102 protein-coding genes and 1 pseudogene (2 of these 103 cut by a window edge) are annotated in these 114149 nt (G+C 72.5%); 61 read left to right on the plus strand and 42 right to left on the minus strand.

Annotation, left to right across the window (positions count from 1 at the left end; genetic code table 11):
- The 3 genes in view from AB0A65_RS15495 to AB0A65_RS15505 are tightly spaced (at most 54 nt apart) and all read left to right on the plus strand, a layout consistent with a single transcriptional unit that may run on beyond the window.
- On the plus strand, positions 1-294 hold the 3' portion of the coding sequence (locus AB0A65_RS15495; RefSeq protein WP_359951717.1) for an ATP-dependent Clp protease proteolytic subunit. The gene continues 297 nt to the left of window position 1, outside the view; the window shows 294 of its 591 coding nt (coding positions 298-591); its start codon lies beyond the left edge, outside the window; its stop codon occupies positions 292-294.
- Between the two features lie 17 nt (positions 295-311).
- On the plus strand, positions 312-983 hold the full coding sequence (locus AB0A65_RS15500) for a GPP34 family phosphoprotein (RefSeq protein ID WP_359951719.1): 672 nt from the start codon (positions 312-314) through the stop codon (positions 981-983).
- Between the two features lie 54 nt (positions 984-1037).
- Entirely contained in the window at positions 1038-1556 is a 519-nt protein-coding gene (locus AB0A65_RS15505; RefSeq protein WP_359951721.1) for a GNAT family N-acetyltransferase, read from the plus strand.
- Positions 1557-1567: 11 nt separating this feature from the next.
- Here AB0A65_RS15505 and AB0A65_RS15510 read toward each other — a convergent pair whose 3' ends face one another.
- On the minus strand, positions 1568-1945 hold the full coding sequence (locus AB0A65_RS15510; protein ID WP_359951723.1) for a helix-turn-helix transcriptional regulator: 378 nt from the start codon (positions 1943-1945) through the stop codon (positions 1568-1570).
- A gap of 172 nt (positions 1946-2117) precedes the next feature.
- On the opposite strand from AB0A65_RS15510, the gene AB0A65_RS15515 reads away from it, so the two are divergent.
- The 3 genes from AB0A65_RS15515 to AB0A65_RS15525 are packed head-to-tail and all read left to right on the plus strand — an operon-like array spanning position 2118 to position 5585.
- Entirely contained in the window at positions 2118-2327 is a 210-nt protein-coding gene (locus AB0A65_RS15515) for a heavy-metal-associated domain-containing protein (protein WP_359952218.1), read from the plus strand.
- Positions 2327-3313 (plus strand): heavy-metal-associated domain-containing protein, encoded by a 987-nt coding sequence (locus AB0A65_RS15520; protein WP_359951725.1) that lies wholly within the window; start codon positions 2327-2329, stop codon positions 3311-3313. The genes AB0A65_RS15515 and AB0A65_RS15520 overlap by 1 nt, the downstream gene beginning before the upstream one ends.
- A 28-nt stretch (positions 3314-3341) precedes the next feature.
- The gene (locus AB0A65_RS15525; RefSeq protein WP_359951727.1) at positions 3342-5585 is read left to right on the plus strand and encodes a heavy metal translocating P-type ATPase; all 2244 of its coding nucleotides are present in this window, start codon (positions 3342-3344) and stop codon (positions 5583-5585) included.
- A gap of 55 nt (positions 5586-5640) precedes the next feature.
- Here the strand turns inward: AB0A65_RS15525 and AB0A65_RS15530 are convergent, their stop codons facing one another.
- Positions 5641-5961, minus strand: a complete 321-nt coding sequence (locus AB0A65_RS15530; protein WP_359951729.1) for a DUF3817 domain-containing protein — start codon at positions 5959-5961, stop codon at positions 5641-5643.
- Between the two features lie 224 nt (positions 5962-6185).
- On the opposite strand from AB0A65_RS15530, the gene AB0A65_RS15535 reads away from it, so the two are divergent.
- From AB0A65_RS15535 to AB0A65_RS15590, 12 genes are all read left to right on the plus strand, one after another.
- Positions 6186-7199 (plus strand): LacI family DNA-binding transcriptional regulator, encoded by a 1014-nt coding sequence (locus tag AB0A65_RS15535; protein ID WP_359951731.1) that lies wholly within the window; start codon positions 6186-6188, stop codon positions 7197-7199.
- The gene (locus tag AB0A65_RS15540) at positions 7196-8110 is read left to right on the plus strand and encodes a sugar ABC transporter permease (RefSeq protein WP_359951733.1); all 915 of its coding nucleotides are present in this window, start codon (positions 7196-7198) and stop codon (positions 8108-8110) included. Before AB0A65_RS15535 ends, AB0A65_RS15540 begins: the two co-directional genes overlap by 4 nt.
- On the plus strand, positions 8107-8949 hold the full coding sequence (locus tag AB0A65_RS15545) for a carbohydrate ABC transporter permease (protein WP_359951735.1): 843 nt from the start codon (positions 8107-8109) through the stop codon (positions 8947-8949). Before AB0A65_RS15540 ends, AB0A65_RS15545 begins: the two co-directional genes overlap by 4 nt.
- 32 nt (positions 8950-8981) lie before the next feature.
- Positions 8982-10262 carry an extracellular solute-binding protein gene (locus AB0A65_RS15550; protein ID WP_359951737.1) on the plus strand — a complete coding sequence of 427 codons (1281 nt, stop codon included), beginning with the start codon at positions 8982-8984 and terminating at the stop codon, positions 10260-10262.
- 72 nt (positions 10263-10334) lie between these two features.
- Complete coding sequence (locus tag AB0A65_RS15555; protein ID WP_359951739.1) at positions 10335-11498, plus strand: ADP-ribosylglycohydrolase family protein; 1164 nt, start codon at positions 10335-10337, stop codon at positions 11496-11498.
- Positions 11495-12841, plus strand: a complete 1347-nt coding sequence (locus AB0A65_RS15560) for an ADP-ribosylglycohydrolase family protein (protein ID WP_359951741.1) — start codon at positions 11495-11497, stop codon at positions 12839-12841. The genes AB0A65_RS15555 and AB0A65_RS15560 overlap by 4 nt, the downstream gene beginning before the upstream one ends.
- On the plus strand, positions 12838-13737 hold the full coding sequence (locus tag AB0A65_RS15565) for a ribokinase (RefSeq protein WP_359951743.1): 900 nt from the start codon (positions 12838-12840) through the stop codon (positions 13735-13737). The genes AB0A65_RS15560 and AB0A65_RS15565 overlap by 4 nt, the downstream gene beginning before the upstream one ends.
- Entirely contained in the window at positions 13724-15736 is a 2013-nt protein-coding gene (locus tag AB0A65_RS15570; RefSeq protein ID WP_359951745.1) for an SUMF1/EgtB/PvdO family nonheme iron enzyme, read from the plus strand. Before AB0A65_RS15565 ends, AB0A65_RS15570 begins: the two co-directional genes overlap by 14 nt.
- The gene (locus tag AB0A65_RS15575) at positions 15733-16920 is read left to right on the plus strand and encodes a CoA transferase (RefSeq protein ID WP_359951747.1); all 1188 of its coding nucleotides are present in this window, start codon (positions 15733-15735) and stop codon (positions 16918-16920) included. The genes AB0A65_RS15570 and AB0A65_RS15575 overlap by 4 nt, the downstream gene beginning before the upstream one ends.
- Positions 16917-17699, plus strand: a complete 783-nt coding sequence (locus tag AB0A65_RS15580; protein WP_359951749.1) for an aldolase/citrate lyase family protein — start codon at positions 16917-16919, stop codon at positions 17697-17699. Before AB0A65_RS15575 ends, AB0A65_RS15580 begins: the two co-directional genes overlap by 4 nt.
- Positions 17700-17715: 16 nt before the next feature.
- Positions 17716-18234 carry an N-acetyltransferase gene (locus AB0A65_RS15585; RefSeq protein ID WP_359951751.1) on the plus strand — a complete coding sequence of 173 codons (519 nt, stop codon included), beginning with the start codon at positions 17716-17718 and terminating at the stop codon, positions 18232-18234.
- Between the two features lie 55 nt (positions 18235-18289).
- Positions 18290-18943: a maleylpyruvate isomerase family mycothiol-dependent enzyme gene (locus tag AB0A65_RS15590; protein ID WP_359951753.1), complete on the plus strand. Its 654-nt coding sequence runs from the start codon at positions 18290-18292 to the stop codon at positions 18941-18943.
- Positions 18944-18995: 52 nt separating this feature from the next.
- Here the strand turns inward: AB0A65_RS15590 and katG are convergent, their stop codons facing one another.
- A complete protein-coding gene (gene katG / locus AB0A65_RS15595) occupies positions 18996-21203 on the minus strand; it encodes a catalase/peroxidase HPI (protein WP_359951755.1) in 2208 nt (735 codons plus the stop codon).
- A gap of 190 nt (positions 21204-21393) precedes the next feature.
- Here katG and AB0A65_RS15600 point away from each other — a divergent pair, with 190 nt between their 5' ends.
- Positions 21394-23604 carry an Hsp70 family protein gene (locus tag AB0A65_RS15600; protein ID WP_359951757.1) on the plus strand — a complete coding sequence of 737 codons (2211 nt, stop codon included), beginning with the start codon at positions 21394-21396 and terminating at the stop codon, positions 23602-23604.
- Positions 23605-23607: 3 nt separating this feature from the next.
- Here AB0A65_RS15600 and AB0A65_RS15605 read toward each other — a convergent pair whose 3' ends face one another.
- Entirely contained in the window at positions 23608-23988 is a 381-nt protein-coding gene (locus AB0A65_RS15605; protein WP_359951759.1) for a VOC family protein, read from the minus strand.
- A gap of 9 nt (positions 23989-23997) precedes the next feature.
- A complete protein-coding gene (locus AB0A65_RS15610) occupies positions 23998-25215 on the minus strand; it encodes an MFS transporter (RefSeq protein ID WP_359951761.1) in 1218 nt (405 codons plus the stop codon).
- 156 nt (positions 25216-25371) lie between these two features.
- On the opposite strand from AB0A65_RS15610, the gene AB0A65_RS15615 reads away from it, so the two are divergent.
- Positions 25372-25788, plus strand: coding sequence for a MerR family transcriptional regulator (locus AB0A65_RS15615; RefSeq protein WP_359951763.1), 417 nt, complete (start codon positions 25372-25374; stop codon positions 25786-25788).
- A 4-nt stretch (positions 25789-25792) separates the two neighbouring features.
- Here AB0A65_RS15615 and AB0A65_RS15620 read toward each other — a convergent pair whose 3' ends face one another.
- Positions 25793-26278, minus strand: coding sequence for a hypothetical protein (locus AB0A65_RS15620; protein WP_359951765.1), 486 nt, complete (start codon positions 26276-26278; stop codon positions 25793-25795).
- Positions 26279-26488: 210 nt separating this feature from the next.
- On the opposite strand from AB0A65_RS15620, the gene AB0A65_RS15625 reads away from it, so the two are divergent.
- A complete protein-coding gene (locus tag AB0A65_RS15625; protein WP_359951767.1) occupies positions 26489-29245 on the plus strand; it encodes a hypothetical protein in 2757 nt (918 codons plus the stop codon).
- Here the strand turns inward: AB0A65_RS15625 and AB0A65_RS15630 are convergent.
- Positions 29242-29967, minus strand: coding sequence for a methyltransferase domain-containing protein (locus tag AB0A65_RS15630; protein WP_359951769.1), 726 nt, complete (start codon positions 29965-29967; stop codon positions 29242-29244). The genes AB0A65_RS15625 and AB0A65_RS15630 overlap by 4 nt on opposite strands.
- 25 nt (positions 29968-29992) lie before the next feature.
- Between AB0A65_RS15630 and AB0A65_RS15635 the strand changes: the two genes are divergently transcribed.
- The 4 genes from AB0A65_RS15635 to AB0A65_RS15650 all read left to right on the plus strand — a co-directional run bounded on the left by AB0A65_RS15635 (position 29993) and on the right by AB0A65_RS15650 (position 34365).
- A complete protein-coding gene (locus tag AB0A65_RS15635) occupies positions 29993-30829 on the plus strand; it encodes a UbiA family prenyltransferase (protein ID WP_359951771.1) in 837 nt (278 codons plus the stop codon).
- Between the two features lie 12 nt (positions 30830-30841).
- Positions 30842-32032 (plus strand): acyl-CoA dehydrogenase family protein, encoded by a 1191-nt coding sequence (locus AB0A65_RS15640; protein ID WP_359951773.1) that lies wholly within the window; start codon positions 30842-30844, stop codon positions 32030-32032.
- Positions 32029-33057, plus strand: coding sequence for a type III polyketide synthase (locus AB0A65_RS15645; protein WP_359951775.1), 1029 nt, complete (start codon positions 32029-32031; stop codon positions 33055-33057). The genes AB0A65_RS15640 and AB0A65_RS15645 overlap by 4 nt, the downstream gene beginning before the upstream one ends.
- A gap of 210 nt (positions 33058-33267) precedes the next feature.
- Positions 33268-34365, plus strand: coding sequence for a Cmx/CmrA family chloramphenicol efflux MFS transporter (locus AB0A65_RS15650; RefSeq protein WP_359951777.1), 1098 nt, complete (start codon positions 33268-33270; stop codon positions 34363-34365).
- Here AB0A65_RS15650 and AB0A65_RS15655 read toward each other — a convergent pair.
- The gene (locus AB0A65_RS15655; RefSeq protein ID WP_359951779.1) at positions 34340-35872 is read right to left on the minus strand and encodes a hypothetical protein; all 1533 of its coding nucleotides are present in this window, start codon (positions 35870-35872) and stop codon (positions 34340-34342) included. The two genes, AB0A65_RS15650 and AB0A65_RS15655, sit on opposite strands and share 26 nt — an antisense overlap.
- Before the next feature lie 87 nt (positions 35873-35959).
- Between AB0A65_RS15655 and AB0A65_RS15660 the strand changes: the two genes are divergently transcribed.
- Both AB0A65_RS15660 and AB0A65_RS15665 read left to right on the plus strand, forming a co-directional pair.
- On the plus strand, positions 35960-37081 hold the full coding sequence (locus AB0A65_RS15660; protein ID WP_359951781.1) for a HAMP domain-containing sensor histidine kinase: 1122 nt from the start codon (positions 35960-35962) through the stop codon (positions 37079-37081).
- A complete protein-coding gene (locus AB0A65_RS15665; RefSeq protein WP_359951783.1) occupies positions 37078-37734 on the plus strand; it encodes a response regulator transcription factor in 657 nt (218 codons plus the stop codon). Before AB0A65_RS15660 ends, AB0A65_RS15665 begins: the two co-directional genes overlap by 4 nt.
- Here AB0A65_RS15665 and AB0A65_RS15670 read toward each other — a convergent pair.
- The 3 genes from AB0A65_RS15670 to AB0A65_RS15680 all read right to left on the minus strand — a co-directional run bounded on the left by AB0A65_RS15670 (position 37719) and on the right by AB0A65_RS15680 (position 40145).
- Entirely contained in the window at positions 37719-38228 is a 510-nt protein-coding gene (locus tag AB0A65_RS15670) for a potassium channel family protein (RefSeq protein ID WP_359951785.1), read from the minus strand. The two genes, AB0A65_RS15665 and AB0A65_RS15670, sit on opposite strands and share 16 nt — an antisense overlap.
- On the minus strand, positions 38225-39523 hold the full coding sequence (locus tag AB0A65_RS15675; protein WP_359951787.1) for a chloride channel protein: 1299 nt from the start codon (positions 39521-39523) through the stop codon (positions 38225-38227). The genes AB0A65_RS15670 and AB0A65_RS15675 overlap by 4 nt, the downstream gene beginning before the upstream one ends.
- A 73-nt stretch (positions 39524-39596) precedes the next feature.
- Complete coding sequence (locus AB0A65_RS15680) at positions 39597-40145, minus strand: TetR family transcriptional regulator (protein ID WP_359951789.1); 549 nt, start codon at positions 40143-40145, stop codon at positions 39597-39599.
- A gap of 159 nt (positions 40146-40304) precedes the next feature.
- On the opposite strand from AB0A65_RS15680, the gene AB0A65_RS15685 reads away from it, so the two are divergent.
- On the plus strand, positions 40305-41807 hold the full coding sequence (locus AB0A65_RS15685) for an MDR family MFS transporter (RefSeq protein WP_359951791.1): 1503 nt from the start codon (positions 40305-40307) through the stop codon (positions 41805-41807).
- Between the two features lie 59 nt (positions 41808-41866).
- Here AB0A65_RS15685 and AB0A65_RS15690 read toward each other — a convergent pair whose 3' ends face one another.
- A complete protein-coding gene (locus AB0A65_RS15690) occupies positions 41867-43447 on the minus strand; it encodes a glycosyl hydrolase family 18 protein (protein ID WP_359951793.1) in 1581 nt (526 codons plus the stop codon).
- A gap of 49 nt (positions 43448-43496) precedes the next feature.
- Positions 43497-44015 carry an ArsR family transcriptional regulator gene (locus AB0A65_RS15695; protein ID WP_359951795.1) on the minus strand — a complete coding sequence of 173 codons (519 nt, stop codon included), beginning with the start codon at positions 44013-44015 and terminating at the stop codon, positions 43497-43499.
- A gap of 80 nt (positions 44016-44095) precedes the next feature.
- Between AB0A65_RS15695 and AB0A65_RS15700 the strand changes: the two genes are divergently transcribed.
- The gene (locus tag AB0A65_RS15700) at positions 44096-45052 is read left to right on the plus strand and encodes a S41 family peptidase (protein ID WP_359951797.1); all 957 of its coding nucleotides are present in this window, start codon (positions 44096-44098) and stop codon (positions 45050-45052) included.
- A 175-nt stretch (positions 45053-45227) separates the two neighbouring features.
- The gene (locus AB0A65_RS15705; RefSeq protein ID WP_359951799.1) at positions 45228-46475 is read left to right on the plus strand and encodes a sulfotransferase; all 1248 of its coding nucleotides are present in this window, start codon (positions 45228-45230) and stop codon (positions 46473-46475) included.
- Positions 46476-46494: 19 nt separating this feature from the next.
- On the opposite strand, the gene AB0A65_RS15710 is transcribed toward AB0A65_RS15705, so the two are convergent.
- Genes AB0A65_RS15710 through AB0A65_RS15720 form a run of 3 tightly spaced genes read right to left on the minus strand, consistent with a single transcriptional unit; the run spans position 46495 to position 51807 of the window.
- Positions 46495-49653 (minus strand): error-prone DNA polymerase, encoded by a 3159-nt coding sequence (locus AB0A65_RS15710; protein ID WP_359951801.1) that lies wholly within the window; start codon positions 49651-49653, stop codon positions 46495-46497.
- The gene (locus AB0A65_RS15715; RefSeq protein WP_359951803.1) at positions 49646-50986 is read right to left on the minus strand and encodes a DNA polymerase Y family protein; all 1341 of its coding nucleotides are present in this window, start codon (positions 50984-50986) and stop codon (positions 49646-49648) included. Before AB0A65_RS15715 ends, AB0A65_RS15710 begins: the two co-directional genes overlap by 8 nt.
- Before the next feature lie 26 nt (positions 50987-51012).
- Entirely contained in the window at positions 51013-51807 is a 795-nt protein-coding gene (locus AB0A65_RS15720; RefSeq protein WP_359951805.1) for a hypothetical protein, read from the minus strand.
- A 388-nt stretch (positions 51808-52195) separates the two neighbouring features.
- On the opposite strand from AB0A65_RS15720, the gene AB0A65_RS15725 reads away from it, so the two are divergent.
- Positions 52196-55135, plus strand: coding sequence for a carbohydrate binding domain-containing protein (locus AB0A65_RS15725; protein WP_359951807.1), 2940 nt, complete (start codon positions 52196-52198; stop codon positions 55133-55135).
- 100 nt (positions 55136-55235) lie between these two features.
- Here AB0A65_RS15725 and AB0A65_RS15730 read toward each other — a convergent pair whose 3' ends face one another.
- The 4 genes from AB0A65_RS15730 to AB0A65_RS15745 form a co-directional block, all read right to left on the minus strand.
- On the minus strand, positions 55236-55973 hold the full coding sequence (locus tag AB0A65_RS15730) for an SDR family oxidoreductase (RefSeq protein ID WP_359951809.1): 738 nt from the start codon (positions 55971-55973) through the stop codon (positions 55236-55238).
- Positions 55974-56114: 141 nt separating this feature from the next.
- On the minus strand, positions 56115-58193 hold the full coding sequence (locus AB0A65_RS15735) for a PhoX family phosphatase (protein ID WP_359951811.1): 2079 nt from the start codon (positions 58191-58193) through the stop codon (positions 56115-56117).
- 174 nt (positions 58194-58367) lie between these two features.
- The gene (locus AB0A65_RS15740; RefSeq protein WP_359951813.1) at positions 58368-59723 is read right to left on the minus strand and encodes an MFS transporter; all 1356 of its coding nucleotides are present in this window, start codon (positions 59721-59723) and stop codon (positions 58368-58370) included.
- Positions 59724-59935: 212 nt separating this feature from the next.
- A complete protein-coding gene (locus AB0A65_RS15745; protein WP_359951815.1) occupies positions 59936-60598 on the minus strand; it encodes a TetR family transcriptional regulator in 663 nt (220 codons plus the stop codon).
- A 162-nt stretch (positions 60599-60760) separates the two neighbouring features.
- On the opposite strand from AB0A65_RS15745, the gene AB0A65_RS15750 reads away from it, so the two are divergent.
- Positions 60761-61639, plus strand: a complete 879-nt coding sequence (locus AB0A65_RS15750) for a shikimate dehydrogenase (RefSeq protein WP_359951817.1) — start codon at positions 60761-60763, stop codon at positions 61637-61639.
- A gap of 20 nt (positions 61640-61659) precedes the next feature.
- Positions 61660-63510, plus strand: coding sequence for a TIM barrel protein (locus tag AB0A65_RS15755; protein WP_359952219.1), 1851 nt, complete (start codon positions 61660-61662; stop codon positions 63508-63510).
- A gap of 34 nt (positions 63511-63544) precedes the next feature.
- Here the strand turns inward: AB0A65_RS15755 and AB0A65_RS15760 are convergent, their stop codons facing one another.
- Positions 63545-63805 carry a hypothetical protein gene (locus AB0A65_RS15760; protein ID WP_359951819.1) on the minus strand — a complete coding sequence of 87 codons (261 nt, stop codon included), beginning with the start codon at positions 63803-63805 and terminating at the stop codon, positions 63545-63547.
- Positions 63802-64614: a phytanoyl-CoA dioxygenase family protein gene (locus tag AB0A65_RS15765; protein ID WP_359951821.1), complete on the minus strand. Its 813-nt coding sequence runs from the start codon at positions 64612-64614 to the stop codon at positions 63802-63804. Before AB0A65_RS15765 ends, AB0A65_RS15760 begins: the two co-directional genes overlap by 4 nt.
- A 367-nt stretch (positions 64615-64981) precedes the next feature.
- On the opposite strand from AB0A65_RS15765, the pseudogene AB0A65_RS15770 reads away from it, so the two are divergent.
- From AB0A65_RS15770 to AB0A65_RS15780, 3 genes and pseudogenes are all read left to right on the plus strand, one after another.
- Positions 64982-65374: pseudogene (locus AB0A65_RS15770) on the plus strand (helix-turn-helix domain-containing protein); the annotation flags it as partial.
- Positions 65375-65519: 145 nt separating this feature from the next.
- Positions 65520-66851, plus strand: coding sequence for a GH1 family beta-glucosidase (locus AB0A65_RS15775; protein ID WP_359951823.1), 1332 nt, complete (start codon positions 65520-65522; stop codon positions 66849-66851).
- On the plus strand, positions 66848-68122 hold the full coding sequence (locus AB0A65_RS15780) for an MFS transporter (RefSeq protein WP_359952220.1): 1275 nt from the start codon (positions 66848-66850) through the stop codon (positions 68120-68122). The genes AB0A65_RS15775 and AB0A65_RS15780 overlap by 4 nt, the downstream gene beginning before the upstream one ends.
- Here AB0A65_RS15780 and AB0A65_RS15785 read toward each other — a convergent pair.
- The gene (locus tag AB0A65_RS15785; protein WP_359951825.1) at positions 68119-69081 is read right to left on the minus strand and encodes a helix-turn-helix domain-containing protein; all 963 of its coding nucleotides are present in this window, start codon (positions 69079-69081) and stop codon (positions 68119-68121) included. The genes AB0A65_RS15780 and AB0A65_RS15785 overlap by 4 nt on opposite strands.
- A 149-nt stretch (positions 69082-69230) precedes the next feature.
- Between AB0A65_RS15785 and AB0A65_RS15790 the strand changes: the two genes are divergently transcribed.
- The 5 genes from AB0A65_RS15790 (at position 69231) to AB0A65_RS15810 (ending at position 75318) form a co-directional block, all read left to right on the plus strand.
- A complete protein-coding gene (locus AB0A65_RS15790; RefSeq protein ID WP_359951827.1) occupies positions 69231-69797 on the plus strand; it encodes a hypothetical protein in 567 nt (188 codons plus the stop codon).
- 125 nt (positions 69798-69922) lie between these two features.
- Entirely contained in the window at positions 69923-70777 is an 855-nt protein-coding gene (locus tag AB0A65_RS15795) for a glycoside hydrolase (protein WP_359951829.1), read from the plus strand.
- A gap of 153 nt (positions 70778-70930) precedes the next feature.
- On the plus strand, positions 70931-72445 hold the full coding sequence (locus tag AB0A65_RS15800) for a pectinesterase family protein (RefSeq protein ID WP_359951831.1): 1515 nt from the start codon (positions 70931-70933) through the stop codon (positions 72443-72445).
- A 63-nt stretch (positions 72446-72508) separates the two neighbouring features.
- Positions 72509-73120 (plus strand): LysE family transporter, encoded by a 612-nt coding sequence (locus tag AB0A65_RS15805; protein WP_359951833.1) that lies wholly within the window; start codon positions 72509-72511, stop codon positions 73118-73120.
- A gap of 128 nt (positions 73121-73248) precedes the next feature.
- Complete coding sequence (locus tag AB0A65_RS15810) at positions 73249-75318, plus strand: cellulase family glycosylhydrolase (protein WP_359951835.1); 2070 nt, start codon at positions 73249-73251, stop codon at positions 75316-75318.
- Between the two features lie 55 nt (positions 75319-75373).
- Here the strand turns inward: AB0A65_RS15810 and AB0A65_RS15815 are convergent, their stop codons facing one another.
- Together AB0A65_RS15815 and AB0A65_RS15820 are read right to left on the minus strand one after the other, a co-directional pair.
- Positions 75374-76369: a LacI family DNA-binding transcriptional regulator gene (locus AB0A65_RS15815; RefSeq protein ID WP_359951837.1), complete on the minus strand. Its 996-nt coding sequence runs from the start codon at positions 76367-76369 to the stop codon at positions 75374-75376.
- 81 nt (positions 76370-76450) lie between these two features.
- Positions 76451-77977, minus strand: a complete 1527-nt coding sequence (locus AB0A65_RS15820) for an alpha-L-arabinofuranosidase C-terminal domain-containing protein (RefSeq protein ID WP_359951839.1) — start codon at positions 77975-77977, stop codon at positions 76451-76453.
- 177 nt (positions 77978-78154) lie between these two features.
- On the opposite strand from AB0A65_RS15820, the gene AB0A65_RS15825 reads away from it, so the two are divergent.
- The 9 genes from AB0A65_RS15825 to AB0A65_RS15865 all read left to right on the plus strand — a co-directional run bounded on the left by AB0A65_RS15825 (position 78155) and on the right by AB0A65_RS15865 (position 84479).
- Positions 78155-78928 carry a DUF1684 domain-containing protein gene (locus AB0A65_RS15825; RefSeq protein ID WP_359951841.1) on the plus strand — a complete coding sequence of 258 codons (774 nt, stop codon included), beginning with the start codon at positions 78155-78157 and terminating at the stop codon, positions 78926-78928.
- A gap of 127 nt (positions 78929-79055) precedes the next feature.
- The gene (gene pnuC, locus AB0A65_RS15830) at positions 79056-79682 is read left to right on the plus strand and encodes a nicotinamide riboside transporter PnuC (RefSeq protein WP_359952221.1); all 627 of its coding nucleotides are present in this window, start codon (positions 79056-79058) and stop codon (positions 79680-79682) included.
- A complete protein-coding gene (locus tag AB0A65_RS15835) occupies positions 79679-80758 on the plus strand; it encodes an AAA family ATPase (protein ID WP_359951843.1) in 1080 nt (359 codons plus the stop codon). Before pnuC ends, AB0A65_RS15835 begins: the two co-directional genes overlap by 4 nt.
- Before the next feature lie 107 nt (positions 80759-80865).
- Complete coding sequence (locus AB0A65_RS15840; protein WP_359951845.1) at positions 80866-81258, plus strand: YbaB/EbfC family nucleoid-associated protein; 393 nt, start codon at positions 80866-80868, stop codon at positions 81256-81258.
- 4 nt (positions 81259-81262) lie between these two features.
- Positions 81263-81772 (plus strand): GNAT family N-acetyltransferase, encoded by a 510-nt coding sequence (locus AB0A65_RS15845; protein ID WP_359951847.1) that lies wholly within the window; start codon positions 81263-81265, stop codon positions 81770-81772.
- A 107-nt stretch (positions 81773-81879) separates the two neighbouring features.
- Positions 81880-83055, plus strand: a complete 1176-nt coding sequence (locus AB0A65_RS15850) for an LLM class flavin-dependent oxidoreductase (RefSeq protein ID WP_359951849.1) — start codon at positions 81880-81882, stop codon at positions 83053-83055.
- Between the two features lie 11 nt (positions 83056-83066).
- The gene (locus AB0A65_RS15855; protein ID WP_359951851.1) at positions 83067-83549 is read left to right on the plus strand and encodes a MarR family transcriptional regulator; all 483 of its coding nucleotides are present in this window, start codon (positions 83067-83069) and stop codon (positions 83547-83549) included.
- Positions 83546-84238 (plus strand): CE1759 family FMN reductase, encoded by a 693-nt coding sequence (locus tag AB0A65_RS15860; RefSeq protein WP_359951853.1) that lies wholly within the window; start codon positions 83546-83548, stop codon positions 84236-84238. The genes AB0A65_RS15855 and AB0A65_RS15860 overlap by 4 nt, the downstream gene beginning before the upstream one ends.
- Positions 84239-84323: 85 nt before the next feature.
- The gene (locus AB0A65_RS15865) at positions 84324-84479 is read left to right on the plus strand and encodes a hypothetical protein (RefSeq protein WP_359951855.1); all 156 of its coding nucleotides are present in this window, start codon (positions 84324-84326) and stop codon (positions 84477-84479) included.
- A gap of 20 nt (positions 84480-84499) precedes the next feature.
- Here the strand turns inward: AB0A65_RS15865 and AB0A65_RS15870 are convergent, their stop codons facing one another.
- Positions 84500-85444 carry an NAD(P)/FAD-dependent oxidoreductase gene (locus AB0A65_RS15870; protein ID WP_359951857.1) on the minus strand — a complete coding sequence of 315 codons (945 nt, stop codon included), beginning with the start codon at positions 85442-85444 and terminating at the stop codon, positions 84500-84502.
- 81 nt (positions 85445-85525) lie between these two features.
- On the opposite strand from AB0A65_RS15870, the gene AB0A65_RS15875 reads away from it, so the two are divergent.
- Both AB0A65_RS15875 and AB0A65_RS15880 read left to right on the plus strand, forming a co-directional pair.
- Positions 85526-86116 (plus strand): XRE family transcriptional regulator, encoded by a 591-nt coding sequence (locus AB0A65_RS15875; RefSeq protein ID WP_359951859.1) that lies wholly within the window; start codon positions 85526-85528, stop codon positions 86114-86116.
- Positions 86117-86255: 139 nt separating this feature from the next.
- On the plus strand, positions 86256-86951 hold the full coding sequence (locus tag AB0A65_RS15880) for a hypothetical protein (protein ID WP_359951861.1): 696 nt from the start codon (positions 86256-86258) through the stop codon (positions 86949-86951).
- Here AB0A65_RS15880 and AB0A65_RS15885 read toward each other — a convergent pair whose 3' ends face one another.
- Positions 86952-87680, minus strand: a complete 729-nt coding sequence (locus AB0A65_RS15885; protein WP_359951863.1) for an HAD-IA family hydrolase — start codon at positions 87678-87680, stop codon at positions 86952-86954.
- Positions 87681-87967: 287 nt separating this feature from the next.
- Between AB0A65_RS15885 and AB0A65_RS15890 the strand changes: the two genes are divergently transcribed.
- Positions 87968-88450 carry a hypothetical protein gene (locus tag AB0A65_RS15890; RefSeq protein ID WP_359951865.1) on the plus strand — a complete coding sequence of 161 codons (483 nt, stop codon included), beginning with the start codon at positions 87968-87970 and terminating at the stop codon, positions 88448-88450.
- 61 nt (positions 88451-88511) lie between these two features.
- Here the strand turns inward: AB0A65_RS15890 and AB0A65_RS15895 are convergent, their stop codons facing one another.
- The 10 genes from AB0A65_RS15895 to AB0A65_RS15940 all read right to left on the minus strand — a co-directional run bounded on the left by AB0A65_RS15895 (position 88512) and on the right by AB0A65_RS15940 (position 97317).
- The gene (locus AB0A65_RS15895) at positions 88512-89399 is read right to left on the minus strand and encodes an ABC transporter permease (protein ID WP_359951867.1); all 888 of its coding nucleotides are present in this window, start codon (positions 89397-89399) and stop codon (positions 88512-88514) included.
- The gene (locus AB0A65_RS15900; RefSeq protein ID WP_359951869.1) at positions 89389-90183 is read right to left on the minus strand and encodes an ABC transporter ATP-binding protein; all 795 of its coding nucleotides are present in this window, start codon (positions 90181-90183) and stop codon (positions 89389-89391) included. The genes AB0A65_RS15895 and AB0A65_RS15900 overlap by 11 nt, the downstream gene beginning before the upstream one ends.
- The gene (locus tag AB0A65_RS15905; protein ID WP_359951871.1) at positions 90180-91277 is read right to left on the minus strand and encodes an ABC transporter substrate-binding protein; all 1098 of its coding nucleotides are present in this window, start codon (positions 91275-91277) and stop codon (positions 90180-90182) included. The genes AB0A65_RS15900 and AB0A65_RS15905 overlap by 4 nt, the downstream gene beginning before the upstream one ends.
- 131 nt (positions 91278-91408) lie before the next feature.
- Positions 91409-92773, minus strand: a complete 1365-nt coding sequence (locus AB0A65_RS15910) for an LLM class flavin-dependent oxidoreductase (protein WP_359951873.1) — start codon at positions 92771-92773, stop codon at positions 91409-91411.
- Positions 92770-93528 (minus strand): ABC transporter ATP-binding protein, encoded by a 759-nt coding sequence (locus tag AB0A65_RS15915; RefSeq protein ID WP_359951875.1) that lies wholly within the window; start codon positions 93526-93528, stop codon positions 92770-92772. The genes AB0A65_RS15910 and AB0A65_RS15915 overlap by 4 nt, the downstream gene beginning before the upstream one ends.
- The gene (locus AB0A65_RS15920) at positions 93504-94370 is read right to left on the minus strand and encodes an ABC transporter permease (protein WP_359951877.1); all 867 of its coding nucleotides are present in this window, start codon (positions 94368-94370) and stop codon (positions 93504-93506) included. The genes AB0A65_RS15915 and AB0A65_RS15920 overlap by 25 nt, the downstream gene beginning before the upstream one ends.
- Entirely contained in the window at positions 94367-95431 is a 1065-nt protein-coding gene (locus tag AB0A65_RS15925) for an ABC transporter substrate-binding protein (protein ID WP_359951879.1), read from the minus strand. Before AB0A65_RS15925 ends, AB0A65_RS15920 begins: the two co-directional genes overlap by 4 nt.
- A gap of 26 nt (positions 95432-95457) precedes the next feature.
- Entirely contained in the window at positions 95458-95958 is a 501-nt protein-coding gene (locus AB0A65_RS15930) for a flavin reductase family protein (protein ID WP_359951881.1), read from the minus strand.
- Positions 95955-96494 (minus strand): NAD(P)H-dependent oxidoreductase, encoded by a 540-nt coding sequence (locus tag AB0A65_RS15935; RefSeq protein WP_359951883.1) that lies wholly within the window; start codon positions 96492-96494, stop codon positions 95955-95957. Before AB0A65_RS15935 ends, AB0A65_RS15930 begins: the two co-directional genes overlap by 4 nt.
- A gap of 265 nt (positions 96495-96759) precedes the next feature.
- The gene (locus AB0A65_RS15940) at positions 96760-97317 is read right to left on the minus strand and encodes a winged helix-turn-helix domain-containing protein (protein WP_359951885.1); all 558 of its coding nucleotides are present in this window, start codon (positions 97315-97317) and stop codon (positions 96760-96762) included.
- A gap of 265 nt (positions 97318-97582) precedes the next feature.
- Here AB0A65_RS15940 and AB0A65_RS15945 point away from each other — a divergent pair, with 265 nt between their 5' ends.
- From AB0A65_RS15945 to AB0A65_RS15955, 3 genes are all read left to right on the plus strand, one after another.
- Positions 97583-98038 (plus strand): Rrf2 family transcriptional regulator, encoded by a 456-nt coding sequence (locus AB0A65_RS15945; protein WP_359951887.1) that lies wholly within the window; start codon positions 97583-97585, stop codon positions 98036-98038.
- 120 nt (positions 98039-98158) lie between these two features.
- A complete protein-coding gene (gene egtA, locus AB0A65_RS15950; RefSeq protein WP_359951889.1) occupies positions 98159-99370 on the plus strand; it encodes an ergothioneine biosynthesis glutamate--cysteine ligase EgtA in 1212 nt (403 codons plus the stop codon).
- 121 nt (positions 99371-99491) lie between these two features.
- On the plus strand, positions 99492-101948 hold the full coding sequence (locus AB0A65_RS15955) for a polysaccharide lyase 8 family protein (protein ID WP_359951891.1): 2457 nt from the start codon (positions 99492-99494) through the stop codon (positions 101946-101948).
- A 6-nt stretch (positions 101949-101954) separates the two neighbouring features.
- Here AB0A65_RS15955 and AB0A65_RS15960 read toward each other — a convergent pair whose 3' ends face one another.
- The 4 genes from AB0A65_RS15960 to AB0A65_RS15975 all read right to left on the minus strand — a co-directional run bounded on the left by AB0A65_RS15960 (position 101955) and on the right by AB0A65_RS15975 (position 107143).
- Positions 101955-102536 carry a hypothetical protein gene (locus tag AB0A65_RS15960; protein ID WP_359951893.1) on the minus strand — a complete coding sequence of 194 codons (582 nt, stop codon included), beginning with the start codon at positions 102534-102536 and terminating at the stop codon, positions 101955-101957.
- A gap of 147 nt (positions 102537-102683) precedes the next feature.
- Positions 102684-103358, minus strand: a complete 675-nt coding sequence (locus AB0A65_RS15965; RefSeq protein WP_359951895.1) for a response regulator — start codon at positions 103356-103358, stop codon at positions 102684-102686.
- Positions 103355-105901: an ATP-binding protein gene (locus AB0A65_RS15970; RefSeq protein ID WP_359951897.1), complete on the minus strand. Its 2547-nt coding sequence runs from the start codon at positions 105899-105901 to the stop codon at positions 103355-103357. Before AB0A65_RS15970 ends, AB0A65_RS15965 begins: the two co-directional genes overlap by 4 nt.
- A gap of 66 nt (positions 105902-105967) precedes the next feature.
- On the minus strand, positions 105968-107143 hold the full coding sequence (locus AB0A65_RS15975; protein WP_359951899.1) for an ROK family transcriptional regulator: 1176 nt from the start codon (positions 107141-107143) through the stop codon (positions 105968-105970).
- 214 nt (positions 107144-107357) lie between these two features.
- Between AB0A65_RS15975 and AB0A65_RS15980 the strand changes: the two genes are divergently transcribed.
- From AB0A65_RS15980 to AB0A65_RS15995, 4 genes are all read left to right on the plus strand, one after another.
- Entirely contained in the window at positions 107358-108767 is a 1410-nt protein-coding gene (locus AB0A65_RS15980; protein ID WP_359951901.1) for an extracellular solute-binding protein, read from the plus strand.
- A 103-nt stretch (positions 108768-108870) separates the two neighbouring features.
- Positions 108871-109854, plus strand: a complete 984-nt coding sequence (locus AB0A65_RS15985; protein WP_359951903.1) for a sugar ABC transporter permease — start codon at positions 108871-108873, stop codon at positions 109852-109854.
- The gene (locus tag AB0A65_RS15990) at positions 109851-110921 is read left to right on the plus strand and encodes a carbohydrate ABC transporter permease (RefSeq protein WP_359951905.1); all 1071 of its coding nucleotides are present in this window, start codon (positions 109851-109853) and stop codon (positions 110919-110921) included. Before AB0A65_RS15985 ends, AB0A65_RS15990 begins: the two co-directional genes overlap by 4 nt.
- A 28-nt stretch (positions 110922-110949) precedes the next feature.
- Positions 110950-112299, plus strand: coding sequence for a GH1 family beta-glucosidase (locus tag AB0A65_RS15995; protein WP_359951907.1), 1350 nt, complete (start codon positions 110950-110952; stop codon positions 112297-112299).
- Between the two features lie 45 nt (positions 112300-112344).
- Here the strand turns inward: AB0A65_RS15995 and AB0A65_RS16000 are convergent, their stop codons facing one another.
- Positions 112345-113364, minus strand: a complete 1020-nt coding sequence (locus tag AB0A65_RS16000) for a LacI family DNA-binding transcriptional regulator (RefSeq protein WP_359951909.1) — start codon at positions 113362-113364, stop codon at positions 112345-112347.
- A gap of 195 nt (positions 113365-113559) precedes the next feature.
- On the opposite strand from AB0A65_RS16000, the gene AB0A65_RS16005 reads away from it, so the two are divergent.
- Positions 113560-114149 carry the 5' portion of a glycoside hydrolase family 13 protein gene (locus AB0A65_RS16005; RefSeq protein ID WP_359951911.1) on the plus strand. It continues 1048 nt past the right edge of the window, so the window shows 590 of its 1638 coding nt (coding positions 1-590); it begins with the start codon at positions 113560-113562; the stop codon falls past the right edge of the window.

Raw genomic sequence — 114149 nt, forward strand, 5'->3', positions numbered from 1 at the left:
GTGGGCGTCGGCGCGGTCCTGCTCGCGGCCGGGACCGAGGGGATGCGCTCGGCGCTGCCGCACGCGCGCATCGTCCTCGACCAGCCCGGCGGCCAGGGCCGCGGCACGATCCCGGACCTCATCATCCAGGCCGACGAGCTCGTGCGGGTGCGCGACAGCATGGAGCAGATCCTCGCGCGCCACACCGGGCAGACCGCCGAGCAGCTGCGCATCGACACCGACCGGGACCGCGTCTTCACGCCCGAGGCCGCGAAGGCCTACGGTCTGGTCGACAACATCCTGGAGGCGCAGTGACCGCATAGACTCGCCGGATGCTGATTGTCGAAGACCTGCTGCTGCTCCTGCTCGACGACGAGAAGGGCTACATCGCCGGCGAGGGGACGCTGTACTACCCGCTCGGCGGGGCGGTCCTCATGGACCTGGCGCTGGCCGGGGACGTGCGCTTCGAGGAGAAGCAGGGCGCGTTCTCGACCGCGAAGGTCCACGCCGTGGAGGGCGCGGCCCCGGAGGACGACCTGCTCGCCGACGCGTACGCGGTCGTCGCCCCCAAGCCGCGCACCGTGAACGAGCTGCTCATCCTCATCGGGACGAAGCTGCGCACGCGCGTGGCCGACCGCCTCGTCGACAAGGGGCTGGTGCGGCGCGACACGAAGAAGGTGCTCGGCCTGTTCCGCTCGACCACGTGGCCCGCGGCCGACGCCGCCCACGAGGAGGAGCTGCGCGGGCGCGTCAAGGCCGTGCTCGTGGGCGGCGAGGAGCCCGACGCACGGACCGGCGCGCTCATCGCGCTGCTCTCGGCGAGCGGGAGCCTGCACCAGGTGCTCCAGTACGACGAGCTCAAGTGGACCGAGCTCGACAGGCGCGCCAGGGCCGTCGTGGAGGGCCAGTGGGCCGCGGAGGCGGTGCGGAACGCGATCACCGCCACGAACGCGGCGGTCGCGGCCGCTGCGGCCGCCACCGCGGTCACCATCGCGACCCAGTAGCGGCCGGGCCCTGAAGGGTTGCGGGACTTGGCGGCCCGGGCCTACCGTGTGCGGATGGACGATGTTTCCGGCGACCCGGTGACGGGCGGCGCGGCGGCTCTGGAGACGGAACGGCTCGTGCTGCGCGCGTGGACTCAGGGCGAGGCGGTCGCGGTGGTCGAGGGCGGCCGCCGCGACGACTGGTGCGAGGACTTCCCCGCCGACGGCGACCGGTCGATCGCGCCGCTCGTCGCGGCCAAGCCGGAATGGCTGGGGCCGTTCGGGCACCGGCTGGTGGTCGAGCGGGCGAGCGGCCTGGTCGTGGGCGCGCTGGGCCTGTTCTGGCCGCCGAAGGCGGGCGCGGTCGAACTCGGGTACGGGATCGCGCCGTCGCGCCGCGGGCGCGGCTACGCCCCGGAGGCCGTGCGGGCGCTCGTGGCGCAGGCGTTCAAGGCTCCCGAGGTGCGGCTGGTGTTCGCGACGGTGGAACCGGCGAACCCGGCGTCGGTGCGAGTGCTGCAAAAGGCGGGCTTCACGCCCGCAGGGGTCGACCAGGACCAGGGCCTGGACCGCTACGAGCTGCCGAGGCCCTGACCCGACGCGCCCTAGGCCGCCAGCGCGTACGCGGCCCGGCAGACCGGTCCGGACGGGGTGCCGGCGCGGTCGACGGTGGACCTGTCGAGGAGGATGCGTTCGGCGACTTGGAGGACCAGGTCGCCGAGGGTGGTCTCCAGGGCTCCGGCGACGGCGGCGATCATCTCGCTCGACGGCTCCTTCATCCCGCGTTCGATCTCGGAGAGGTACTGCGGGGAGATGCCCGCGCGGTCGGCGGTCTCGCTCAGGGTCTCGCCGCGGTCGCGGCGGGCGGATCGGAGCTGCTCGCCGAGGGCGTCGCGCCACAGGGGCTCGCTGGGAGCCGGGCTCGGCGGCGTCGGTCGGTGCTGTTCCGGCGCGGTGACCGGGTTCGGGGAAGTCTCAGCCATGGTTCACCGTATTCCGGCGCGCCCGGGGTTTTCCACCGGTTCCGCTGAAGGCGCAATCCGAGGGTTCCTTGAGAAAACTGGGACCCGCCTGTTGACTCGATACCCCTAGGGGGTATAAATTCAGAACGAGGAGATACCCTCCAGGGGTATGATCGAGCGAGAGGAAGCCGCCATGAGCGTCATCGAGTACCAGGTCACCGGGATGACCTGCGGCCACTGCGAGATGTCGGTCCGCGAAGAGGTCGGCAAGATCGGCCCCGTCGGGAAGATCGACGTCAGCGCCGCCACCGGCAAGCTCGTCCTCACGAGCGACACCGACGTGGACGACGCCGCGGTCATCGCCGCCGTCGACGAGGCCGGGTACAAGGCGGTGCGGATCTGATGAAGACCCCCGTCCGACTCGGCGCCTTCGGGCTCGGACTCGCCGCGCTGTTCGGGGGCGCGTACGCGGTCGCCGCGAACGTCGTCCCCGACAGCGCCGTCGACCAGCGCCTCGAAGACACCGACACCGAGCACGACATGGACATGGACACGGAGAGCGGCATGGAAGACCACGGCGGCCACGAGGCCGACCCGGTCCGCGGCCTCTCGATCGAGCAGGACGGCTACGTCCTCAGCGAAGTCGCCGCACCCGCCGGGACCGGCACCGACGGCACCCTCGCCTTCGCGATCACCGCCCCCGGCGGCGAGGCCCTCACCGAGTACACCGAGTCCCACGAGAAGCGGCTGCACCTCATCGTCGTCCGCGCCGACGGCGCCGAGTTCCGGCACGTCCACCCCGAGTTCGACGGCGAGACCTGGTCCCTGCCCTGGTCCTGGGAGCAGCCCGGCACCTACCGCGTCTTCGCCGACTTCGTCCCCGGCGACGCCGCCGAGGATCTCGACGTGACCCTCTCGCGGACCGTCGAGGTCGCAGGGGACTACGCGCCGCGCGCCGAGAACCCGGTCACCCGCACCGCCAGCGTCGACGGCTTCGACGTCACCCTCACCGGCGACCTCGCCGCGGGCACGACCACCGAACTCACCGTCGAGGTCACGCAGGACGGCGCGCCCGTCACCGCCCTGGAGCCGTACCTCGGCGCCTGGGGCCACCTCGTGGCCCTGCGCGAAGGCGACCTCGGCTACCTGCACGTCCACCCCGAAGGCGACGAGCCCGAGCCGGGCACCACGTCGGGGCCCGAGATCGTGTTCGCGACCGCCGCCCCCACCGAGGGCCGGTACCTCCTCTACCTGGACTTCCAGGTCGACGGCCAGGTCCACACCGCGCCCTTCGTCCTCGACACCGACGGCACCGAACCGGTCGAGGACGCCACCAGCGAGGAACCGCACGGCCACGACGCCGACGAGCCCTCGCACGACGACAATTAGACGCACGAGCAGAAGGAAGGACGAGACCATGGCATCGGCCCCCGCCGCCGCGAACCGCATCGAACTCGAGATCGGCGGCATGACCTGCGCCTCCTGCGCCATGCGGATCGAGAAGAAGCTCAACAAGCTCGACGGCGTCACCGCCAGCGTCAACTACGCGACCGAGAAGGCCCAGATCGAGGCCCCCGCGGGCACCGACCCGGCCGAGCTGATCGCCGTGGTCGAGAAGACCGGCTACACCGCGGCCGTCCCCAAGGCCCCCGAACCGGAGGCCGACGACGCCGAGCGGCCCGACCCCGAGCTCTCCGCCCTTCGCAACCGCCTCATCGCCTCGATCGTCCTGTCGGTCCCGGTCATCGCCATGTCGATGGCCCCGGTCCTCCAGTTCGAGTACTGGCAGTGGCTCTCGCTCGCGCTGGCGTGGCCGGTGATCCTGTGGGGCGCGTGGCCGTTCCACAAGGCCGCCTGGACGAACCTGCGCCACGGCGCGGCCACCATGGACACGCTCGTGTCCGTGGGCACCCTCGCCGCGTTCGCGTGGTCCATCTACGCGCTGTTCTGGGGGACGGCCGGGACGCCGGGCATGAAGCACCCCTTCGAGTTCACCGTGGAGCCCAGCGACGGCGCCTCGAACCTGTACCTCGAAGTGGCCGCTGGCGTCACGATGTTCATCCTGGCCGGCCGCTACTTCGAGAAGCGCTCGAAGCGCAAGGCCGGGGCGGCCCTGCGGGCGCTGCTGGAGATGGGCGCCAAGGACGTCGCGGTGCTCCGCGGCGGCGCCGAGACGCGCGTCCCGATCGCGCAGCTCGCCGTAGGGGACGAGTTCGTGGTCCGGCCGGGGGAGAAGATCGCCGCCGACGGCGTGATCGTCTCCGGCACCTCCGCGATCGACGCGTCGATGCTCACGGGCGAGTCGGTGCCGGTGGAGGTCGCCGAGGGCGACCCGGTCACCGGCGCCACCGTCAACGCCGGGGGCCGCCTGGTCGTCAAGGCCACGCGGGTCGGCTCGGACACGCAGCTCGCCCAGATGGCGCGCCTCGTCGAAGAGGCGCAGTCGGGGAAGGCCGAGGTCCAGCGCCTCGCCGACCGGGTCTCGGGGATCTTCGTGCCCGTGGTCATCGCGATCGCGATCGGCACGCTCGGGTTCTGGCTCGGCGCCGGGTTCCCCGCGGCCTCGGCGTTCACCGCCGCCGTCGCGGTCCTCATCATCGCCTGCCCGTGCGCCCTCGGCCTCGCCACGCCGACCGCGCTGCTGGTCGGCACCGGCCGCGGCGCCCAGATGGGCGTGCTCATCAAGGGCCCGGAGATCCTCGAATCCACCCGCAGAGTGGACACGATCGTCCTCGACAAGACCGGCACCGTCACCACCGGGAAGATGACCCTCGTGGACGCGGTCGCCGCCGAGGGCACCGACCGGTCCGAGCTGCTGCGGCTCGCCGGGGCGATCGAGCACGCCTCGGAGCACCCGGTGGCGCAGGCGATCGCGAAGGGCGCGGCCGCCGAGGTCGAGCTCCCGGCGGTCGAGGGCTTCCAGAACGTCGAGGGCAAGGGCGTCCAGGGCGTGGTCGACGGGCACTACGTCGTCGTCGGCCGCGAGAGCCTCCTCGCGGACTGGAAGCTCGCACTGGACCCGGCGCTCGCCGAGGCGAAGGCCGAGGCCGAGCGCGGCGGCAAGACCGCCGTGGCCGTGGCCTGGGACGGCGAGGCCCGCGGGGTCCTGGTCGTGGCCGACACGGTCAAGCCGACCAGCGTCGAGGCGGTCGCCCAGTTCAAGGCCCTCGGGCTGACGCCGGTCCTGCTGACCGGCGACAACCGGGCCGTCGCCGAGCGCATCGGCGCCGAGGTGGGCATCGACGAGGTTATCGCCGAGGTCCTGCCCGCGGACAAGGTCGCGGCCGTCGCGAGGCTCCAGGCCGAAGGCAAAGTGGTGGCGATGGTCGGCGACGGCGTCAACGACGCCGCGGCGCTCGCCAAGGCCGACCTGGGCCTGGCGATGGGCACCGGCACCGACGTCGCGATCGAGGCCGCCGACCTGACGCTGGTCCGCGGCGACCTGCGCGGCGCGGCGGACGCCATCCGCCTGTCGCGGCGCACGCTCGGCACCATCAAGGGCAACCTGTTCTGGGCGTTCGCCTACAACGTCGCGGCGATCCCGCTCGCGGCCCTGGGCCTGCTCAACCCGATGCTCGCCGGTGCGGCCATGGCCTTCTCCAGCGTGTTCGTGGTCGGCAACAGCCTGCGGCTGCGCTCCTTCAAGAGCCGCGCGCTCTGACGGAACGACGAACCGCCCCGACGCTCGGCGTCGGGGCGGTTTCGTGCTTCACGTTCTATGCGGGCTGCGCGGCGGCGCGCTCGGCGGCGAGGAACTCCTCGCGCTTGCGGTGGTGGAACCAGAACGGCGCCAGCGGGACCACGGAGCAGACGAGCGCGAGGAGGGTGGTGCCGAAGCCCCAGCCGAGGCGGCGGCGGATGAAGAGGGTCGAGCCGGCGAGGAGCACGAAGAGCGCGCCGTGGAGCGAGCCCAGCGGCATGACCAGGTCGATGTCGGAGACGCGGCTGAGGCCGGACCCGAAGACGAGGAGGAGCACGAAGGACCAGCCTTCGGCGAGGGTGAGCATCCGGTAGAGGAAGACGGGGTTCTTGGCCATGGCCGGGACTCCTTCGGTCGGTTTCCGCGCCGAACCTAACACCGGCCGCCTGGGCCTTCCCTGAACCGGACCCTACGTGCGCCGCAGGCCACCATCGCCTGCGCGGACACCTCCCGGCGGCGGTGCCGGTGTGACTGGTGTTGCGTTTTCGGCGGGGTCTGATATCGTTCCTGGAAACGTTCTTAAGAACGTTCCCAAACCCCTCCTGCCAGCAAGGATCGAGGATGGCTGAGACGAAGAAGTCCAACCTCCAGCTCGTGGCCGCCAAGGCCGGCGTGTCCGTGTCCTCCGTGTCGCGGGTCCTCAACGGCGGCTCCGCCTCCGAGGAACTCGCGCGCAAAGTCCGCGAGGCCGCCGACGAGCTCGGCTACGTCCCCCACGCCAGCGCCCGCACCATGCGGACCGGCCGCACCGACCAGATCACCCTCGCCGTCGCCGACGTCGGCAACCCCGTCTACGTGCAGATGATGCGCACCGTCACCGGGATCGTCGCCAAGGCCGGGTACCGGCTCGTCGTCTCCTCCACCGGCGCCGACCCGCAGTCGCAGATCGACCTGCTCGCCAGCCTCAACCGCGGGTACGCCGACGGGCTGCTCATGAGCCCGCTGCGCATCACCGAGGACCTCGTGGAGGCGATGCGGTCCAGCCGCCTCCCGATCGTCGTCATCGGCACCCTCCCCGCGGACGTCGCCCTCGACAACGTGCGCGCCGACTCCGCCACCGGCATCGGCCTCGCCGTGGAGCACCTCGTCGCGCAGGGCCGCCGCCGGATCGCGCTCGTCAACGGCCCCGTGGACACCGTCCCCGGCTCGGCCCGCCTCGCCGGGTACCTCTCGGCGATCGAGCGGTTCGGCCTCACCACCTCCGCGGAACTCCAGGTGACCGCCTCGGCGTTCACGTACAAGGCCGGGCGCAAGGCCACCGCCGCGCTCCTGGGCCAGTCCAGCCCCGACGCGATCATCGGCGCCAACGACCTCCTCGGCGTCGCCGCCCTCAAGGAACTCGCCGCGGCCGGGCGCCGCGTCCCCGAGGACGTCGCGGTCGTCGGCATGGACGACACCGACGCCGCCGAACTCGCCACCCCGTCGCTGACCTCGGTGGACCTGGGCTCCGCGAAGCGCGCCAAGGCCGCCGCGAAGCTCCTCATCCGCCGCATCGCCGAACCCGGCGCCCCCGTCAGCCGCATCGTCATCCCGCCGGCCCTGTCCGTCCGCGAATCCACCGGAGGCCCGGCATGACCGCCCTCGCCGCACCCGCACCGCCCCTGAAGCGGCGCCGCTCGACCGAGGGCCGCGACGCGTGGCTGCTGGTCCTGCCCGCGCTGCTGCCGGTGATGCTGTTCAGCGTCTACCCGCTCGTGTACGGCGTGCTCCTCGGCTTCACCGACGCGAAGGCCGGACTGAACGCCGAGACGCACTTCAACGGCCTCGACAACTACTCCGCGCTCATGGGCAACGAGCTGTTCTGGAACTCGTTCAAGATCGGCCTCATCTGGGCGTTCTCGGTGACGATCCTCCAGTTCCTCGCCTCGCTCGGCCTCGCGCTGCTGCTCAACCTCAACCTGCGGCTGCGCTGGCTGGCCAGGACGCTCGCGCTCATCCCGTGGGCGATGCCGCCGGTGATCATCGCGATCATGTGGCAGCTCATGCTCAACCCGAACTACGGGCCGGTCAACCGGACCCTCGACGCGGTGGGCCTGCCGGCCTCGATCAACTGGCTCGGCGAGTCGGCGATCGCGCTCCCGGTGGTCATCGTCGTGGGCGTGTGGGCGGGGATGCCGCAGACCACGATCACGCTCCTGGCCGGGCTCCAGTCGGTGCCCGCGGAGCTGAACGAGGCCGCCGCGATCGACGGCGCGTCCACCTGGCGCCGGTTCTGGCACGTGACGCTCCCGGCGCTGCGCCCGATCATCACGGCGATCACCACGCTCGACCTGATCTGGAACTTCAACTCGTTCGCGCTCGTGTTCGTGCTGACCGCGGGCGGTCCCGGCGGGACCACGATGCTGCCCAGCCTGTTCGCCTACAACGAGGCGTTCCGGTACGGCAACTTCGGCTACGCCGCCGCGATGGGCAACGTCATGGTCGTCCTGATCGGCGCCTTCCTGATCCTGTACCTGCGCGCCCAGATGCGGAGCCGGAACTCATGACGAAGTCCATGCGCAACCCCGTCGCCCGCCCGCTCCAGTACGTCGCCCTGCTCGCGTACATGTGCTTCCTGGCGTTCCCGCTGATCTTCCTGCTCACGACCGCGTTCAAGACCGACCGCGAGATCCGCTCGCCCGACCCGTCGTTCCTGCCGCAGTCGCTGAACTTCGACAACTTCACGACCGCGATCGAACGCGCGGACCTGTTCCGCGCGGCCGGGAACAGCCTCCTCACCGCGGTCACCACCACGGTGATCGTCACGGCCGTGGCGCTCCCGGCGGCCTACGCGCTGGTGCGGTTCCGCACGAAGCTGCGGATGGTCGCCACCGGGTGGATCCTGCTCTCGCAGGTGTTCCCGTTTATCCTCATCATCATCCCGCTGTTCCTGCTGCTCAAGGACATCGGACTGGTGAACACGCTGCTGGGCCTGGTCCTGGTGTACGCGGTGTGGGCGCTGCCGTTCGCGCTGTGGATGCTCCAGGGCTACGTCTCGGCGATCCCCGTGGAGCTCGAAGAGGCCGCGTCGGTCGACGGCGCGGGGCGGTTCAAGACCCTCGTCAAGATCGTGCTGCCGCTCCTGGCCCCGGGCCTGGTCGCGACCAGCCTGTTCACGTTCATCAACTCCTGGAACGAGTTCTTCTTCGCGCTCGTGCTCATCCAGGACCCCGACATGCAGACCCTGCCGCTCGCCCTCGCCCGCTTCGTCGGCACCGAGGGGCAGGTCCAACTCGGGCCGCTGGCCGCGGCCGCGCTCATCGCGTGCCTGCCCAGCCTCGTGTTCTTCATGCTCATTCAGAAACGGCTCACCGCCGGACTCCTCAGCGGCGCGGTCAAAGGCTGACCGGGCCGACCACTATGGAAAGAGAGAACGAAATGCGAACTCGCACCAGCGCCAGCGTCGCCGCGGTTGCCGGGCTGCTCGCCCTGCCCCTCGCGCTGACCGGATGCTCGGCCTTCGGCGTCGGGGACGACGGCGACGACGGCGGGAAGGTCACCCTGACCTTCCAGTCCCTCGCGTACCAGGACACCACGATCGCCGCGACGCAGGAGATCGTGGACGCCTGGAACGAGGCCAACCCCGACGTCCAGGTCGAACTCGTCCAGGGCTCCTGGGACAACGTCCACGACCAGCTCGTGACCCAGTTCCAGGGCGGCACCGCCCCGGACATCATCCACGACGAGTCCGCCGACATCATGGGCTTCGCCGAGCAGGGCTACCTCGCCGACCTGAGCCCCTACCTCTCGGACGACACCAAGTCCGCGGTCTCGGACGACATCTGGGGCACCGTCACCGCCTCCGACGGCGCCGTCGTCGCGGCCCCGACCCTGCTCCAGTCGTACGTGGTCTTCGCGAACACCGACGCGTTCGCCGACGCGGGCGTCGAGCTCCCGACCGGCGCGGACCTCACCTGGGACGACTTCCAGTCGCTCGCGGGCCAGGTCGCCGGCGACGGCTTCGGCCTCGGGTGGGGCCTCCAGCAGCCCACCGCCGCGGTCATGAACCTCTCGCTCGGCTTCGACGGCACCTACTTCGACGGCGACGCCATCGACGTCGGCGCCGAGGAGCTCGCCGTGCCCGAGCGCATCCACGCCATGGCCTACGACGACGGCTCGCTCGACCCGGTCTCGCTGACCCAGTCCGGCTCCGACGTGCTGCCGGGCTTCTTCGACGGCAAGTACCCGATGTACGTCGCGGGCAACTACATCGCCCAGCAGATCACCGAGTCCGCCCCCGAGGGCTTCAACTGGGCGGTCCTGCCCCCGCTCGCCGGCACCGCAGGCGCGGTCCAGGCCGCGAACCCGCAGACCATGTCCGTGGCCGCCGAGTCCGAGCACGTCGAGGAGTCGGCCGCGTTCATCGACTTCTTCATGCAGGCCGACCACCAGGCCGCGCTCGCCCAGGGCGACTGGCTCATCCCGTCCTCCACCGACGCTCGCGACCTCGTCGCCGAGCAGACCGCGGGCGAGAACGGCTGGGACGCGATCCTCGCCTCCGGCGAGGGCCTCTCGGCCGCGCCGTTCCAGTCGGCCGTGAACTACCCGCAGTGGAAGGACCAGTACGCGACCCCGGCCCTCCAGCAGTACCTGGCCGACGAGATCACCGCCGAGCAGCTCCAGACGCAGCTGACCGACGGCTGGAACAGCCTCGGATAACGCCACCCGCACCACCCCGACCCGCCGGGGCCGCGGCCCCGGCGGGCACCCGAACCGAACTGAGGAGACACGATGACCCTGCCGCCGAACACCGACGTACTCGTTGACAAGGCGACCGGCGCGCTCGCGGGCGCCGCGGTGGGCGACGCGCTCGGCGGCGCCGCCGAAGGGAACACGCCCGAGGCGATCCAGCAGCGGTACGACGGCTTCATCGAGGGGATCGTGCCGCCCTTCAACGCGGACTGGCGCAACGCCCGCCCCATCGCCCCCTACCACAAGGGCGACGGGCACATCACCGACGACACGCTCATGACCTGCGCGCTCGTCGACGTCTACGGCACCGTCCGCGACCACCTCACCGCCCACGACGTCGCGACGCACCTCGTGCCGCTGCTCATGGGCGAGAAGCGGTGGATCCCCGAGTTCGAGTCCGAGGCGCTGCTGCTCCACCGCATCTTCCTCGCCGAGAAGTGGCTCGTCGCCCGCCTCCACTACGGGCACATCGACCCGCGCGAAGCCGGGGTCGGCAACATCGTCAACTGCGGCGCCACCATGTACGCCGCCCCGATCGGCATCGTCAACGCGGGCAGCCCCGACGCCGCCTACGCTGAGGCCATCGACGTCGCCGGGGCCCACCAGTCCTCCTACGGCCGCGAGGCCGCCGGGGTCTACGCCGCCGCCGTCGCCGAGGCCATGCGCCCCGGCGCGAGCGTCGACTCCGTCGTCGCCACCGCCCTGCGCCTCGCCAAGGACGGCACCCGCACCGCCATCGCCGCCGTCACCGACGCCGCCCGCGACGTCACGGACTGGAGAGGCGGCCTCGCCGAGCTGCGCCGCGCCGTCGAGCCGTTCGACACCGTCGGCCCGAACTACCGCGCCCCCGCCATGGACGCGCGCATCCCCAGCCGCACCAAGGCCATCGAGGAGCTCCCCATCGCCCTCGGCATGCTCGTCGCCGCCCGCGGCGACTACCGCGACGCCGTCCTCGGGTCCATCAACTACGGCCGCGACTCCGACTCGATCGCCGTCATGGCCGGGTCCATCGCCGGGGCCCTCGGCGGCCTCGCCGCCGTCCCCGCCGAATGGGTCAAGGACGTGTCCGAGGCCAGCCGCATCGACGTCACCGCCACCGGCCCCGCCATGGCCGCCGTCGCCCGCGACGTGTGGGCCCGCGACGCCGACCGCGCCGCCCGGGTCGCCGACGCGCGCACCGCCTACGCCGGAGCCGCCGCATGATCCGACTCTCCTGGACCCAGCCCGAGGACCTCGTCCCGCACGCGCTCGAAGCGGCCCGCCTCGACGGCCGCGACGCCGCCGCGATCCGCGACCGCTGGACCGCCGCGGGCGGCTCCACCGCCGCCCCCGTCTCCGGCGCCACCCCCGAGCCCGCCCCGGACGCCCTGCGCGCCCTGGCCCGCGAGGTCCTCGACGACCTCGACGCGCTGGCCGACCCCGACGCGCTGCCCGCGAACGAACCCGACGACCTCGGGCCCGTCCTCGCGCTCGCCTCGCCCCCCGAACTCCCCGAACCCGGCGACCTCGGGGACCGCGTCCTCGGCGCCTGGCTCGGCCGCGCCGCCGGATGCCTCCTCGGCAAACCCGTCGAGAAGATCCCCCTCGACGGCATCCGCGCCATCGCGAAGTCCACCGGCAACTGGCCGCTCCACGGCTACTTCACCGAACAGGGCCTCGACCCCGCCGTCGCCGCCCGGTACCCGTGGAACCGGCGCTCGCGGCCCACCAGCCTCGCCGAGAACATCGACGGCATGCCCGAGGACGACGACCTCAACTTCCCGCTCATCGCCCTCACCCTCCTTGAGCGCCACGGGCCCGGGTTCACCACCGACCACGTCGCCCAGGCATGGCTCGACCTCCTGCCCGGCGGCCGCGTCTTCACCGCCGAGCGCATCGCCTACCGCAACCTCCTCGACGGCGTCGAACCCGACCGCGCCGCCGCCGTCCGCAACCCCTTCCGCGACTGGATCGGCGCGCAGATCCGCACCGACCTGTACGGCTGGACCCGCCCGGGCCTGCCCGTGGAGGCCGCGATGCTCGCCTGGACCGACGCGCGCCTCTCCCACGGCCGCAACGGCGTCTACGGCGCCATGTTCGCCGCGGCCGCCAGCGCCGCCGCCGTCACGGGCGCCTCCGTGGACGCCGTCCTCGCCGCAGGGCTCTCGGTCGTCCCGGCCCGCAGCCGCTACGCCGCGGCCGTCCTCCGCGGTATCGAACTCGCCGCAGGGGACCTGCCCGACGAGGCCGCGATCGACGCGCTCCACGCCGAGTACGGCCACCTGCACTGGGTCCACGTCCTCAACAACGCCGCGCTCCTCGCGTTCGCGCTGGCCCGCGGCGCCGGGGACTTCCGCCGCACGATCACCCTCGCCGTCTCCGGCGGCTGGGACACCGACTCCGTCGGCGCCACCGCCGGGGCGATCACCGGCGCGATCACGGGCGCGAAGGCCCTGCCCGCCGAGTGGATCAGCCCGCTCGACGACCGCTACGCGACCTCCGTGCCCGGCTTCGCCGGCGCCACGTTCACCGCCCTCGCGGCCCGCACCCTGGAGGCGTCCGCATGACCGTCCTCGTCCTCGGCTCCGCGAACCTCGACCTCGTCTACGAGGTCGAGCGCATCCCCGCGCCCGGTGAGACCGTCCTGTCGCTCGGCTTCGGCTCGTTCGCGGGCGGCAAGGGCAACAACCAGGCCGTGGCCGCGTCCCGCGCGGGCGCCGACACCCGGTTCGTCACCGCGCTCGGCGCCGACGCCTCGGGCGACCGGCTCGCCGCCGAGGCCCGCGACGCCGGGATCACGCTCCTGGACCGGCGCGTGGACGCCCCCACCGGGACCGCCGCGATCTTCGTGGACCGGCGCGGCGAGAACTCCATCGTCGTGGAGTCCGGCGCCAACGCGCTGCTCACCGACCTCACCGCGGCCGAACGCGACGCCATCGCGGACGCCGACGTGCTGGTCCTGCAACTGGAGACGCCCGTCCCCACCGTGGCCGCCGCGGTCGCGGCCGCGAAGGCCGCCGGGACCCGCGTGGTCCTCAACGCCGCGCCGAGCGGTGACGTACCCCTGGACGTCCTGTCCGACGTGGACGTGCTCGTCGTCAACGAGCACGAGGCCGCCGACCTGGCCGGGCCCGGCGATGCCGTCGGGTTCCTGACCGCCCGCGGCTGCGCCGTCATCGTGACCCTCGGCGCCGAGGGCGCTCTTGTCGGCGTCCCCGGCGAGGACCCGGTCCGGGTCCCCAGCTACAAGGTCAACGCTGTCGACACCACCGGCGCCGGCGACACGTTCGTGGGCGCGTTCGCCGCGGCCCTGGACGGTGCCGGCGGCGCCGTCGGCCTCGAAGCGCTCGTGGCCGCCACCGGCTTCGCCACCGCCGCCGCCGCACTCGCCGTGCAGCGCAAGGGCGCCGTCCCGTCCATTCCGACCCTGGAGGAGGTGCGGGAGTTCCGTGACGCACGCTGATCCCGACGAGGCCGCCACCAACACGTTCGACCCGCTGGTGCCCCGGCCCATCGACCGGTCCACCGTCCTGCCCGAAGGCGGGAAGATCGACCCCGGGGCCGGGGACATCGCGAAGATCTTCGCCGCCCCCGAGGACCCCGCCGACTGGCCCGCATGGCGCGACGACCTCGCCGCCTGGCGGGACGAGGCCCGCGCCCGCCTCGCCTACAGCGGCGAGGCATACGAGGACCCCCGCACGAAGTGGGCGTCCCGCGCGTTCGCCGTCGCCCAGGTGTGGCTGTGGGACGAGCGGCTGTTCGACCACGCCGAGCAGCGGTTCACCGTCGACCGGTTCCTGGAGTCCATCGCCGACCAGGGCGGCCTCGACGGGCTCGTCCTGTGGCACGCCTACCCCGTGATCGGCATCGACGACCGCAACCAGTTCGACTTCTACCGCGACGTGCCCGGCCTCGCCGCCCTCGTGCGCGAGTTCCACGACCGCGGCCTGCGCGTGTTCGTCGACTACAACCCGTGGGACACCGGGACCCGCCGCACCGGCCGCGACGACGCCGACGAGCTGGCCGCGCTCTGCGCCGAGATCGGCGCCGACGGCGTCTTCCTCGACACCCTCAAAGAGGGCAACGCGGACCTCACCCGCGCGCTCACCGCGACCGACCCGCCGCAGGTCCTCGAAGGCGAGTCCCGCGTCCCCAACGCGCGCATCGAGGACCACCTCCTGTCGTGGGCCCAGTGGTTCGCCGACTCCGAGGCGCCCGGCGTGCAGCGCGCGCACTGGTACGAGCGCCGCCACATGATGCACTCGATCCGCCGCTGGAACCGCGACCACTCCGGGGAGCTCCAGTCCGCGTGGATGAACGGCACCGGCGTCCTCGTGTGGGACGCGGTCTTCGGCGTGTGGGTCGGGTGGAACCGCCGCGACGAGGCCACACTGCGGCGGATGCTCCGCGTGCAGCGCGCCCTCGCCGACGTGCTCGCCGAAGGCGAGTGGGCGCCGCTCGACGGCGCGACCCCCGAGGCGGTCACCGCCGGGGTCTACGCCTCCCGCTGGACGCATCACGAGATGACCTTGTGGACCGTGGTGAACCGCCGCGACATCGACTGGATCGGCGCCCCGCTCGCCGCCCCCGCAGCGGGCCGCCGCTTCGACCTCACCGCCGGGACCGAGGTCACCGGCGCCGTCAAGGTCCCCGGCCGCGGCGTCACCGGCATCCTCGACCTCGCACCCGGTGCCGCCGTGCCCGAGTGGCTCGACGCGCTCCTCGCCGAGGCCGCCGCCGACCCCGGCTCCTCCGACTCCCGCTTCCCGGCCCGGGACGCCGTGCGCGTGCGCCCCAAGCGGTCCGCGCTCCAGATCCCGCCGAACACCGCCGTCCGGCCCGCCCCCGGGACCCGCCGACTCCCGGTGACGTTCCGGCGCCGCGAGACCGGCTTCTACCAGGGCGCGCCCTACGTCGAGGAGTGGAAGCCGCTGCCCCCGCGCCTCCACGACGACCGCGAAGAGCTGGTGACCGCCGAGACCGGCCCGGTCGCCGTGGCCGCCAACGAGGTCACGGTCCGCCAGTACCGCCAGTTCCTCGAACGCTCCGGGTACGAACCCAAGGTCCGCGACCGGTTCCTGTGCGGCACCGAGGACGCCGACCCGGCCGCGCCCGTCACCGGCGTGTCCCTCGACGACGCCCGCGCCTACGCCGCGTGGGCCGGGGCCCGCCTGCCCGACGAGTTCGAGTGGCAGCTCGCCGCCGCCGAGCCCGGGTTCGCGCGCCGCGAACCGGCCGTGTGGAACTGGACCGAGAGCGAGCACGCCGACGGGGTCACCCGCTTCGCGATGCTCAAGGGCGGCAGCGCCCACCGCTCCGAGGGCTCCGACTGGTACACCGACGGCGGCGTCAAGGACCCGTCGTTCAGCCTCAAGTTCCTCCTCCCGGGCCTCGGCCTTGAGCGCTCCAGCAGCATCGGCTTCCGCATCGCCTGGGACCTGACCCGTGAGGAGGGCGCATGACCGCGCCGCTGGAGGGCCTGCGCGTCCTCGACGTCTCGACCCTGTTCGCCGGGCCCATCGCCGCGACGTTCCTCGGCGACTTCGGCGCCGACGTGATCAAAGTGGAGCACCCCACGAAACCGGACGCCTCCCGCGGCCACGGGCCCTCCAAGGACGGCGTCAACCTCTGGTGGAAGACCCTGGGCCGCAACAAAAGAACCGTGACCGTGAACCTCGGGACCCCTGAGGGCGCCGACCTGCTGCTGCGGCTCGCCGCCGGCGCCGACGTGCTCATCGAGAACTTCCGGCCCGGCACCCTCGAACGCTGGGGCCTCTCGCCCGAGCGCCTCCACGAGGCCAACCCGCGGCTCGTCGTCGCCCGCGTCACCGCGTTCGGCCAGACCGGCCCCTACTCGGGGCGCCCCGGCTTCGGCAGCCTCGCCGAGGCCATGAGCGGCTTCGCGGCCCTCACCGGCCAGCCCGACGGGCCCCCGACGCTCCCGCCGTTCGGCCTCGCCGACGGCATCGCCGCGCTCGCGACCGCCTACGCCGTCATGGTCGCGCTCCGCTCCGCCGACCGCGACGGCAGCGGCCAGGTCATCGACCTCGCCATCATCGAGCCGATCCTCATGCTCCTCGGCGGCCAGATCACCGCCTACGACCAGCTCGGGACCCTCCAGGCCCGCAGCGGGAACCGCTCGGTCAACAACGCGCCCCGCAACGTCTACCGGACCGGCGACGGCGAATGGGTCGCCGTCTCCACCTCCTCCCAGTCCATCGCCGAACGCGTCATGCGCCTGGTCGGGCGCGAGGACCTCGTGGCCGAACCCTGGTTCGCCTCCGGCCACACCCGCGCCGAGCACGCCGACGAACTCGACGACGCCGTCGGCGCCTGGATCGGCGCCCGACCCACCGCCGACGTGGTCGCCGCGTTCGAGGACGCCCAGGCCGCCGTCGCCCCCGTCTACGACGTGCGCGGCGTCCTCGACGACCCGCAGTACCGGGCGATCGGCACCGTCCAGACCGTCGAGGACGAGGAGCTCGGCCCCGTCAAGATGCAGAACGTGCTGTTCCGCCTCTCCGAGACCCCCGGCGCGATCCGCTTCCCCGGCCGCCGCCACGGCCAGGACACCGACGAGGTCCTCGCCGAGGTCGGCGTGACCCGGGAGCAACTCGAACGACTGCGGGAGAAGGGGATCGTATGAACCCGGTCAGCGCGCTCTACGTCCCGGGCGACCGCCCGGACCGCTTCGACAAAGCCGCGGCCTCCGGCGCCGACACCGTCATCCTCGACCTGGAGGACGCCGTCGCCGACACCGCGAAGGCCGCCGCCCTCGACCACGTCACCGCCTGGCTCACCGCCCACGACGGCGACGTGGACGTCCAAGTCCGCGTCAACGTCGGCGCCGACCACGAGATCCGCGCCGTCCGCGCCACCGGCGCACCGGTGGGCCTGCGCATCCCCAAGGTCGAGACCCCCGAGGACCTCGGCGTCATCGCCCACCTCGCGCAGGGCCTGCCGCTGACCGCGCTCATCGAGTCCGCCCGCGGCCTCCAGAACGCCGCCGCCATCGCCGCCCACCCCGCCGTCGCCGCCCTCGCCCTCGGCGAGGCCGACCTGCGCTCCGACCTCGGCGCCACCGCCGAAGCCGTCCTCGACCACGCCCGCATCCACGTGCTCATCGCCGCCCGCGCCGCCGGACTGCCCGCCCCGATGCTCTCGGTCTACCCGCGCATCCAGGACCTCGACGGCCTCCGCGCCGACACCGAGCGCGGCAAGGCCCTCGGCCTGCGCGGCCGCACCGCAGTCCACCCCAGGCAGCTCCCGGTCATCCGCGAGGTCTTCGCGCCCACCGCCGACGAGACCGCCTGGGCCGAAGCCGTCGTCGCCGCCCTGGAGACCGGGGGAGTGGCGACCCTCCCCAGCGGCGAGATGGTCGACCCCGCGATGCTCGGCCGAGCCCGGAGCATCCTCGGCCGGTAGCGGGCATACTCATGCGGTGACACTCATCCGACGCGAGACCGACGGCGACCGCGCCGCCGTCCACGCCCTCCAGGACGCCGCCTTCAAGACCGCCCCCCACGCCTCCGGCCACGAGGCCGACCTCGTCGACGCCCTCCGCGGCACCGACGCATGGGACCCGCGCTACTCCCTCGTCGCCGAGATCGACGGCGCCGTCGCGGGCCACGCCCTCTCCACCTACGGCACCCTCGCCGGGGCCCGCGTCCTCGGACTCGGCCCCATCGGCGTCGACCCCGCCCGCCACGGCCGAGGCATCGGCTCGGCCCTCATGCACGCGTCCATCGGCGCCGCCGACGCCGCGGGCGAACCGGCGATCATCCTCCTCGGCGACCCGGCCTACTACGGCCGCTTCGGCTTCGTCCCCGCCTCCGCCCACGGCGTCGACCCCGGGCCCCACGAATGGGGCGACTACTTCCAGATCCGCACCCTCGCCGCCTGGACCGGCGACCTGCAAGGCACCTTCGCGTACGCCCCGCCGTTCGACCAGTTCGGCTGACACCGATGAATCCCGGCGCCCGGCCGCGTCAGAGTGGAAGGAGAGAGGAGACCAGGTGACCGACCTGCCCGAGACCGCACTGTCCAGATCAGCGCTGTGGAGCGCGATCTTCGCCGAACGCGACGCCCTCGCCGCCGACCTCGCCGGATTCGAGGACTGGACCGCGCCCTCGCTGTGCGAGGGCCTCACCGTGCGCGAGGTGCTCGCCCACCTCACCGCCGGGGCCAGCCTCACCTTCAGCAAGTGGATGGCCGGGGTCGTCAAGTGCCGCTTCGACTTCGACAAGCAGGTCGACATGCAGCTGCGCCGCCAGATGGGCGCGACGGGCGCCGAGACCCTCGACCGGTTCGCGCGGACCGCCACCAGCACGAAGCACCCGATCCCCGTCCCCGCCGTCCTCGGCGAGATCGTCGTCCACGGCGAGGACATCCGCCGCCCCCTCGGCATCCGCCGCGACCACCCGGTCCCGGTCCTGACCGCGCTGGCCGTCTACTTCCAGCGCTCGAACATGACCGTGCCCTCGGGCAAGCGCGCCGCCGGGCTGCGGCTCGACGCCGCGGACGGGCCGTTCGCCGCCGGGGACGGCCCGCTCGTCACCGGCCCGACCCTCGCCCTGATCATGGCGATGGCCGGGCGCACCGCCTACCTCGACGAGCTGGGCGGCGAGGGCGCCCCGGAGTTCTGCCAACGCTGCACCGACCTCAAGTGAGGCAACGCGAAAGCCGCCGGACCCGAGGGCCCGGCGGCTTTCGTCTTGCGTCTTAACGCAGGTCGAACCGGTCGAGGTCCATGACCTTGACCCAGGCGGCCGCGAAGTCCTGCGCGAATTTCTCGGCGGCGTCGTCGCTGCCGTACACCTCGGCGAGGGCCCGCAGCTCGGAGTTGGACCCGAACAGCAGGTCCACGCGGGTGCCCGTCCACTTCACGGCGCCGGTGGCGTCGTCGTGGGCCTCGTAGACGCCGTCGTCGGCGGTCTTCCAGGTCACGCCCGGAGCCAGGAGGTTCCGGAAGAAGTCGTTGGTCAGCTGCCCGGGGCGGTCGGTGAGCACGCCGTGCTGCGCGCCCTCGTAGTTCGCACCCAGGACGCGCAGGCCGCCGACGAGGACGGTCATCTCCGGGGCGGTCAGCGTCAGCAGGTTCGCCTTGTCCACGAGGAGGAACTCCGCGGGGATGCGGTGGCCCTTCCCGAGGTAGTTGCGGAAGCCGTCGGCCGTGGGCTCCAGCGGCGCGAACGAGTCGGCGTCGGTCTGCTCCTCGGTCGCGTCGACACGGCCGGGCGCGAACGGCGCCTCGACGTCGAACCCGGCGTCCTTCGCGGCCTTCTTGACCGCGGCGGTGCCGCCCAGGACGATGACGTCGGCCAGCGAGACCGGCTTGCCGAACGCGTCCTTGACCGCTTCGAGCTTGTTCAGCACGATCCCGAGGTTGTCGGGCTCGTTGACGGTCCAGCCGCGCTGCGGCTGGAGGCGGATGCGGGCGCCGTTGGCGCCGCCGCGCTTGTCGCTGCCCCGGAACGAGGAGGCCGCGGCCCACGCGGTCGACACGAGCTGCTGCACGGTGAGGCCCGAGTCGAGGATGCGCGCTTCGAGGTCGGCGACGTCGGCCGCGGAGAGCGGCGCGGCCTCGGCCTGCGGCAGCGGGTCCTGCCAGATGAGGTCCTCGGAGGGCACCTCGGCGCCCAGGTAGCGGACCTTCGGGCCCATGTCGCGGTGCGTCAGCTTGAACCAGGCGCGGGCGAACGCGTCGGCGAACGCGTCCTGGTCCTCGGCGAAGCGGCGCGAGATCGGCTCGTAGACCGGGTCGAAGCGCAGCGACAGGTCGGTGGTGAGCATGGTCGGCTGGTGCGTCTTCGAGGAGTCGTGCGCGTCGGGGACGGTCCCGGCGCCCGCGCCGTCCTTCGGGCGCCACTGGTGCGCGCCCGCGGGGGAGTCGAACAGCTCCCACTCGTAGCCGAACAGGATCTTGAAGAAGCTGTTGTCCCACAGGATCGGGGTGTCGGTCCAGATGCCCTCCAGGCCGGAGGTGATCGCGTCGCCGCCCTTGCCGGTGCCGTAGGCGTTCTTCCAGCCCAGGCCCAGCTCCTCGATCGGGGCGCCCTCGGGCTCGGCCCCGACGTTCTCGGCCGGTCCGGCGCCGTGGGTCTTGCCGAAGGTGTGGCCGCCCGCGATGAGCGCGACGGTCTCCTCGTCGTTCATGGCCATGCGCGCGAAGGTTTCGCGGATGTCGCGGGCCGCGGCGATCGGGTCGGGGTTCCCGTTGGGGCCCTCGGGGTTGACGTAGATCAGGCCCATCTGGACGGCGGCGAGCGGGTTCTCCAGCTCGCGGTCGCCGGTGTAGCGGGCGTCGCCCAGCCAGGTGGTCTCGGGGCCCCAGTAGACGTCCTCGTCCGGCTCCCACACGTCCTCGCGGCCGCCCGCGAAGCCGAACGTCGGGAAGCCCATGTTCTCCAGCGCCACGTTGCCGGTGAGGATCATCAGGTCGGCCCAGGACAGCTTCTGGCCGTACTTCTGCTTGACGGGCCACAGGAGGCGGCGGGCCTTGTCGAGGTTGCCGTTGTCGGGCCAGGAGTTCAGCGGCGCGAACCGCTGCTGCCCGGCGCCAGCGCCGCCGCGGCCGTCGTGGATGCGGTAGGTGCCCGCGGAGTGCCACGCCATGCGGATCATGAGCGGGCCGTAGTTCCCGAAGTCGGCCGGCCACCAGTCCTGGGAGGTCGTCAGGACCTGCTCGATGTCGGCCTTGACCGCGTCGAGGTCGAGCGAGAGGAACGCCTGGCCGTAGTCGAAGTCCGCGCCGAGCGGGTTGGCCTCGGCCGGGTTCTTGGCGAGCAGCTTCAGGTTGAGCCGGTCGGGCCACCAGCCGCGGTTGCCGCCGCCCTGCGCGGGGATCGGCGCGCGGCCGTGCGCGACCGGGCACTTCGACTCGGCGCCGGCCTCCGGGTCGTGGATGATGGCTTCGTGGTCGTCTGACATGGCTTTCCCTCCAGTCGCCGGGGAGCCCCGCACCCCTGCCGGAGCGGCCCCTACAAGGTCTAAACAACAAACTACTCGTAGTTTAGACAGAGTCTAAATGAGGGTCCCGTCAGGTCGCCCGCGACACCACCCTGCCATGCGCCGTCCGCGGGCGGCGGTGAACGGTGAACAGCCCGATATATTTGGGGCCGTGCACCCCTCGCATCTCCTCAGCGTCGACCTGGGCACCTCCCACGCCGTCGCGCTCCTGCGCTGGCCCGACGGCCGCGTGCGCCCCCTCCTCTTCGACGGGCAGCCCGTCCTCCCCGCGGGCGTCTACTGCGACGAGGGCGGCGACCTCCACACCGGCCGCGACGCCGCCAGGCTCGCGGCCGCCGCGCCCGAGCGCTACGAGCCCCACCCCAAACGGCACGCCGCCACCGGGGCGGTCCTCCTCGGCGACCGCGAGACCACCGTCACCGCCATGTTCGCCGCGGTCCTGCGCCGCATCGCCGCAGCCGCCGCCGACGTCGCGGGCACCGTTCCCGAGACCATCCTGACCTGCCCCTCCACCTGGAGCTCGACGCTGCGCGGCGTCCTCGCCGACGCCGCCGCCAAGGCCGGGCTCCCGCCCGTCGCGATCACCACCGAACCGGTGGCCGCCGCCCACTACTACCGCGCCGCCCTCGGCCGCCCCATCGGCGGCGCGCTCGCCGTCGTCGACTTCGGCGCCGGGACCCTCGACATCGCCGTCCTCGCCGCCGACGGCGACCGCCTCGACATCGTCGCCGAAGGCGGCCTCGGGGACTTCGGCGGCGTCGACCTCGACGCCGCCGTGGTCGAACACCTCGGGGCGCTCGTCGCGGCCGACCACCCCGATGCCTGGGCCGCCCTCGCCGAGCCCGCGACTTCTGAGCAGCGCCGCGCCCGCGCGGTCCTGTGGGACGAGGCCCGCGAGGCCAAGGAGATGCTCTCGCGCACCGCGGTCGCCCCGCTCACCGTCCCCGGCGTCACCGCGGGCCTCCACCTCACCCGCCACGAACTCGACCGCCTCGCCCGGCCGCTGCTCGAACCCGCGGTCGCCGAACTCGCGCGCCTGCGCGACCGTGCCGCGGCCCGCGGCCACCGCCTCGACGCGGTCTTCCTCATCGGCGGCGCCGCCCGGATGCCGCTGATCGCCACGATGGTCCACGAGGCGCTCGGCATCGCCCCCGTCCTCATCGAGCAGCCCGAACTGGCCGTGGCCGAAGGCGCCGCGACCCCGGGCCTCCCCGGTTCCAGCACCGCCCCCGAGCAGGCCGCCGCACCGGCCGACCCGCCGACCGCGATCCTGCCGCCGCCCCCGGCCCGGTCAGGTCCGCGCCGCCGCCATGCCGTGGCGGCGACGGCCGCGGCCCTCGCCGTCCTCGCCGCCGTCGTGCTCGCGCTCGTCTACAACGGCGGCCCCGAAGGGGACGGCCCGGCCCAGGCGGACTTCACGGTCGCACCGGCCCAGGGATGTCCGGAGGACGCCGCCGAACTCGTCCCCGCCGCGGGCGTGCTCCGCGGCCCGCACTTCACCGTCGAGACCGTCTGCCTCGCGTTCCTCGAACCGGACCAGACCGCCCTCATCGAGGCCCTCCCCGGCGACGTCCCCGGCCTGGAGGACGACGAGCGGCTCGCCCTCGCGTACTTCCCGAACGACGGGACGGCCCTGGCGCTCCCCGAGGGCACCGCCTACGACGTCGCCGCGACCCTCGTCCTCGGCGGCGCGACCTGGGAGCTCGACGACCTGCCTGCGCCCGGGACGGTCTACGCCGCCGCGGTGGGCGCCGACGACCCGCTCACGCTCGCCGTCACCGACGCCGACCGCACCCAGGTCCTCGACCTGCGCACCGCCGCGATCGCCGACCCCGTGACCGCCTACTACAGCGGCGAGTTCGCGCAGCGGGAGTTCATGGTCGGCTGGGACCTGTCCTTCGAGTCCACCGACGGCGAGTGGACCGGGACCGCGACCGACGACGACATCGCGGTCACCGCGGTGCGCGCGGCCTTCGACGAGGAGGAGGGCTGGCTGTGCGAGTCGGACCTGGCGGTCGTCACCTTCACCTGGGCCCAGATGATCGAGGACCTGGAGACCGGCGTCGAGATCCCGTTCGACGCGAGCGAGCACCTCAGGGTCAACGCCCGCAACGAGGACCACGCCCCCGTGTCGGTGCAGACCTCCGACGAGGAGGTGGCCGCCCAGGGGGACGACCACCGCGGCATCGCCCGCACGTTCACGGCGGTCTTCGCCGTGCCCGGCGACGCGGTCGAGATGACCGTCGCGTACACGCCGCCGGACTCGTACCACTACACCGGCGAGGGCGAGGACGTGTGGCTGTACGCCCAGGGCGGCAACGAGACCCTCTACGAGGAGCTCGACTTCACCCCGCCTGCCTGAGCCCTACGACCAGTCGTGCCCGGGGTTGCGGCACAGGCAGAACGGGTGGCCGACCGGGTCGGTGTACACCTGCCACCCGTAGCCCTGCTCGTTGATGAAGTCCTTCCGGTGCACCGCCCCGAGCGCCTCGATGCGCTCGCGCTCGGGCGCGAACTCGTCCACCTCGAAGTCCAGGTGGAACTGCTTCGGGTGCTCGTCCCCGGGCCAGCTCGGCGCCTGGAACTCGTCCACCTTGTAGAACGCGAGGTCGACCTGGCCGAAGCTGATGCCCGTCCAGTACTCGTGGCCCCCGGGCGCAATCTCGCGGCCGGTCACCGCGGCGTAGAACTCGGCGAGCGCCCTCGGGTCGGGGCAGTCGATGATGAAGTCGGTGAACTTGAGCATCCGGAGATCCTATTCGGCGAGGTGCTTGGGCTTGCGGGCCGCGGGGGAGCAGATCGCCGCCACCGCGACGAGGACGAGGACGACGAGGAAGGCGTTGCGCAGGCCCACCTCCTCGCCGAGGAGGCCGATGAGCGGCGGGCCGACGAGGAAGGCCATGTAGCCGATGGTGGCGACGGCGGCGACGTTGGCGGTGGCCTTGCGGGGGTCGTCGGCGGCGGCGGACATGCCCACGGGGAAGCCGAGGGAGGCGCCCACGCCCCACAGGACCGCGCCCGCGATGGCGATCGGGGCGGTGGGGCCGATGATGACCAGGAGCAGCCCGGCGAGCGCCAGGAGCGCGGACCCGGCGAGGACCGGGACGCGCCCGAACTTGTCGAGGGCCGCGCCGCCGAAGAACCGGCCCGCCGTCATGGCGGTGACGAACACGGCGAAGACCGCGGCGCCGCCGGGGTTGGTCAGGCCGTAGCCGTCGACCATCGCGAGGCCGAGCCAGTCGTTCGCGGTGCCCTCGGTGAAGGCCATGCCGAGGATGATGAAGCCGATGAGGATGATCCGCGGGTCCGTCCACGCGGACAGGCGGGTCCGCCAGCCCGCGGGCTCGCCCTCGGTCTCGTGCGGCTCCTCGGCTGGCTGGAGGTAGCGGACCACCCACAGGTCCACGGCGATGACGATCGCGCCGACGACCCCGAGGTGGGCGGCGACGGGGACGCCGAGCTGCTCGGTGAGCGCGCCGACCCCGGCGCCGAGCATGGTGCCGACGCTGAACCCGGCGTGGAACATCGGCATCAGGGTCTTGCCGATGCGCCGCTCGTTGGCGGCCCCGGCGACGTTCATCGCCACGTCGAGCACCGAGTTGCCCGCGCCCGCGACCATGAGCGCGAAGAACAGGAGCCAGAAGCCGGGGACGAACCCGGCGATGAGCCCGGCGGCGATGAGGCCGACCGCGGCGGTCGCGAGGAACCAGCGGATCGCCTTGTTCACGCCGATGTGGGTGATGACGTGGCTGGAGGCGACCAGACCGAGGATCGCGCCGCCGGACATGCCGAGGATGAGGAAGCCCATCTCCTGCGTGGAGGCGCCGAGGATGTCGCGGATGTTCGGCACCCGGGCCGCCCAGTTCGCGAACACGAAGCCCGAGAGGGCGAAGATCGTGAACACGGCGTTGCGCCAGTGGGCCAGCACCGGGTCGGTGCGCCCGGGGCGCTCGCGCAGGGTGGAGTCGGTCACGGCGATCCAATCCGGTCGTGGGCACAGGGGGTGCCCGCGGCGGAGCACCGCACCAGCTTGCATCCGATCGGCCCGATCGACAAACCATTTCGACAGGTGAACGCCGGTGGATCGCTAAAGCACGGCGGAACCCGAGGTCACGCTAGGCTTGCCCGCATGGACGAAGGGCTCTCGATCGGCGAGGTCGCCGAGGCGACCGGCCTGAGCGTGCACGCGCTCCGGTACTTCGAGCGCGAGGGCCTGTTCCTGCGCGACATCCCGCGCTCGGGCGGCGGCCGCCGGGTCTTCGCCGCCGCGGACGTGGAGTGGCTGACACTGCTGAACCGGTTGCGGGACTCCGGGATGCCGATCGCGGGCATCCGCGGGTTCGCCGCGCTCGTGGGCGCCGGGCCCGGCAACGAGGTGGAGCGGCTGAAGCTCCTCAAGCAGCACGAGGACGACGTGCGGGCGAAGATCGCCGAGCTGGAAGCCTGCCTGGAAGTGGTGCATCACAAGGTCGTCGTCTACGAGCGGCACGTCGAGGAGGGGACCGCGAAGGGCCTGTGGTCCCCGGGTCAGGGCACCGACTGCTGAGGGGTCAGGGCGCGGCCCGGTAGGGCACCGGGCCGTCGAGGCGCCAGTGGACCTGGTCGGTGGCCCCCGTCGCCGAGAGCAGGCGCAGGCCGTCCTCCTTCCACCACAGCCACCCGGCGATCCCGGTGACGGGCAGGCTGAGCAGGAACGCGATGAGCACCGCCTTGCCCAGCGGATCGGCCAGCGGCAGGTAGACGAGGGATCCGAACACCACGGTCGCGGCCATGAGCGCGAGCCCCGCCAGCGCCACCGCCAAGTGCCGCTTGCGGACCCGCTTCGTCTCCGCGACGCTGCGCACGCGCAGCAGCAGCTCCTCCCCGCAGGTGCCGCAGTGGATCTCGGCGACGTCCTCGCCCGCGGCCGGGCGCCGGCAGTGGACCGGCTGGGCCGCGAAGCGCTTGGTCTCGCGCGAGTAGACGATCACGGTGAAGAAGCTGGTGTCGACCAGGTGCCCCAGGGCGATCCCGGACTGTTCGTGCAGCTCGCGCATGTCGTGCTCCTCCCGTTGGCCGACACTGTAGTCCGGGTCCGCCCGGACCGGTCCCGAGCGTCCGGAATTCGCCTCCATTGAGGTCTATCGGAAAGCCTTCGCCGCTGCCATACTCACTGATGTCGATACTTGCTGGTATCGATACCAACGGGACGGAGGACGGTCTTGAGAAGACTTCCGATCGCTTGCGCCGCAGCGATATTCGTCAGTTTGCTGGTCATCCAGCCCGCCCAGGCCGCCCCACCGGCCGACGCACCCCCAGAGGAGGCCGCCGCCGAGCTCCAGCAGCAGGGCGTGGCCGAGCCGCAGCCGTGGGACCAGGCCGCGTTCGACGCGTTCACCGACCCCGGGGACGCGGACTTCGCACCGGACGACGGCTTCGCCGCCGCGCTGGCGCCCGGCAACAGCCCGGTCCGCCAGGCGATCACCGCCGAGTCGCTCGACGCCGAGCCGTTCGCGATGGAGGACGCCGCGACCGCCGCGGCCGACGACTGCGCCTCCTCTTACAACTACAACTTCCACGACTACGAGTGCCAGGCCTTCGCCGGGGACTTCGTGTTCCTTTACGACGTCAAGGACAGCCCCGGCGACACGCGCGGCGTCCCGGCCGACGCGGGCGCCAACGGCCGCCCCTACGCGGTCGTGGACATGATCAACGCGATCGACGAGGCCCAGTCCGCCTACCGCGACATGGGCTACGACGTGGACCCCGGCTCCGGGCCGTGGGCGGTCGTCGTGGGCCTCAACGACACCCAGGAGGGGTGGTTCAACGGCGGGGCGTTCACGCTCCCGTTCGGGGCGAACAGCCAGCCGATGATCATCCTGCCCTCCGACCCGGGCCTGAACGACGACGACAACTACGACTACCTGCCGCGGCACGAGTTCTTCCACGTCGTGCAGTACCAGTACTGGGACGACACCGGCGACATCGGCTGGGCGTACGTGCGGGACTGGATGGGCGGCAGCGACTTCAAGACCATGAACTGGTGGATGGAGTCCACGGCCGAGTGGGCCGCGCTCATGTCCTACCGGCTCCAGCCGTACGACCCGCGCAACCCGACCGCCGCGATGATGTACGCCCGGGCGCTCCCGGAGTTCCTCGGCGACCCCGGCCGGGCCCTCAACGCCGCGGAGGCCCTGGGGAGCTCGCGGCAGTACAGCACGTTCCTCCTGGCGTTCTACCTGAACGAGCAGACCGGGAGCACCGCGGCGGTCCGCAAGACCTGGGAGCACATCCGCGACCACGACTCGACGCCGATCACCGCGATCAAGGCCGTGCTCACCGGGTACGGCCTCGACATCCCCTCGACGCTCTTGGGCTTCTCGGTCGCCAACTACCGGCTCGCCGCCGAGCAGGGCGGCGCCCCGCCGAACCCCATGGCCGGGTACGGGTACGACGACGAGGAGCGGGACCTGTGGCGGTCCTACCTCGCGGGCGACTCCCGCACCGACGACCACCTGCTCGGCGACTACCGGCCGAACCGCACCACGCGGGCCGTCCCGATGGGCACGCAGGAGACGTACACGGCCGAGATGGAGCCGGGCGGGTCGGCGTACTTCGACTTCGCGGCGGTCCAGAACTCCGGCGACCCCACCTCCGACTACCGGTCCCGCCTCACCATCTCCACCGAGGACCGGGACGACCTGGAGTACGTGGCGATGGTCTGGTCGGCCAAGGGCAGCCCGGGGAGCCTCTCCGAGTACCCCACGGCCGCAAGGGCGGTCTACCCCGACACGAGCAACGTCATCACCGTCTCGGACTTCGCGTACCCGATGGTCGTCACGCTCGTCGCCACCCGCACCGACCTGAACACGAACTCCGTCGAGGCCGACGGCGACGGCCGCGAGTACCGCTTCCGCACCAGGGCCCTGGTGCCGCTCGACCACCCGTCGTGCACGCTCTCGAACCTGAACGTCTCGAACCTCCAGGACGACGGGGTCGCGCCCGAGCAGCAGTTCCTCGACTACGCCGCGACCACCCCGAACGGCTGGACCGGCGGCGACTCGACCTACTCGGTGCGCCTGCCCGACGGGGACCTGCTGTGGCTGTTCTCCGACACGTTCCTGGGGCCGCTCAACAGCGACGGCACCAGACCGGTCTCCGCGCCGCTCATCAACTCCACGTTCGTCAGGCAGGACGGGAGCGGCCTGAGCACCATCCAGGGCGGCACGGCCGCGAACCCGGAGGCGATCATGCCGCCCCCGGAGGCCAACCACTGGTACTGGCTCGGCGACGGGATGATCTCCCGCCAGAACGGGACCGACTACCTGCAGGTGGTCTTCCAGGAGTACCTGCGGTTCGGGACCGGCGACTGGGACTGGCGGTTCGACCAGAACGTCGTCGCCACGTTCTCCCTCTCGAACCTGAAGGACCCCCTGCGGGTCGAGGCCCTGCCCTCCCAGGCGGGGGCGTGGGGCTCGGCGCTGCTCCCGGCCAGCCAGTCCGGGGACGGCTACACGTACATCTACGGGATCGCCGACGCGCCCACGAACAAGAAGCAGCGGATCGCCCGCGTCCACGGCTCCGACCTGGGCGCGACCGCGAAGTGGCAGTACTGGACCGCCGACGGGTGGACCGCGTACGAGTCGGACACGGGCATCGGCCTGAACGGCATCGCCAACGAGTACTCGGTGACCAAGTGGAACAACCAGTACGTGCTGGTCACCCAGGACTCGACGCTCGCGTTCAACAACCAGGTGTACGCGTACACGTCCTGCTCCCCGGCGGGGCCGTTCACCAACCAGAGCCTCGTCTACTCGATGCCGGAGACCGGCCTGTTCGGCTCCTACGGCGACGAGCGGATCTTCGCGTACAACGCGCACCTGCATCCGACGATCAGCTCCGGCAACCGGTTCGTCATGTCCTACAACGTGAACACCTTCGACAGCCGCATGACCGCGGAGGGCTCCCACTACCAGGACCCGAGCATCTACAAACCGAGGTTCATCAGCTTCACCCTGAGTTAGCCGCCGGGGCCCGCCCCCGGGCGGGCCCCCTTCACGCCCCACGCCTGGAACAGCACCGCGGTCGTCCCCACCGGCACCATCCGCACGCTCTCGCGGCGCCGCGCGAGCCACCGGGCCGCGTCCCCCAGGTGCGGCATGACCCCGCGCAGCGTCAGCTCCACACCGTGTTCTGCGCACTCGCGCACCAGCTCCCGCCGGTCCACCAGCAGCGCCGGGTCGTGGACGCCGCGCGTTGCGATCCGCGGAATCCGCTCCGCCACACCGATCGCCAGGAACCGGCACAGCGCCGTCGCCGCGAGCGTGTCGACCACGAGCAGCCCGCCCGGCTTCAGCAGCCGGCACGCCTCCGCGACCACCGCCGCCAGGTCCGGGACGTGCTCCAGGATCTCCCCGGCCACCACCACGTCCGCGCACGCATCGGGCAGCGGCACCGCCGCCACGTCCCCGCGCACCGCCAGCACCCCGTGCCCCGCCGCGAGCGCGAGCGACTCGCGCGAGAGGTCCACGCCCACATGCACGTACCCGTCCACGTGCGGCGCCAGCAGCCCCGCCCCGCACCCCAGGTCCACCAGCACCGCGCCCGGCCTCCCCGCCGGGACCAGCGCCCCGCGGGCCGCCGCGAGCCAGTGCAGCACCGCGAACACGCCCCGCGGCCGCCACCACTCCCCGGCCAGGTCGTCGTAGAGCGCCGGGTCGTTCGGAGTTCGGGTCTGGCGTGGCATACCGCCAGGGTGGCACACTGATCCGATGACTACGGCCGCGGCGATGCTCCGAGCGCTCGTCCTTGCGTCCCATCCGCTCCCGGCCCTCGCGGTCACCCTCGTCACCGCCGGACTCGCGGCCTCCGCGGGCCGGTCCGTCCCCGGGATCATCGCGATCGCGTTCGCGATCCTCCTCGGCCAGCTGTCCGTCGGCTGGCTCAACGACCTCGTGGACGCCCCCCGCGACGCCCAGGCCGAACGCGCCGGGAAGCCCCTCGCCTCCGGAGAGCTCCACCCCGCCATCGCCTCCGCCGCGATCGCCCTCGCCGCACCCGCCGCGGTCCTGCTCACCCTCGTCTCCGGCGTCCCCGCGGCCCTCGCCCACCTCGCCGCGCTTGCCTCCGCGTGGGCCTACGACCTCGGCGTCAAGTCCACGGCGTTCTCCGTGGTGCCCTTCGCGTTCTCCTTCGGGATGCTCCCGGCGATCGTCTCCCTCGGCCAGCCCGGCGCCCCCTGGCCGCCCCTGTGGCTCATGGGCGCCGCCGCGGCCCTCGGCTGCGCCGCGCACTTCGTGAACGTCCTGCCCGACCTCGCCGACGACGCCGCCACCGGCGTGCGCGGCCTCCCGCATCGCCTGGGCCCCTTGCCGACACAGCTCCTCGCCGCAGCGCTCGTCCTCGCCGCCTCCGCGCTCCTCGCGTTCGGCCCGCCCAGCCCGCCCTCGGCTGTGGCCCTGGCCGCAGTCCCCTTCGCCGCGCTCGTCCTCGCCGCCGGACTCGCCCTCGGCCGCAAGCCGGGCTCGCGGGCCGCGTTCCGCGCCGTGCTCCTCGTTGCCCTTGTCGACGTCGTCCTGCTCCTCCATACTGGGGTCCCTTCGGCCTGAGGAGTGAGCGCATTGCCAGCACCGACCGAGTCCAGGGGCGGCGAGGCGCTCGCTCTGGCGCGCGAGCTCGCCCCGCGGTTCGCCGACCGGGCCGCGGCCCACGACGAGCGGGGCCGCTTCCCCGAGGCGGACTTCGCGGAGCTGCGGGAGGCGGGCCTGACCGGGCTCATGGTCCCCGCGCGGCTCGGCGGGTTCGGCGCCACGTTCGCCGAGTACGCGGCGGTCGCCGCGGCGCTGGCGCGCGGCGCGGGCTCGACGGCGCTCATCTTCAACATGCACGCCTCGGTGACCGGCGCGCTCGCGCAGACCCCCGAGCACCTGGTCCGCGCCCTCGGCGCCCCCGAGTCGTTCTTCGCCGCAAGGGACAAGGCCCTCGCCGCCGCCGCGGGCGGCGCCCTCTACGGGGTCGCGATGAGCGAGCGCGGCGGCGGCTCGCGCCTCTCCAAGACCACCACCGCGTACCGGCGCAGCGAGAAGGGCTACCGGATCACCGGCGCGAAGGCGTTCGTGTCCGGCGCCGGGCACGCCGACGCCTACCTGGTGACCGCCCGTGACGCCGAGGCCGAGGAGCCCCTCGTGTCGCACTTCCTCGTGCCCGCCGGGGACGGCATCCGCGTCGAGGAGACCTGGGACTCGCTCGGCATGCGCGCCACGGGAAGCCACGACGTCCACTTCGACGTCGAGGTCGACGCGGACGCGCTGCTCGGCGGCGTCGAGGGCCTCGCCCTGCTCCTGGCCGAAGCGATGCCGCAGTGGCTCGTCGCCTCCTACGCCGCGGTCTACACCGGGGTCGCCCACGCCGCCGTGGACGCCGCCGCCGCGCACATCAGGGGCCGCGGCCTCGACGCGCTCGCGCCCGTGCGCTCCCGCATCGGCCGCGCCGACGCCGCCGTCGCGGCAGCGGAACTCGTGGTCGCCGAGGCCGCCCGGCGCATCGACGCCGCACCGGGGGAGGAGGACACCAACCGGTGGGTGTGGCGCGCGAAGCTCACCGCCGGGGACACCGCGTTCCAGGTCGCCTCCTCGCTCCTGGAAGCCGCGGGGACCTCCGCGTCCCGGCGCGGGCACCCGCTCGAACGGCTCTACCGGGACGCCCGCTGCGGCGCCCTCCAACCGGCCACTTCGGACGTGTGCGCCGACTGGCTCGGCGCCGCGGCCCTCGGCTCGGACCCCGACCACGACACCGCGGTCCCGCGGTGGTGACCGCCCGGACCGCCGGGATCGGCACCGCCCTGCCGCCGCAGTTCGAGCAGCAATGGCTGTGGGACAACGTGTTCCGGAGCCACTTCAATGGGAGCCGCGTCGCCGCGCGCATGTTCGACACCGCCGGGGTCTCCCGCCGCCACTCCGCTACGCCGCCCTACGAGCTCGCCGACGCCGCCGGGTGGTCCACCGAGGAGCGGATGCGCCGCTACGCCGAACGCGCGCCCGCGCTCGGCCTGCGCGCCGTCCGCCGGGCCCTCGCCGCCTCCGGCACCGACCCCGACGAGATCGGGCTCCTCGCCGTCGCCACCTGCACCGGGTACGGCACGCCCGGCACCGACATCGACCTCGCCGGGGCCCTGCCGCTGCGCGCCGACGCCCGGCGGCTCCTGGTGGGCCACATGGGATGCCACGCCGCGATCCCCGCGCTCGGCGCCGTCGCCGACTACACCGCCGCCCACGACCGGCCCGCCGTCCTCCTCTGTGTCGAGCTCACCTCGCTGCACGTGCAGCCCGCGACCCGCGACATCGACCAGGCCGTGGTCCACGCCCTGTTCAGCGACGCCGCCGCCGCGATCGTGGTGCGCCCCGGCGACGGGCCGGGCCTGCGCGTGGTCGACGTGGCCGCCCGCACCGACACCGTGCGCCGCGGCCACATGACCTGGCGCGTCACCGACCTCGGCTTCCGCATGGGCCTCTCGCCGGAGGTCCCCGAGGCCCTGAGCGAGCACGTCGGCCCGCTCGTGAAGGACCTCCTCGCCCGCCACGGCCTCGACCGCTCCGAGGTCGCCGCGTGGGCCGTCCACCCCGGCGGGCCGCGCGTCCTCGACGCCGTCGCCGCCGGGCTCGACCTCGCCCCCACGGCCCTCGACCCGTCCAGGAAGGTCCTCGCCGAGCACGGCAACTGCTCCTCGGCGACAGTCCTCCTGGTCCTGGACGAGATCCTCAAGGCCGGAGCGGACGGCCCGATCGTCATGCTCGCCTTCGGCCCCGGCCTCACCCTCTACGCGGCACTGCTCGCCTGAAAACCGCTGTGAGCCCGCCGGGGGCCCGTGGTAGGTTCGGCGCCATGTCCTCACCCGAAGCGTCCAGACCCGGGCCGCCGCACCGCCGGCGGCCCTGACGCCCGTGTGAGTCCCCAGCCCCGCCCTCCGAGCGGGGCCGCCTCTCCGCGCGCCCAGTGGCCGCGGCGGTCCACCGCCGACCGTCCGCCGCTTCCGGAGAGACACACACTCATGCCGTTCGTCCTGTACGCCCTTGCCGTCGCCGTGTTCGCGCAAGGCTCCTCCGAGTTCATGCTCGCCGGGCTCCTGCCCGACATCGCCGCCGAACTCCACATCACCGTCGCCCGCGCCGGGCTGCTGACCTCAGCGTTCGCCGCGGGCATGGTCCTCGGCGCGCCGCTCATGGCCGCGGCCGGGCGCCGCTGGCCCCCGCGCGCCTCGCTCGCGGCGTTCCTCGCCCTGTTCATCGCCGCCCACATCGCCGGAGCCCTCACCGACTCCTTCGCGGTCCTCCTCGCCACCCGCGCCGTCGCGGCCCTCGCGAACGCGGGCTTCCTCGCCGTCGCCCTCGCCACCGTCGCGCTCCTCGTCCCCGCCACCAGGCGCGCCCGGGCCCTCTCGATCCTCCTGGGCGGCACCACGCTCGCCCTGGTCGCCGGGGTCCCCGCGGGCGCCCTCCTCGGCGAGGCCCTCGGCTGGCGCGCCACCCTGTGGGCCGTCGCGGCCCTCGCCGCGCCCGCGCTCGCCGCCGTCGCGCTGGCCGTCCCCGACCGGCCCGCCGCCACCGAACCGGTCGGCCTCCGCACCGAACTCGCGGTCCTCAAGCGCCCCGACGTGATCCACGTCCTGGCGCTCGGCGTCCTCGTCAACGGTGCGACCTTCGGCGCCTACACCTACCTGGGGACGCTCGCCGCGGGCCGTGTCCCGGTCGTGCTGGCGCTGTTCGGGATCGGCGCGTTCCTCGGCGTCCTCGCCTCCGGGCGCCTCGCCGACCGGCGCTGGCGGGCCCTCCTCGCCTGGGGCGGGCCGCTGCTCCTGGCCGGGTGGCTCGCGCTCGCGCTGCTCCCGGCCGCGCTCCTGCCGCTCGCGTTCGTCCTCGGCGCGCTGAGCTTTAGCGTGGGCAGCACGCTCATCGGACGCATCATGGCCGCCGCGCAGGACGCGCCCACCATGGGCGGGTCCTACGCGACGGCCGCACTGAACGTCGGCGCGATGCTCGGCCCGGTCCTCGCCGGGCTCTGCTACGACGCGGTCGGGCCGACGGGCCCGGCGCTCGCGGCCGCCGGGCTCGTCGCCGTCGCGATCACCGTGCGAGCACTCCGGCGCTGACCGGCCGCGGCGCGCGGACCGGCACCGCGCGCCGCACCGCCAGCCATCCGGCGACCGCGAGGTACGCCAGCAGCACGGCCGTCCCGGCCCAGCCCGGCAGCGGGTAGAACCCCGCCGACGGCACGTAGTACCCGGTCACCTGCGGGTACTCGACCACGGCCTGCTTGAGCGCGAACACCGCCGCCGGAGTCGTGCGCAGCAGCCACTCCGACACCGCGTCGGGCAGCAGCGGCACCGTGCCGACCGCCAGCGGCACCGCGATGAGGACCACCGCCACCACCGTGGCCGTCCACTTGCGGCGCAGCCACGCCCCGATCGCGAACGCCAGCACCGCACTCAACCCGAGCGCCGCCCCCGCCCCGACCGCGATCCGCACCGCGTCCCACACCGGGAGCGGCTCGACCGGCACCCCGTTGCCGTCGAGCACCGCGGTCCCCGCGCCGATCGCGACCCCGGCCGCGACCAGGCCCACCAGGAACACGGCCGTCCCGAGGACGCCCGCGCGGGCCGCGAGGTCCTTGCGCTCCAGCGGCTCCCGCGACGCCCCGAGCCGGGCCGCCGCCACCACGAGCACCGCGAGCGCGAGCGGCAGGCCCATGAGCAGCCGGTCCACCGTGGCGATCCCCTCGACCCCCGAGGGCCCGATGTCGCCGGTGCCGCTCAGCGTCCATGTCCCGCCGTCCTCGACGCCGCCCGAGGCGGTGTGGAACCTCTCCCAGTCGGTGCCGTTCATCTCTCCGACCGCGTCGCTCGCCCACTCGCCCTGGCCGCCTTCGACCTCGATGTCGTCGAACACCCCGACCGCCTGGGTGAACCGGGCCTCCGGCATCCCCGCGCCCCACGCGGTCTCGCGCACGGTCAAGTCCCCAGGGGAGGTCGCGAACATCCCGGCCTCGACGGTCTCGGGGAGCCCGTCGACCACCGCGGTCCCGACCTCCTCCCACGCCTGTCCGTCCATGGAGGTCGAGGCGGTGATCCGGTCGCCGTCCCGGTCGAGGCGCAGCCACACCGGCGTGCCCGGCTCCACCGCGGGCCCGGCGACGTCCTCGGTGTACCCGTACTGGAACCGCACCCCGTGCTCCCCGGTGAGCATGAGCGCGGCGTAATCGGAGCCCTGGCCGAGCCCGTCCTTGAGGATGATCCCGGTCTTCGCCCACGGGACCAGGCCCGGGACGATCTCGTCGTGGTCCGGCGGCGGGTAGGTGATCGTGCCGGTCATGTCGGCCAGCCGCACGGTGACCGACCCGTCCGGGCCGAGCCCCTGGTGGACGAACCAGAACCGGTCGCTCACGGCCGCACCGTCACTGGAGGCGGGCGTCTGCGGACAGGGCCCCTCGCACGAGGACCGGCTCCCCGCGGCCGTGAGCAGGGCGAGTCCGATGAGGACCGCCCCGGCGGCGGCGAGGGCGACGAGCCGCGCGGGGCGGCGCAGCGCCCTCATGGCCCGCGGGCAGTGCCTGACGGTGCGGCCGAGGGCCGCGCACGTTGCGTGCAGTTGCTTCTTCATGCCGGGAGTTCTACGCGCCAGTCGATGACACGGGCCGCAGCGAACCCGTTAGGCCCCTGTTATCCCGGCGCGGGCATCCTTGGACGCATGGTGAAGACGAGGACGCGGTTCACGGTCCTGTACGGCGCTGCATTCCTCCTGTGCGGCGCCGCGCTGCTCATCCTCGTGTTCGCGCTCGCCGGAGGCGACCTCTCCGACACGCAGCCGCTGCCCGGCCAGGGGACCGCGAGCCCCGACGAGCAGATCGCCGCCCTCCAGCGGCGGCTCGCCGAACTCGACGACCTCCACTCCCGGCAGATCCTCACCGCGTGCCTGAGCGCCTTCGCGCTCATGCTCGTCGTCTCGCTCCTCGTGGGCCGCGTCCTCGCCAAGCGGGTCCTGCGGCCCCTGCGGCGCATCACGGCCGTCACCCGCGAGATCACCGCCGAGCACCTGGACCGCCGCCTCGCCCTGCCCGGCCCGCGCGACGAGGTCACCGACCTCGCCGACACCGTGGACGACCTCCTCGGGCGCCTCGAAGCGTCGTTCGCCGCGCAGCGCCGCTTCGCCGCCGACGCCTCCCACGAGCTGCGCACCCCGCTCGCGACCGTGCGCGCCACCGTGGACGTCGCCGCCGCGAAACCTGCCGCCCCCACCGCGGTCACCGCGCTCGCCGAGCGCCTGCGACCCCAGCTCGACCAGGTGGACCGGCTCCTCGACGGCCTCCTGGCCCTCGCCCGGTCCCAGCACGGCGCCGTCGCCGCCGACGGCACCGCGGACCTCGCCGCGACCGCCGCCGCCGCGCTCGACGCCCGCGCCGACGACATCGCCGCCAAGCACCTCGCGGTCACCACCACCACTGCACCCGGCACCCGCGTCCGCGGCGACACCGCGCTCCTCAACCGCATGGCCCGCAACCTCATCGACAACGCCGTCGACCACAACCGGAACGGCGGCACCATCACCGTCACCACCGGGCCCGCCGGCACGGCGGTCCGCCTCACCGTCCACTCCTCCGGCCCCGTCCTCGACCAGGCCGCCGTCGACGGCCTCGCCCGGCCCTTCCACCGCCTCGGCGCCGACCGCACCGGCTCCGACCGCGGCTCGGGCCTCGGCCTCGCGATCGTCCACGCCGTCGCCGCCGCCCACGGCGGCACCCTCACCCTCACCGCCGCACCGGAAGGCGGCCTCACCGCCACCGTGGAGATCCCGGCCGAGGCCGCCGCATGAGGGTCCTCGTCGTCGAAGACGCCCGCGCCCTCGCCGAAGTCGTCGCCGAAGGGCTGCGCGACAACGGGATGGCCGTGGACCTCGCGTTCGACGGCCTCGCCGCCGCCGAGAAGCTCGGCCACACCGCCTACGACGTGCTCGTCCTCGACCGCGACCTCCCCGGCCTGCACGGCGACGCGGTCTGCCGCCTCGTCGCCGACCGCGAGGACCGGCCCATGATCCTCATGCTCACCGCCGCGGGCGCCCCCGACGACCGCGTCTCCGGCCTGGTCCTCGGCGCCGACGACTACCTGCCGAAGCCGTTCCACTTCCCCGAGCTGGTGCTCCGCGTCCAGGCGCTGGCGCGCCGCCGCCCCGACGCGCGCCCGCGCACGCTCCGCGCCGCCGGGATCGAACTGGACCCGGTGCGCCGCACCGCGGTCCGCGACGGCCGGGTCCTGTCCCTGTCGGTGAAGGAGTTCGCGGTCCTGGAGGCGCTCATGCACGCCAGCCCCGGGTACCTGTCCGCCGAGCGGCTCCTCGAACGGGTCTGGGACGAGCACGCCGACCCGTTCACGAACACCGTCGCCGTCACCGTGGGCCGCCTGCGCCGCAAGCTCGGCGGGCCCGCGGTCATCGGCACGACCCCGGGCGTGGGCTACCGGCTGGGGTGACGGGCCCCGCGGTGCCGCGCCCGCACGCTCATCTTGCGGGCCAGGAGCGACGCCGACGCGGCGATCACGGTGAAGTTGAACGCCATCTGCACGACGAGCAGGCCCCGCGCAACCTGCCCTTCTGCGTGGACGTCGCCGAACCCCACGGTGAGAAGCGTGCTCAGCGCGAAGTACAGGGCGTCGATGCGCGTCTCCAGACCCGCGAACTCGCCGGGCCGGTGGACCGCGACCGCGAAGTCGGTGAGCGCGAACAGCAGCACCCCGCCGAGGATCGCCACGAGCAGCCCGCCGAGCGGCGCGTCCGGGTCGCGGATCTGCCGCACCGCCTCCCAGCGGGCGACCAGCGCGAGCGTCACCAGCATCGCCGCAGTCACCGTCCACCGCATGAGGAGCACGCCGACGGCGGCGTCCGCGTCGACCGGCACCACGAAGTACGCGACGGCGAGCGCGGCGCACACGAGCGTGTACCGCAGCGGGGACGGGAGCCGCTTCACGCCGCCGCCTCCGCCCGCTGAGGCCGGTCGAGGACCCGGCCGGTCACGAAGGCGACGACGACCGCGATCAGCACCACCGGGGCCATCGCCGTCGCGTCGGAACCGAGGAGCAGCGTCACCAGGATCGCCGCCGACACCGGCAATGGCAGGACCGCGACCGTGGCCGCCGCCATGCCCGCCGCCAGCGCCGGGACCGCCCCGAATCCGGGGAGGGCGCTGAGCAGGACGCCCGCGGCCGCGCCGAGGAACAGGCCCGGGAAGATCGGGCCGCCGCGCAGCGCCGCCAGCGACACCGCGTACGCGATGCCCTTGAACGCGAGGATCGCGACGAGCACGCCGATCCCGAGCCCCTCCGGGTCGGCCGTCAGCTCCCCGAGGGAGTCCTGGCCCGACAGGAGCACGTCGACGGGGGAGCGGCCCGTGATGAGCGAGTACGCGCCCGCGCACACCGCGGTGACCGCGACGGCGGTGAGCGCCATGGACATCGGGCGCCGCTGCGCGAGCGGCGCGAGGCGCCGCGCGAGTGCGTGGACCTCCCGGACGCCCGCGGCGATGAGGACCGCCGCCGGGACGGTCCACAGTAGGTCGGTGACGTGCAGGCCCGCGGACGGCAGGCCCGGCAGCTCCAGCGAGGACACCGGCAGGCCCGTCCACGACCCGAGGCCGGTGAAGATCAGTGCGCCCACGCCCGCCGACAGCAGGCACGGCAGCAGCAGCCGCGTCAGCTTCGGCCCCGCGAACCCGGCGGCCTCCAGGATGAACACGGCCGCGACGAGGGGGCTCCCGAAGATCACCGCGACCGCCGCGGCTGAACCGGAGGTGCCGACGACCGCCTCCGCGGGCGTGCCCTGCGTGCGGCGCGCGAGCATGAGCGCGGTCGCCGCGCCGACGGCCATGAGCGGCGCCTCCGGGCCGAGGACCACGCCCAGCGGCAGGCCGCCGACCGCGGCGAGGAGCACGCCGGGCAGGTACGAGGGCCGCACGGGTTCGGCGGAGAGCCCGTCGATCGGCAGGTGCCCGGCCCCGCCGGGAGTCCACTTGATCGCCGCGCCCGTGAGCACGCCGCCCAGCAGCAGCCACGGGACCGGCCACCACCACGGCACCGGGTCGAGCCCGAAGTCCGCGGGGAGGTCCTCCCACACCAGGGACGTGAGGCGGTGCAGGAGCGCGAGGAACGCGAAAGCCACCGCCGACACCGGGACCCCGACGAGCCCCGCGAGCAGCAGCAGCCTCAGGTACGCGCGGGTGTGCGCCGGCTGCTCCGGCCGCCCGGTCTCCGAATCCGCCTCGCCCACTGCGCCCCCTTGTCACAGTGGATCTTCCACCGCGCGGGGACCCGGCACCGGGCGTTCGGCGCAAACGCCTCGGTCAGCGCGCCCCGGCCGGGCGCAGCGCCGCCATCGTCCGGTCCAGGCACGGCGCGAACTCGTCCGGGTCGCAGCTGGGGAACGCCGCCGCGTGCAGGCACGCGAACGCCCCGCCGACCATGGCCCGCAGCACCACCGGGTCCGCGTCGTCCCCGACCCGCTTCGTCAGCGCGTCCGTGAGCATCCGCTGGAGCAGCTCCAGGCGGCACAGGTACGACGCGAGGAGCCGCGGGCTCCCGTCGATAATTCGCTGGATCGCGGCGTCGTGGTCGCGCGATACTGGGTCGCCGAAGCGCTCGACGACCGGGTCGAACGCACGCCGCAGCGAGTCCCACTCGGGCTCGCCCGCGGGCCGCGCCGCCAACCGGGCCGCGAGGTCCTCTCCCAGCCGCTCCAGGCTGTCGAGCACGACCTCGTCCTTCGAGGAGAAGTACCGGAAGAACGACCGCTGCGACATGCCGACGGCTGCGGCGATCTCGTCGACCGTCGTCTCCTCGAAGCCCTTGTCGACGAACAGCTCCTCGGCGGCCCGGGCGATGCGCGACTGCACGGCCCGACGTGACACTTCTCGCAGACTCCCACCGGCGCTCATGATCGGATGGTAGCAACTGCAATGATTGACAGTCACTGACACATCCGGTGCGTCAGCGCCGTCACCACAGCGCGGACCCGGCGGCACCGGTCCACAACACCCGAAGGATCCCCCCAGATGAGCGTTGACCAGCGACCCGCTGACACACCGCCGGCCGATGCACCGCAGGCCGCGCCCGCCCCCTCCGAGGGGGTCCCGGCCCAGATCAAGCTGGTGCTCGGCGTGCTCCTGGTGGCCGCGTTCGTGATGATCCTCAACGAGACCATCATGGGCGTCGCGCTCCCCGAGCTCATGGAGCAGTTCAACCTGACCGCCGCCACCGTCCAGTGGCTCACCACCGGCTTCATGCTCACCATGGCCGTGGTCATCCCCATGACCGGGCTCATCCTCCAGCGGTTCACCACGCGCACCGTCTTCATCGCCGCGATGACCCTGTTCACCGTCGGCACGATCCTCGCCGCGTCCGCACCGGTCTTCGGCGTCCTCGTCGCCGCCCGCGTCATCCAGGCCAGCGGCACCGCCGTCATGCTGCCGCTGCTCATGACCACCGTCATGACGTTCGTCCCCGCCGACCGGCGCGGGCGCACCATCGGCTTCATCACCATCGTCATCGCCGTCGCCCCCGCGGTCGGCCCGACGTTCTCCGGGTTCATCCTCGCCCAGCTCACCTGGCACTGGATGTTCCTGTCGGTCCTGCCGATCGCCGTCCTCGGCCTCGTCCTGGGCGCCCTGAAGATCCAGAACCTCGGCGAGACCCGCCCGGTGAAGTTCGACCTGCTCTCCGCGCTGCTGTCCGCGGTCGCGTTCAGCGGCCTGATCTACGGCCTCAGCTCCATCGGCGAGGCCGCGGCCGGCGCCCACACGCCGATCCCGCCGTACGCGGCCATCACCGCGGGCGCGGTCTCCCTCGCGCTGTTCGTGCTCCGGCAGCTGCGCCTCCAGCGCACCGACTCCGCACTGCTCGACCTGCGCGTGTTCCGCAGCCGCTCGTTCACCGTCGGCGTCGTCATGCTGCTGATCTCGATGGCAGCCCTGTTCGGCTCGCTGATCCTGCTGCCCATGTACCTCCAGAACGTCCTGGAGCTCACCACGTTCCAGACCGGCCTGGTGGTCCTCCCCGGCGGCCTCGCCATGGGCCTCACCGGCCCCACCGTGGGCCGCCTCTACGACAAGCTGGGCCCGCGCCCGCTCGTCATCCCCGGCTCGTTCGGCGTGTTCGGGGCCCTCGCCCTGCTGACGCTGCTCGACCAGGCGAGCCCGGTGTGGTTCGTGGTCGTCATCCACGTCCTCATGAGCCTGAGCCTGAGCCTGCTCATGACGCCGCTCATGACGTCCTCGCTGGGGTCGCTGAAGATGGAGCTGTACTCGCACGGCAGCGCCGTCCTCACCACGCTCCAGCAGGTCGCGGGCGCCGCGGGCACCGCCGTGTTCATCACGCTGATGACCACGGGCACCAAGGAGAGCCTGGAGTCGGGCGCCGGTGTCGTCGCCGCGACCGCCGACGGCATCCACACCGCGTTCCTGTGGGGCGCCGGCATGGCCGTGATCGCCGTGGCCGCGGCGTTCCTGGTCCGCAAGCCCGCCGTCGACGGCCAGGAGCCCGCGCTCGCCGCGCACTAGCTCCTGAAGACGCCACCGGGCCCGGCCGCACTGCGCGGCCGGGCCCGGTTCGTCTCGTCCTACAGGCCGTCGAGGTACGGCCGGTGGCTGTCCATGAACTCCCAGCCGTAGTACTTGTCCCAATTGATCGACCAGGTCATGAGCCCGCGCAGGTCGGGCGAGGGCCCGCCGCGGAGCGTGTACCCGCCGCAGTTCGCACCCGACGTGAGGCAGTCGAGGGCCTGGTGGACCTGCGCGGGCTGGGTGTACCCGTTCCCGGCGCTGACGGCCGCGGGGAGCCCGAACGCGATCTGGTCCTCGCGCAGACCCGGGAAGAACTGGCCGGTGTTCGCGACCTGGAACCCGGCCTTGAGCATGTCGGTCATGGCGATGTGGAAGTCCGCGCCGCCCATGTTGTGGTACTGGCCGTCGAGGCCCATGACGGGCCCGGAGTTGTAGTCCTGCACGTGGAGCACGTCGAGCTCGGCGCGGAGGGCGTGGATGACCGGCAGGTAGGAGCCGGTGCGGTTGTCGCCCGCGCTGGTGCCGCCGTAGAACTGGTGGCCGACCTGCACGAAGAACGTCTCGGGCGCCATGGAGAGCGTGAAGTCGTCCCCGTACTTCGCGGTGAGGGACTTCAGGGCCGAGATGAGGTTGACGATGACGGGCGTGGTCGGGTTGCGGAAGTCGCTGTCACCGGCGTTGAAGTACAGGGAGTGGCCTTCGAGGTCCACGTCGAGGCCGTCGAGCCCGTACTCGTCGATGATCGCGCTGACGGAGCTGACGAACGCGTCCCGTGCGGCGGTCGTGGTCAGCTGGACCTGGCCGTTCTGCCCGCCGATGGACAGCAGGACCTGCTTGCCCTCGGCCTGCTTGCGGTCGATCGCGGCGATGAACTCGGCCTTGGTCTCGACGTTCGGGCACTCGGCGGCCGGGCACAGGGAGAACCGGATGTCGCCGGAGGTGGGGGTGGTCGGCTCGCCGAACGCCAGGTTGACGACGTCCCACGCGGCGGGGACGTCGTCGAGGCGGATGTAGCCGGAGCCGTTCGCGAAGCTGGTGTGCAGGTAGCCGATGAGGGCCTTGTCGGCGAGCGTCGGGTCCGGCGTGCCCGGGTCCTCGCCGCCGTCTCCATCGCCGTCTCCGTCCCCATCGCCGTCACCGCCGCCCTCGCCGGGCGGGCCGTCGAGCACGGCGTCGTCGACCCAGAAGTCACCCTGCCCGTACCAGCCGTGCACGTACACCTCAGCGGTCGTCTGCGTCGCGCCCGTGGTGAACGCGGTCGTCAGCTGCGTGTACGCGCCGGGGGAGGAGGTCCAGGTGGACCCGCCGCCGGTGGCCCCGAGGTACACGTAGGACCCGCGCACCCACGCGCTGAACGTGTACGAGCTATTGGGCTGCACGGGGACGCTGGCGGTGCACTTCCCGATCGAGGAGGCGCCGGCGGTGGACTGGAGGGCCTTCGTCCCGGACCTGACGGGCGAGCCGACGACCTGCGCGGCGTCGCAGGTCCAGTCGGTCGACCCGGACTCGAATCCGGGGTCGGCGAGCAGGTTGGCGGCCTGTGCTGGGGAGGCCGTGAGGGCCCCGGCCAGCACCACGGCCGCGGCGGCGAGCAGGGACGCGAGCAGTCGGGGTCGTGGTATGCGCAGTGGTCTCATGTTATTGACAGTAAACCTTACTATTAATATCTGTCAATATCTCACTGGCTCAGGCGCCCTGCCCGGGGCGGTAGAGGCCCACGACGACGCCGTAGCGGGCCTCGCCCTCGGCGTCCTCCAACCCGTCCACGAGGGATTCGAGCGTCCGGCGCAGGTGCGCGGCCTGGGCCTCGGTGAGGCGCACGCCCCGCAGGGTCAGCAGCGGGTCGGCGTCGTCGGAGATGACGTCCTCGGCGACGGCCGCGAGCGCGACCTTCGTGGCCTCCCCGGCCTCGTAGTGCAGCTTGCGGAAGGCGCGCTTGAAGTACTGCTCGGTGCCGCCCCTGACCCGCCGCTCGTGGTCGAGGTTCACCAGGCCCGCCTCGCGCAGGATCTTCAAGTGGTGCCCGGCGCTGCCCTTGCTGATGCCCAGCTCCGCGGCGAGCCCGCTCAGGGTCGCGGGCCGCTGCCCGAGCGCGAAGAGCAGCCGGTGCCGGACCGGGTGCCCGAGGGCGCGGTACTGCTGCGGGGTCGAGACCGTCAGGTCGGGGGCGTTCTCGGGCGCGGCGGTGCTCTCAGGTCCATCCATGAAATCAAGTGTCCAGAATACTGGACACTTTGTCAACTCCGTGGTTCACTTCTAGCGACGACACCTTCCTGGAGGACCCCATGACCCTGATCCCGCACCTCACCGGCCTGCTCCTGGAGCACTACGTCTTCCCCGACACCGCCGCCGAACTCGCGAAGACCCTCGCCGCCGCCGACGCCGCGGGCCGCTACGACGGCGCCGGCCAGGCCCGCCTCGCCGAGCTCGTCACCGCCGACCTCCAGTCCGCCAACGGCGACCTCCACCTGCGCCTCAAGTACAGCGAGGCCCCCCTTGAGGAGACGCACGACGACGAGGAGACCCAGATGCGCCAGATGGGCGAGTGGGCCGACCTCACCTGCGGCGGCGTCGCGAACGCCACCCGCCTCCCCGGCAACGTCGGCCTCCTGAAGATCGCGCCCCTGTTCTTCCCGCCCGCCGTCGCCGGCGACCGCGTCACCGCCGCCATGCACCTCCTCGCCGCCGCCGACGCCCTCATCATCGACCTGCGCGAATGCCTCGGCGGCGACCCCGACATGGTCGCCCTCGCCCACAGCTTCCTCGTCGGCCACGAGCCCGTGCAGCTCTCCGGCATGGCCCACCGCGACCCCGCCGACTTCAAGCAGGCGTGGACGTTCCCCGTCCCCGGCCCCAGGTTCGGCCCCGACAAGCCCCTGTGGGTCCTCACCAGTGCCACCACCTTCTCCGGCGGCGAAGCCCTCGCCTTCGACCTCCAGGAGCAGGGCCGCGCCGCCGTCGTCGGCGAGACCACCCGCGGCGGCGCCCACCCCCGCCAGGGCTTCAAAGTGGACACCCACCTCGAAGCCACCATCCCCACCGCCCGCTCCGTCAGCCCCCTCACCGGCCGCAACTGGGAGGGCACCGGCGTCGTCCCCGACGTCCCGACCCCCGCCGCCGACGCGCTCACCGCCGCCCACCGCCTCGCCCTCGAAGCGGTCCTCGGACTCGGCGCCGACGGCTTCCGCGCGCAGGTCGCCGCCGAGGCCCGACAGGCCCTGGACGACCTCGGCGCCGCCTGAGAACTCAACGTGATGCATTGCGGTGCAGCCGGTCCCCGGCGAACCTGAAAGCCGGGGCCCGGGACGGCGGCGTATCGTGTGGCGCACCGAGGGGCGGCAGAAACCACCACCGCCCCGCCCATAACGGTCGCACCCCGCGCCCTCGGCGTCCCCGACCCCCGTAAGGAGACCTCACTTGCAGCGCACCACACCGATGCTCGGCGTCATCAACGTCCTCATGGAAGGCCAGCGCCGCGCCGAATCGCGCGGCAACGGCAAAGTGGACGCCCTCTTCGACAAGATGACCGCCAAGGCCCGCAAGGACTCCGGCACCACCGACCTCGTCCTCTCCGACGAGGACGCCGAGATCCTGGAGAGCCTGCGGTTCCTCCTCCACTGCTGGGCCGCCACCCCCGCCCTCTCCGGCGTCGGCTGGCGCTCCGCGAAGGACATGGTCGAGGCCCGCATCTCCAACCTGCTCACCGTCCGCCGCCTCCAGGCCCAGCACCCGCAGGTCCGCGACGAGGTCGTCGAGCGCCCCATCTTCGTCCTCGGCCTGCCCCGCACCGCCACCACCCTCACCCAGCACATCATCGCCGGGTCCGACCACGCCCGCGCGCCCTACCTGTGGGAGATGTACTACCTCGGCCTCGAACCCGACGCCGAGGAGCGCCAGCGGCGCATCCGCCAGACCCAGAAGCGCCTCGACATGACCCTCCTCATGTCCAAGACCTGGCAGCACATCCACCCCACCAACGCCGAATGGCCCGAAGAGGACTACTGGCTGAAGTTCCACGCCACGTTCCACACCACCGTCGCCCCCCTCCCCGGCTACCTCGACTGGTACCGCACCTCCTACGACCGCGACACCGACTTCCGGTTCGTGCGCGACGCCCTCCAGGTCCTCCAGGCCGGGCGCCCCCGCCAGCGCTGGGTCCTCAAGCACCCCGGGAACCTCTTCAACCTCGACTCGATCCTCCGCGTCTTCCCCGACGCGCAGATCGTCCTCACCCACCGCGACCCCAACACCGTCATGTCCTCGCTGTGCTCCATGGTGGAGAGCCTCTACAGCATCCACCTCAAGCGCGGCGCCGTCGACCCCAAGGCCATCGGCCGCCAGTGGCTCCACGAACTCGCCACCGGCATGGACCAGTGCCGCCGCGTCCGCGCCGAGAACGCCAGCCCCGGCCGCTTCATCGACGTCAAGTACCACCGCCTCACCGGCTCCCCCCACAACGCCGTCCCCGAGCTGTTCCGCCAGCTCGACCTCCCCTGGGGCCCCGACGACGAGGCCCGCCTCGACGAGCACCTCACCCGCACCGGCCAGGGCGGCGGCCGCGACGGCGTCCGCCGCCACGAGCACTCCCTCCTCGGCTACGGCCTCGACCCCACCGAGGTCGACGACGCCTTCGGCAGCGACTACATGCGCATCGCCGCGGGCTGACCGAGCCGGCGCCGTCCCCTCACCTGAAATCGCGGGACGGCGCCGAAGGGCTGTTCAAGTCCAGCTCGATCAGCTTGTACGCCACGACCATCGGCATCGCGCTCGCGTGCGCGTCGACGGCCTTCTCCACCGTCCCCTTGATCCGCAGTGCCTTGGCCACGGTCGCGACCGACTGCCACCGCTTCCACAGCCCCTGCGAGCACACCACGTTCGCGATGCCCGTCTCGTCCTCCAGGCTCAGGAACGTCACGCCCTTCGCCGTGGACGGGCGCTGGCGGTGCGTCACGATCCCGGCGATCTCGACCCGCTTCCCGTCCTTCATGTGCGGCAGCCGCCGCGCCGGGAGCACCCCGTCGGCGTCCAGCCCCGCCCGCACCAGCTCCATCGGGTGCGTCTCCACCGACAGCCCCAGCCCCGTGTAGTCGGCGCGCGCCAGCTCGGCCGCGCTCATCCCCGGCAGCGTCGGCGGCGGCGCCGCGGGCCCGGTCCCCGGAAGCGTCCCGGGCCGCTCGTCCACCGTCCCCGCCGCCCACAGGGCCTTGCGCCGGTCCGCCTCCAGGCTCCCCAGCGCCCCGGCCACCGCGAGCTTCTCCATCCGGGCCCGGTCGATCCCGGCGCGCCGCGCCAGGTCCGCCAGCGACCCGAACGGCCCCGCCTCCCTGGCCGCCGCGATCCGCTTCCCCGCCTCCGCCCCGAGCCCCTTGACGTTGTCCAGCCCCAGCCGCAGGTCCGCGACTCCGTGCAGCGGCGCCGCGCACTCCCGTTCCGTCGCGATGAGGGACGCGACCTCCGCGCTGGCGTTCACGTCCGGCGCCAGCACCTCGATGCCGTGCCGCTGCGCGTCGGCGATGAGCGACGCGGGGGAGTAGAACCCCATCGGCTGGCTCGCCAGCAGCCCCGCGTAGAACGCCGCCGGGTAGTGGCACTTGAGCCACGCCGAGGCGTAGACCAGGTGCGCGAACGAGGCCGCGTGCGACTCGGGGAACCCGAAGTCCGCGAACGACTTCAGCTGGTCGTAGATCTGGTCCGCCTGCGCGCCGACGATGCCGTTCACCGCCATGCCCGCATAGAGGCGCGCCTTCAGCTCCTCCATCCGCTCGGCCGACCGCTTCGCCCCCATGGCCCGCCGCAGCCGGTCGGCCTCCCCGCCGTCGAACCCCGCGGCGACGATCGCGATCTGCATGAGCTGCTCCTGGAACAGCGGCACGCCGTACGTCTTGGCGAGCACCGGGTGCAGGATCTCCGGCACCTCGTGGCGCCACGCCTCCCCGTTGCGCCGCCGCAGGTACGGGTGGACGGCCCCGCCCTGGATGGGGCCGGGCCGGATGAGCGCGACCTCCGCGACGAGGTCGCGGAAGTTCTCCGGCCGCAGCCGCGGCAGCGTCGCCATCTGGGCCCGCGACTCCACCTGGAACACGCCCACGGTGTCGGCGCGCTGGAGCATCCCGAACACGGCCTCGTCCTCGGGCGGCAGGTGCGCGAGGTCCACGCGCGCCCCGTGGAACCCGGCCACGAGGTCCACCATGCGGTGCAGCGCCTCCAGCATGCCCAGCCCCAGCAGGTCGAACTTGACGAGCCCGGCGTCCGCGCAGTCCTCCTTGTCCCACTGGAGGACCGTGCGCCGCTCCATGCGCGCGGGCTCGACCGGCACGATCCGGCTCACCGGCTCTTCGGTGAGCACCATCCCGCCGGGGTGGATGCCGAGGTGCTGCGGCAGGTCCCGCAGCTCGCCCGCGAGGGCCTGCACGTCGGCCGGGATGCCCTCGGCCTCACCGGGGTCGATCCCGCTCCACCGGTGCAGCCGCTTCGACCAGGCCACCGCCTGGTCGTGCCCGTACCCCAGGGCCTTCGCCGCGTCCCGCACCGCCGACCGCGGCCGGTAGGTGACCACGTTCGCGACCAGCGCCGCCCGGTCGCGCCCGTACCGCTCGTACACGTACTGGATGACCTCCTCCCGGCGGCCCGACTCGATGTCCACGTCGATGTCCGGCGGGCCGTCCCTGTCGGCCGACAGGAACCGCTCGAACAGCAGCCCGAACCCGATCGGGTCCACGTTGGTGATGCCCAGGGCGTAGCAGACCGCGCTGTTGGCCGCCGATCCCCTTCCCTGGCAGAGGATGTCGTTGTCGACGCAGAACCGCACGATGTCGGCGACGATGAGGAAGTAGCCGCTGAAGCCCAGCGACTTCACGACCTCCAGCTCGTGCTCGATCTGCTCCCAGGCCCGCTTCGCGCCCGCGCCCCGCGGGCCGTACCGGCCGGTCGCGCCCGCCTCGGTCAGCTCCCGGAGGTACGAGAAGTCGTCGTGCCCGGCGGGGACCGGGAAGCGCGGGAGCCGCGGCGCCAGCAGCTTCAGGTCGAAGGCGCATGCGGCGGCGATCGCGGCGGCGCGCTCGACCGCCTCGGGGTGGTCGGCGAAGCGGCGGGCCATCTCGGCGCCGCTGCGCAGGTGCGCGGCGGCCGCGACGGGCAGGTGCGGGTCGATCCCGTCGAGGGTCCGCCGGGCCCGGATCGCGGCCAGCGCGGCGGCGGTGCCCTGGCGCCGGGGCGCGGCGTAGTGGACGTTGCCGGTGGCGACGACGGGCACCCGGCGCCGGCGTGCGAGGTCCGCGAGGACCTCGGTGCGCACGGTGTTCCCCGGGAGGCCGTGGTTGGTGAGCTCGACGGCGACGCTGTCGGCGCCGAAGTGCCCGATCAGCTCGCGCAGGGCCTTCTCGGCCGCGTCGGGGCCGCCCTCTCCGAGCGCCGAGTTGAGCGGGCCCTTGCGGCAGCCGGTGAGGATCTGCCAGCGCCCGTCCGCGTGCTCGGCGAGGCGTGCGAGGTCGTAGCGGGGGAGGTCCTTCTCCCCGCCTTCGAGCTTGGCCTCGGTGATGGCCTGCGAGAGGCTCCGGTAGCCGTGCTCGTCGCGGGCGAGGACGACGAGGTGCCGCCCGGCCGGGTCGGGCTGGCCGCGCCGGGGCCGCGGCAGCTCGACGCTGAGCTCTGCCCCGAAGACCGTGGGGATGCGTCCCCTTGCGACGGTTGCGAACTGGGAGACGGCGTAGAGGCCGTCGTGGTCGGTGATCGCGAGCCCGGTCAGTCCGAGCCGCTCGGCCTCGGCGACGAGGTCGGCGGGGGAGTCGGCGCCGTCGGCGAACGAGTAGTGCGAATGGCAGTGCAGTTCGGCGTAGTCAGTCATACCAGCCCACCGCCCGCCACCGCCCGCCTTCGCAGGCCAGGAGCGCGGCCCGGCCGTCGGACAGCTCCACCTGGAGCCGCGCGTACCGGCGGGACCGCCCGTCCCACCAGCGTTCGGACACCGGCCAGGGCCCCGCCCAGCCGCTGACGCGCAGGCGCCTGCCGCCCAGGGACACCGTCGCCGGGGTGGCGGACAGGTCGCCGCGGGCCAGGGCCCGCACCCGCGCCCCGGACGCGTCGAGCACCTCCACGTCCTCGCCCTCGCCGACGACCGCGGGGGGCGGCCCGGCGAGGATCCCCGGCCACGGGCCCGACGGCGCCGGGGGCGGCGGCTCGGCCTCCCAGGCGGCGGTGCCCGCGCGCTCGTCGAGGCCGCGGCCGTCGGTGCGCGCGGCGATCCGCACGGCCTCGGGCCCGAGCAGGGTCTGCGCGTGGCGGAGCGCGGCCTCGGCCCGGGCGGTGGCGGCGTCCTTGAAGTCCCACAGGCCCCGCGCGGCGTCGAGGACACCGATGAGGCCGCCGGGGGCGAGCGCGAGGACGGTCACGGCGTCGCCCTCCGTCCCGTCGTCCTCGCCCGCGGCGAGCCGCCAGCCTTCGAGCTGCCAGCGCACGCGCCGCGCCAGGTCCGCGGCGGTCGCGGCGGGATCGGTCTGCCAGGTCCGCTCCCGGACGAGGCCCGCGGCCGTGCGGGCGGTGACGGTGAGGCGCGTGCAGGTGAGGTGGTGCGCGTCCAGGACGGCGGTGAGCCGCTCGGCCAGGGGCCGGGCGGCGACGACGGCCTGCTCGACCGTGGCGAACGGCGTCTCGGGGACGGCTTCGACGCTGAACTCGGGGACGGCCGGGAGCGGGACCAGCGGTCGGACGAGCTCCCCGGCCGCGAGCCGCTGGGCGCGGCGCACCTGGGGGCCGAAGCGCTCGGCGACCGCCGCGGCGGGGAGCGCGGTGAACGCGCCCAGCGTGTCGATCCCCAAGTGCCGCAGGGTCTCGCAGTCCTCCGGCTCCACCAGGCCGGTGAACCGCAGGTCGGTGACGTCGCGCCCGGCGAGGAACGCGGCGTCGCCGCCGCGCGGCACGATCCGGCCGTCCTGCGCGGCCAGGACCGCCGCGAACAGGCCGTCGGCCACCCCGGTGAGGCAGTCCTGCCCGACCAGGCCGGTGACGGTGTCGATGAGCCGCTCGCAGAACACGGCCTCGTCGCCGGCCCCGGCGCGCAGCGGCACCGCCGCGATGCCGGGCTCCAGGACCTCGACGTACGGGGTGAGCAGGTCGAGCGCGTCGAGCACGGGGGCGAACCCGGCGGCGTCCTCCTCGTCCCAGTCCGGCAGTCGCGCCACGAGGGTCCGGCTCGGGGCCCGGCCGCTCACGGGCACTCGCCCCAGCTCCACGGCGTGGCGGGGCCCGCCGGGTCCCCGCCGTAGGGCCAGACGCGGGCGCGGTGCGCGCCGCCCGAGCGCCAGTGCGCGGTCACGTCGAGCTCGCAGGCGTCCAGCCCGCCGGAGCCCCAGAGGCGGCCGGTGTTGGCGCGCAGGCCCTTCCAGTCGGCGCGGGTGACCTTGAGCCGGGCGTCGGGCCCGGCGACGGGGCGGGTCTCCCACCAGATGATGGCGGTGCCGCCCTTGCGGGCGCGGGCGGTCAGGCGCCGGGCCTGCGGCGGGGTGAGGCCGTCGCTGGGGACCACCATCGCGGCGACCCCTTCGGCGAGCGCCCCCGCGGCGTCGGCGATCCGCGGGCCGGCGGCGCTGACGAACGCGATGCGCCCCAGGTCGGCCCCGGCGGCCTCGGCGGCGAGCGGATACCGGTCGGGCATCCCGACCAGCGCGCACCACGCCCCGGCGCCGGTCGGGCCGGCGAGGAGGCGCCACAGGAGGGAGGTCGCGCCGCGGCGGTCGGCGGTGATGGCGGTCACGGTTGCGAGTCCGCCGTGGGGGAGGAGCCCGGAAATGTCGGGGGTGACGGGCAGGATGGTCTTCGGGGGCCCAGTGGGCGCCGCGGAGCGGCTCTCGCCCTGCCCGGGCGCCGCCGGCGTGCCGGCGGCGGGACGCACCGCGCCCGGCGCGGCCGCGGCGACGGCCCCCGCGTCGGCGGCGCGGCGCAGGTCCGCGCCGGTGCGCAGGCCGAGCTCAGCGGCCAGTGCGGCCGCGACTGTGGTCGCCACCAGAACCCCCGTGCTGTGTCGAACATGTGTACCAAGATCAACTTACCGAACGCGGACGCCCGCGCAACTTAAAACGGGTGTTCGATAAATCTCGCGCGAGGGGTGTGCCCGACGCCATGTCACCCGGACGGGTGACAATGCGGCCGCGACCCCCGCGCGGCCCGCTTTTCTGTCGGACCCCCGGGCAAGGATCGCCGCCATGGTCCCCTGGGTGGGTGGGGGCTAGGGACGGCTATACGGCCTGCGGCACTGAACGCTACTAATCGAGACATAGCTATATAGGAAAGTCTGTGCTAAGGTCTGACTACTTCTTGCAAGACCTGCAAGAAACCATCTGGGAACGGCAAGAACCGACGAGACCGACAACCACGCCCCACAGGAGCCCGACATGACCCGCGGACCCCGCCGCCGTTCCCGGCTGCTCGCCGCCGTCCTCGCACTGGCCGCCGCGCTCATGGCGCTCGCGGCCGTCCCCGCCGCGACGGCCGCCGCCACCACCGCCACCGTCTACTACCGCGCCGCCTCCGGCTGGAGCGCCGCCAACATCCACTACGCCCCCGACGGCGGCGCCTGGACCGCCGTCCCCGGCGTCCCCATGACCGCCGCCTGCACCGGCTGGTACACCCGCACCATCGACCTCGGCACCGCCAGCGGCGCCCAGGTCGTCTTCAACGACGGCGCGGGCACCTGGGACAACAACGGCGGCGCGAACTACCGAATCGGCTCCGGCGACGTCACCGTCGCGGGCGGCCAGATCGGCGCCGGGAACCCCTGCGGGGGAGCAGAAGCCGTCGTCTACTACGACCTCACCTCCATGGGCTGGACCCAGGCGTACCTCCACTACGCGCTCGCGGGCGTCTGGACCACCGCCCCCGGCACCGCCATGGCCGAGCCCGCCTGCGCCGGGTGGGCCCGCCTCACCGTCCCCCTCGGCTCCGCGACCGGCCTGACCGCCGCGTTCAACAACGGCGGCGGCGTCTGGGACAACAACGGCGGCGGCGACTACGCGATCGGCGAGGGCCTCACCCTCGTCTCCGACTCCGAGGTCACTACTGACGCGGCCGACCCGTGCGAGGCCGCCGAACCCGACACCGTCGCCCCCGCCGCCCCGACCGGCGTCACCGCCACGGTCAACGCCACCACCGTGATCCTGTCGTGGACCGCCGCCACCGACGACGTCGGCGTCACCGGCTACCGCCTCACCCGCACCTCCGCCGACGGCACCGTCACCCGCACCACCGCCGCCACCAAGTTCACCGACGCGAACCTCGACCCGAACACCGCGTACGCCTACACCGTCGCCGCCTACGACGCCGCGGGCAACACCTCGACCGCCACCACCGCCGTCACCGCGACCACCGGCGACGCCCCGCCCGCCGCCGCGGGCGGCGAGATGCTCGGCGGCGACCCCCGCCAGGACCCCATCTACTTCGTCATGACCGCCCGCTTCTACGACGGCGACGAGTCGAACAACCGCGGCGGCGCCAAGCACGAGACCTCCGGGAACGCCGAGTACGACGACCCGATGTTCCGCGGCGACTTCTCCGGCCTCATCGAGCGCCTCGACTACATCAAGGCCCTCGGCTTCTCCGCCGTGTGGATCACCCCGGTGGTCCTCAACCGCTCCGACTACGACTACCACGGCTACCACGGGTACGACTTCTACGAAGTGGACGCCCGCCTCGAATCCGAAGGGGCCTCCTACCAGGACCTCATCGACAACGCTCACAACCGAGACATGAAGATCTACCAGGACGTGGTCTTCAACCACTCCTCCCGCTGGGGCGCGGTCGGCCTGGAGACGCCCACCGTCTACGGCGTCCAGGACGACCAGTGGGGCGACTTCTACGACGACTACAACCCCGACTTCACCTACGACGGCCTCGCCGTCGAGCCGAACTCCGGCCGCTCCTACTACAACGGCGACCTCTGGTCCACCGCCGAGCCCGCCGGCAACACCTGCCGCAACTGGGGCGTCTTCTCCGGCAACTACAGCGCCGAAGGCTGGAAGGTCTACAACTGCCAGTGGCCCAGCCCCACCTCCGGCATGTTCTCCTCCGCGAACTACCACCAGTGCTGGATCGGGAACTGGGAGGGCGAGGACGCCCGCTCCTGCTGGATCCACGAGGACCTCGCCGACTTCAACACCGAGAACGAAGCGGTGCAGGAGTACCTGATCGGCGCCTACGAGCAGTACATCGACATGGGCGTCGACGGCTTCCGCGTCGACACCGCCGTCCACATCCCCCGCGTCACCTGGAACCGGGTCTTCCTCCCCGCGCTCCAAGACCACCTGGTGGAGAAGTACGGCGAGGAGAAGGCGCAGGACTTCTACATCTTCGGGGAGGTCGCCGCGTTCGTCCACGACCGCTGGAACCGCGGCTCGGTCAACCACTCCGCGCAGTTCTACACCTGGCAGGAGCGCCGCGAGTACTCGGCGGACGACGTGGCCGCCGCGATCGAGCAGTACGACTGGGAGAACGCCCAGGGCACCGAGAACCAGCCGACCAGCGACAACGCGTTCCTCGACGGGAACGCCTACCACGCGCCCGACCACTCGCAGTTCTCCGGCATGAACATCATCGACATGCGCATGCACATGAACTTCGGGGAGGCGTCGAACGCGTTCTTCAACGGCAAGGACTCCGACGCCTGGGTCAACGACGCCACGTACAACGCCGTCTACGTCGACTCGCACGACTACGGCCCCAACAAGTCCAGCACCCGCTACGCCGGGGGCACCGACGCCTGGGCCGAGAACATGAACCTCATGTGGACGTTCCGCGGCATCCCGACCCTGTTCTACGGCTCCGAGATCGAGTTCCAGGCGGGCGTGCGCATCGACTGCGGGCCCACCTGCCCGCTCGCCGAGACGGGCCGCGCCTACTACGGCGACCACCTCGAAGGCACGCTCGCCGTGAGCGACTTCAGCGAGGTCACCTCCGCGACCGGCGCGATCGCGACCACCCTCGACCAGCCGCTCGTGCAGCACCTCCAGCGCCTCAACGAGATCCGCCGGGCCGTCCCGGCGCTCTCCATGGGGCAGTACTCCACCGAGGACGTCAGCGGCGGCATCGCGTTCAAGCGCCGCTACACCGACGCGGCCACCGACAGCTTCGTCCTCGTCGCCATCACCTCCTCCGCCACGTTCTCGAACATCCCCAACGGGACCTACACCGACGCCGTCACCGGCGACGTCAAGACGGTCACGAACGGGACGCTGACCGCCACCGTATCCGGGCAGGGCGACATGGCCGCCTACGTGCTCGACACCGCGCTCACCGACGCCCCCGGGCAGGTCGGCGACGACGGGCCCTACCTGAACTGAGTCCGCACCGGAGACCTTGCCGCCCAGAACGACCGGGCCGGCCGCGGGGCGACCCCCCGCGGCCGGCCCGGTCGCATGGACAAGAGAAGCAGTCGGATCGTCAGTCGATCGTGTGGCCGCCGTTGACGGTCAGGCGCTGGCCCGTCACGAACGCCGCCGCGTCGGAGGCCAGGTAGGACACCGCGGCCGCGACGTCCTCGGGGACGCCCATGCGCCCCATCGGGACGTCGGCGAGGTACCCCGCCACGTCCGCGTCCGTCAGCTCCCCGTGCCGCTCCACCGGCGTCCACCCTGGCGCCACCAGGTTCACGGTGATCCCGTCCGGCCCCAGCTCCCGCGCCCACGAGCGCGTCAGCCCCCACTGGGCGCCCTTCGCGGCCACGTACGCCGACCAGCCCGGCAGCGCCCGCTCGAACATGTCCGAGCCGATCTGCACGACCCGCCCGCCGCCCGCGGCGCGCATGTCCGGGAGGAACGCGCGCAGCAGGAGCGTCGGGCTCTTCACGAAGAACTCCAGCTGCGCGAGGTGGTCGGCCCATTCGAGCCGGTCCACGGGAGTCTCGGGCTGCGGGCCGGTCGCGTTCGCCACCAGCACCGTCACGGGGCCGAGTTCGGCGCGGACCCGGTCCGCGAGGTCGGCGACCGCGGCCTCGTCGGTGACGTCGGCGCCGAACGCGGCCGCGGTGCCGCCCGCGGCGCGGATGTCGGCGACGACCTTTTCGGCGCCTTCCCTGCTGGTCCCGTAGTTGACGGCGACGGCGTGCCCGTCGGCGGCGAGGCGGCGGGCGATGACCGCGCCGAGCCCGCGGGAGGCGCCGGAGACGAGTGCGACGGGCATGAGCGGACCTCCAAGTCGGCGGACCGCGCTTCGGCCCGGTCGAACCTAGCCGCCGCCGAACCGGTGCGGCAACCGCGGTCCCGCCCTCAGAGACGCCGAGAGGCGGCGCCCGGGACCGGGCGCCGCCTCTCGTTCAGTGATCTAGCAGCCGATGTTGTCGAAGCGGTCGGTGGTCACGTTCACGACCGCCGGGCGCGGGATCGAGCCGGGGCCGTCGGGCCACTCCGAGAGCGGGTTGTCGTAGGACGCGCCGGAGAGCTCGCCCGGGTGCTGGGCCGCGACCAGGATGTGCTTCTCCTGGACGACCGGGCCGCAGGTCTCGGCGCCGATCGGCACGGTGAGGAACTGCTTGGTCAGGCCGCGGTAGCGCCCTTCGAGGGCGACGGCGAACAGGCCGTCGTTCGAGCCGAGCGCGTTGCCGTCGGTGGAGATCCACAGGTTCCCGTACGGGTCGAACGCCACGTTGTCGGGGCAGGAGATCGGGGAGACCTGGTCCTTCGGGAAGCCCCCGAAGTAGGTGTCGGCCGCGGCCGGGTCGCCGCAGACCAGCAGCAGGTTCCAGCCGAACGTCAGGGACGTGGGGTCGTCGCGGCGCTCGGTCAGCTCCAGGATCTGGCCGTGCTTGTTCGCGTTGCGCGGGTTCGCCTCGTCGGCCTTCGCGTTCGAGCCGGTGCCGCGGTTGGTGTTGTTCGTGAGCGCCACGTACACCTTGCCGGTCTTGGGGCTCGGCTCGACGTCCTCGGGGCGGTCCATCTTGGTCGCCCCGACCTTGTCGGCGGCCTGGCGGGTCCACACGTAGACCTCCTCGGCCGAGAAGCCGTCCACGTACGACGTGGTCCCGGACGCGAGCTTGATCCACTCGCCGGAGCCGTCGAACTGGCCGTCGGAGGGGAGCGCGCCCGTGCCGTCGATCTCGGCGGCGGGGCTGTCGCCGGTGAACCGCGCGACGTACAGGGTGCCCTCGTCGAGGAGCTTGCGGTTGTGCTCGCGGGCGCGCCGCGAGTTCCCCGACTTCATCTTCTCCTTGGACACGAACTTGTACATGTAGTCGAAGCGCTCGTCGTCGCCCATGTAGACCACGACGCGGCCGTCGCGCGCCAGGCGCGGGCCCGCGCCCTCGTGCTTGAAGCGGCCCAGCGCGGTCCGCTTGCGCGGCGCCCACTCGGGGTCGTAGGGGTCCAGCTCCACGATCCACCCGAACCGGTTGGGCTCGTTGGGCTCCTGGGCCAGGTCGAAGCGCGGGTCGTACTGCTCCCACTTGCGCGCCGACGCCCCGCCGGAGAAGCCGTAGCGGGCGAGCTTCGCCTTCTGGTCGGCGTCGGTCATGGTCGCGAAGTTCGCGAAGTACTGGTTGAAGTTCTCCTCGCCCGAGAGGATCGTGCCCCACGGGGTGGTCCCGCCCGCGCAGTTGTTCAGCGTGCCCAGCGCGGTCGCGCCCTCGGCGTCGGCGGTGGTCTTCAGCAGGTCCGAGCCCGCGGCCGGGCCGGAGATCACGAACGGCGTCTCGGCGGTGATGCGGCGGTTGAGCTCGTCGCCGACGACGGGGGTCAGGGCGCCGGTGCGGCGGTCCTCCTTGACCGTGACGACCGACAGGCCGTGCGCGGCCAGGCCGATGCGGATCTGGTCCTCGGTGGGGGCGGCCTCGTCGTAGTCCGGGAGCATGGAGCTCTCGGTGGTGTACTCGTGGTTGCACACGAGGACCTTCTTGCGGCGGTCGTCCGGGTGGTCGAGCAGCGCCGTGTAGTCGTTGTTGTAGCCGAACTGGCCGGCCTGCGACTCGGGCGTCTGGTTCTCGGGGTCGAACTCCGGCGCACCGTCGAGGATCGGGTCGCCCCAGGCGATCACGACCTGCGGCTCGTACCCGTCCGGCACGGACACGGCGTCGGCCCGGTTCGGCGCGACCGCGTCGAAGTCCAGGCCCTTCGGGCCGCGGCCCCAGCGCGTCGCCGACGAGGCGCCGTCGGTCTCGGCGGCCGCGGCGGAGCCCGCGAGCGCACCGGTGGCGCCGACGACCAGGCCCGCCGCCACGCCGCCCTTGAACAGGCCGCGGCGCGAGACGGCCTTGGCGATCACGTCGCCCAGGTACTCGTTGTCGGAGGTGTTCGGCACGTCGTGGCTGCACGCGTCGCCGCAGCGGTACTTGCACGTCAGCGCCGAGCGCCCGCCGTGCACCGACGGGAAGACCTGAAGGCGGCGTCGTTCCGGGATCTGGGGTTGCATTCGCTTCTCCATGGCAGTCCGATGGGGAACGCGGGCGGGGGTCGTCGCGTTCGGTTGTCTCTCGCCCCGGACGCTATGCGGCACGGGTGAGCGGTTCCACCAACGTCGAATGAACACCAGGAGAACGCCCTCGCCACGGTATAGAGGAATCGACCGAGGCGAGGGCGAAACGGATCAGTCCGCGGCGCCCGCCCCGGCCCGCACCGGCGTCTCCTTCAGGCCCAGCCGCTCGGTCGGGACCTTGAACGTCTCGCGCGCGGTGAACACCGCGATCGCGTTGACCAGGCACATGACCGCGGTGAACACGGCCACGCGCACCCACGCGCCCTTGTCGGCGCCCTCCAGGGCGACCGCGATCGTGGGCAGGAACCCGCTGATCGCGAACCCGATCTGCGTGCCGATCGCCATGCCCGACAGGCGCACGCGCGCGGTGAACATCTCCCCGTAGAACGACGGCCAGGTCGCGTTCGCCGCCTGGTACACGAGCCCGAACAGGACGATCCCGAGCCCGAAGATGAGCGCCCAGTTCCCGACCGAGATCGCCCACAGGTACGGGAAGATGAGCACCCCGCACCCGAGCGATCCGAACAGGAACACCGGCTTGCGCCCGAACCGGTCCGCGGCCCCGCCCCACAGGGGGATGAGCGCGACCGCGAGGAGGTTCGCCGCGACGCCGACCCACAGCATCGGGGTCCGCTCCAGGCCCACGGTGTTCACCGCGTACGTCAGTGCGTAGACGGTGAAGATCGTGGACACCGACGCGATGAGCGCCGCGCACACCACGCGCAGCACGTCGGCCCAGTGGTCGCGCATGAGGACCGCGAGCGGCAGCTTCACGGTGTTCCCGGCCTTGGCCTCGTCCTCGAAGACCGGGGTCTCCTCGATGCGGCGGCGGATGATGTACCCGACGACGACCATGATGACGCTGGCCCAGAACGGGATCCGCCAGCCCCACGACAGGAGGTCCTCCTCGGGGAGGGCCGCGACGGGCAGGAACGCGGCGGTGGCGATGAGCTGCCCGGCCTGCGTGCCGCTGAGCGTCCAGGACGTGAAGAACGCCCGCCGGTGCGCAGGCGCGTGCTCCAGGCTCATCGAGTTGGCGCTGGCCTGCTCGCCCGCGGCCGACAGGCCCTGGAGGAGCCGCAGGGTGACCAGCAGGATCGGCGCGGCGACACCGATGGTCTCGTAGCTGGGGAGGCAGCCGACGAGGAACGTGGTGGCGCCCATGAGGAGCAGCGTGAACACCAGGACCCGCTTGCGGCCGAAGCGGTCGCCGACGTGGCCGAGGATGACCGCGCCGATGGGGCGGGCGGCGTAGCCCACGCCGAAGGTGCCGATGGCGAGGAGGGTGCCGGTCGCGGCGTGCTCGGTGGGGAAGAAGACCTTCCCGAACACGAGGGCGGCGGCGGTCCCGTAGATGAAGAAGTCGTAGTACTCCAGGGCGGAGCCGATCCAGGCGGCGACGGCGGTGCGCCTGGGCTTGCCGCGGTGGTCGGGGCCCGGCGGTCGGGGGGCGGGGTGGTCGGACACGGTGATCTCCTTGCGCCATTGCAGGGGCGGCGGGGGGTGCCAGCCGTTCACCACAGGTGATGAACGTACTGGATAGTTATGTACTGCTTGGTTAATCCCCGATCATTCGCCAGCGCGGCGGCGCTGTCAAGAGGGTGCAGGGCACGGAAACGCGCAGGTCGGCACCCGACAGGCATTGCGGCCCATCGATGTTGCGGGAGTTGCGGGTGTGGTCAGCGCTTGGCGAGGTGCTCGACGACGAGGTCGCCGAGCATGGCCCGGTAGTGCTCGCGGCGGCCCGGGTCGAGCAGGTCGCGGCCGAAGATCGTGCTGAACGTGTGCCGGTTGGCGATGCGGAAGACGCAGTAGGCGCTGATGAGCATGTGGACGTCGAGGGCGTCCACGTCCTCGCGGAGCACGCCCTCGGCGCGGCCGCGTTCGAGGATCCGGCCGATGACGTCGAGGACCGGCGCGGACAGGCCGGGGAGCATCGCGGACTGGGCGAGGTGCTTGGCGCCGTGGATGTTCTCGATGGAGACCAGGCGGATGAAGTCGGGGTGCGACTCGTGGTGGTCGAAGGTGAGCTCGGCGAGTTCGCGCAGGGCGGCGAGCGGGTCGAGGTGCTCGACGTCGAGGCCGCTCTCCAGGGACCGGATCACCGAGTACGCCTGTTCGAGGACGGCGAGGTAGAGGCCCTGCTTGGACTCGAAGTAGTAGTAGATCATCCGCTTGGTGGTGCGGGTCTTCGCGGCGATCTCGTCGACGCGGGCGCCCGCGTAGCCGTTGGCGGCGAACTCGCTCGTGGCGACTTCGAGGATCTCGGCCCGGGTGCGCTGGGGGTCGCGGACGCGGTCGGCGGCCGGGGCGGTCTCTCGGGTGCTCAAGCGGGACCTCATGTCGGGGGAGTGGCGGAACCGCAACTGTAACTCGCGAGGCCGCGGAGCGGCTGGACGGAGTCGGCCGCGCCGTTCCCGCCGGGCCCCCTTTTCAAACGGGCGCAAGGTTGCTAGGTTGAAGTAACTAGTTCGTACAAAGAAGCCGAACGGCGAGGAGACCCCGTGCCCACAGACTTCGGCGCTCCCGGCGCGCACCTCATCGGCCTCGTCGGCGCCGGGATCGGGCCCTCGCTCAGCCCCGCGCTCCACGAGCGCGAGGCCCACGAACTGGGCCTGCGCTACCAGTACCGGCGCCTCGACCTCCTCGAACTCGGGGTCGGGCCCGACCGGATCGGCGACCTGCTCGCGGCCGCGCGGCTCACCGGCTACACCGGGCTGAACGTCACCCACCCCGTCAAGCAGGCCGTCATCGCCCACCTCGACGCGCTCTCGGAGGAGGCCGCCGTCCTCGGCGCGGTGAACACCGTCCTGTTCAAGGGCGGCAAGGCCGTCGGCTACAACACCGACGCCTCCGGGTTCGCCCGCAGCGCCATGGGCGGCCTCGCCGGGGCCCGCCTCGACCGCGTCGTGCTCCTCGGCGCGGGCGGCGCCGGCGCGGCCGTCGCCCACGCGCTGCTGGGCATCGGCGCCGGGCACGTCCACGTCCTCGACCTCGACGCGCACCGCAGCGCCCGCCTCGTGGACGCCCTCGGCGCCCACTTCGGACGCGAGCGCATCACCGCCGGGCCCGCGGGCGGCTTCGCGGCCGCGCTCGAAGGTGCCGACGGCCTCGTCCACGCCACGCCCACCGGCATGGCCGCGCACCCCGGCACCGCCGTCCCGCCCGAACTCCTGCACCCGGGCCTGTGGGTCGCCGAGGTCGTGTACTTCCCCCTGGAGACCGAGCTGCTCGCCGCCGCCCGCGCCGCCGGATGCCGCGTCCTGGACGGCGGCCGCATGGCCGTCTACCAGGCCGTGGACTCCTTCCGGCTGTTCACCGGCACCGAACCCGACGCGGACCGGATGCTCCGCCACTTCGACGCGCTCGCCGCCGCCCGCTGAGGAGGAACCCCGTGCACCCCATGGGCATCGCCACCGTGTGCCTCTCCGGCACCCTCGACGACAAGCTCACCGCCGCCGCGGCCGCCGGCTTCGACGGCGTCGAGATCTTCGAGCCCGACCTCGTCGCGGCCGCCGACACCCCCGAGGACGTGCGCGCCCGCTGCGCCGACCTCGGCCTCACCATCGACCTGTACCAGCCGCTGCGCGACTTCGAGGCCGTCCCGCCGCCGCTCCTGGCCGCGAACCTGCGCCGGGCCGAGCACAAGTTCCAGGTCATGGAGCGCCTGGGCGCCGACCTCCTCCTCGTGTGCTCCACCGTCCACCCGGACTCAGTGGACGACGACGACCTGGCCGCCGAGCACCTGCACCTCCTCTCCGAGCGCGCCGCCGCCCACGGCGTGCGCATCGCCTACGAGGCCCTCGCCTGGGGCCGCCACGTCTCGACCTTCGACCGGGCCTGGCGGATCGTCCGACGAGCCGACCACCCCTCACTCGGCCTGTGCCTCGACAGCTTCCACATCCTCTCCCGCGGGTCCGACACTTCGGCGATCCGCGTGATCCCGCCCGAGAAGCTGTTCTTCCTCCAGCTCGCCGACGCCCCGCGCCTGGACATGGACGTCCTCCAGTGGAGCCGCCACCACCGGCTGTTCCCCGGCCAGGGCGCGTTCGACCTCGCCGCGTTCCTGCGCACCGTCCTGGACACCGGCTACACGGGGCCGCTCTCGCTCGAAGTCTTCAACGACGTGTTCCGCCAGTCGGACCCGCGCGTCGCCGCCGTCGACGCCCTGCGGTCGCTGCTCGGCCTCCAGGAGGGCGCCTCTGTGGACACCGCACTGCCCGCGCCGCCGCGCCTCGACGGCGTCGCGTTCGTGGAGATCGGCGCCGGTCCCGGCGCCGACGCCGAGGTCGCCGGGGCCCTCGACGCGCTCGGCTTCACCCGCAGCGGCGAGCACCGCTCCAAACCCGTGGACCTGTGGGAGCAGGGGAGCGCCCGCATCCTCGTCAACCGGGCCGCCGCGGCCGAGGGTGCGACCGCGGTCGCCGCCATCGCCGTCGAGAGCACCGACCCGCCCGCCTCGGCCCGCCGGGCCGAACGGCTCCTCGCCCCGATCCTGCCGCGCCACACCCAAGCCGGTGAAGCGGACCTCGCCGCCGTCGCCGCCCCCGGCGGCACCTCGGTGTTCTTCTGCCGCACGTTTTTCAGCGGCACTGACTTCAGCGGCACCGACTTCAACGGCACTGACACCGACGCGGGCTGGCGCGCCGACTTCGCCCCGACCGGCGCCCCCGCCGAGACCGGCGCGGGCCTCCACAGCGTCGACCACGTGGCCCTGACGCAGCAGACCGACGACTTCGACGGCGCGGCCCTGTTCTACCGCACCGTCTTCGGCCTCGACCCCGAGACGCCCGCCGAGGTCGCGGCCCCCTTCGGGCTCATGCGCAGCCTCGCGCTGGCCGACGCCCGGCACCGGGTCCGGATCGCCCTGAGCGTCGCGGCGGTCCGCCGGGGCGGCTGGGCCCCCGCCGTCCCGCACCCGCAGCACGTCGCCTTCGCGACCGACGACATCACCGCGGCCGCAACGCGGCTGCGCGCCGCCGGGCTGCTTTTGGAGATCCCCGCGAACTACTACGAGGACCTCGACGCGCGCCTGGCCCCGCCGCCCGAGCGCCTCGACCTGCTGCGCGACCACGAGCTCCTGTACGACCGCGACGCGGACGGCGAGTTCCTGCACTGCTACACGCCCGTGCTCGGCTCCCGCGTCTTCTTCGAGGTCGTGCAGCGCACCGGCGGGTACCTCGGCTACGGCGCCCTGAACGCCCCCGTCCGCATGGCCGCCCACCGCCGCGACCGCCTGCGCCGCAGCGCATGAGGGCCCGGGCCGAGAGGCCCGGGCCCCTACCGTCCTATTCGAGCTTCTCGAACCAGAACTCGTGCTTGAGGAACGACGTGTCGTACTCGTGCCCCGGATACGGCGGCATCAGCTGCGACGCCTGGAACAGCCGCCAGCCGTCCCGCAGCGCCTCCACGCCCGTGTCGTACGGCGGCAGGTCGCTGTCGCCCGTCGTCGGGTCGGTCTTGCCGGTGCCGTCGTAGAAGGACCACGCGAGGACCTCCGAGTCGAGCCCCGACGTGTTCAGGTACATCACAAGGACTTGCTGCTTCATGCGGCCCTCCCCGGGCGGTTGGCGACGCGCGTCGCCCACAGGTCGATGTCGAACGAGGCGTTCCCGGTCAGGGCCCGCCACAGCTTGATGCGGTTGTAGACCTCCAGCCGCCCGGTGGCGTGCTCGCACCACGGGAAGTACACCGACAGCTCCTCGGCGATCCGCGGGTCTTCCAGGTCCGCGGTGTCCCACAGCCGCACCTGCGGCACCGTCGGGTTGAACCGGATCTTGTACATGTAGCGGCGGGTGTCGGAGTCGTTGCGCCGCCCCCCGTGCCAGATACCGTGGTGCAGCAGCACCACCGTCCCGGCCGGGCACGTCAGCCGCGTCTGGCCGCGCAGGTTCTGGTACCGCCCGGTGTCGGACTCGTTGGTGCGGCGCAGGTGCGAGCCGGGCACGGACAGGGTGCCGCCCATGGTCCCGGTGACCTCGTGCGGGTAGTACATGAGCTGCACGTCGAACGCGTCCGCGCGGGTGTCGATGATCGCGTCGCCGTGGAGCGGCTGGGCCGACCCCTCGTGCGGCTCGCGCACATGCAGCGCCTGGTGGTCCACGAGCGGGTCGGGGCCGACGAGGCTGCGGAGCGCCCCGGCTACCGCCGGGACGTCGAGCAGGCGCCGCGGGAACGACCCCTCCTCGAACACCTTCGCGACCGGCTCGCCCCGGTAGACCACCGGGACTCCGGCGTCGAAGGCGTCTATGGCCGCTTCGTTCAGCTCGGCGGGGACGACGGCGTCCATGCGGTGGAAGCCGTGCGCGACGAACCGCGCGACCTCGACCGAGGACAGCAGATGATCAGTGGTTGCCATGCACCGACCCTACGAACTATCCTCGGCCCTGTCGTTGGCCGTAATCACCGACTGGTGGTCGATTCTCCCCATGCAGCGCGTCCGTCTCCACCTCGCCTCCCCGCCCGCCACCGTCCAGGCCGGGGTCGGCCTCCACGGCCGAGGCATCGACGAGGAGCGCTTCCGCCTCCCCGACCTGTGGCAGCTCCACCTCTACGACTACGAGGCCGACCTCCACGTCGGCGGCACCCGCCACGCGATCCGCCCCGGCCGCATCAGCCTCATCCCGCCCGACACCGAGGCCCTGTTCCGCTACCGCGGCCCCTCCGAGCACCTCTACGTCCACTTCCGACTCGCCGAGGCCGGTGCGGCGCACGAGGTCCCCGTCATGCGCGACGCCGGGGACGCCCGCGCCGCCGTCGCCGAGGCCCTCCGCCGGGCCGTCGCCGCCCAGCCCCGCACCCCCGCCCGCGCCGCCGCCGAGGTCTGGACCGTGCTGTGGCGCCTCACCGAGCTCCCGGCCGAACCCGGGCACCACCCCGCCGTCGCCGCCGCCCTCGCCCACATCGAGGCGAACCTCCCGCGGCCCCTCACCGTCCCCGGCATCGCCGCCGCGGTCGGCCTGTCCCACAACCACCTCACGCGCCTGTTCGGCGCCGCCACCGGCACCACGGTCGTCGCCCACATCCGCCGCAGGCGTCTCGAACGCGCCCGGCACCTGCTCACCGAGTCGACCCTGTCGATCGCGGCCGTCGCCGCCGCCGTCGGCGTGCCAGACCTCCAGGCGTTCAACAAGGCGTGCCGCCGCGAACTCGGCGCCCCGCCCCGCGCGATCCGCGCCGCCGGGCGCCCCCAAGCGGGGTTACCGGCCGGTTCACGACCTGGTATCTTCACGAACGTAACTCACGTCACGTTCGGAGGTGCCCGTGGCCGCCATACCGCGCCTGCCCGAGGGATTCGTCTGGGGGACCGCCACCTCGGCGTTCCAGATCGAAGGGGCCGTGGACGAGGACGGGCGCGGCCCGTCCGTCTGGGACGCGTTCACCGCGACGCCCGGGAAGGTCCGCGACGGCCACACCGCCGCCACCGCCTGCGACCACTACCACCGCTACGAAGAGGACGTCGCCCTCCTGCGCCGCCTCGGCGCCGACGCCTACCGCTTCTCCATCGCCTGGCCCCGCGTCCAACCCGACGGACAAGCGGTCAACGAACCCGGCCTCGCGTTCTACGACCGCCTCGTCGACGCCGGCGTCACCCCCATGCCCACGCTCTTCCACTGGGACCTCCCGCAGGCCCTCGAAGACCGCGGCGGCTGGCTCGACCGCGACACCGCCCACCGCTTCGCCGCCTACGCCGCCGCGGTCGCCGACCGCCTCGGCGACCGCGTGCGCCACTGGATCACCCTCAACGAGCCCTTCGAGCACATGGCCCTCGGGTACGCCCTCGGCCAGCACGCCCCCGGCCACACCTACCTCCTCGACGCGCTCCCCGCCGCCCACCACCAGCTCCTCGGCCACGGCCTCGCCACCGCCGCCCTCCGCGCCGCCGGAGCCCCCCACGTCATGCTCACCAACTCCTACACCCCCGCGATCCCCTACAGCGGCAGCGAAGCCGACACCGAGGCCGCCCGCGCCTACGACACCCTCCACCGCCGCCTCTTCACCGACCCCGTCCTCCTCGGCGCCTACCCCGACCTCGACGGCTTCGGCCTCGCCGGGCCCCTCCCGTTCGTCAAGGACGGCGACCTCGACGCCATCAAGGCCCCCATCGACGGCCTCGGCGTCAACTACTACAACCCCACCCGCGTCACCGTCCCCGAGCCCGGCACCACCCCGCTCCCCTTCGAACTCGCCGAGTTCGAGCACGTCAACACCACCGACTTCGGCTGGCCCGTCATCCCCTCCGGCCTCACCCAGACTCTCCTGGAGCTCACCGCCGACTACGGCCCCGCCCTCCCGCCCCTGTGGGTCACCGAGAACGGCTGCTCCTACGACGTCGAGCCCGACGCCGACGGCCGCATCCGCGACCAGGCCCGCATCGACTACCTCGAAGCGCACGTCAAGGCCGTCGCCGCCGCCGTCGAGCAGGGCGCCGACGTCCGCGGGTACCTGGTGTGGAGCCTCCTCGACAACTTCGAGTGGGCCGAGGGCTACCACCAGCGGTTCGGCCTCGTCCACGTCGACTTCGCGACCCTGACCCGGACCCCGAAGGACTCCTTCGACCGCTACGCGGCCCTCATCGCCGAGCAGCGGCGATGACCACCGCCCCGCCCGCCCCCGACGCCCCCGAAGCCGCTCCCGCCGCCGCGCTGGCCGAACCCGTGCGCAACGTCGGCCGCGTCTGGATCGGCGGCATCACCACCGCCATGCTCGGCCTCTACATGGCGTTCTTCACCCCCATCCAGGTGCTCCTGCCCCTGCAGCTCGAAGCGATCGACGAGGACGGGAAGGTCGCCGCGTTCGGGCTCGTCACCGGCATCGGCGCGCTCGTCGCCGTCGTCGCCAACCCCCTCGCCGGGGCCCTCTCCGACCGCACCACCGGGCGCTTCGGCCGCCGCCACCCCTGGACCCTCGGTGGCGTCGTGGCCGGGGCGGCCGCCCTGTGCCTCCTGGGGTTCCAGACCTCCGTCCTCGGCGTCCTCGTGTGCTGGTGCCTCGCCCAGGCCGCCCTGAACGCCGGGTACGCCAGCCTCAACGCCGGCATCCCCGACCACGTGCCCGTGCGCCAGCGGGCCGTCGTCTCCGGCTGGATCGGCTTCCCGCAGGCCCTCGGGCTCGTCGTCGGCGCCGTCATCGTCACCATGCTCGTGACGGACCTTTCCATGGGCTACATCGTGATCGGCCTCGCCGCGGCCGCGATGGCCCTCCCGTTCATCCTCGCCACGCCCGACCCGCCCCTGCCGCGCCGCGCCCGCCCGCCGTTCTCCTGGCGGGCCGTGCTCGACACGTTCTGGGTCTCCCCGAAGGCCCACCCCGACTTCGCGTGGGCCTGGTTCACCCGGTTCCTCGTGATGCTCGGCAACGCCACCGGGACGCTCTACCTGCTGTACTTCCTCGACGACGCCGTCCACTACCCCGACCCCGAGCAGGGCGTGCTCATCCTGACACTCCTGTACACCGGCGGCGTCATCGCCACGGCCGTCGCCGGAGGCGTCGTCTCCGACCGGATCGGGCGCCGCAAGGCCCTCGTCACCGCGTCCTCAGTGGTCATCACCGCGGCCGCGCTCATCCTCGTCTTCTGGCACACCTGGCCCGCGGCGATCGTCGCCGCCGCGGTCATGGGCGCCGGGTTCGGCGTCTACCTCTCGGTCGACCAGGCCCTCATCACGCAGGTGCTCCCCGCCGCCACCGACCGCGCCAAGGACCTCGGCATCATCAACATCGCCTCCACCGTCCCGCAGGTCCTCGGCCCGGCCCTGGCCGCGCCGATCATCGCCGGGTTCGGCGGCTACGCCGGGCTGTACGCCGTCGCCGCGGGCGTCACGCTCCTCGGCGGCATCCTGGTGTGGCCCATCAAGTCCGTGCGCTAGGCACCGGCCGCGACGGCCCGGTACCGCGAGGGCGCGATCCCGTACTCCTTCGCGAACGCCTGCCGCAGCGCCTCCGCCGAGGCGAACCCGCAGCGCGCGGCCACCCGCGCCACCGCCAGGTCCGTCGAGGACAGCAGCTGCGCCGCGGAGGTGACGCGGGCCTTCCTGACGTACCGGCCGGGCGTCTGGCGCAGGTGGGCGCGGAACAGCCGCGTCAGGTGCCGCGGGCTCACCCGCGCGAGCCGCGCCAGCGCCTCGGTCGACAGGTCCCCGTCGAGCGAGGCGGCGATGTGGTCGGCGACCTTGCGGACCGTGTCGTGGTCGGCGGGCGGCGCGGCGGTGAACATGCTCATCTGCGCCTGGTTCCCGGGCCGGTGCAGGTAGGTGACCATGGCGCGGGAGACCCAGCGGGCCATGTCGGCCCCGAAGTCGGCCTCGATGAACGACAGCGCGAGGTCGAGCGCGCTGGTGACCCCGGCCGCGGTGTAGACGTTCCCGTCCTTGATCCAGATCGGGCGCGGGTCCACTTCGACCTGCGGGAACTTCGTTGCGAGCTCGTCGGCGAAGCGCCAGTGGGTGGTCGCGCGCCGCCCGTCGAGGAGCCCGGCGGCGGCGAGGACGCTCGCGCCGGTGCACAGGGAGGCGACGCGCTCGCTCTCGCGGGCGAGGCGGCGCACGTGGCCGGTGAGCCGCTCGTCGTCGGCGGCGCCGGTGTGGCCGAGTCCGCCGGAGACGATGAGCGTGCCGACGGGGCCGCGGACGCGTTCGAGGACGGCCTGCCCGTTGAGGACGAGCCCGCTGGAGCAGGTGACGGGTCCGCCGCCGGGGGTGGCGAGGACGAGGTCGTAGCGGCAGGCGGGGTCGATGTGCCTGACGGCGTCGAGAGTGGTGGTGACGCAGGCGATGTCGAGGAGTTCGGCGTCGTCGTAGCCGACGACGACCACGCGGTGCGGGTCCATCCTCTCACTGTAGGTCCGGTCGGGCGGTGTCCGGAAGACGAGGTTCCCAAGATTTCGGACTTCGGCAGGTCGCGGGCTTGACCGGTGCGCGGGGGAGGCGGATCGTTGGGGGAGTCCGATACCCCCACCTGGTATACGAGGAGTCTCCAATGTCGACCGGCACCCCTGAGCTCACCGGGAACCGCCTGCTGCGGCTCTGGCCCGCCGCCGCGGGCATCGCCTTCGGCGCGTTCATCGCGTACGACCTCGCCTCCGGCGCCGACCTGGCGCCCGTCCTGACCGCCTCCGGGCTGGTCTACCTCGGCGCGGCCGCGCTCCAGCGGCCGCGCGCCGCCTGGCCGGTGTTCTGGGTGGCCTTCGTGGTCATCGGCGCCGCCGGGTTCACGCCCTGGGAGGACGCCACCACCTGGGTGCTCCTCGGCTTCGCCGCCGTCTTCGCGGTGTACGGCCTGGTCCGCGGGGCGACCCGCCCGTTCGAGGAGTTCCCGCTCCAGTCGCTGGCGATGGTCGCGTTCGGTGCGGCCTCTGTGGCGGTCCTGTTGATCGGCGGCGCCGCGGCCGCGTACATCGTGGCCGCGGGCCTGCTGGGCCACGCCGCGTGGGACGCCTGGCACCGGCACAACGGCCGCGTCGTGGTCCGCTCGATGACCGAGTTCTGCATGTTCCTCGACGTGATCGCCGCCGCGGCGATGGTCGTCGTCGCCGTGAACGGGTGAACGCGTAGGAAACCGTTGACAAATGTGCGCCCGATCTGCACCATTATATGAGCCCCATATATTGAAATGATTCGATGTGATCGGAAACCTCCGGTCGCATCGGCGCGTACCGAAGGCGGTTGAACATGAACGCACCCAAGGGCAGCACCAGGCGCACGGCCCTCAAGCGGCTCGCGGCGGCGGCGGGCGCCGCCGCGGCCGCGCCCCTCCTCGGCCCCCTCGACCCGGCACGGGCCGCCGACCAGGCCGCCGAGCAGATCGGCGCCGCGGCCTGGGAGTCCCTCATCGACGGCTCCTTCGCCAGCCGCGCCACCCTCGAAGCCTCCTGGAACTACCTGTACCCGTGGGGGTCCGACCACAACGGCACCGCCCGCATGTACGCGTCCTCAACGGACACCAACCACCTCTGGCTCTCGCCCAGCGGGGTCCTCAACCTCAAGGCCACCCGGATCACCTGGAACGAGGGGAACTCCAGCAAGGACCCGTACCTGCCGATCCGCTACCACTCCGCGGCGATGCACGCCAAGCGGCAGGTCCTCGTCAACGACACCTACCCGAACTGGGAGCTGCGCGGCCAGTTCCAGGCCCCCTCGGCGCCCGGCACGTGGCCGGCGTTCTGGATCACCGGGGCGAACTCCTGGCCGCCCGAGAGCGACATCCTGGAGTTCAAGGGCGACGCCCGGAACTGGTTCAACACCTACGACGGGGCCTGGGACAACACGATCGTCCCGGTCTCCTCGCCCGGCTCCTGGCACGAGTACCGGATCTGGATGACCAAGGCCAGCGCCACCGACGTGCAGATCCACTACTACCTGGACGGCACGTGGAAGGCCGCGCACACCGGCTCGAACTTCGTCGGCAAGGCCATGAACATCATCGTGAACCTCCAGATGGAGGGCTCCTCCGGCTCCTCGGGGCCCACCGGCGACACCCTCTACCGCGCCCAGAACGTCTACGTGGGGCGCACCAACAACGGCTGAATCGCCCGCCGCCCGGATCGCCTCGGTCCGGGCGGTGGCGCCCTGAGACCGTTTGCCCTACAATCTGGATCGACAACTGTAAATGCCTGGATTGCTGAGGAAAAATCTCTTCCCGGCATGCTCAGCGACCGGGCGCGTCCCAATGGAGTCGATATGCAATCGATTGCCCCAGCGCGCCTCGAAGGAGCACGCCCCCGGCGCGTGCTCACCGCGGCGCTCGCACTCCTCCTCGGCGCCGTCCTGGCCGCCACGACCGCCCTGTTCACCGCCTCAAGCGCGCAGGCGTTCGAGACCGGCGTCTGGTACAACGTCCAGTCCCGCCACTCCGGCCTCGTCCTCGGCATCCGCGCGGCCTCCACCGCCGCGGGCGCTGAGCTCGTCCAGTGGTCCTCGAACGGTTCGCAGGACCAGCAGTTCCGCTTCACCGACGCGGGCGGCGGCTACTACAAGATCCAGGTCCGCCTCTCCGGCATGGTCCTCGACGTCGCCGGCGGCTCCACCGCCGACGGCGCGAAGGTCCAGCAGTGGGGCGACGCGGGCTCGACCAACCAGCAGTGGCGCATCACCGAGAGCGGCGGGTACGCCACCTTCGTCAACCGCGCCTCCGGCAAGGCCCTCGACGTGTGGGAGTGGTCGACCGCCAACGGCGGCAGGATCTCCCAGTACACGGCCACCGGCGGCACCAACCAGCAGTGGAGGCTGCTGCCCGCCGAGCCCGACATCGACGCCGACATCGTGGTGGCCGCCGACGGCTCGGGGGACTACACCGGCGTCCAGGCCGCCGTCAACGCCGCGGCCTCCGGCTCGACGATCCTCATCAAGGCCGGGAACTACAAGGGCGCGGTCACCGTGCCCTCGTCCAAGACCGGCCTGACGTTCGTCGGCGCCACCGGCAACGCCGCCGACGTCGTGATCCACGAGAACCGCTGCGCGGGCTGCGACAACGGCTCGGGCGGCACGTGGGGGACCAGCGGCAGCGCCTCGGTCCTCCTGCAGGGCGCGAACTTCACCGCAGAGGACCTCACGTTCGCCAACACCTACGACGAGGCCGCGAACGGCAACAGCCAGGCCGTGGCCGTCAAGGTCCAGGGCGACCGCATGGTCTTCGACAACGTCCGCTTCCTCGGCAACCAGGACACCCTCCTGACCGACTCGTCCAGCGCCACCACCGTGTCGCGCCAGTACTACCACGACTGCTACGTCGAAGGGGACGTCGACTTCATCTTCGGGCGCGGCACCGCCGTGTTCGACGGGTGCACCGTCAAGTCCCTCACCCGCGGCTCCACCAGCAACAACGGGTACATCGTGGCGCCCAGCACCGAGATCACCAACCCGTACGGGATGCTCTTCTACCAGTGCACCCTGACCACCAACGCCCCCAACAACTCCGTGTACCTGGGCCGCCCGTGGCCCGCCGGGGGCTCCACCACCGCGCGCGGCCAGGTCCTCTACCGCGAGACCTACATCGGCGCGCACATCCGCACGGCCGAGCCGTGGTCGGACATGTCCGGTCTGGCCTGGGAGGACGCGCGCCTGCGCGAGTACCAGAACACCGGGCCCGGCGCGACGGTGAACGCCAACCGGCCGCAGATGTCCGCCAGTGAGGCCGCCAACTACGAGATGGTCGACTACCTGCGCGGTTCCGACGGCTGGAACCCGATCCGCTGACCGCCGGTGCGCATCGCCGGGCCACTACGATCCGGTGATGCGCACCGACCCCCGCCTCCTCCCGTGACCGCGTTCCTCGCCGGGCTCGCCCTCGGGCTCGCGCTCATCGTCCCGATCGGGGCCCAGAACGTCTTCGTGTTCGGCCAGGGCGTCTCGCTCGGGATGCCGCGGGCGCTGTGGGCCGTGACCGGGGCGGGCCTGTGCGACACGCTCCTCATCGTCCTCGGCGCGACCGGGGCCTCCGCGCTCCTGGACTCCGTCCCGGGCCTGCGCCCCGCGATGCTCGCCGCCGGCGCCCTGTTCCTCACGTACCTCGGTGTGAAGTCCCTGCGCGCCAAGCCCGCCGACATCGCGGACGAGGCGGGGACCTGGTCCCCGGGCCGCACGCTGCGCCGCACCGCCGCGGTGTCGCTGCTCAACCCGCACGCCGTCCTCGACACCGTGGGCGTCCTCGGCGCGGCCATCGCCGCGCAGGCCGCCGCCTCGCGCACGGTCTTCGCGACGGGGGCCGTCACCGCCTCCTGGGTGTGGTTCCTGATCCTCGCCGGGGCCGCGACGGGCCTGCGGCGCTTCATGACCAAGGAGCGGCGCGTCTGGTTCGACCGCGCGTCCGGCGTCATCCTGCTCGTGTTCGCGGCCTGGCTCGCGTACGAGTTCGTGAGAATCCTGGTGTGAGGCTTGGGAGCGATTGACAAAGTTTAGTCTCACAACTTAGTCTTGCATCGAGGATTCTCAATGGGTTCCCGCGGCCCCGCGCGTCCTCCCCGGCACACGACGCGGACAGAAGGAGCGCCATGCAAGGCATGAAGCGACGAACCCGGACATGGATATCCCTGGCGGTGGCCGCCCTCGCCGTCTTCGCGGCGGGCCTCGGCATCCTCGCCCCCACCGCCGCCTACGCGGCCGAAGGCTGCAAGGTCGACTACAAGATCAGCGCCCAGTGGGGCGGCGGCTTCACCGGCGACGTGGCCGTCACCAACCTCGGCACCGCGGTCAGCTCGTGGAGCCTGGTGTGGACCTTCCCCAACGGGCAGCGCGTCACCAACGCCTGGAACGCGACCACCACCAACTCCGGCGACACCGTCACCGCCAAGAACATGAGCTACAACGGATCCATCCCCACCAACGGCTCGGTCTCCTTCGGCTTCAACGGCTCCTGGTCCGGCACCAACGGCGTGCCCGCCTCGTTCAGCCTCAACGGCACCGTCTGCACCGGCACCCCGACCAACCCCACCACCACGCCCACCGGCGGCCCCACCACCACCCCGCCGCCCACCGGCAGTGTCGACGCCATGGAGACCGTCGCGGCCATGCAGCCGGGCTGGAACCTCGGCAACTCCCTCGACTCCGTCGGCTCCGACGAGACCGCCTGGGGCAACCCGCGCATCACCCAGTCGCTCATCCAGAACGTCGCCAACCAGGGTTACAACAGCATCCGCATCCCCGTCACCTGGGACAACCACCAGTCCAAGTCCGCGCCCTACACCGTAGACACCGCCTACCTCGACCGCGTCGAAGAGGTCGTGGACTGGGCGCTCGACGCCGACCTGTACGTCCTCATCAACATCCACCACGACTCGTGGATCTGGATGGCGGACATGAACTCCAACCGCACCGTCGTCGAGGCCCGCTACGAGTCCATCTGGACCGCGCTGGCCGCCCGCTTCCGCGACGCCCCGCCCGAGCTGCTGTTCGAGAGCGTCAACGAGCCCCAGTTCAACAACGTGGACGACACCACGGCCTACGCGCTCCTGGACGACCTGAACACCTCGTTCCACGAGATCGTCCGCGCCTCCGGCGGCGGCAACGCCGACCGCGTCCTGGTCCTGCCGACGCTGCACACCAACGCCGACCAGGGCCGCCTCGACGCGCTCAGCGACACCATCGCCGCCCTCGACGACCCGAACATCGCCGCGACCATCCACTACTACGGGTTCTGGCCCTTCAGCGTCAACATCGCCGGGTACACCAAGTTCAACGACGAGGTGAAGGCCGACCTCGAAGGCTACTTCGACCGCGCCTACAACGAGTTCGTCGCCAACGGCATCCCCGTCCTCATCGGCGAGTACGGCCTCCTCGGCTTCGACGCCCACACCGGCACCGTCGAGCAGGGCGAGAAGCTGAAGTTCTTCGAGTACGCCGGCTACTACGCGCGCCAGAAGAACATCACCCTCCAGCTGTGGGACAACGGCCAGCACTTCGACCGCACCGCCTTCCAGTGGAAGGACCCCGAGCTCTACACGATGATGAAGGCCGCCTGGACCACCCGCTCCGGCACCGCCTCCTCCGACCAGGTCTACGTGGCCCGCACCGCCACCGTCGCCGACGTCTCCCTGACCCTCAACCTCAACGGCACCACGTTCCAGGGCCTGCGCGTCGGCACCACCAACCTCGTCCAAGGGACCGACTACACGATCTCCGGCTCCACCCTGACCATCAAGGCCAGCAGGCTGACGACGCTCCTCGGCGACCGCTCGTACGGCGTCAGGGGCTCGGTCCAGGCCGTGTTCTCCCAGGGCGCGCCCTGGCGCATCAGCGTCATCTCCTACGACCAGCCGACCATGTCCGCCGCCACCGGCGCCTCAGCCACCTTCGCGATCCCCACCCAGTTCAAGGGCGACCAGCTCGCCACCATGGAGGCCAAGTACGCCGACGGCACCCCCGCCGGCCCCCAGAACTGGACCTCGTACAAGGAGTTCGCCCGCGCCTTCAGCCCCGACTACACCGCGGGCACCGTCGCCCTCCCGACCGCCTTCTGGTCCGAAGTGAACGACGGCCAGAAGGTCACCCTCACGTTCCACTTCTGGAGCGGTAAGACCGTCACCTACTACGTCACCGAATCCGGCGGCAACGTCACCGGCTCCCTGTCTTAACCCTCCGAAACACAGGACCGGCCCGGCGCGAGTGCGCCGGGCCGGTCCTGCCCTGTCAGCGGGTCGACTCGCGGGTCTTCAGCTCGAAGGGGGCCGTGTGCTCCTCGGGGGGCCGGGACGGGTCCTCCATGCGGGCGGCGATCAGGTCCACGGCCTTCTCGGCCATCCAGCGGTGGTCGGGGGAGACCGAGGAGAGGGCCGGGGTGGTGTAGGCCGACTCGGGGATGTCGTCGAAGCCGATGACGCGGACGTCCTCGGGGACGCGCAGGCCCACGTCGGCCAGGCCCCGGACCACGCCCATCGCCACGGTGTCGGTGACCGCTACGACCCCGTCGAACGGGACGCCGGAGTCGTGGAGGCGGCGCACGGCGCGGCGGCCGTCCTCCATCGACATGCCCGAGAGCGCGACCAGCGACGTGTCGAGGCCGATCCCGTGCGCCGCAAGCCCGTCCACATACCCCTGGTAGCGGCGCGAGACCACGTGGACGCCTTCGAGCGTCCACCCCGTGATGTTCGCGATCCGCTTGCAGCCCTGCGCGATCAGATGCTCGGTGGCCGCGCGCGTGCCCGCCTCGTTCGCCATGCCCACATGGTCGATGCTCGCGCCGAAGTCCCGCTCGCCGAGCATCACGATCGGGAAGTCGCCCCACGAATGGGCCTGCTCCCTCGGATCGAGCACCACCGCGCTCAGGATCAGGCCGTCGAACTGGAGCTTGTGCGACTGCGCCACGGCCTCGACCTCGCCCGAGTCGCTGCCGCCGGTCTGCTCGATCGCCACGTGGAAGCCACGCGAGCGCGCCGCCTCGATCACCAGGGCGCCGAGCATCCCGTAATACGCCTGGTCCACCCCCGGGACGGCGAGGCCGATCACCCCCGTGCGCCCCGCCTTCAGCGTGCGCGCGTTGACGTTGAGGCGGTACCCGGACTGCTGGATCGCATCGAGGACGCGCAACCGGACCGGCTCGGAGACCCCGGCCCGGTTGTTGACCACGTTGGACACGGTCATCTTGGACACGCCCGCCAGGCGCGCCACGTCGCTCATCGTCACCATCTCGGGTACCGCCTTCCAGGACTCGACGACCCTCCTATGTTCCCACCCTAGTGCGAGGGCGTGACTACGCCGTGTCCACGCCTACGCGAGATCGCCCGCCGCGGTCACGAACGAGTGCGCCGGAAGGTGCACGAAGAGCTTCCCGTCCTCGATCCGCGCCCCGTCGTGCGCACGCGGCGCCACGGCCTCGGGGGCCTCGGGGCTGTTGTGCGCGTTGACCGCGGCCGCAGTGAGGATCTCCGCCGCCAGACCCGTGACGGAACCGCCGCGCAGGTCCACCACCATGTCCGCGGCCTCGTCCGCATCCAGGTTGGACAGCGACACGAGGAGGCGGCCGTCCTTGCGCGACGCCGAGACCGACACGGTCGACAGCTCCGCGCCGTCCACGTCCTTCACCGGCTGGTCACCGACGACGTGCACCTGGAGGCTCGCGGCGTCCTGGTGGCCCTTGTTCATGCGGAACACGTGGTACGTCGGCGTGAGCACCAGCGCGCCCGACTCCGGGTCGGTGAGGATCATCGCCTGGAGCACGTTCACCGTCTGCGCGATGTTCGCCATGACGAGCCGGTCGGCGTGCCTGTGGAAGATGTCGAAGCTGACGCTCGCCACGAGCGCGTCCCGCATCGTGTTCTGCTGGTACAGGAACCCGGGGTTCGTGCCCGGCTCCACGTCCCACCACGTGCCCCACTCGTCCAGCACGATCCCGATCTCCTTCTTCGGGTCGTACAGGTCCATCACGTTCGCGTGCCCGGTGAGCAGCTCGTCGGTGCGCGCCGCCTTGTGCAGCGTCGTGTAGTACTCCTCGGGCGTGAAGTCCGTCGCCGAGCCCTTGTGGTCCCAGGTGCCCGCGATCGTGTAGTAGTGCACCGACACCGCCTGGTACAGCGGGCGCTCCACACGCTGGCAGCCGAGGTGCGAGAGCTGCTTCATGAGCGTCTCGGTCCACGCGTACGAGAAGTCCGAGGCGCCCGCGGCGATCCGGTACAGCTTGTTGTCGCCGTAGTCGCGGCAGTAGGTCGCGTAGCGGCGCGCTTCGAGGGCGTACTGCTCGGCGCTCATGTTGCCGCCGCAGCCCCAGGTCTCGTTGCCCAGGCCCCAGTACTTGACCTTCCAGGGCTCCTCGCGGCCGTTGGCCTTGCGCTCGCGCACCGCGGGGGAGTCGCCGTCGCGGGTGAGGTACTCGACCCACTCGCTCATCTCCTGGACCGTGCCGGAGCCGACGTTCCCGGAGATGTACGGCTCGGTCCCGAGCAGCTCGCACAGCGCCATGAACTCGTGGGTGCCGAAGTGGTTGTTCTCCTCGACGCCGCCCCAGTGGGTGTTCACCATGACCGGCCGGTCGGCCTTGGGGCCGATGCCGTCCCGCCAGTGGTACTCGTCGGCGAAGCAGCCGCCGGGCCAGCGCAGGTTGGGGATGTCGAGCGCGCGGAGGGCCTCCACGACGTCGAGGCGGATGCCGCCCTCGTTGGGGATGTCGGAATCCTCGCCCACATAGAAGCCGCCGTAAATGCACCGGCCCAGGTGCTCGGCGAAGTGGCCGTACACGTGGCGGCTGATGACGGGGCCTTCGAGGTCGAGGTTGACGACGGCGTTGACGATGCTGCTCATCGGTGCCTTCCAGAGAGGCGCGCCCCTCTGGGAAACGCGCTGCGGACGGGGTAATTTATCGGTAAAGCGACCCCACTCTACCGGGTCCCGCGGCCCGCTTGTCAAGACTTCCCCGAAAGGGAATTTCCGGGCCCGTCCCGCCCTTGAACCCGGCAGGACCGACCCGAGGAGCACCACGTGACCGACGACTTCACCCGCGCATGGAACGCCTGGCACGAGCGCCGCGAGGCCGCGCTGGCCGAGCCCCACGGCTGGCTCAGCCTCACCGCGTTCCACTGGCTCGACGAGGAGCCCGCGCCCCTCGACGGCCTGCCCGGGCTCTGGTCCTCCGACGGCGCCGCCGTCACCGTGACCGCCGATGCGAAGGACGGCCTCAGCGCCTCCGGCCGCGCCGTCGACGGCACCGCCGAGTTCAAGGTCCCCGAAGGCGCCGGCCCCGCCTGGGTCGACTACGGCGACAAGCGCCTCGAACTCGCCCCGCGCGGCGGCCGCCACGCCGTGCGCGTGCGCGACCCCCTCGCCCCGACCCGCACCGGCTTCACCGGCGTCCCCGCCTTCGACCCCGACCCCGCGTGGGTCGTGGCCGCGTCGTTCGCGCCCGCGCCCGAACTCGTGGACGTCGGCTCGGTCCGCGAGGGCGTCGACCAGTCGCTCCACGCCGTCGGCACCGTCCGCTTCGACCTCGACGGCGCACCGCAGGAGCTCGTCGCCACCGACGCGGGGGAGGGGCGCCTGTGGCTGCTGTTCCGCGACCCCACCAACGGCGACACCACGTCCTCGTTCCGCCAGCTCACGGCCCCCGCGCCCGGCCCGGACGGCCGCGTGGACCTCGACTTCAACCGCTCGCTCAACATGCCGTGCGCGTTCACCGACTACGGCACCTGCCCGCTCCCGCCGGGCCCGAACCGGCTCACCGCCGCCGTCACCGCGGGCGAGCGCAAACCGTCTTAAAGAAGATATATCGACACCGAGGCTGCACGCCTCTCTCGGCGGGCCGGGACGCCCCCGGCCCGCACCGGCGCCGACGTAAAGTCGTGACCCGAAGCGCCCCTTGAGAGGACCCCTCGTGTTCGATGCCGTGCCCAACCCCGTCCTGTTCGACGCGTTCGGCGTCCCGACCACCCTCATCGAGGTCCTCGGGTTCGTCTCCGGCGCCCTCTGCGTGTGGCTGGTCGCCCGCCAGCACATCGCCAACTGGGGCATCGGGATCTTCAACTGCCTCATGTTCATCGTCCTGTTCACCCAGTGGGGCCTCTACGCCGACGCGGGCCTCCAGCTCGTCTTCATCGCCCTCGGCGCCTACGGCTGGTGGAACTGGGTCCGCGGCGGCGGGCCCGCCGATCGGAAGGGCCTGCCCGTTTCGCGGACCGCGGGATACGAGTGGATCGGTCTCCTCGGGGTCGGCCTCATGAGCATCGCGACGATCACCGGGCTACTGACCTGGTACACCGATTCGAATGTCGCCGGGTGGGACGCGCTCACCACAGTGCTCTCTCTTGCCGCCACCTACGGGCAGGCGCGCAAGCGCCTCGAATCCTGGTGGCTGTGGATCGCCGCCGACCTCGTCTACATCCCGCTGTACGCCTACAAGGGCCTGTACCTGACGTCCCTGCTCTACATCGGGTTCCTCGCCCTGTGCGTCCTCGGCCTGCGCAACTGGCAGAAGGACCTCCGCGCCCCCGACCTCGCGGGCGCGGCCGCATGAGCCTCCCCGAGCACGGCCTCATCGTCGGCAAGTTCTATCCGCCCCACGCAGGCCACCACCACCTCATCCGTGCCGCCCAAGCAAGGTGCAAACGACTGACGGTGATCGTCAGCCACGCTGATGTCGAGTCCATTCCGCTCGCCGACCGCCTTGCCTGGCTTCGGGAGGCCCACCCCGGAGTCCGCTTCATCGGGGTCATCGACAACGTGCACATGGACCTGAAGGACGAGAGGATCTGGCGAAAGCACGTCGCCATCTTCAAAGCCGCAGTCCCCGAGCGTGTCGATGCCCTGTTCAGCTCGGAGGAGTACGGGCCCGAACTCGCCCGGCGCTTCAATGCCATCCACGTCGACATCGACTCCGACCGATCGAGCTTTCCGATCTCGGGCACCAAGATCCGCGCCGATCCGGTCAGCTCGTGGGACTACCTCGAAGGCCCCGTCCGCGCCGGGCTCGCCCTCCGCGTGGTCGCCGTCGGCGCCGAGTCCACCGGGACCACCACGATCGCCGAGGACCTCGCCGCCGCCTACGCCGCCCGCGGCGGCGTCTGGGCCGCGACGCGGTGCGTGCCCGAGTACGGGCGGGTCTTCAGCGAGGAGAAGCTCGCCGCGCTGCAAGCGGTGCGGCCCGGGGCGACGTGGACCGACGTCCGGTTCGACACCGCCGACTTCCCGCGCATCGCCGCCCGCCAGAACGAGCTCGAAGAGGCCGCCGCGCGCCTGGGCGGGCCCGTCCTGTTCTGCGACACCGACGCGTTCGCGACCGCGGTCTGGCACGAGCGGTACATCGGCGGCCGCAACCCCGCCGTCGACCCGCACGCCGAGGCGCTGCGCCACCACCTGTACCTGCTCACCGACCACGAGGGCGTGCCCTTCGAGGACGACGGCCTGCGCGACGGCGAGCACCTGCGCCCCTGGATGACCGGGCGCTTCCGGGACGAGCTGGAGCGCACCGGCCGCCGCTACGTGCAGCTCCACGGCCCCCGCGGGGACCGGCTCGCCCAGGCCGTGCGCGCCGTGGACGCGCTCGTCGCCGAAGGCTGGGGGATCGCCGACCCGCTCCCCGAGTACCGGTGACGCGATCCTGACGGGCCCGGCCCCGATCCTGATGCGGCGCAGGCGGCCGCGCGCACGCACCGGTGCCTACGCTTCAGCCGACCGACCCGGAGGGAACGAGGACCGCCATGGACATCGCCGAACGCCCGCACTACGAGAGCCTCTCTGAGGACGCCATCGCCACCAGTGAGCTGGAGGCGCGGCTGCGCGAGCTCACCGGGCGCCTGGGGACGCTGCGGCGGCGCGTCGAGTCGGCCGGTTCGCTGGTCCGCAGCGCCACCGTCGAGGCCGAGTCCGCCGGAGGCGAGGTCACCGTCACCGTGGACCTCGCCGGGGCCGTCGTCGGCATCAGGTTCGGCCCCGCGATCCGCGCCATGCGCGAGAGCGACCTCGCCGCGACGGTCGTCGCCGTCTACGGGCAGGCGGTCGCCCAGGCGTCGCGCCTCGCGGCCGACCTCGCCGCCGCCGTGGACGAGAGCGGCGAACCCGCTTGCCCGCGGGGCCGCGCGGGCGCACACTGACCACATGCGCATCCGGGCCGTGACCGCCGCCGACCTGCCCCTCCTCCAGGACATCGAGCGCGCCGCGGGCGAGTGCTTCCGCACCGTCGGCATGGCCGCCATCGCCGACGACGAGCCGCTCACCCTCAAAGAGCTCGACGACTACCGCCGCACCGGCCTCGCCTGGGCCGCGGCCGAGCGCGGCGCGCCCGTCGCGTACCTCATCGCCGAACCCGTCGACGGCGCCCTGCACATCGAGCAGGTCTCCGTCCACCCCGACTGGGCCCGCCGCCGCATCGGCCGCGACCTCATCGACCGCGCCGCGGCCCGCGCCGCCGCCGACGGCTTCGACGCGCTCACGCTCACCACCTTCACCGACGTCCCCTGGAACGCCCCCTACTACGCCCGCCTCGGCTTCACCCCCATCCCCGACGCCGACCTCACCCCCGGCCTGCGCGCCATCCGCGACCGCGAATCCGCCCACGGCATCGACCGCTGGCCCCGCGTCTGCATGAGCCGCCCGCTCGCCCTGTGACGAGAGCCTCCCTCGCCTCACCGGAATACCCCGGGCCGCACCGCCGTTAAGGTAGATGCAAACGCATGAACTTCGATCCCGCGGAGGCGGGGAGAGCAGGCAGTCCGATGCAGTTCGGGATCTTCTCAGTCAGTGACATCACGCGCGACCCCGTCTCGGGCGAGACCCCGACCGAGGCCGAGCGGATCGACGCGATCGTGAAGATCGCGGTCAAGGCCGAAGAGGTCGGCCTCGACGCCTTCGCGATCGGCGAGCACCACAACCCGCCGTTCTTCTCCTCCTCGCCGACGACGCTGCTCGCGCACATCGCCGCGCTCACCGAGCGGCTCGTCCTCACCACCGCGACCACCCTCATCACCACGAACGACCCCGTGCGCCTCGCCGAGGAGTACGCGATGCTCCAGCACCTGTCCAAGGGCCGCATGGACCTCATGCTCGGCCGCGGCAACACCGCGCCCGTCTACCCCTGGTTCGGGCAGGACATCCGCCAGGGCCTGCCGCTCGCGCTGGAGAACTACAACCTCCTGCACAAGCTGTGGCGCGAGGACGTCGTGGACTGGGAGGGCCAGTTCCGCACGCCGCTCCAGGGCTTCACCTCGACGCCCCGTCCGCTCGACGACGTCCCGCCGTTCGTGTGGCACGGCTCGATCCGCACGCCCGAGATCGCCGAGCAGGCCGCGTTCTACGGCAACGGCTACTTCGCCAACCACATCTTCTGGCCCACCTCGCACTCCAAGCGCCTCATCGACTTCTACCGGCAGCGCTTCGAGCACTACGGGCACGGCACGCGCAAGCAGGCCATCGTCGGCGTCGGCGGCCAGGCGTACATCGCGAAGAAGAGCCAGGACGCCGTCAAGGAGTTCCGGCCCTACTTCGACGAGGCCCCCGTCTACGGCCACGGCCCCACCCTGGAGGAGTTCACCCAGGGCACGCCGCTCACCGTCGGCAGCCCGCAGGAGGTCATCGACAAGACCCTGACCTTCCACGACGCGTTCGGCGACTACCAGCGCCAGATGTTCCTCATCGACCACGCCGGCATGCCGCTCGGCATGGTCCTCGACCAGCTGGAGCTGCTCGGCGGCGAGGTCGTCCCGGTGCTGCGCAAGGAGCTCGCGTCCCGCAAGGACCCCGAGTCCGCCGAGGCGCCCACCCACGCGTCGCTCGTCGCGGCCAAGTACGGCGACGGACCGGCCCGCCAGCCGCGCCCGAACGCCAACCGCGGCGACAACGTCACCGGCGACTCGCCCTACCAGGACAGCGCCGCCCAGGACCCGGAAGCGTAAGGGGCGCACCGATGACCCGCTCACGGAGCAGGCTCGCGAACGAGTCGTGGGAGTCGCTGCTGACCGCCCACGCGGCGCTCATGAAGCGGTTCGCGGCCGAGCCGATCTGGGACGAGGTGTCGATGCGCGAGTACGACGTGCTCTACACCCTGTCCAAGCACGAGGGGCCGATCCGCCTGTTCGAGCTGGGCCGCGGCGTCCTGCTCAGCCAGCCCGCGCTGTCGCGGCTGGTCGAGCGGCTCGCCGAGCGCGGCCTGGTCGAGCGCACGCCCGACCCCGAGGACGGGCGCGGCCTGCGCCTGGGGCTCACCGCCGCCGGGCGCGAGGCCCAGCGCCTCGTCGGCGGCCGCCACGCCGTGGACGTCGCGCGCGCCGTCGCCGACGCCCTCACCGACGAGGAGATGCGCCAGCTCGAATCGATCGGCCGCAAACTCGCCGGGGCGCGGGCCCCGGCCCAGAAGTCCGTCCCCACCAGTGAGGAGGCAGTGCTGTGAGCACGCCGAAGGAGCCCTACCGGCTCGCCGTCGTCAGCGCCGGTACCAGCGACCCGTCCTCGACGCGGATGCTCGCCGACCGGATCGCGTCCCGTGTCGGCGCGCTCGCGACCGAGCGCGGCGCATCGGTGACGGTGGACGTGATCGACCTGCGCGAGCTCGCGAGCGAGATCACCACCGCGATCGTCTCGCAGCTCATGGGCCCCAAGATGACCCGCGCGATCGAGGTCCTCGGCAGCGCCGACGGGATCGTCGCGAGCGCGCCGGTGTACAAGGCCGCGCCGAGCGGCCTGTTCAGCTCGTTCTTCCACGTCCTCGACAACGACCTGCTCATCGCGAAGCCGGTGGTGCTGGCGGCGACGGCGGGGACGGCGCGGCACGCGCTGGTCGTGGACGAGCAGATGCGGTCGCTGTTCGCGTACCTGCGGACGATGACGGTGCCGACGTCGGTGTTCGCGGCGACGGAGGACTGGAACTCGTCGGAGCTGGGGGAGCGGATCGGGCGGGCGGCGATCGAGCTGCTGCTGCTCATGGAGTCCGGGTTCGCCGAGCAGGTGCGTTCGGAGTCGTGGAAGTCGTATCAGCACGAGTTCGGTTCGGCCGGCGGGACGGAGCTGGACATCGATCTGGGTTCGGACCTGATGCGGCTGGCGACGGGCGGGTCGGCGAAGCCGCCGCGGCAGCGGTAGTCGTGTCGGAAGGCCCCGGTTCGCGCCGGGGCCTTCCGTCGTCCCCTCGCCGTACAGTGGAGGGAACCCTTTTGGAGGTCCCCTCATGAGCGATCGCGACATGATCAGCACCGGCGAGTTCGTCGTCTACCCGCACGAGGGCCCGGCCGAGGTCATCGAGACCGTGCAAGTGGTCGCCGAGGACCCCACGGGCGGGTCGTTCGCGCTGGGCGAGGAGGACTCGGACCCCGAAGCGCCCTAGGGCCCTCCTCACGGGCGGTGTCAGGCGCCGAGGCGGTGGAGCGCGACTGCTTCGGCGGTCTCCTCCTCGATGAGGTCGTAGTTGATGAGGGCCCCGGCCTGGGCTCCGGCGACGGCGGCGGGGCCGACCTGGGCCATGAGGTCGGTGACGTTCCCGGCGGCCCAGACGCCGTCGATGCTCGTGCGGCCCATGGGGTCGGCGGGAATGTGCTGCCCGGCGCCCGAGGGGTGCTCGGCGGGTTCCAAGCCGAGTCCGGCGAGGAATCCGGCGCGGGCCTCCATGCGGGTGGCGATGGCGTACGCGTCCCGTTCGACGAGCCTGCCGTCCTTCATGCGGGCGCCGTCGGGTTCGATCGCGGCGATCTCGCCTTCCACGACGCGGACGCCGCGGGCGGCGAAGCGCTCGCGTTCGTCGGCGGTGAGCTCGGGCGCGGTGTGGGTGAAGAACACGAGGTCGCCGGTCCACTGGCGGAACAGGGTGGCCTGGTGGACGGCGTTGGGTCCGGTGCCGATGACGCCGATGGCCTGGTCGCGGTGCTCCCAGCCGTGGCAGTACGGGCAGTGCATGACGTTCTCGCCCCAGCGTTCGGCCAGGCCCGGAATGTCCGGCAGCGTGTCGGTGAGGCCGGTGGCGACGAGGAGGCGCCGGGCGGCGACCTCGCGGCCGTCGTCGAGGGCGACGGTGAAGCCGTCGTCGTGCTTGTGCGCCTTGGCGACGCGGCCGTCGATGACGTGGCCGCCGTAGCCGCGGACCTCCTCGCGTCCCTTGGCGAGCAGTTCGCGCGGGGGCGTGCCCTCGCGGCCGAGCAGGCCGTGGACGCCGTCGGCGGGGGCGTTGCGGGGTTCGCCCGCGTCGATCACGGCCACGGTGCGGCGGGCGCGCGCGAGGACGAGCGCCCCGTTCAGCCCGGCGGCGCCGCCGCCGATCACCACGACGTCGTACCGGTCCCTCAGTTCATCGGTCATCTCGACCACCTCCTGCGATCACCGTAGATCGCCCTTCGCGAAACCGGCAAACATTCTTGCCGGTATGGCAAAATCGGAGGCATGGACCCGGACAAGGACCTCGACAAAGCCCTCGACGCGGTCGGCCCGCGCCTGCGCGCCCTCCGCAAGCAGCGGGAGGCGACGCTCGCGGACCTCGCGGAGCAGACGGGCATCTCGGTGAGCACCCTCTCGCGCCTCGAATCCGGAGCGCGGCGCCCGACGCTGGAGCTGCTGCTGCCCTTGGCGAAAGCGCACGGCGTGACGCTCGACGAACTCGTGGACGCCCCGCCGACGGGCGACCCGCGCATCCACCTGCGCCCGGTCGTGCGGCACGGGATGGTCCACCTGCCGCTGACGCGGCGGCCCGGCGGCATCCAGGCGTACAAGCTCATCATCCCGGCGGGGGAGCAGACCGAGCCGGACCCGCAGGTCCACGAGGGGTACGAGTGGATGTACGTGCTGAACGGGCGGCTCCGGGTGGTGCTGGGGGAGCACGACTTCGTGATGAAGCCCGGCGAGGCCGCGGAGTTCGACACGCGGACGCCGCACTGGTTCGGGCGGGCGGGGGAGGAGTCGGTGGAGTTCCTGAGCCTGTTCGGCTCGCAGGGCGAGCGGGCGCACCTGCGCGCGAAGCCCAAGGGCCGGGACTGAACCCCTTTGTATTGATTTATATAGATGCGTTGACTTCTTGAGGGCGCGTTCGTAAGATGGCGTGGAGGCGGCCCGAAAACCTTTTCGGTTTTTTCGGTCCGCACCCGGCACTGCCTACCGACATCAGCGGAGGTACCTCATGAATCCCAGTCTCTCCCGCAGGTCAGCGATCCGCCTCGGGGCCCTCGCGGGCGCCGCGCCCGTCGTCGGCGCCACCGCGTTCGCCACTGGCGCCCAAGCGGCCCCGCCCAACGGCACGGTCCGCGTTTACTGGCTGCGGCCCACCGACGTCCCCGACGACTCGCGCTACCCCGACGGCATCGCGTCCGTCATGTACGAGTCCCAGCGGTACTACCGCCAGGAGCTCGGCGTCACCTTCACCCTCAACAACCCGGTCGTCGAGGTCGCCGCGGGCGACCACCCGCGCGCCTGGTACGAGAACACCCCCAACGGGAGCGACCAGTACTGGTGGGTCGTCTTCAACATGCAGCAGGAGCTCATCCGCAAGTTCGGGCTCCGCGCCCCCGACTCCCGCTGGATCAACGTCGGCGAGATCAGCGCCGAGAAGACCAACGTCTCCGGGGGTGGCGGGGGCGGCGGCTGGGTCATCCTCTCCGGCCACGACGCCGACGGCGCCGCCGGGATCAACGGCCCCATGAACCGCTGGTACGGCGGCATGGTCCACGAACTCGGCCACGCCCTCGGGCTCCCCGACTCCACCTCGACCGACGGGACGCCCATGTCGGCGTCGTTCTACAACTACCCCAACTGCCACTTCAGCGCCGACCAGAAAAGACGCATCCTGGCCGGCCCCTACGGGAGCTTCCTCAAGTAGCTAGTCCAGGAAGCCGAGGACGTGCGCGAGGCCCCGCTCACCGGTGCGGGCCTCGCCCGGCAGGATGAACGCCCGCAGCCCCGAGGCGGCCGCGCCGCCGTCCTTCGCCGGGTTGTCCCCGACCATCAGCGCCGCCCGCGGGTCCACCCCGAGGCGCTCGCACGCGGCCCGGAACAGCACCGGGTCGGGCTTCTCGGTCCCGAACTGGTACGACACCACCCGCACGTCGACGAGGTCTTCGAGCCCGAAGTGCTCCATGTGGACGCCCACGTCCCACGGGAAGTCCGACACGATCCCGGTCTTGATCCCGCGGCGGCGCAGCTCCCGCAGCAGCGGCTCGGTGTCCGGGTACGGCACCCACGCGTCAGGGGCGGCGATCAGCTCGTACGCCGTCGCCTCGATCCCTTGCAGGTAGTCGATCCGCTCGAACCACGCGAACAATGCCGCCCGGTGCTGCTCAGCCGACTCGTCCCGGCCCACCTGCGCCGCGGCGACCTCGGGGATCCGGTACGCCTCGTACAGCTGCCCGGCGGTCTTCTCGATGCCCGCCTCGTCGATCGGCCTCCCGGCGGCCTCGGCGGTGCGCCGCAGCCACGTCGGGACGTCGATGAGCTTGAAGATCGTGTTGCTGAAGTCGAACAGCACCGCCTCGATCGGCGGCACCGCCCCGGCCTGCTCGGCCTCGGTCGGCCGGTACGCGGCGGCGGAGTCGAAGAGGTTGTAGATCACGGGCGTCCTTTCCCTGCTCACGGACATCGCCGCAACCGTAACCGCCCGAACCCCCCGAACCCACCCCCGAGGCCCCACCTCACACAACCGTCCCGCCCTCTTCGGCAGGTGTTCACCTCGGCTCGGCGCGTAACATTGGACCTTCCCGCCCCCTCGAAAGGCGAATCCCTTTGCGACGCTTGCAACTCCCTGCTTCAGTTCTGCTCCTGGCACTCGCGGCCGGATGCGGTCCGGCGACGGACACCGCGGACACGGCCACATCAGATCTCCCTGCGAGCACCACAGCGATGGCGGTCGCCGACGGCGTCGACATCCAGTTCCGGACGATGGACGGTCCTGAAGGAGCTTCGGACGAGGCCGAGTGCCTGGCGCGATTTCCCGACACCGGCGGAGTGACCCCGCCGATGCTCACTCCTGCGGAGGACCCGTTCACGGCGTGCGTCGCATTCGAGCGGGCCGGCGGCACCGCCGTGTGGGAGGTGGAGTTCGGCCCGGCGTTCCTGACCCGCGAGCACGTGGAGTACGTCGACTACGACTACGGGACCGCGGGCATCCCCACGGTCTACCTCGTGCTCGACGAAGAGGGCGTCGAAGCGTGGATCGCCGCGATCGGCCAGTTCGGCAGCGCGCAGATCGTCCTCGACGGCCAGGTGTACCTCCTGCCCCTCCTGGAACTGAGCCCGAATGACATCGTCAACGTCTCCGGCCTCGGCACCATCGAGGAGGCCGAGGAAATCGCCACGACGCTCGCCGAAGGCCGCTCCGACTGACACGGCGGTGTGCCGGTCCCGGGTTCCCGCGAGCTGATCGGGGACCCGGGACCGGAGTCGGTCATTCCTGGTCGAGGCCCCAGGAGCGGCGGATGCGGTCGTCGGCGGCCTTGAAGAGGGTGTCGACGATGATGCCGATGACCAGGACCGTGATGATCCAGGTGAGGACCCGCGGGGCGTCGTTGAACTCCCTGGCGCCCTGCATGAGCGCGCCGATGGAGCCCTGCCCGGCCACGATGACCAGCAGCTCGCCGGCCATGAGGGAGCGCCACGCGAACGCCCACCCCTGCTTCAGGCCCGACACGAACGACGGGAGCGTCGCGGGCATGATGACGTGCCGGTACAGCTGGAATCCCTTCATTCCCAGGACCGCCCCGACCCGCTTCCACGCGGGCGGCACGTAGTCGATCCCCGAGATGATGCCGTTCGCGATCGACGGCACCGCGCCCAGCAGCACCACGAACATGATCGTGGACTCCGAGATCTGGAACAGCAGGATCGCGAGCGGGAACCAGATGATCGACGGCATCGTCTGGAGCCCGGTGATCGCAGACCCGATCGCCGCGCGCAGCGGCTTGAACCGCGCCACCGCGATCCCCAGGAGCGAGCCGACCAGCACCGACAGCGCGAACCCGGTGAGCGCCCGCTGCATCGTGATCCCGATGGCCGTCCAGTAGTCCGGCGTCGGCACGTACGCCGCCAGCTCCTCCCACACCATCAACGGCGAAGGGAGCGCCCACGGGTCCTTCCAGCCCGACAGGAACAGGACCTGCCACAGCCCGATGACGATGACCAGCGCGAGCGCCTTCGGCCACGTCCCGGCCCACAGGCGCGAGAAGAACCGGCCCCACCGGGTCTCGGTGATCGGGGTCCGCTCCAGCTCGTCGAGGCCCGACACCCAGTCGCGCGAGGTGTCCTCCACCTCGGACTGCACGGTCTCAGTTGGCATGGCGGCCCACCTCCTCGCGGAGCGCGTCGGTGATCTCGGCGGCGAGCGCCGCCACCGGTGCGGAGTCGATGCGCCGGGGCCGGTCCATCGCGACGTCGTAGACGTTGAGGACGCGGCCCGGCCGGGAGCTGAGCAGCACGACCTGGTCGCCCAGGCGCACGGCCTCGCGGACGTTGTGCGTGACGAACAGGACGGTGAGGTGCTGCTCGCGCCAGATCCGCTCCAGCTCGTCGTGGAGGAGGTCGCGGGTCATGGCGTCGAGCGCGCCGAACGGCTCGTCCATGAGCAGGACCGACGCGTCCTGGGCGAGGGCCCGCGCGAGCGCGACCCGCTGGCGCATGCCGCCGGACAGCTCGTGCGGCCGCTTGTGGGCGAATCCGGTGAGGCGCACGGTCTCCAGGAGTTCGAGGGCGCGGTTGCGTCGTTCAGCCCGACCGACGCCGCGCACGCGGAGCGCGATCTCGACGTTGCCCTGGACGGTGAGCCAGGGGAAGAGCGCCGATTCCTGGAACATCATGGCGACCGGCTGGTCGACGTGCTCGATCGTGCCGCCGGTGGCCTCGTCCAGTCCGGCGACGAGCGAGAGCAGGGTGCTCTTGCCGCAGCCGGAGGCGCCGAGCAGGCAGGTGAAGCTGCCGGGCGCGACGGTGAGGGAGACGCCGTCGAGGGCGGTGACGGCGCCCGGGCCGCGGCCGTAGCGCTTGACCACGTCGGTCAGCACCACGGCGCCTGCGGCCCGGGCGGTGTCGTCATCGGCCCGCGTCTGTGTGCGGGTCTGGGTCATGCCAGGTCACCGGCCGAGACCTCGGTGTCGCCGCGGTCGGCGAGGACCTGGTTGAGGGCGTCGAGGGCGTAGATCCCGGTGAGGTCCACTTCTTCGAGGAGCCCGATCTCGACGGCGTGGTCCTTGCTGCCCTGCAGCGAGTCAGCGAGCGGGTCGGCGGTGAAGCTGAGGTTCTCGAACGCGGCGGCGATGACGGCGTCGTCGAGGCGCTTGTCGGTGAGGGCCTCGATGCGGTCGTTGGACTTGACCTGGGCGTCGTCGGGGTTCGCGGCGATGTAGTCGAGGGCCGCGAGGTGGCCTTCGAGGAACGCCTTGACCAGGGCGGGCTGGGCGTCGAGGAACTTCTTGGAGACGATGATGTGGGTGGTGACGAACTCGCCGCCGTCCCACAGCTCGCGCTCGTTGAGGAACTCGACGGCGCCGTGCTTGAGCAGCAGGTCCGAGTAGCGCGGCTCGACGGCCCACGCGGCCTGGACGGTGCCGTCGTCGAACGCGGCGGCCACTTCGGCGTTGTCGATGGGCGTGACGGACACGTCGCCGCCGCCGTTCTCGTCGGTGGCGAAGCCCTGCTCCTTGAGCCAGTAGCGGGCCGCCACGTCCTGGGTGTTGCCCAGCTGCGGGGTGGCGAGGGCCTTGCCGCGCAGGTCCTCGACGGTGGTGATCTCGGGCTTGACGACGAGTCCGGCGCCGCCCGAGGTGGACCCGGCGATGATGTGGAGGGCCTGGCCCGAGGACTGCGCCCAGCCGTTGATGGCGGGGTTCGGTCCGATGTAGGAGATGTCGATGGCGTCGGCGAAGAGCGCCTCGATCGCGGAGGGCCCGGCGTTGAAGACGGTCTCCTCGATGGTGACGGCCTCGGGGAGGGTGTCGGCGAAGACGCCGGCTTCGAGGCCGACGAGGGCGGGGGCGTGGGTGACGTTCCCGAAGTAGCCCAGGCGGATCGTGCCCGAGGCGGTGGAGGCGTCGGCGTCGGCCGCGGCCTCCGAGGAGTCGTCGTCGTTGCCGCAGGCCGCGAGCGCCGTGACGGCGGGCAGGGCGGCCGCGGCCGCGATGACGCTGCGGCGCTTGAGGGGGCGCGGGCTGGCAGAGCTCATGGGGATTGCCTTCTGTATCGTGAGGAACGGTATTCCTAGTAGTCCGATTATTCAGACTAATCTAGTGGGAATTCTAGGATCGCCCCGCATCGCGGGGCAACCCCGGTCCCGTCATGTGGTCACGACGGGTGTCAGCGCGCGTGGGCGAGGACGCCCCGGACCGCCGACTCGACCGCGGCGGCGCGCCGCGGGTTCGCCGGGCGTTCGAGCCCGTAGTGGCCGCGCAGGGTGGTCGCCTCGTACTCGGTGCGGAAGCGGCCCTTGGCCTGCAGGATCGGCACGACCTGGTCGACGAACGCCTCCAGGCCCGAGGGCAGGACCGCGGGCATGATGTTGAACCCGTCCGCGGCGCCGTTGTCGGCCCAGTCGAGGATCGCGTCGGCGACCTGCTCGGGCGTGCCGGTGAAGGTCCGGTGCCCGCGCCCGCCGCCGAGGCGCCCGATCAGCTGGCGCACCGTCAGGTGCTCGCGCCGGGCGAGGTCCACGATGAGCGTGAAGCGGCTCTTGGCGCCCTCGATCTCGTCCTCGGTCGGCAGGACCGCGGGCAGCTCCTTGTCGAGGTCCAGTTCGGACGGGTCGAGCTTGAGCTGCTTGGCGAGGTTCCCGAGCGCGTACTCGGGGACGATGAGCCGGTCGAGCTCCTCCTCCAGCAGCCTGGCCTCGGCCTCGGTGGAGCCCAGGACCGGGACGATGCCCGGGAGGACCAGCACCTTGTCGGGGTCCCTCCCGGCGTCCTTCGCGCGGCGCTTGACGTCGGCGTAGAACGCCTGCGCCTCCTCGATGGTCTGCCACGCGGTGAAGATCGCCTCGGCGTGGTTCGCCGCGAACGACCTTCCGTCCTCGGAGGACCCGGCCTGCACCAGCAGCGGGTGCCCCTGCGGCGGCCGGGGGACGTTGAGCGCACCGGCGACCTGGAAGTGCTCGCCCTCGTGCGCCGCGGGGTACAGCAGCCGGTCGTCGCCCCACAGGCCCGACTCCTTGTCGGCGAGGACCGCGGCGTCGTCCCAGGAGTCCCACAGCTTCTTCGCGACCTGGAGGAACTCCTCGGCCCGCGCGTACCGTGCCGCGTGGGACGGCAGCTCGTCGAGGTTGAAGTTCCTCGCCGCGTCCAACGTCGCGGTGGTGACGATGTTCCACCCGACCCGGCCCCCGGAGATGTGGTCGATCGAGGCGAAGCGCCGCGCCAGGTTGTACGGCTCGTTGTACGTCGTGGAGGCGGTCGCGATGAGCCCGATGTGCGTGGTCAGGGCCGCGATGGCCGCGAGGACCACCGTCGGCTCCAGCGAACCCGAAGGGCGCCTGCCGATCGTGCCCCACAGGGACGGCGAGTCGGCGAAGAAGATCGAGTCGAGCCGCCCGCGCTCGGCGGTCTGCGCGAGCTTCGCGTAGTGGCCGATCGAGGTGGTCGAGTACGGGTCCGACTCGGGGAGCCGCCAGGACGCCTCGTGGTGCCCGGTGCTCATCAGGAACGCGTTGAGGTGCAGCTGCCTGCTCATGATTCCTCCTGCTTGATCTCGGCGCCGCCGGCCAGGCCGAGCGCGGCGAGCAGTTCGGTGCGGACGGCCGCGAAGCGCGGGTCCGAGGGGTCGCGGGTGCCGTCGAGGTCGATGCGCCGCTCGGTCCTGACCGCGCCGCGGTCGAGGACGAGCACCCGGTCGGCGAGGACGATCGCCTCGTCCACGTCGTGCGTCACGAGCAGCACCGCGGGCCGGTGCCGCTCGTACAGGGCCCTGAGCAGCCCGTGCATCTTGATGCGCGTCAAGGCGTCGAGGGCCCCGAAGGGCTCGTCGGCGAGCAGCAGTTCGGGTTCGCGCACCAGGGACCTCGCCAGGGCCACGCGCTGCTGCTCGCCGCCGGACAGCTCCCGGGGCCAGGCCCGCTCGCGCCCGGCGAGCCCGACCTCCGCGAGGGCCTCCCGGCCGCGCTGGAGCGCGCCGGGGCCCTTGAGGCCGAGGACGACGTTGCGCAGGACCCGCTGCCACGGCAGCAGCCGCGAGTCCTGGAACACCACCGAGACCTGCTCGGGCACCTCGATGTCGCCGGTGCCCGTCGCGTCCTGGTCGAGCCCGGCGAGGGCCCGCAGGAGCGTCGACTTCCCCGACCCCGAGCGCCCGAGCAGCGCGACGAACTCGCCGGAGCCGATGGTGAGGTCCAGGCCGGAGAGGACCGGCCGGTCGTCGGTGAAGGAACGGTGGAGGCCGCTGATGCGCACGGCCGCACCGGTGGTCAGTCCTCCAGTGTGCGGCGCCATGACAGGGCCCTCCTCTGGATCAGTCGGACGACGGTGTCGGAGGCGAGCCCCAGGAGCGCGTACAGGACCAGGCCGACGATGATCACGTCGGTCTGCCCGTACGTCCCGGCCAGCAGCATCATGTACCCGATGCCGCTGGTGGCGTTCACCTGCTCGACCACCACCAGGGACAGCCAGGACGAGGTCACGGCGAACCGCATGCCCAGCAGGAAGCCCGGGAGCGCCCCGGGCAGGACCACCCGGCCGACGAACGACGCGGGCCCGAGCCGCAGCGTCTCGGCCAGCTCGGCGTAGCGCCCGTCGATCGATCGCAGCCCGTTGTGGGTGTGGATGTAGATCGGGATGAGCACCCCGAGCGCGATCGTGATGATCTTCATCCGCTCGTCGATGCCGAACCACAGCAGCAGGAGCGGCAGCAGCGCCAGGTTCGGGATGGACCGCTTGATCTGCACGGGGCCGTCCACGACGGCCTCGCCCCAGCGGCTCAGCCCCGACACCAGCGCCAGCGCGAGCCCGGCGAGGACGCCGAACACGAGGCCGAGCGCGAAGCGCCGGGCCGAGACCAGCAGGTCGGGGCCGAGGCGCCCGGACTCCCACAGGTCCCACGCGGTCGTCGCCACCGTCCACGGGGCCGTGAGCACCCGCGGGTCGATCCACCCTGCCGCCGACCCCCAGATCCACACGCCCAGCAGCAGGAGCGGCCCGAGGAGGTACCCGAACCGGATCGGCCGGCCCGGCCCCAGGCGGCGCTTGCCCCGCGGCCGCGAGGCGCGCCCGGCGGCCAGCTCCTCGTCGTCCACGGGCGGGACGACCGCGGGGGCCTCGGTCTTCACCGCGGTCATGACGCGCCGCCGTCCCCGTACTCGGCGATGCCCTCGGCCACGAGCGGCTCGAAGCGCCGGTCGTACAGGTCCTCGGCGTCGAGCACCTCGTTGCCGGTGCCCGCGGCGACGACCTCGATGGTCTCCTGGTGGCGGGCGATCGTCTCGTCCCAGGTCTCGGGGAAGTCCGGCTCGCCCTCGCGGTCGTGCAGGTACTCGCCGTCCTCCACCGAGAGGCCCTCGTGCTCGACGTACCAGGCGTTGATCCACTCGTCGCGGTTGGCGCGGGTCCACAGCTTCGCCGCGCCCCACAGCCGCACGTACTCGCTGATGGCGGCGGCCTTGTCGGCGTCCTCCAGGACCTCCACGGGCGCGTACAGCACCCACGGGTCGTCGCGCAGGCCGTGCGGGATCGTCGTCGCCCCGTCCGACCCGTACTTGTTCACATAGGACTTGACCTGGGTGCCGCCGATCGGCGCGACGTCGACCTCCCCGCCGCCCAGGGCGTTCGAGTAGGTGTCGGCCGTGGACGGCAGTTCCACCAGCTCCACGTCGTCCTGGCTCAGCCCGGCCGCGTCCAGGACCCGCAGGATCAGGGCGCCCTGGGCCTGCCCGGGGGAGTAGGCGATCCGCTTGCCCGCCAGGTCCTGGATCGAGGCGATGTCGGCGCCGGGGGCCACCCCGAGGTCGTAGATCGGGTGCTGGAGCGGGTCGATGCGCCCGGCGGCGGCCACGATCCGCGTCGGCAGGCCCGTCCAGTTGGTGTGGATCGGCGGGATGTCGGCCACCGAGGAGATGTCGAGGGACTTGGCGCGGAACGCCTCCGCGGACTTCGGCCCGCCGGAGATGTTCGCCCACTCCACGTCGAAGGTGAGCAGCGACGCCAGGCCCGACAGCTCGAACGCGAGCTGCTGGGACGGGTCGCCGATGACGAGCTTGGTGCCCTCGGGCACGGCGGTCGGCAGGTCCGCGTCGGCCGCCAGCAGCGGCCCCGCGTCCTCTTCGGAGCAGGCCGCGAGTGCCAGCGCGGCGAGGGCGGGGACGCCCGCCAGGAGGGTTCGTCGGGTGGTCTTGGATCGCACGGGAGAGCCTTTCGAGGAGCGGTGGGTCAGTCGAGGGGAGCGGCGGCGCAGTAGCCGCCCGCGTGGTAGACCAGCGGGTCGTGGTCGCCGCCCGCGGCGGCGTCGACGACCAGGGCCAGGACGATGTGGTGGTCCCCGGCCGCGATCCGGTCGGTGACGACCGCCCGCAGGTGCGCGGGGGCGTCGGCCAGGACCGGCTCGCCGGTCTCCAGGCGCGACCAGGAGGTGCCCTGGAACCGGTCGATGCCGCTGGTGGCGAAGCGGGTCGCCACCGCGTGCTGGTCGGCGGCCAGGAAGTTCACGGTGAGGCTGGCGGTCTCGCGGATCGCGGGCCACGCCGAGGAGGTGTTCGCGATCGCGAACGACACCAGCGGCGGGTCGAGCGAGACCGACGTCAGGGACGTGGCGGTGAACCCGGCCGGGCCGGTGCCCGGGTCGGCGCAGACCACGGTCACCCCGGCGGGGTGGGCGCGGAACAGGGACCGGAACACGCCCGGCTCGACCCCGGCCTGGACCTGGGCGCTCATGCCGGCACCTCCGCGGCGGTGCGGCCCACTGCGGCGGCGAGCGCGGGCAGGTTGGTCGCCGTCCACGACGCCAGGTGCGCGTCGAGGTCGCCGAGCTCCTTCTCCCGCAGCGTCAGCGACGGGACCGGGAGGCTCGCGCCGAGCTCGGCCAGGACCGGGCGCAGCTGGAGGTCGGCGAGGAACCGGTGCTCGGCGGAGGCCGCGATCGTCACGGGGACGGCCACGGTCCCCTGCAGCGCGCCGGGCGGGAGCTGGTCGAGGAAGAGCTTGAGCAGGCCCGTGTAGGAGGCTTTGTAGACGGGCGTGCCCACGACCAGGACCGGGGCGGTCCTGATCCAGTCGAGGGCGTGCGCGAAGCCGTCGTGCGGCGGCTCGATCCCGTCGAGGTAGAGCTCGGCGAGGTCGGTGGAGGAGGTGCGCGGCTCGGGGCCGATCCCGGCCGCGACGGCGGCGGCGAGGGCCTCGGCGGTGGTCAGGGTGCGCGAGAGGCGCTTGGGGTTGCCGACGACGGCGGTCACGGCGAAGCTGTCGGTCACAGTGGACTCCTTACGGTGGGGAGCGTGCGAGGGCGCCGCCCGGAGGAGGGCGTGCGGGAGGAACCGGGATAGGAACCGGGAGAAGGAGAAGCGAATGTCGTGCGGAGTCGGGGCGCGGAGGCCGCGCTGGCCCGACTAGCGCATTCGGGGTCGACAGAGGGCGCTGGCGGCGCGCATCTGGTCGATCTCGCGCCGCCGCGTCAGGAGGCTGGCGGACGTCATGCCAGCAACGTTAGCAGTATTCCTATAGAATTACTAGGAGTTCTTAGATGATGGGAAGCCGGTCCTCGCCGTACCCGTCGGTGCTGGTCCGGTACTCCACGTCGCGGCTGCGGGTGAACCGGTAGCCGACCCCGCGCACCGTGGAGACGAGCGCGTCGAACTCGGCGAGCTTGGCGCGCAGGCGCCGCACGTGGACGTCGACGGTGCGTCCGGGCAGGCCCGTGTCCGGTGTCTCCCAGACGTACTGGAGCAGCTCGGATCTGGTGTGGACCATCCCGGGGTGGCGGGCGAGGAACGCGAGGAGCTCGAACTCCAGGCGGGTCAGTGCGACCTCCTGCCCGTGGATGGTCACCTCGCGGCCCGGGACGTCGATCACCAGGGCCGGTCGCGGCGCGGGCTCCGCCGGCGCCGGGTCGGCCGGGAGCGCCTGGGCCCCTTCTATGGCGACGCGGCCGCCGCCCTGGGCGAGGACCCCGAGCGCGGCGGTCAGGCGCCGGGCGAGCCTCGGGTCGTCGGCGGGGATCTCGACGGTGACGGTGATGGTGGCGGTGCCCGAGCGGCGGTGGGCCGGGGGGCGGGTGCGGGTCTGGACGGGAGTCATGGCGGCGCCTTCGTTCGATCTCGACGGGAGTTCCGGTGGGGGCGGCGTCGCGCGGGTCGTTCGCGGTGTCAGCGAACCGGTCCGGCGGCGGCGCCCTGGCGACACAGGGCGGAATCCGAACGCGCGAAGTCGATGTGGCGGCGCTTGGTCGGCCACTGCTCCGCGGGTCCACTGGGGCGGTTCACTCCGACAGCATATCCTATCTATCAAGTAGGATTCAAGTCCACGTTCCGGTTTGCCCCAGATCACGAAGGGAGCCCGCGCCATGCAGGTCTCCGCACGAGGCGAGTACGCCGTCCGCATCGCCGTCACGCTCGCCACCGGTCATCCGCGCACCATCTCTGCCAGCTCCCTCGCCGCCGCGCAGGCCCTGCCGCGCAAGTTCGCCGAGGTCATCCTCGGCGACCTGCGCCGGGCCCACCTCGTGGACTCCGTCCGCGGCGTCGAGGGCGGGTACCGGCTCGCCCGCGACCCCGGCGACGTCTCGGTGGGGGAGGTGCTGCGCGCCGTGGACGGCCCGCTCTCGGAGGTCCGCGGGCGCCGTCCCGAGGAGACCAGTTACGAAGGGGCCGCGGTGAACCTGCCGCGGCTGTGGGTCGCGGCGCGGGCGGCGGTGCGCTCGGTCTTCGACGAGGTCTCGCTCGCGCAGGCGGCGACGGGGGAGTTCCCGGTGCGCATCGCCGAGCTGACCGCGGCCGACGACGCGTGGATGCCGCGCTGACCCTGCTTCCGGTTGCGCGGCAGGGCGGCGGGCCGTACCATGCTTATATCCTATTGTTCCGATAGGAATACTCGGCGCGGGCCCGGCGGCCCGCGGCCTCCTCCGAGAACGGGAGACAGCATGTCCGAAGCCACGCTCCAAGGCCGCATCGCCGCGCCCCTCACCGAGGACGCCGCCTTCGAGTACATCGCCGCAGCAGGGTTCCGCCCCAACGGCCCCGGACGGGTCGGCGCAGAGGTGGAGTGGCACCTCACCAGCACCGCCGACCGGCGCCGCCGCATCGACGACGAGACCGTCAAGGCGCTCCTGGGCGTGCGGGACGCCCTGCCGCGATGTACGCGCCTCAGCTTCGAGCCCGGCGGCGCCCTCGAACTGAGCACCCGGCCCGCATCCGTGCGCGAGTGCTTCGACGACCTCGAAGCCGACCGCGCCCGCGTCACCGCGGCCCTCGCCGACGAAGGGCTCGAACTCCTCGGCCTGGGCCTCGACCCGGTCCGCCTGCCCCGCAGGGTGGTCCGGTCCGCCCGCTACCAGGCCATGGAGGAGCTGTTCGACCAGGACGGGCGCGCCGGGCGCTGGATGATGGCGAACACCGCGTCCGTGCAGGTCTGCGTCGACACCGGGGCCGAAGCCGACCTCGCCGCCCGCTGGGCCCTCGCCCACCGCCTCGGCCCGGTCCTGGTCGCCGCGTTCGCGAACTCCCCGCTGCGCCGCGGCGAACCGAGCCTGTGGCGCTCCACCCGCCAGCACGTGTGGACCGCGATCGACCCGACCCGCTCGCGCCCCGTCCCCGCCGGGGACCCGCGCGAGTCCTGGGCCCGGTACGCCCTCGACGCCCGCGTCATGGCCGTGCGCGGCCCCGGCCGCTGGACCGTCCCCCGCGGCCTCACCTTCCGCGACTGGCTCCGCGACCCCGGCCTGCGCCCGCCCACCCGCGACGACCTCGACTTCCACCTCACGACCCTGTTCCCGCCGGTGCGCCCCCGCGGCCGCTACCTCGAACTGCGCATGATCGACGCCCAGCCCGGCCCCGACTGGATCGTCCCGGTCGCCGTCGCCGCGGCCCTCCTCGACGACCCGGCCGCCAACGCCGCCGCCACCGAGGCCCTCGAACCCCTCTGGCACACCGCGACCCCCGCCGACCTCTACCTCCGCGCCGCCACCGCCGCCCTCCACGACCCCGCCCTCGCCAAAGCCGCCCGCACCTGCTTCACCGCCGCCCTCGCCGCCCAACCCGACCCGGCCGTCGCCGCCGCCGTCCACGCCTTCACCGACACCTACATCGCCCAAGCCCGAACCCGAGCCGACGACCTGGTGCCCGGAACGCGGTGATTCGTACACTGTGGCGCGTGCCTCACCGAAGGGGCGCAGGTCAACCGGGGGACCGAGCCTTCACATTGCGGCCGCTACTATTGGGGCGACCTCCTCCCCGCCGCCTCGACTTGGACGCCGCATGCCTGCATCGCCCTCTCCCTTCAACCGCCGGACGCTGCTGCTGGGAGGAGCCCTGGGCCTCGCGGGAGTCGGCGCGGGCGTCGGCATCGCCGCCTACGTCTCCGGCCGCGGCGGCGACGCGCGCATCACCGGCGAGGAGGGCCCCCTGAACCCGCTCGACTTCGACCAGCTGCGCCTGCGGGCCGCCGAACTGTTCGTCGGCGGTGAGATCCACCCCGACGACCCCGAGTACGCCCCGGCGATCAGCCGCATCAGCTCCGAGTCGGCGGTCCTGTGGGACTCCATGGACCGCAGCGAGGGCCGCACCGCCGCCTGGCCCGACCTCGCGCCCGTCTCCTCGGCCTCGAACTTCAACAACTCCTACCGGCAGCTCTACCGCCTCGCCACCGCCTGGGCCACCCCCGGCACCGAGCAGTACGGCAGCGACGAGATCGCCGACGCGATCGTCGACGCCCTCGCCCTGCTCTACGACGGCGGCTACAACGAGGACGCCGAAGAGGTCGACAACTGGTACTGGTGGGAGATCGGCACGCCCTCGGCGCTCCTGAAGACCTGCGTCATCCTCTACGACCGCATCCCCGCCGACCGCCTCGCGAACTACCTCGCCGCCGTCGGGCGCTGGTGCCCCGACGCCGACATGCGCGTGGTCAACCCCAACATCCACGAGACCGGCGCCAACCGCGCCGACAAGGCCGTCATCGTCGCCCTCCACGGCATCCTCGCCCGCGACGAGGACAAGCTCCGCCGCGCCCGCGACGACCTCTCCGGAAAAGTGGACGACGGCCGCCACTCCCTGTTCCAGTACGTCACCGAAGGCGACGGGTTCTACCGCGACGGCTCGCTCATCCAGCACGACGACGTCCCCTACGCCGCCGCCTACGGCACCACCCTCCTGTCCTCCACCAGCATGGCCGTGTCGCTCCTCGCCGGGTCCGCGGGCGAGATCGTCGACGAGGACGTGCCGGTCCTCTACGACGCCGTCGAGGCGAGCTTCGCCCCGTTCATGGAGGACGGCCTGCTCATGGACTGCGTGTACGGGCGCGGCGTCTCCCGCCCCCTGCAACGCGACTTCCACAACGGCACCGGGTTCGTCACCGCCGCGACCCTCCTCGCCGTCGGCGCCCCCGCCGACTACCGCGACCGCTGGAACGCCCTCGTCAAAGGCTGGGTCCAGCGCTCGCAGGAGACCCTCCCGTTCGCCGCCGAGGCCGGCATCCCCGGGATCAGCCGCGTCAAGGAGATCCTCGCCGACACCGCCGTCGAGCCCGCCCCGCGCGCCTCCGACACGCATGTGTTCGCCGACATGGACCGCGCCGTCGCCCGCCGCGAAGGCTGGTCCTGGGCCCTGTCCATGTCCTCGAACCGCGTGGCCGCCTACGAGATGGGCAACTGGGAGAACCTCCGCGGCTGGTACCTCGGCGACGGCATGACCTACCTGTACCTGCCCGGCGACCCCGTCCACTACAGCGACGAGTTCTGGCCCACCGCGAACCCCTACCGCCTCCCCGGCACCACCGTGGACACCCGCGAGCGCGAGGTCACCGCCGACGAGGAAGGCATGGTCAAGCACCTGCCCGAGAACGCCGTCGCGGGCGGCGCCCGCCTGGACGACCGGTACGCGGCCGCCGCCATGGACCTCGTCGCCGACGGCTCCACCCTGCGCGCCAAGAAGTCCTGGTTCGTCATGGACGACGCCGTCGTGGCCCTCGGCGCGGGCATCACCGCCTCGGACGGCCGCACGATCGAGACCACCGTGGAGCACCGCAACCTCGGCGAGGACGGCGACGCGCTCCTGTCGGTCAACGGCGACGACCAGCCCGGCGACCCCGGCTGGTCCGCGGACCTCTCCGGCGCCCGCTGGATCCACCTCGACGGCGTCGGCGGCTACGTCTTCCCCCAGGGCGCCACCGGACTCCGCGGCGAGCGTGAGACCCGCGAAGGCGCCTGGAACGACATCGAGCAGGGCCCCACCACCGGCGGCGGCGACACCACGGTCCACGCCCGCCGCTACGCCACCCTCTGGTTCGACCACGGCGCCTCGCCCGCCGGCGCGACCTACGCGTACATCCTGCTGCCCGCCGCCGACGCGCCCGCCACCGCGACCCTCGCCGGGGGCGAGCGCTTCAGCGTCCTCGCCAACACCGCCGCCGTCCAGGCCGTCGAGGACACCAAGGCCGGCGTCATCGCGGCCCGCTTCTGGGAGGCCGGGGACGCGGGCGGCCTCGCCTGCGACGCACCGGTATCGGTCCTGGTCCGCCGCAGCGACGACACCGCCGTGGTCGCCGTCGCCGACCCCGGCCGCACCACCGGCACCGTCGTCATCGAACTGCCCTTCGCCGCCGGCGAGGTCGCCGACGGCGACGGCTTCGACCTCGAACCCGGCGACCGGACCCGCCTCACCGTCGACCTCACCGACACCGGCGGCCAGACCCTGACCGCCGAACTCCGCTACTGAGCGCCGCTACTGTTCGCCGCGCCTGAGCCAGGCGCCGACCTCGGGGCGGTACAGGAGCCACAGGGCTACTGCCGCGGCGGCGATGAAGACGATCTGGAGGGCCGTCTCGCCGGTGCCGAACCAGGACGGGAAGTGGTCGCGGAGGTACTCGACGACCTCGGAGTCGGCGTCGTTGGCGACCGCGGTCGCGAAGACCCAGCCGAGGTTCAGGAGGCCGGGGACCGCCCAGAGGGCGACCGCGATCGGGGCGCTGACGGCAGCGAGCGTGCGCGCGCCCTGGCGGCCGCGGCCGGTGCCGACCGCCGCCGCGAGCAGCAGCGCGAAGAACACCACGGCCGCCGCGACGGCGCCCCAGTACGGCAGGTACCAGCCCATGGGGCTGAACTGCTCGCACGGGGACGAGTCGTCGGGCCAGTTCCCGGTCGGCGAGGCGTTGAAGACCGCGTCGCAGGCGTCGAACTGCGCGTCCTGGAACGCACCGTAGAGGACCACCCGCGCCGCGGCCGCGGCCGCGAGGGCCGCCGTCGCGACCCACAGGACCGCGGTCCCGGCCGTCAGCGCACCGGGTTTCACGTCCGCATCGCTCATGTCGATCTCCTTTCGGGGGGGTCCACCGCCCACTGTAGGAGCACGGAGCGCGCCCGGGGGAGTACGGCGCGCGAGCTGGCACGAACCGGGGGCTCACGGCCTGCTGCGCCCTCTGCCGACCTACGGCCGACTGCGCCCTCTGCCGGCCTACGGCCTGAAGCGGTACCCCATGCCCGGCTCCGTCAGGAGGTGGACCGGGCGGGCCGGGTCCGCTTCGAGTTTGCGGCGGAGTTGGGCCATGTACTGGCGCAGGTAGTTGGTCTCGCGGTCGTAGTTGGGGCCCCAGACGCGGTGGAGGAGCTCGCGCTGGCTCACCAGCTTCCCGGGGTTGCGCAGGAGCACTTCGAGGAGCTGCCACTCGGTGGGCGTCAGGCGCACCTCGTCGCCGTCCTTGCGGACCTCCCGGGCCGCCAGGTCCACCGTGACCGGGCCGATCGCCGTCACCGGGGACTCGGCGCCCGGGCCCGACCGGCGCGTCGCCGCGCGCACGCGCGCGAGCAGCTCGCCGATGTCGAACGGCTTCGTCACGTAGTCGTCGGCGCCCGCGTCCAGCGCGGCGATCTTCTCGGCGCTCGCCGCCCGCCCCGACAGGACCAGGATCGGGGCCTTCGACCAGCCGCGCAGGCCCTCGATGACCTCCGCGCCGTCCATGTCCGGCAGGCCCAGGTCGAGCACCACCAGATCGGGGACGACCGCCGCGGCCGCGCGCAGCGCCTGCGCGCCGTCGGCCGCGGTCGTCACCTCGTACCCGTGCGCCGACAGGTTGATCCGCAGCGCCCGCGCGATCTGCGGCTCGTCGTCGACTACCAGGACCTTGATCACTCAGCACCCTCTCCGTCGGACGCCGCGATCCGCAGCGCCAGCACCATCGTCAGCCCGCCGCCCGGAGTCGCCTCCGGCCCCAGCGTCCCGCCCATCGCCTCGGCCAGGCCGCGCGAGAGCGCCAGCCCCAGCCCGACGCCGGTCGTGTTGTCGCGGTCCCCGAGCCGCTGGAACGGCCGGAACATCGTCTCCCGGTCCTCGTCCGGCACGCCCGGGCCGCGGTCGACCACCCGCAGCTCCACCGTCCCGCCGTGGATGCCCGCGGTCAGCCGCGGCGGCTCCCCCTCCGGGCTGTACCGCAGCGCGTTCGCGATGACGTTCACCAGGATCCGCTGGAGCAGCCCCGGGTCGGCCATCACCTCCGGCAGGTCCGCGGGCACGTCGAGCCGCACGTCCGCCGCGGCCTCGCCGATCTCGTCGAGCGCCCACGGCACCGCCTCGTCCAGGGCGATCGGCACCGGGTCGGCGCCGAGCACGCCCGCCTGGAGGCGGCTCATGTCGAGCAGGTTGTCGACCAGGCCCGTCAGCCGCGACAGCGACTGCTCCGCGGAGTCGAGCAGCTCCTCGCGCTCCCCGGGCGTGAACAGCTCCCCAGTGGACTTCAGGCTCGACACGGCGACCCGCGCCGAGGCGAGCGGCGTGCGCAGGTCGTGCGAGACGGCCGCCAGGAGCGCCGTCCGCAGCTTGTCCGCGTCGGTCAGCCGCTCCACCGCCTCCGCTTGGCGCTCAAGGCGTTCACGCTCCAGAGCGGCGGCGGCGTGCATCGCGAACGCCTGCGCGATCCGCCGGTCGGCCGCCTCCAGGGTGTGCCCGCGCAGCGCCAGCGCCAGGTCGTCGCGGATCGGCAGGTCGTTCTCGGCGGCGCCGGGGCTGCCGCACGCGGTGCCCGCGTGGGCGACGACCCGCCACGCCTTCGCGTCGTGCCGCTCGTCCGGGCCCGCGCCGGGCGCGGTGCGCTCCAGCAGGGTGACCGACGTGAGCGTGAACGTCTCGCGCAGCTGCTCCAGCAGGTCGTCCAGGCCCGAGCCGCCGCGCAGCACGTTCCCGGCGAGGGTCGCGAGGGTCTGCGCCTCGGCGCTGGCGCGCGCGGCGAGGCGCGCCCGGGCGGCGGAGAGGTTCACGACCGCGGCGCCGCCGAGGGCGAGGGCCACGAACACGACGAGGGCGACCAGCTGCTCCTGGTCGTGGATCTTGAACTGGTAGTAGGGGGTCGCGAAGAAGTAGTTGAGGAGGAAGAACCCGATGAGCGCGCCCAGCAGCGCCGGCCACATGCCGCCGGTGAGGGTCAGGGCCATGACGGCGGTGAGGACGATGAGGATCATCGTGGTCAGCGACAGGTCCTCGTGCAGCGGGATGAGGATCGTGACCAGGGCCGGGATGCCGAGGAACGCGAGGGCGATCCCGAAGCGGCGCCGCGCGGTGTCCACGATGCCGGGGCTGGACCGGGCCCGCTTGACGGACCTGACGCGCTCGTGGCTGACCAGGTGGACGTCGATCTTCCCCGACCGGGCGGTGGTGGTGACGCCGACGCCGCGCGAGAGCGCCTGCGCGAACCGGCCGCGCCGCGAGGCCCCGAGTACGAGCTGGGTGGCGTTGGCGCCTTGCGCGAACTCCAGGAGCGCGTCGGGGATCGAGTCACCCACGACCTGGTGGTACGTCCCGCCGAGGTCCTCCACGAGGGTCCGCTGCCGGGCGAGGTTGCGGGCCGAGCGGGCGCTGGTGAGCCCGTCGCCGGACGCCACGTACACCGCTTTCAGGTCGGCGTTGCCGGATCTGGCGGCGATCCTTGCGGCCCGGCGGATGAGGGTGTCGCCCTCGTCGCCGCCCGACAGCGCGACGACGACGCGTTCGCGCGACTCCCACACGGCGGTGATGTGCTGGTCCTCGCGGTATTTTTCGAGCTGGTCCTCGACCTTGTCCGCCAGCCACAGCAGCGCGATCTCCCGCAGGGCGGTGAGGTTGCCGACCCGGAAGTAGTTCGACAGGGCCGCGTCCACTTTCTCCGGCGGGTACACGTTCCCGTGGACCATGCGCCGCCGCAGCGCCTCCGGGGTGATGTCGGCCAGCTCCACCTGGTCGGCGCGGCGCACGACCTCGTCGGGGACGGTCTCGCGCTGGGGCACCCCGGTGATCTGGGCGACCACGTCGTTGAGCGATTCGAGGTGCTGCACGTTCACCGTGGAGATGACGTCGATGCCCGCGTCGAGCAGCTCGTCGATGTCCTGCCAGCGCTTCTCGTTGCGCGAGCCGGGCACGTTGGTGTGGGCGAGCTCGTCGACGAGGGCGACGGCGGGGGAGCGGCGCAGGACGGCGTCGGTGTCGAACTCCTCGAACGCGGAGCCGCGGTACTCGACGGCGCGGCGGGGCACGACCTCCAGGTCCCCGATGAGGTCGGCGGTCGCGGTGCGGCCGTGGGTCTCGACGAAGCCGATGACGACGTCGGTCCCGCGGTCGGCGCGGCGGCGGGCCTCTTCGAGCGCGGCGTAGGTCTTGCCGACGCCGGGGGCCGCGCCCAGGTAGATCCGGAGTTGTCCTCGTGGCACCTGCTAATCATTCCCGCGTTTTGCCACAGCGGCCGTCAAGAACGCGTCAAAGGTGTCAACGGGCGCTCAGGCGCCGCCGAGGAACTCCGCGATGACGGGGGTGGCGGCGCCCTTGGCGACGGCGTCGGGGCCGAGGAGCCCGGGGGCGATGCGGGCGGTCGCGAAGGGCTGCTTGAGGGCGTATTCGCCGGTGGCGGCGGTGATGTCGGCGAGGCGGCGGGCGGCGAGGAGGTGCCCGGCCCAGCCGCCGATGACGACGAGCTCGGGGTTGAACAGGTTGAGGAGGTCGGCGAGTCCGGCGCCGAGGTACCGGACGGTCTCGTCGATCACGCCGGCCGCGGCGGGGTCGTCGAGGAGCCGCTCCAGTGCGGCCTCCTCGCCGCCGGCGAGGTCGACGGCGCCGGTGGCGGCGAGGAACCGGTCGAGGACGCCTTCGGCGCCGACGTACGCCTCCAGGCAGCCGCGGGAGCCGCACCGGCAGCGGCGCCCGTCCACGCGCATCGTGGTGTGGCCCCACTCCCCGGCGCTGGACCCGGCGCCGCGGTAGAGGGCGCCGTCGGCGACGACGCACGAGCCGACGCCGGAGCCGATGAGCGCGATGATCGCGTTCGACGCGCCCTTCCCGGCGCCGAACCAGAGTTCGGCCTGGCCCATGGTCATCGCGCCGTTCTCGACGTGGACCGGGAGCGGGCCGAGGCGCTCGGCGAGGAGGCGCCCCAAGGGGACGGCGTCCCATCCGAACGCCTGGGCGTGGACGATCCCGTCGGGGCCGTACTCGACGATGCCGGGCATGCCGACGCCGACGCCGAGCACGGGGACGCCCCCGGCGGCGGCGAGGACCTCCTCCACGCCGGCGGCGATCCGGTCGATCACGGTGGCCGGGTCGTGGCGGCCCGCCTCCAGCTCGTACTTGGCGGCGGCCCGGGGGGCGAGCTTGAGGTCCAGGAGCTCGACCTGCACGTGGGTCTCGCCGACGTCGACGCCCACGACGAGCGCGTGCCCGGGGTCCACTTCGAGCAGGATGTGGGGCCTGCCGCCGTCGGAGTCGACCTTCCCTGCCTCGCGCACGATCCCCTCAGCGATGAGCCCGGTCGTCACGTTGGAGACGGTGGCGGTGCTCAGGTCGGTGGCGGGGGCGAGGTCCCGGCGGGTGAGCGGCCCCTCGAAGTACAGCGTCCGCAGCAGGAGCATCCGGTTGCCGAGCTTGAGGTCGCGGGTCGTCATCCGCTTGGGGCGTTCCATCTGTCCACCAGTCCGTGTCGTTACCTGTCCGGGACCATGCCGTTATTGCGGGGAGATTGACGGCACGAGTCATCCTACTTAATCTAAGTCTTAACAGTAAGTCGTAGACCTACTGTTCCAGCCTACATCCGGGTCCCGGCCCGGCGTTGCAAGGACCGTTTCATCATCCCCTCCCGGCCGCCGGCTCCCCCCGCGGCCGCAGCAAGGAGCACCCGTGAGCACACCTCCCCACCGCCGGCGCGGCGCGGCGGCCGCCAAGGCCGCCGCCCTCGGCGGCACCGCACTCCTCCTCGCCTCCGCCTGCCTCGACGGCGGCGGCTCCAGCGCCTCCGACAAGGTCGAGATCCGCTGGTTCGTCGGCATGGGCGCGGGCTCGGACGCCCCGACCATCCCCGCCCAGGAGGCCATCGTCGAGGAGTTCAACGCCTCCCAGGACGACATCGAACTCGTCCTGGAGATCGTCGACGCCGACCAGGCCCCCAACATCCTCTCCACCCAGATCGCCACCGGCGACGCCCCCGACATCGTCGGCCCCATGGGCATCCGCGGCCGCTCCACCTTCCCCGGCGCCTGGCTCGACCTCACCCCGCACATCGAGGAGGCCGACTACGACCTCACCGACTTCGACCCCGCCCTCGTCGACTTCTACCGCATCGAGGAAGAGGGCCAGATCGGCCTGCCCTTCGCCGTCTTCCCGTCCTTCCTCTACATCAACCTCGACCTGTTCGACGAGGCCGGACTGCCCTACCCGCCCCAGGAGTACGGCGCCCCCTACATCGACGCCGACGGCGCCGAGCACGTCTGGGACATCGCCACGATGACCGAGCTCGCCAAGCAGCTCACCGTCGACGCCGACGGCAACGACGCCACCAGCCCCGACTTCGACCCCGCGAACATCGTCCAGTTCGGCTTCGGCAACATCTTCGCCGACATCCGCGCCCAGTCCACGCTCTTCGGCGCCGGGTCCCTCGTGGACGCCGACGGCAACGCCCAGATCCCGCCGAACTGGGCCGAGGCCCAGCAGTGGTACTACGACGGCATGTGGACCGACCACTTCATCCCCAACGGCCCCTACGGCGACTCCGACATGCTCAACGCCGGGTCCTGGTTCGAGTCCGGCAACCTCGCCATGGGCAACACCCACCTGTGGTACGCGACCTGCTGCATGGCCGGGTTCGAGGGCACCTGGGACACCGCCGCCGTCCCCTCCTACGACGGCACCGCCACCGCGAAGCTCCACGCCGACACGTTCTCGATCACCAAGAACACCGAGCACCCCGACGAGGCGTTCGACGTCCTCACCTACCTCATCGGCGACGCCGCCGAGGAGCTCACCCAGACCTACGGCGGCATGCCCGCCCGCATCAGCCTCCAGGACGGCTACTTCGAGCGCGTCGGCGCCGCCAACTTCGAGGGCCAGGACATCAACTGGGACACCGCCGTCGAGGGCATGAGCTACGTCGACAACCCCTCCCACGAGGGCGGCATGCCCAACTTCCTCGAATCCGAGGCGGTCCTCGCCGAGTACGCCACCAAGTTCAACCAGGAGGACGGCCTCGACATCCCCACCGAGCTCGCCGCACTCCAAGCCGACCTGCAAGCGGTCTTCGACGCCGCCGAATAGCCGCGCCCCGGGCCCGGACCAGACCCCCGGGCCCCCTCCCCGCCGGGCGGGCGGCACCCGCCCGCCCGGCGCCCCCTTACTCCGCCTTCCGAAAGGCCCACCCATGTCCGGTCTCACCGACGCGGCCCCCACCGCGCGGCGGCGGCGCGGCGCCCGCCCCAAACGGCCCGCCGGGCCGATGCAGCGCCGCGAAGCACGCTGGGGCTACTTCTTCATCAGCCCCTGGATCATCGGCTTCCTGCTGTTCTCGGCCGTCCCCATCGGCGCCTCGCTCGTCTTCTCCACCCTCGACTTCCAGCTCACCGACCCCGGCGCCACCAGCTTCGCCGGGACCTCCAACTGGGAACGCGCCCTCGCCGACCCCGACACCTGGACCTCCCTCGCCGCCACGTTCCGCTTCACGGTCCTGTTCCTGCCCCTGAGCATGGTCGTGGCCCTCGGCCTGGCGCTCCTGCTCAACTCCAAGCACCTGCGGGCCACCGCGTTCTTCCGGCTGCTGTTCTACGCGCCCTCGATGATCCCGCTCGTCGCCGGCGTCCTCATCTGGCAGCAGGTCCTCAACCCCCAGACCGGCTGGGTCAACCGGCTCATCGGCCTCACCGGCGTCCACGCCACCGGCACCGACGGCATCCGCTGGTTCGACAACCCGGTCCTGGTCCTCTTCGCGTTCAGCTTCATCGGCCTGTGGGGCATCGGCAAGTCCATGGTCGTCAACCTCGCCGGACTCCAGGGCATCCCCACCGAGCTGTACGAGGCCGCCGAGATCGACGGGGCCGGATGGTGGCGGCGCCTGCGCAGCGTCACCCTCCCGCTGCTGTCGCCGATCATCTTCTTCAACCTCGTCATCGACTCGGTCGCGATCCTCCAGTACTTCGTCGTCCCGTGGGTCCTCTTCGGCGCCACCGGCCGCCCCGACGGCGCCAGCCGCTTCCTGCTCGTGAACTTCTACCAGCAGGCGTTCGTCTTCGGCGACATGGGCTACGGCGCTGCCCTCGCCTGGATCATCTTCATCGTCGTCGCCGTCCTCACGGGCGTGCTCTTCGGCACCTCCCGCTACTGGGTCCACTACGGAACGGAGCGCTCGTGACCACCGAGGCCAAGCAGCCCACCGAGAACGCCCTGCTCCGCAGGCGCCGCGGCACCCTCCTGACGCTCTGCACCACCCTCGGCGCGCTCCTGCTCGCCGCGGTGTTCCTCATGCCCCTCGGATACGGCATCGCCACGTCCCTCAAGGACAAGGACGGCGTCTCCGACCCCAACACCGGGGTCCTCCCCGTCTCCGCGCTCACCTTCGAGTACGAAGGCGAGGAGCACGACGTCTACGCCGTGCCCATGCCCGACGGCACCACCCGCGACCTCGCCCTCATCGAGCCCGGCCGCGAGTCGAGCACCTTCGTCGACCCCGAGGACCCCGGCGCGGGCCCGATCGAATGGGAGGGCCGCTGGCGCACCCTCGACGCCGTCACCGGCCTCGACCCCCAGTGGGGCAACTACGCCGAGGCGTGGAGCACCATCTCGTTCCTGCGCCTGACCGGCTGGACCCTCATGTACGCCGTGGTCACCATGCTCCTCACCGTGGCCTCCTCCGCCTGGGTCGCCTACGGCTTCGCCCGGTTCCGCTTCCCCGGCCGCGGCCTCCTCTTCGGCCTCCTCATGGCCACGATCCTCCTGCCCCCGGCGGTCACCCTCGTCCCCAAGTACGCGGTGTTCCTTCAGATGGGCTGGGTCGGCACCTACCTGCCGCTCATCGTCCCGCAGCTGTTCGCCAACGCCTTCAACGTGTTCCTGCTGCGCCAGTACTTCCTGACGATCCCCAGGGAGCTCGAAGAGGCCGCCCGCATCGACGGCGCCGGACCGATCCGCACGTTCCTGCGCGTCATCGTCCCGCAGTCGATCCCCGCGCTCACGGCCGTGAGCCTCTTCCACTTCTTCTACGCCTGGAACGACTTCTTCGAGCCGCTGCTCTACCTCGCCGGGAACCGCGACATCGTCCCCATCGGCGTGGGCCTGAGCTACTTCAGCGGCGTCTACAACTCCGAGCCCCACCTCATCCTCGCCGCCTCGCTCCTGGCGCTGGCCCTGCCCGTCGCGATCTTCCTCGCGGCGCAGAAGGTCTTCGTCCAGGGGATCGTCGTCACCGGCGTCGACAAATGACGCGCACCCGACCACCAAGGAGCACACCATGACCAGTCCCTTCCCCGACGGCTTCCTGTGGGGCGCCTCGACCGCCGCGTACCAGATCGAGGGCGCCGCCGCCGAGGGCGGCCGCGGACCGTCCATCTGGGACACCTTCGCCGCGACCCCCGGCAAGGTGAAGAACGGCGACACCGGCGACACCGCCTGCGACCACTACCACCGCTGGAGGGAGGACTTCGCGATCGCCGCGGACCTGGGCCTGAAGGCGTACCGCCTCTCGGTCTCGTGGGCGCGCCTCCAGCCGACCGGGCGCGGCGACCTCAACCCCGAGGCCGTCGCGTTCTACCGCGAGCTCCTGGCCGACCTGCGCGCCAAGGGCATCCGCTCGGCCGTCACCCTCTACCACTGGGACCTCCCGCAGGTCCTCGAAGACGAGGGCGGCTGGCCCGAGCGCGCCACCGCGGAGTGCTTCGGCGACTACGCGGCCCGCACCGCGCGGGCCCTGGGCGACCTCGTGGACGAGTGGATCCCGATCAACGAGGCGTGGTGCGCGGCCTTCCTCGGCTACCACGCCGGCGTCCACGCCCCCGGCCGCCAGGACCGGACCGCGGCCCTGCGCGCGGCCCACCACCTCAACGTCGGGCACGGCCTCGCCGTCGCGGCCCTGCGCGAGCACGCCCCCGCGGGCAAGGTGGGCTCGGCGGTCATCATGACCGACATCGAGGCCGCCTCGGACCGGCCCGAGGACGTGGAGGCCGCGCGCCTGTCCGACGGCGGCGGCAACCGGCTCTTCCTCGACCCGCTGTTCCGCGGCGCCTACCCCGAGGACATGCTCGCCCACTTCGCGCCCACCGGCGCGTTCGACGCGGTCCTGCCCGGGGACATGGAGTCGATCGCCGCGCCCCTGGACTTCGTGGGCGTCAACCACTACCACCGGTTCGTCGTCGAGGCCGACCCCTCGGACACGCACCTGGGCAACCGGTCCCTGCCCCCGGCGAACCCGGTCACCGGATTCGGCTGGGAGATCCACCCCGAGAGCCTGCGCCGGGTCCTGACCCGCCTGTCCGACGAGTACACGGGCCTGCCGGTGTACATCACCGAGTCGGGCGCGTCCTTCGAGGACGCGGTGTCCGCGGACGGCTCGGTCGACGACGCCGACCGCGTCGCCTACCTCGACGGGTACATGAGCGCCGCCGGGCGCGCGATCGAGCAGGGCGTCAACCTCCAGGGGTACTTCGTGTGGTCCCTGCTCGACAACTTCGAGTGGGGCGAGGGCTACTCCAAGCGCTTCGGGCTCGTGCGCGTCGACTACGACACGCAGCTGCGCACGCCCAAGCGCAGCGCCGAGTGGTACCGGGGCGTCATCGCCTCCAACGGCGCGTCCCTGGGCCGCTGAGACTCCCGGCCCGCGGCCCTTGCCGGGCGCCGCGGGCCGGGCACATCAAGGCGGGGGACCGGCGGTGCCCCGCTCGATCAGCGCCACGTCCAGTGAGACGGCCTGCGCGGGGCGCGGGCCGCCCGCGAGGCGGTCCATCATCAGCCTGACCGCCTCGGCGGCCTTCCCAGGGAGGTCCTGGGCCACGGTCGTCAGCTTCGGGGTCACCAGGGCCGCGAGGTCGGCGTTGTCGTACCCGACGACCGACACGTCCCCGGGCACCGAGCGGCCCTCGGCCGCGAGGCCCTCGATGAGCCCGATGGCGAGGATGTCGGCGGTGGTGAACACCGCGGTGACCTCCGGGTGCTCGGCGGCGAGGCGCCGCCCGTACGCGAAGCCGCCCGCGTGCGTGGTCTCCACCTCGGACACCAGCGCCGGATCGAACGCGATCCCGTACTCCTCCAGGACCTGCCGGTACCCCTCGAAGCGCTGGTGGACCACGCCGGTGTCGGCGAACGCGGGCCCGGCGAAGGCGATGCGCCGGTGCCCCAGGCCCGCCAGGTGGCGGGTCGCCAGGACCGCGCCGCCGAAGTCGTCCGAGCGGACCTCCAGGGCGAGGGGGTTGGCCGAGTAGGAGTCCATGGCCACCAGGGCCACGTCCCCGACGTCGGCGGCGTCGAGCCGGTCGATCTCGACGTCGTTGAAGCCCAGCAGGACCGCGCCGTCGAGGTGCCAGGACCGGAGGGCCTCGGTGATCTCGCCGCGGCGGGAGATCCCGCGCAGCATCAGGTGGTAGTCGAGGCGGCGCAGCTCGCGCTCCAGCATGCCGACGACCTCGACGGTGTGCGGGTCGATCGTCAGGCTCGACTCGCCCACGGCGGGCACGAGCAGCCCGACCAGGCGCGAGGAGCGGGCCGCGAGGCTGCGCGCGGAGGCGCTGGGGACGTACCCGCGGTCCTTGACGATCCGCATGATCCGCTCGCGCGTGGCCGCCGAGACCCTCGCCTGCTTCCCGTTGACCACGTTGGACACGGTCATGAGGCTGACGCCTGCCTCCGCCGCGATGTCCTTCAGCGTGACGCCCAAGGGGGCTCCTCTCCATCAGGCGAGCGGTTACCGGACACCCGCCGTTGACAAGTCTGACACCCGTCGTCTACGCTACCGACCAAGGTATAGCGCTAAACCTAGCATGTGCTGGGCTTCCACCGCGTACTGACCCCTGCCTTCGGCGCGCCCAGGCGCGCCCCGACCGCGCCCTCCAACCCACGGAACGGACCCATCTTGCACGAGCGACAGCAGCCCGCCCCCGCCCCCGAGTGGTGGCGCAACGCGGTGATCTACCAGGTCTACCCGCGCAGCTTCGCGGACGCCGACGGCGACGGCACCGGCGACCTGGCCGGGGTCCGCGACCGCCTGCCCTACCTCGCCGCGCTCGGCGTCGACGCCCTGTGGTTCACCCCCTGGTACCGCTCGCCGCAGGCCGACGGCGGGTACGACGTGGCCGACTACCGCGAGATCGACCCCGCGTTCGGGACCCTCGCCGACGCCGAGGCGCTCATCGGCGACGCGCTCGCGCTCGGCATCCGCACCATCGTGGACGTCGTCCCCAACCACATCTCCGACCAGCACCCCTGGTTCCAGGAGGCCCTCGCCGCCGCCCCCGGCGACCCGGCCCGCGACCGCTTCTGGTTCCGCGACGGCAAGGGCGAGGGCGGGGACGGGCTCCCCACGAACTGGGTCTCCAGCTTCGCGGGCGAGACCTGGACCCGCACCGCCGGCCCCGACGGCGAGCCCGGCCAGTGGTACCTGCACCTGTTCGCGCCCGAGCAGCCCGACCTGAACTGGAACCACCCCGACGTGATCGCCGAGCA

Origin of the sequence: Glycomyces sp. NPDC047010, assembly GCF_040644205.1 — a bacterium.
Taxonomy (GTDB): Bacteria; Actinomycetota; Actinomycetes; order Mycobacteriales; family Micromonosporaceae; genus Glycomyces.

Bases quoted from the DNA above. Each gene is read 5' to 3' on its own strand.
- AB0A65_RS15545 (WP_359951735.1), top strand. From the start codon at position 8,107: ATGACGAAGTCCATGCGCAACCCCGTCGCCCGCCCGCTCCAGTACGTC.
- AB0A65_RS15835 (WP_359951843.1), top strand. From the start codon at position 79,679: ATGAGCCTCCCCGAGCACGGCCTCATCGTCGGCAAGTTCTATCCGCCC.
- AB0A65_RS15780 (WP_359952220.1), top strand. From the start codon at position 66,848: ATGACCACCGCCCCGCCCGCCCCCGACGCCCCCGAAGCCGCTCCCGCC.
- AB0A65_RS15540 (WP_359951733.1), top strand. From the start codon at position 7,196: ATGACCGCCCTCGCCGCACCCGCACCGCCCCTGAAGCGGCGCCGCTCG.
- AB0A65_RS15870 (WP_359951857.1), bottom strand. From the start codon at position 85,444: ATGACCGATGAACTGAGGGACCGGTACGACGTCGTGGTGATCGGCGGC.
- AB0A65_RS15800 (WP_359951831.1), top strand. From the start codon at position 70,931: ATGCAATCGATTGCCCCAGCGCGCCTCGAAGGAGCACGCCCCCGGCGC.
- AB0A65_RS15765 (WP_359951821.1), bottom strand. From the start codon at position 64,614: ATGGCAACCACTGATCATCTGCTGTCCTCGGTCGAGGTCGCGCGGTTC.
- AB0A65_RS15945 (WP_359951887.1), top strand. From the start codon at position 97,583: ATGCAGGTCTCCGCACGAGGCGAGTACGCCGTCCGCATCGCCGTCACG.
- AB0A65_RS15915 (WP_359951875.1), bottom strand. From the start codon at position 93,528: ATGGCGCCGCACACTGGAGGACTGACCACCGGTGCGGCCGTGCGCATC.
- AB0A65_RS15655 (WP_359951779.1), bottom strand. From the start codon at position 35,872: ATGAAGAAGCAACTGCACGCAACGTGCGCGGCCCTCGGCCGCACCGTC.
- AB0A65_RS15730 (WP_359951809.1), bottom strand. From the start codon at position 55,973: ATGCCCGTCGCACTCGTCTCCGGCGCCTCCCGCGGGCTCGGCGCGGTC.
- AB0A65_RS15555 (WP_359951739.1), top strand. From the start codon at position 10,335: ATGACCCTGCCGCCGAACACCGACGTACTCGTTGACAAGGCGACCGGC.
- AB0A65_RS15880 (WP_359951861.1), top strand. From the start codon at position 86,256: ATGAATCCCAGTCTCTCCCGCAGGTCAGCGATCCGCCTCGGGGCCCTC.
- AB0A65_RS15695 (WP_359951795.1), bottom strand. From the start codon at position 44,015: ATGGATGGACCTGAGAGCACCGCCGCGCCCGAGAACGCCCCCGACCTG.
- AB0A65_RS15810 (WP_359951835.1), top strand. From the start codon at position 73,249: ATGAAGCGACGAACCCGGACATGGATATCCCTGGCGGTGGCCGCCCTC.
- AB0A65_RS15865 (WP_359951855.1), top strand. From the start codon at position 84,324: ATGAGCGATCGCGACATGATCAGCACCGGCGAGTTCGTCGTCTACCCG.
- AB0A65_RS15900 (WP_359951869.1), bottom strand. From the start codon at position 90,183: ATGACCCAGACCCGCACACAGACGCGGGCCGATGACGACACCGCCCGG.
- AB0A65_RS15725 (WP_359951807.1), top strand. From the start codon at position 52,196: ATGACCCGCGGACCCCGCCGCCGTTCCCGGCTGCTCGCCGCCGTCCTC.
- AB0A65_RS15840 (WP_359951845.1), top strand. From the start codon at position 80,866: ATGGACATCGCCGAACGCCCGCACTACGAGAGCCTCTCTGAGGACGCC.
- AB0A65_RS15700 (WP_359951797.1), top strand. From the start codon at position 44,096: ATGACCCTGATCCCGCACCTCACCGGCCTGCTCCTGGAGCACTACGTC.
- AB0A65_RS15930 (WP_359951881.1), bottom strand. From the start codon at position 95,958: ATGAGCGCCCAGGTCCAGGCCGGGGTCGAGCCGGGCGTGTTCCGGTCC.
- AB0A65_RS15955 (WP_359951891.1), top strand. From the start codon at position 99,492: ATGCCTGCATCGCCCTCTCCCTTCAACCGCCGGACGCTGCTGCTGGGA.
- AB0A65_RS15550 (WP_359951737.1), top strand. From the start codon at position 8,982: ATGCGAACTCGCACCAGCGCCAGCGTCGCCGCGGTTGCCGGGCTGCTC.
- AB0A65_RS15845 (WP_359951847.1), top strand. From the start codon at position 81,263: ATGCGCATCCGGGCCGTGACCGCCGCCGACCTGCCCCTCCTCCAGGAC.
- AB0A65_RS15995 (WP_359951907.1), top strand. From the start codon at position 110,950: ATGACCAGTCCCTTCCCCGACGGCTTCCTGTGGGGCGCCTCGACCGCC.
- AB0A65_RS15515 (WP_359952218.1), top strand. From the start codon at position 2,118: ATGAGCGTCATCGAGTACCAGGTCACCGGGATGACCTGCGGCCACTGC.
- AB0A65_RS15975 (WP_359951899.1), bottom strand. From the start codon at position 107,143: ATGGAACGCCCCAAGCGGATGACGACCCGCGACCTCAAGCTCGGCAAC.
- AB0A65_RS15630 (WP_359951769.1), bottom strand. From the start codon at position 29,967: ATGCCACGCCAGACCCGAACTCCGAACGACCCGGCGCTCTACGACGAC.
- AB0A65_RS15665 (WP_359951783.1), top strand. From the start codon at position 37,078: ATGAGGGTCCTCGTCGTCGAAGACGCCCGCGCCCTCGCCGAAGTCGTC.
- AB0A65_RS15580 (WP_359951749.1), top strand. From the start codon at position 16,917: ATGAACCCGGTCAGCGCGCTCTACGTCCCGGGCGACCGCCCGGACCGC.
- AB0A65_RS15660 (WP_359951781.1), top strand. From the start codon at position 35,960: ATGGTGAAGACGAGGACGCGGTTCACGGTCCTGTACGGCGCTGCATTC.
- AB0A65_RS15755 (WP_359952219.1), top strand. From the start codon at position 61,660: ATGGGCATCGCCACCGTGTGCCTCTCCGGCACCCTCGACGACAAGCTC.
- AB0A65_RS15620 (WP_359951765.1), bottom strand. From the start codon at position 26,278: ATGCGCGAGCTGCACGAACAGTCCGGGATCGCCCTGGGGCACCTGGTC.
- AB0A65_RS15785 (WP_359951825.1), bottom strand. From the start codon at position 69,081: ATGGACCCGCACCGCGTGGTCGTCGTCGGCTACGACGACGCCGAACTC.
- AB0A65_RS15615 (WP_359951763.1), top strand. From the start codon at position 25,372: ATGGACGAAGGGCTCTCGATCGGCGAGGTCGCCGAGGCGACCGGCCTG.
- AB0A65_RS15855 (WP_359951851.1), top strand. From the start codon at position 83,067: ATGACCCGCTCACGGAGCAGGCTCGCGAACGAGTCGTGGGAGTCGCTG.
- AB0A65_RS15905 (WP_359951871.1), bottom strand. From the start codon at position 91,277: ATGAGCTCTGCCAGCCCGCGCCCCCTCAAGCGCCGCAGCGTCATCGCG.
- katG (WP_359951755.1), bottom strand. From the start codon at position 21,203: ATGTCAGACGACCACGAAGCCATCATCCACGACCCGGAGGCCGGCGCC.
- AB0A65_RS15510 (WP_359951723.1), bottom strand. From the start codon at position 1,945: ATGGCTGAGACTTCCCCGAACCCGGTCACCGCGCCGGAACAGCACCGA.
- AB0A65_RS15565 (WP_359951743.1), top strand. From the start codon at position 12,838: ATGACCGTCCTCGTCCTCGGCTCCGCGAACCTCGACCTCGTCTACGAG.
- AB0A65_RS15500 (WP_359951719.1), top strand. From the start codon at position 312: ATGCTGATTGTCGAAGACCTGCTGCTGCTCCTGCTCGACGACGAGAAG.
- AB0A65_RS15920 (WP_359951877.1), bottom strand. From the start codon at position 94,370: ATGACCGCGGTGAAGACCGAGGCCCCCGCGGTCGTCCCGCCCGTGGAC.
- AB0A65_RS15960 (WP_359951893.1), bottom strand. From the start codon at position 102,536: ATGAGCGATGCGGACGTGAAACCCGGTGCGCTGACGGCCGGGACCGCG.
- egtA (WP_359951889.1), top strand. From the start codon at position 98,159: ATGTCCGAAGCCACGCTCCAAGGCCGCATCGCCGCGCCCCTCACCGAG.
- AB0A65_RS15795 (WP_359951829.1), top strand. From the start codon at position 69,923: ATGAACGCACCCAAGGGCAGCACCAGGCGCACGGCCCTCAAGCGGCTC.
- AB0A65_RS15635 (WP_359951771.1), top strand. From the start codon at position 29,993: ATGACTACGGCCGCGGCGATGCTCCGAGCGCTCGTCCTTGCGTCCCAT.
- AB0A65_RS15685 (WP_359951791.1), top strand. From the start codon at position 40,305: ATGAGCGTTGACCAGCGACCCGCTGACACACCGCCGGCCGATGCACCG.
- AB0A65_RS15735 (WP_359951811.1), bottom strand. From the start codon at position 58,193: ATGCAACCCCAGATCCCGGAACGACGCCGCCTTCAGGTCTTCCCGTCG.
- AB0A65_RS15605 (WP_359951759.1), bottom strand. From the start codon at position 23,988: ATGCTCAAGTTCACCGACTTCATCATCGACTGCCCCGACCCGAGGGCG.
- AB0A65_RS15525 (WP_359951727.1), top strand. From the start codon at position 3,342: ATGGCATCGGCCCCCGCCGCCGCGAACCGCATCGAACTCGAGATCGGC.
- AB0A65_RS15890 (WP_359951865.1), top strand. From the start codon at position 87,968: ATGGCGGTCGCCGACGGCGTCGACATCCAGTTCCGGACGATGGACGGT.
- AB0A65_RS15535 (WP_359951731.1), top strand. From the start codon at position 6,186: ATGGCTGAGACGAAGAAGTCCAACCTCCAGCTCGTGGCCGCCAAGGCC.
- AB0A65_RS15815 (WP_359951837.1), bottom strand. From the start codon at position 76,369: ATGGTGACGATGAGCGACGTGGCGCGCCTGGCGGGCGTGTCCAAGATG.
- AB0A65_RS15985 (WP_359951903.1), top strand. From the start codon at position 108,871: ATGTCCGGTCTCACCGACGCGGCCCCCACCGCGCGGCGGCGGCGCGGC.
- AB0A65_RS15745 (WP_359951815.1), bottom strand. From the start codon at position 60,598: ATGAGGTCCCGCTTGAGCACCCGAGAGACCGCCCCGGCCGCCGACCGC.
- AB0A65_RS15820 (WP_359951839.1), bottom strand. From the start codon at position 77,977: ATGAGCAGCATCGTCAACGCCGTCGTCAACCTCGACCTCGAAGGCCCC.
- AB0A65_RS15690 (WP_359951793.1), bottom strand. From the start codon at position 43,447: ATGAGACCACTGCGCATACCACGACCCCGACTGCTCGCGTCCCTGCTC.
- AB0A65_RS15530 (WP_359951729.1), bottom strand. From the start codon at position 5,961: ATGGCCAAGAACCCCGTCTTCCTCTACCGGATGCTCACCCTCGCCGAA.
- AB0A65_RS15760 (WP_359951819.1), bottom strand. From the start codon at position 63,805: ATGAAGCAGCAAGTCCTTGTGATGTACCTGAACACGTCGGGGCTCGAC.
- AB0A65_RS15850 (WP_359951849.1), top strand. From the start codon at position 81,880: ATGCAGTTCGGGATCTTCTCAGTCAGTGACATCACGCGCGACCCCGTC.
- AB0A65_RS15520 (WP_359951725.1), top strand. From the start codon at position 2,327: ATGAAGACCCCCGTCCGACTCGGCGCCTTCGGGCTCGGACTCGCCGCG.
- AB0A65_RS15505 (WP_359951721.1), top strand. From the start codon at position 1,038: ATGGACGATGTTTCCGGCGACCCGGTGACGGGCGGCGCGGCGGCTCTG.
- AB0A65_RS15560 (WP_359951741.1), top strand. From the start codon at position 11,495: ATGATCCGACTCTCCTGGACCCAGCCCGAGGACCTCGTCCCGCACGCG.
- AB0A65_RS15650 (WP_359951777.1), top strand. From the start codon at position 33,268: ATGCCGTTCGTCCTGTACGCCCTTGCCGTCGCCGTGTTCGCGCAAGGC.
- AB0A65_RS15910 (WP_359951873.1), bottom strand. From the start codon at position 92,773: ATGAGCAGGCAGCTGCACCTCAACGCGTTCCTGATGAGCACCGGGCAC.
- AB0A65_RS15895 (WP_359951867.1), bottom strand. From the start codon at position 89,399: ATGCCAACTGAGACCGTGCAGTCCGAGGTGGAGGACACCTCGCGCGAC.
- AB0A65_RS15940 (WP_359951885.1), bottom strand. From the start codon at position 97,317: ATGACTCCCGTCCAGACCCGCACCCGCCCCCCGGCCCACCGCCGCTCG.
- AB0A65_RS15875 (WP_359951859.1), top strand. From the start codon at position 85,526: ATGGACCCGGACAAGGACCTCGACAAAGCCCTCGACGCGGTCGGCCCG.
- AB0A65_RS15575 (WP_359951747.1), top strand. From the start codon at position 15,733: ATGACCGCGCCGCTGGAGGGCCTGCGCGTCCTCGACGTCTCGACCCTG.
- AB0A65_RS15710 (WP_359951801.1), bottom strand. From the start codon at position 49,653: ATGACTGACTACGCCGAACTGCACTGCCATTCGCACTACTCGTTCGCC.
- AB0A65_RS15790 (WP_359951827.1), top strand. From the start codon at position 69,231: ATGTCGACCGGCACCCCTGAGCTCACCGGGAACCGCCTGCTGCGGCTC.